The organism is Bradyrhizobium sp. Gha (assembly GCF_900113735.1).
GTDB lineage: Bacteria > Pseudomonadota > Alphaproteobacteria > Rhizobiales > Xanthobacteraceae > Bradyrhizobium.
Window position 1 is genome coordinate 1 of sequence record NZ_FOQM01000007.1, and the last position, 111,951, is coordinate 111,951.

The 111,951-nt window shown below is 63.2% G+C and carries 110 protein-coding genes, 4 tRNA genes and 4 pseudogenes (1 of these 118 only partly in view); 25 read left to right on the forward strand and 93 right to left on the reverse strand.

Annotated features, from left to right (window positions below; genetic code table 11):
• On the reverse strand, positions 1-861 hold an 861-nt coding region (locus BM222_RS11750), incomplete at its 3' end, for an acyl-CoA carboxylase subunit beta (RefSeq protein ID WP_283810232.1).
• 145 nt (positions 862-1,006) lie between these two features.
• Here BM222_RS11750 and BM222_RS11755 point away from each other — a divergent pair.
• Positions 1,007-1,411, forward strand: coding sequence for a DUF4260 domain-containing protein (locus BM222_RS11755; RefSeq protein WP_092228439.1), 405 nt, complete (start codon positions 1,007-1,009; stop codon positions 1,409-1,411).
• A gap of 100 nt (positions 1,412-1,511) precedes the next feature.
• Positions 1,512-2,504 (forward strand): dienelactone hydrolase family protein, encoded by a 993-nt coding sequence (locus tag BM222_RS11760; protein WP_092228440.1) that lies wholly within the window; start codon positions 1,512-1,514, stop codon positions 2,502-2,504.
• Positions 2,505-2,662: 158 nt separating this feature from the next.
• On the opposite strand, the gene BM222_RS11765 is transcribed toward BM222_RS11760, so the two are convergent.
• From BM222_RS11765 to BM222_RS11775, 3 genes are read right to left on the reverse strand one after another with little or no spacing between them, the layout of a single operon-like run.
• Positions 2,663-2,926: an EscU/YscU/HrcU family type III secretion system export apparatus switch protein gene (locus tag BM222_RS11765; protein WP_092228441.1), complete on the reverse strand. Its 264-nt coding sequence runs from the start codon at positions 2,924-2,926 to the stop codon at positions 2,663-2,665.
• The gene (gene fliK, locus BM222_RS11770) at positions 2,923-4,554 is read right to left on the reverse strand and encodes a flagellar hook-length control protein FliK (RefSeq protein ID WP_177243166.1); all 1,632 of its coding nucleotides are present in this window, start codon (positions 4,552-4,554) and stop codon (positions 2,923-2,925) included. Before fliK ends, BM222_RS11765 begins: the two co-directional genes overlap by 4 nt.
• 55 nt (positions 4,555-4,609) lie before the next feature.
• Positions 4,610-5,404: an ATP12 family chaperone protein gene (locus tag BM222_RS11775; RefSeq protein ID WP_092228442.1), complete on the reverse strand. Its 795-nt coding sequence runs from the start codon at positions 5,402-5,404 to the stop codon at positions 4,610-4,612.
• 75 nt (positions 5,405-5,479) lie between these two features.
• On the opposite strand from BM222_RS11775, the gene BM222_RS11780 reads away from it, so the two are divergent.
• Positions 5,480-5,926 (forward strand): hypothetical protein, encoded by a 447-nt coding sequence (locus BM222_RS11780; RefSeq protein ID WP_092228443.1) that lies wholly within the window; start codon positions 5,480-5,482, stop codon positions 5,924-5,926.
• A 169-nt stretch (positions 5,927-6,095) separates the two neighbouring features.
• On the opposite strand, the gene BM222_RS11785 is transcribed toward BM222_RS11780, so the two are convergent.
• From BM222_RS11785 to BM222_RS11795, 3 genes are read right to left on the reverse strand one after another with little or no spacing between them, the layout of a single operon-like run.
• Positions 6,096-7,307, reverse strand: a complete 1,212-nt coding sequence (locus BM222_RS11785) for an RluA family pseudouridine synthase (protein WP_092228444.1) — start codon at positions 7,305-7,307, stop codon at positions 6,096-6,098.
• 52 nt (positions 7,308-7,359) lie between these two features.
• On the reverse strand, positions 7,360-8,697 hold the full coding sequence (locus BM222_RS11790; protein WP_092228445.1) for a replication-associated recombination protein A: 1,338 nt from the start codon (positions 8,695-8,697) through the stop codon (positions 7,360-7,362).
• Positions 8,694-10,097 (reverse strand): DegQ family serine endoprotease, encoded by a 1,404-nt coding sequence (locus BM222_RS11795; protein ID WP_177243167.1) that lies wholly within the window; start codon positions 10,095-10,097, stop codon positions 8,694-8,696. Before BM222_RS11795 ends, BM222_RS11790 begins: the two co-directional genes overlap by 4 nt.
• Before the next feature lie 315 nt (positions 10,098-10,412).
• On the opposite strand from BM222_RS11795, the gene BM222_RS11800 reads away from it, so the two are divergent.
• On the forward strand, positions 10,413-12,029 hold the full coding sequence (locus BM222_RS11800) for an OprO/OprP family phosphate-selective porin (protein WP_092228446.1): 1,617 nt from the start codon (positions 10,413-10,415) through the stop codon (positions 12,027-12,029).
• Between the two features lie 41 nt (positions 12,030-12,070).
• Here BM222_RS11800 and BM222_RS11805 read toward each other — a convergent pair.
• Positions 12,071-12,238 (reverse strand): annotated as a pseudogene (locus BM222_RS11805) (winged helix-turn-helix transcriptional regulator); the annotation flags it as partial.
• 144 nt (positions 12,239-12,382) lie between these two features.
• Between BM222_RS11805 and BM222_RS11810 the strand changes: the two are divergent.
• Positions 12,383-13,396: a zinc-binding alcohol dehydrogenase family protein gene (locus BM222_RS11810; protein ID WP_092228447.1), complete on the forward strand. Its 1,014-nt coding sequence runs from the start codon at positions 12,383-12,385 to the stop codon at positions 13,394-13,396.
• Positions 13,397-13,448: 52 nt separating this feature from the next.
• Here the strand turns inward: BM222_RS11810 and BM222_RS11815 are convergent, their stop codons facing one another.
• The 32 genes from BM222_RS11815 to rpsL all read right to left on the reverse strand — a co-directional run bounded on the left by BM222_RS11815 (position 13,449) and on the right by rpsL (position 33,758).
• Positions 13,449-14,237, reverse strand: a complete 789-nt coding sequence (locus BM222_RS11815) for an SDR family NAD(P)-dependent oxidoreductase (RefSeq protein ID WP_092228448.1) — start codon at positions 14,235-14,237, stop codon at positions 13,449-13,451.
• A gap of 205 nt (positions 14,238-14,442) precedes the next feature.
• A complete protein-coding gene (gene rplQ / locus BM222_RS11820) occupies positions 14,443-14,859 on the reverse strand; it encodes a 50S ribosomal protein L17 (RefSeq protein WP_035680050.1) in 417 nt (138 codons plus the stop codon).
• Positions 14,860-14,980: 121 nt separating this feature from the next.
• The gene (locus BM222_RS11825) at positions 14,981-16,012 is read right to left on the reverse strand and encodes a DNA-directed RNA polymerase subunit alpha (protein WP_092228449.1); all 1,032 of its coding nucleotides are present in this window, start codon (positions 16,010-16,012) and stop codon (positions 14,981-14,983) included.
• Positions 16,013-16,123: 111 nt separating this feature from the next.
• Positions 16,124-16,513 carry a 30S ribosomal protein S11 gene (gene rpsK / locus BM222_RS11830; RefSeq protein WP_007603045.1) on the reverse strand — a complete coding sequence of 130 codons (390 nt, stop codon included), beginning with the start codon at positions 16,511-16,513 and terminating at the stop codon, positions 16,124-16,126.
• A gap of 128 nt (positions 16,514-16,641) precedes the next feature.
• A complete protein-coding gene (gene rpsM, locus BM222_RS11835) occupies positions 16,642-17,010 on the reverse strand; it encodes a 30S ribosomal protein S13 (RefSeq protein WP_014494511.1) in 369 nt (122 codons plus the stop codon).
• Between the two features lie 188 nt (positions 17,011-17,198).
• Positions 17,199-18,089 (reverse strand): adenylate kinase, encoded by an 891-nt coding sequence (locus tag BM222_RS11840; protein WP_092228450.1) that lies wholly within the window; start codon positions 18,087-18,089, stop codon positions 17,199-17,201.
• A 275-nt stretch (positions 18,090-18,364) separates the two neighbouring features.
• A complete protein-coding gene (secY, locus tag BM222_RS11845) occupies positions 18,365-19,696 on the reverse strand; it encodes a preprotein translocase subunit SecY (RefSeq protein WP_092228451.1) in 1,332 nt (443 codons plus the stop codon).
• Between the two features lie 149 nt (positions 19,697-19,845).
• On the reverse strand, positions 19,846-20,331 hold the full coding sequence (gene rplO / locus BM222_RS11850; RefSeq protein ID WP_092228452.1) for a 50S ribosomal protein L15: 486 nt from the start codon (positions 20,329-20,331) through the stop codon (positions 19,846-19,848).
• A gap of 75 nt (positions 20,332-20,406) precedes the next feature.
• Positions 20,407-20,613: a 50S ribosomal protein L30 gene (gene rpmD / locus BM222_RS11855; protein ID WP_092228453.1), complete on the reverse strand. Its 207-nt coding sequence runs from the start codon at positions 20,611-20,613 to the stop codon at positions 20,407-20,409.
• Positions 20,614-20,638: 25 nt separating this feature from the next.
• Positions 20,639-21,235: a 30S ribosomal protein S5 gene (rpsE, locus tag BM222_RS11860; RefSeq protein ID WP_092228454.1), complete on the reverse strand. Its 597-nt coding sequence runs from the start codon at positions 21,233-21,235 to the stop codon at positions 20,639-20,641.
• Between the two features lie 44 nt (positions 21,236-21,279).
• Entirely contained in the window at positions 21,280-21,642 is a 363-nt protein-coding gene (gene rplR / locus BM222_RS11865) for a 50S ribosomal protein L18 (protein WP_007603036.1), read from the reverse strand.
• A gap of 11 nt (positions 21,643-21,653) precedes the next feature.
• Positions 21,654-22,187, reverse strand: coding sequence for a 50S ribosomal protein L6 (rplF, locus tag BM222_RS11870; RefSeq protein ID WP_092228455.1), 534 nt, complete (start codon positions 22,185-22,187; stop codon positions 21,654-21,656).
• Between the two features lie 16 nt (positions 22,188-22,203).
• Positions 22,204-22,602 (reverse strand): 30S ribosomal protein S8, encoded by a 399-nt coding sequence (rpsH, locus tag BM222_RS11875; RefSeq protein WP_007603034.1) that lies wholly within the window; start codon positions 22,600-22,602, stop codon positions 22,204-22,206.
• Positions 22,603-22,616: 14 nt separating this feature from the next.
• The gene (rpsN, locus tag BM222_RS11880; protein ID WP_057745473.1) at positions 22,617-22,922 is read right to left on the reverse strand and encodes a 30S ribosomal protein S14; all 306 of its coding nucleotides are present in this window, start codon (positions 22,920-22,922) and stop codon (positions 22,617-22,619) included.
• Between the two features lie 46 nt (positions 22,923-22,968).
• Positions 22,969-23,526, reverse strand: a complete 558-nt coding sequence (gene rplE / locus BM222_RS11885) for a 50S ribosomal protein L5 (RefSeq protein ID WP_092228456.1) — start codon at positions 23,524-23,526, stop codon at positions 22,969-22,971.
• Positions 23,519-23,833, reverse strand: a complete 315-nt coding sequence (gene rplX / locus BM222_RS11890) for a 50S ribosomal protein L24 (protein ID WP_092228457.1) — start codon at positions 23,831-23,833, stop codon at positions 23,519-23,521. Before rplX ends, rplE begins: the two co-directional genes overlap by 8 nt.
• Complete coding sequence (gene rplN / locus BM222_RS11895) at positions 23,833-24,201, reverse strand: 50S ribosomal protein L14 (RefSeq protein WP_007603030.1); 369 nt, start codon at positions 24,199-24,201, stop codon at positions 23,833-23,835. The genes rplX and rplN overlap by 1 nt, the downstream gene beginning before the upstream one ends.
• An 84-nt stretch (positions 24,202-24,285) precedes the next feature.
• Positions 24,286-24,534 (reverse strand): 30S ribosomal protein S17, encoded by a 249-nt coding sequence (gene rpsQ, locus BM222_RS11900; RefSeq protein WP_027535298.1) that lies wholly within the window; start codon positions 24,532-24,534, stop codon positions 24,286-24,288.
• 13 nt (positions 24,535-24,547) lie between these two features.
• Positions 24,548-24,754 carry a 50S ribosomal protein L29 gene (rpmC, locus tag BM222_RS11905; RefSeq protein ID WP_026202715.1) on the reverse strand — a complete coding sequence of 69 codons (207 nt, stop codon included), beginning with the start codon at positions 24,752-24,754 and terminating at the stop codon, positions 24,548-24,550.
• 5 nt (positions 24,755-24,759) lie between these two features.
• The gene (gene rplP / locus BM222_RS11910) at positions 24,760-25,173 is read right to left on the reverse strand and encodes a 50S ribosomal protein L16 (RefSeq protein WP_027535296.1); all 414 of its coding nucleotides are present in this window, start codon (positions 25,171-25,173) and stop codon (positions 24,760-24,762) included.
• A gap of 30 nt (positions 25,174-25,203) precedes the next feature.
• Entirely contained in the window at positions 25,204-25,929 is a 726-nt protein-coding gene (gene rpsC, locus BM222_RS11915; RefSeq protein WP_027574057.1) for a 30S ribosomal protein S3, read from the reverse strand.
• 18 nt (positions 25,930-25,947) lie between these two features.
• Entirely contained in the window at positions 25,948-26,334 is a 387-nt protein-coding gene (gene rplV / locus BM222_RS11920) for a 50S ribosomal protein L22 (protein WP_092228458.1), read from the reverse strand.
• Between the two features lie 10 nt (positions 26,335-26,344).
• Positions 26,345-26,623 (reverse strand): 30S ribosomal protein S19, encoded by a 279-nt coding sequence (gene rpsS, locus BM222_RS11925; RefSeq protein ID WP_008136357.1) that lies wholly within the window; start codon positions 26,621-26,623, stop codon positions 26,345-26,347.
• A 12-nt stretch (positions 26,624-26,635) separates the two neighbouring features.
• On the reverse strand, positions 26,636-27,469 hold the full coding sequence (gene rplB / locus BM222_RS11930) for a 50S ribosomal protein L2 (protein WP_092228459.1): 834 nt from the start codon (positions 27,467-27,469) through the stop codon (positions 26,636-26,638).
• A gap of 12 nt (positions 27,470-27,481) precedes the next feature.
• A complete protein-coding gene (locus BM222_RS11935) occupies positions 27,482-27,784 on the reverse strand; it encodes a 50S ribosomal protein L23 (RefSeq protein ID WP_027535292.1) in 303 nt (100 codons plus the stop codon).
• The gene (rplD, locus tag BM222_RS11940; protein ID WP_011088150.1) at positions 27,781-28,401 is read right to left on the reverse strand and encodes a 50S ribosomal protein L4; all 621 of its coding nucleotides are present in this window, start codon (positions 28,399-28,401) and stop codon (positions 27,781-27,783) included. Before rplD ends, BM222_RS11935 begins: the two co-directional genes overlap by 4 nt.
• A gap of 1 nt (position 28,402) precedes the next feature.
• Positions 28,403-29,119, reverse strand: a complete 717-nt coding sequence (gene rplC / locus BM222_RS11945) for a 50S ribosomal protein L3 (protein ID WP_092228460.1) — start codon at positions 29,117-29,119, stop codon at positions 28,403-28,405.
• A gap of 53 nt (positions 29,120-29,172) precedes the next feature.
• Positions 29,173-29,481 (reverse strand): 30S ribosomal protein S10, encoded by a 309-nt coding sequence (rpsJ, locus tag BM222_RS11950; RefSeq protein WP_002712302.1) that lies wholly within the window; start codon positions 29,479-29,481, stop codon positions 29,173-29,175.
• A gap of 85 nt (positions 29,482-29,566) precedes the next feature.
• On the reverse strand, positions 29,567-30,757 hold the full coding sequence (tuf, locus tag BM222_RS11955) for an elongation factor Tu (RefSeq protein ID WP_092228461.1): 1,191 nt from the start codon (positions 30,755-30,757) through the stop codon (positions 29,567-29,569).
• A 40-nt stretch (positions 30,758-30,797) separates the two neighbouring features.
• Positions 30,798-32,870, reverse strand: a complete 2,073-nt coding sequence (gene fusA / locus BM222_RS11960; protein WP_092228462.1) for an elongation factor G — start codon at positions 32,868-32,870, stop codon at positions 30,798-30,800.
• A 30-nt stretch (positions 32,871-32,900) separates the two neighbouring features.
• Positions 32,901-33,371 (reverse strand): 30S ribosomal protein S7, encoded by a 471-nt coding sequence (gene rpsG / locus BM222_RS11965; protein ID WP_092228463.1) that lies wholly within the window; start codon positions 33,369-33,371, stop codon positions 32,901-32,903.
• Positions 33,372-33,386: 15 nt separating this feature from the next.
• Positions 33,387-33,758 (reverse strand): 30S ribosomal protein S12, encoded by a 372-nt coding sequence (gene rpsL, locus BM222_RS11970; RefSeq protein WP_007603006.1) that lies wholly within the window; start codon positions 33,756-33,758, stop codon positions 33,387-33,389.
• 663 nt (positions 33,759-34,421) lie between these two features.
• Between rpsL and BM222_RS11975 the strand changes: the two genes are divergently transcribed.
• Complete coding sequence (locus BM222_RS11975) at positions 34,422-35,666, forward strand: FAD-dependent oxidoreductase (protein WP_092228464.1); 1,245 nt, start codon at positions 34,422-34,424, stop codon at positions 35,664-35,666.
• On the opposite strand, the gene BM222_RS11980 is transcribed toward BM222_RS11975, so the two are convergent.
• The 12 genes from BM222_RS11980 to BM222_RS12035 all read right to left on the reverse strand — a co-directional run bounded on the left by BM222_RS11980 (position 35,588) and on the right by BM222_RS12035 (position 53,899).
• Positions 35,588-37,603 (reverse strand): ABC transporter ATP-binding protein, encoded by a 2,016-nt coding sequence (locus tag BM222_RS11980; RefSeq protein WP_092228465.1) that lies wholly within the window; start codon positions 37,601-37,603, stop codon positions 35,588-35,590. The two genes, BM222_RS11975 and BM222_RS11980, sit on opposite strands and share 79 nt — an antisense overlap.
• Positions 37,604-37,739: 136 nt before the next feature.
• Positions 37,740-39,803 carry an FAD-dependent oxidoreductase gene (locus tag BM222_RS11985; protein ID WP_092228466.1) on the reverse strand — a complete coding sequence of 688 codons (2,064 nt, stop codon included), beginning with the start codon at positions 39,801-39,803 and terminating at the stop codon, positions 37,740-37,742.
• Between the two features lie 191 nt (positions 39,804-39,994).
• Positions 39,995-44,191 carry a DNA-directed RNA polymerase subunit beta' gene (gene rpoC / locus BM222_RS11990; RefSeq protein WP_092228467.1) on the reverse strand — a complete coding sequence of 1,399 codons (4,197 nt, stop codon included), beginning with the start codon at positions 44,189-44,191 and terminating at the stop codon, positions 39,995-39,997.
• Positions 44,192-44,320: 129 nt separating this feature from the next.
• A complete protein-coding gene (rpoB, locus tag BM222_RS11995) occupies positions 44,321-48,445 on the reverse strand; it encodes a DNA-directed RNA polymerase subunit beta (protein WP_092228468.1) in 4,125 nt (1,374 codons plus the stop codon).
• A 474-nt stretch (positions 48,446-48,919) separates the two neighbouring features.
• Positions 48,920-49,297, reverse strand: a complete 378-nt coding sequence (rplL, locus tag BM222_RS12000) for a 50S ribosomal protein L7/L12 (RefSeq protein ID WP_091957455.1) — start codon at positions 49,295-49,297, stop codon at positions 48,920-48,922.
• Between the two features lie 54 nt (positions 49,298-49,351).
• The gene (rplJ, locus tag BM222_RS12005; protein ID WP_063203383.1) at positions 49,352-49,870 is read right to left on the reverse strand and encodes a 50S ribosomal protein L10; all 519 of its coding nucleotides are present in this window, start codon (positions 49,868-49,870) and stop codon (positions 49,352-49,354) included.
• A 580-nt stretch (positions 49,871-50,450) separates the two neighbouring features.
• The gene (locus BM222_RS12010) at positions 50,451-51,404 is read right to left on the reverse strand and encodes a 2-hydroxyacid dehydrogenase (RefSeq protein ID WP_092228469.1); all 954 of its coding nucleotides are present in this window, start codon (positions 51,402-51,404) and stop codon (positions 50,451-50,453) included.
• Between the two features lie 87 nt (positions 51,405-51,491).
• Positions 51,492-52,184: a 50S ribosomal protein L1 gene (gene rplA, locus BM222_RS12015; RefSeq protein ID WP_092228470.1), complete on the reverse strand. Its 693-nt coding sequence runs from the start codon at positions 52,182-52,184 to the stop codon at positions 51,492-51,494.
• A 6-nt stretch (positions 52,185-52,190) separates the two neighbouring features.
• Entirely contained in the window at positions 52,191-52,619 is a 429-nt protein-coding gene (rplK, locus tag BM222_RS12020; protein ID WP_008136439.1) for a 50S ribosomal protein L11, read from the reverse strand.
• Positions 52,620-52,752: 133 nt separating this feature from the next.
• Entirely contained in the window at positions 52,753-53,307 is a 555-nt protein-coding gene (gene nusG / locus BM222_RS12025; RefSeq protein WP_092228471.1) for a transcription termination/antitermination protein NusG, read from the reverse strand.
• Entirely contained in the window at positions 53,307-53,498 is a 192-nt protein-coding gene (gene secE / locus BM222_RS12030; protein WP_007611620.1) for a preprotein translocase subunit SecE, read from the reverse strand. Before secE ends, nusG begins: the two co-directional genes overlap by 1 nt.
• 325 nt (positions 53,499-53,823) lie before the next feature.
• A tRNA-Trp gene (locus tag BM222_RS12035) sits at positions 53,824-53,899 on the reverse strand.
• A gap of 164 nt (positions 53,900-54,063) precedes the next feature.
• On the opposite strand from BM222_RS12035, the gene BM222_RS12040 reads away from it, so the two are divergent.
• Positions 54,064-55,281, forward strand: coding sequence for a serine hydrolase domain-containing protein (locus tag BM222_RS12040; protein ID WP_092228472.1), 1,218 nt, complete (start codon positions 54,064-54,066; stop codon positions 55,279-55,281).
• Positions 55,282-55,466: 185 nt separating this feature from the next.
• Here the strand turns inward: BM222_RS12040 and BM222_RS12045 are convergent, their stop codons facing one another.
• On the reverse strand, positions 55,467-56,234 hold the full coding sequence (locus BM222_RS12045; protein WP_092228473.1) for an SDR family NAD(P)-dependent oxidoreductase: 768 nt from the start codon (positions 56,232-56,234) through the stop codon (positions 55,467-55,469).
• Between the two features lie 68 nt (positions 56,235-56,302).
• Positions 56,303-56,995, reverse strand: coding sequence for a histidine phosphatase family protein (locus tag BM222_RS12050; protein ID WP_092228474.1), 693 nt, complete (start codon positions 56,993-56,995; stop codon positions 56,303-56,305).
• Between the two features lie 132 nt (positions 56,996-57,127).
• Between BM222_RS12050 and BM222_RS12055 the strand changes: the two genes are divergently transcribed.
• Together BM222_RS12055 and argE are read left to right on the forward strand one after the other, a co-directional pair.
• On the forward strand, positions 57,128-57,913 hold the full coding sequence (locus BM222_RS12055; RefSeq protein ID WP_092228475.1) for an SDR family NAD(P)-dependent oxidoreductase: 786 nt from the start codon (positions 57,128-57,130) through the stop codon (positions 57,911-57,913).
• A gap of 463 nt (positions 57,914-58,376) precedes the next feature.
• The gene (argE, locus tag BM222_RS12060) at positions 58,377-59,564 is read left to right on the forward strand and encodes an acetylornithine deacetylase (protein WP_092228476.1); all 1,188 of its coding nucleotides are present in this window, start codon (positions 58,377-58,379) and stop codon (positions 59,562-59,564) included.
• Between the two features lie 122 nt (positions 59,565-59,686).
• Here argE and BM222_RS12065 read toward each other — a convergent pair whose 3' ends face one another.
• From BM222_RS12065 to BM222_RS12075, 3 genes are all read right to left on the reverse strand, one after another.
• Positions 59,687-60,310 (reverse strand): LysE family translocator, encoded by a 624-nt coding sequence (locus tag BM222_RS12065; RefSeq protein WP_092228477.1) that lies wholly within the window; start codon positions 60,308-60,310, stop codon positions 59,687-59,689.
• Positions 60,311-60,545: 235 nt separating this feature from the next.
• Entirely contained in the window at positions 60,546-61,604 is a 1,059-nt protein-coding gene (locus BM222_RS12070; RefSeq protein WP_092228478.1) for a phosphotransferase family protein, read from the reverse strand.
• A 137-nt stretch (positions 61,605-61,741) separates the two neighbouring features.
• Positions 61,742-62,977: an acyl-CoA dehydrogenase family protein gene (locus BM222_RS12075; RefSeq protein WP_092228479.1), complete on the reverse strand. Its 1,236-nt coding sequence runs from the start codon at positions 62,975-62,977 to the stop codon at positions 61,742-61,744.
• Between the two features lie 218 nt (positions 62,978-63,195).
• On the opposite strand from BM222_RS12075, the gene BM222_RS12080 reads away from it, so the two are divergent.
• Positions 63,196-63,858 (forward strand): TetR/AcrR family transcriptional regulator, encoded by a 663-nt coding sequence (locus BM222_RS12080; protein ID WP_092228480.1) that lies wholly within the window; start codon positions 63,196-63,198, stop codon positions 63,856-63,858.
• Positions 63,859-63,861: 3 nt separating this feature from the next.
• Here the strand turns inward: BM222_RS12080 and BM222_RS12085 are convergent, their stop codons facing one another.
• The 7 genes from BM222_RS12085 to BM222_RS12115 all read right to left on the reverse strand — a co-directional run bounded on the left by BM222_RS12085 (position 63,862) and on the right by BM222_RS12115 (position 70,830).
• Complete coding sequence (locus tag BM222_RS12085) at positions 63,862-64,254, reverse strand: RidA family protein (protein WP_092228481.1); 393 nt, start codon at positions 64,252-64,254, stop codon at positions 63,862-63,864.
• A 99-nt stretch (positions 64,255-64,353) separates the two neighbouring features.
• Positions 64,354-64,569: a hypothetical protein gene (locus BM222_RS12090; protein WP_092228482.1), complete on the reverse strand. Its 216-nt coding sequence runs from the start codon at positions 64,567-64,569 to the stop codon at positions 64,354-64,356.
• A 147-nt stretch (positions 64,570-64,716) separates the two neighbouring features.
• Complete coding sequence (locus BM222_RS12095) at positions 64,717-65,946, reverse strand: CaiB/BaiF CoA transferase family protein (protein ID WP_092228483.1); 1,230 nt, start codon at positions 65,944-65,946, stop codon at positions 64,717-64,719.
• Between the two features lie 176 nt (positions 65,947-66,122).
• Complete coding sequence (locus tag BM222_RS12100; protein ID WP_092228484.1) at positions 66,123-67,328, reverse strand: MFS transporter; 1,206 nt, start codon at positions 67,326-67,328, stop codon at positions 66,123-66,125.
• A 140-nt stretch (positions 67,329-67,468) separates the two neighbouring features.
• A complete protein-coding gene (locus BM222_RS12105) occupies positions 67,469-68,296 on the reverse strand; it encodes a 3-oxoadipate:acetyl-CoA acetyltransferase (protein ID WP_092228485.1) in 828 nt (275 codons plus the stop codon).
• Between the two features lie 117 nt (positions 68,297-68,413).
• Positions 68,414-69,811 carry an MFS transporter gene (locus BM222_RS12110; RefSeq protein ID WP_092228486.1) on the reverse strand — a complete coding sequence of 466 codons (1,398 nt, stop codon included), beginning with the start codon at positions 69,809-69,811 and terminating at the stop codon, positions 68,414-68,416.
• Between the two features lie 245 nt (positions 69,812-70,056).
• Positions 70,057-70,830, reverse strand: a complete 774-nt coding sequence (locus tag BM222_RS12115; RefSeq protein ID WP_092228487.1) for an NUDIX hydrolase — start codon at positions 70,828-70,830, stop codon at positions 70,057-70,059.
• A gap of 101 nt (positions 70,831-70,931) precedes the next feature.
• Here BM222_RS12115 and BM222_RS12120 point away from each other — a divergent pair, with 101 nt between their 5' ends.
• Positions 70,932-71,978 (forward strand): SPFH domain-containing protein, encoded by a 1,047-nt coding sequence (locus BM222_RS12120; protein ID WP_092228488.1) that lies wholly within the window; start codon positions 70,932-70,934, stop codon positions 71,976-71,978.
• Positions 71,962-72,897: a diacylglycerol kinase catalytic domain-containing protein gene (locus BM222_RS41005; protein ID WP_092228489.1), complete on the forward strand. Its 936-nt coding sequence runs from the start codon at positions 71,962-71,964 to the stop codon at positions 72,895-72,897. Before BM222_RS12120 ends, BM222_RS41005 begins: the two co-directional genes overlap by 17 nt.
• Positions 72,898-72,902: 5 nt before the next feature.
• On the opposite strand, the gene BM222_RS12130 is transcribed toward BM222_RS41005, so the two are convergent.
• Genes BM222_RS12130 through BM222_RS12140 form a run of 3 tightly spaced genes read right to left on the reverse strand, consistent with a single transcriptional unit; the run spans position 72,903 to position 74,862 of the window.
• A complete protein-coding gene (locus tag BM222_RS12130) occupies positions 72,903-73,106 on the reverse strand; it encodes a hypothetical protein (RefSeq protein ID WP_092228490.1) in 204 nt (67 codons plus the stop codon).
• A 29-nt stretch (positions 73,107-73,135) separates the two neighbouring features.
• Positions 73,136-74,473 (reverse strand): PQQ-dependent sugar dehydrogenase, encoded by a 1,338-nt coding sequence (locus BM222_RS12135; protein WP_092228491.1) that lies wholly within the window; start codon positions 74,471-74,473, stop codon positions 73,136-73,138.
• Complete coding sequence (locus tag BM222_RS12140; protein WP_244547098.1) at positions 74,470-74,862, reverse strand: DUF2231 domain-containing protein; 393 nt, start codon at positions 74,860-74,862, stop codon at positions 74,470-74,472. The genes BM222_RS12135 and BM222_RS12140 overlap by 4 nt, the downstream gene beginning before the upstream one ends.
• A gap of 220 nt (positions 74,863-75,082) precedes the next feature.
• Here BM222_RS12140 and BM222_RS12145 point away from each other — a divergent pair, with 220 nt between their 5' ends.
• On the forward strand, positions 75,083-75,946 hold the full coding sequence (locus BM222_RS12145; RefSeq protein WP_092228493.1) for a formate/nitrite transporter family protein: 864 nt from the start codon (positions 75,083-75,085) through the stop codon (positions 75,944-75,946).
• Between the two features lie 27 nt (positions 75,947-75,973).
• Here BM222_RS12145 and fcl read toward each other — a convergent pair whose 3' ends face one another.
• From fcl to BM222_RS12215, 14 genes are all read right to left on the reverse strand, one after another.
• Positions 75,974-76,927: a GDP-L-fucose synthase gene (gene fcl, locus BM222_RS12150; protein ID WP_177243168.1), complete on the reverse strand. Its 954-nt coding sequence runs from the start codon at positions 76,925-76,927 to the stop codon at positions 75,974-75,976.
• Entirely contained in the window at positions 76,908-77,978 is a 1,071-nt protein-coding gene (gene gmd, locus BM222_RS12155) for a GDP-mannose 4,6-dehydratase (RefSeq protein ID WP_092228495.1), read from the reverse strand. The genes fcl and gmd overlap by 20 nt, the downstream gene beginning before the upstream one ends.
• A gap of 170 nt (positions 77,979-78,148) precedes the next feature.
• Positions 78,149-79,096: an ABC transporter substrate-binding protein gene (locus tag BM222_RS12160; RefSeq protein ID WP_092228496.1), complete on the reverse strand. Its 948-nt coding sequence runs from the start codon at positions 79,094-79,096 to the stop codon at positions 78,149-78,151.
• A 69-nt stretch (positions 79,097-79,165) separates the two neighbouring features.
• Positions 79,166-80,206: an ABC transporter permease subunit gene (locus tag BM222_RS12165; protein WP_092228497.1), complete on the reverse strand. Its 1,041-nt coding sequence runs from the start codon at positions 80,204-80,206 to the stop codon at positions 79,166-79,168.
• On the reverse strand, positions 80,199-81,722 hold the full coding sequence (locus BM222_RS12170) for a sugar ABC transporter ATP-binding protein (protein ID WP_092228498.1): 1,524 nt from the start codon (positions 81,720-81,722) through the stop codon (positions 80,199-80,201). Before BM222_RS12170 ends, BM222_RS12165 begins: the two co-directional genes overlap by 8 nt.
• A 123-nt stretch (positions 81,723-81,845) precedes the next feature.
• Positions 81,846-83,291: a xylulokinase gene (xylB, locus tag BM222_RS12175; protein ID WP_092228499.1), complete on the reverse strand. Its 1,446-nt coding sequence runs from the start codon at positions 83,289-83,291 to the stop codon at positions 81,846-81,848.
• A 97-nt stretch (positions 83,292-83,388) separates the two neighbouring features.
• Complete coding sequence (locus tag BM222_RS12180; RefSeq protein ID WP_092228640.1) at positions 83,389-84,438, reverse strand: LacI family DNA-binding transcriptional regulator; 1,050 nt, start codon at positions 84,436-84,438, stop codon at positions 83,389-83,391.
• Complete coding sequence (locus BM222_RS12185) at positions 84,435-85,079, reverse strand: ThuA domain-containing protein (RefSeq protein WP_092228639.1); 645 nt, start codon at positions 85,077-85,079, stop codon at positions 84,435-84,437. Before BM222_RS12185 ends, BM222_RS12180 begins: the two co-directional genes overlap by 4 nt.
• Before the next feature lie 10 nt (positions 85,080-85,089).
• Positions 85,090-86,187 (reverse strand): Gfo/Idh/MocA family protein, encoded by a 1,098-nt coding sequence (locus BM222_RS12190; RefSeq protein ID WP_092228500.1) that lies wholly within the window; start codon positions 86,185-86,187, stop codon positions 85,090-85,092.
• A 22-nt stretch (positions 86,188-86,209) separates the two neighbouring features.
• Positions 86,210-87,058 (reverse strand): carbohydrate ABC transporter permease, encoded by an 849-nt coding sequence (locus tag BM222_RS12195; protein ID WP_092228501.1) that lies wholly within the window; start codon positions 87,056-87,058, stop codon positions 86,210-86,212.
• Complete coding sequence (locus tag BM222_RS12200; RefSeq protein ID WP_092228502.1) at positions 87,051-87,992, reverse strand: carbohydrate ABC transporter permease; 942 nt, start codon at positions 87,990-87,992, stop codon at positions 87,051-87,053. The genes BM222_RS12195 and BM222_RS12200 overlap by 8 nt, the downstream gene beginning before the upstream one ends.
• A 2-nt stretch (positions 87,993-87,994) precedes the next feature.
• Positions 87,995-89,260, reverse strand: a complete 1,266-nt coding sequence (locus tag BM222_RS12205; protein WP_092228503.1) for an extracellular solute-binding protein — start codon at positions 89,258-89,260, stop codon at positions 87,995-87,997.
• Between the two features lie 570 nt (positions 89,261-89,830).
• Positions 89,831-89,904: transfer RNA gene (locus tag BM222_RS12210), tRNA-Gly, on the reverse strand.
• 349 nt (positions 89,905-90,253) lie between these two features.
• On the reverse strand, positions 90,254-92,647 hold the full coding sequence (locus BM222_RS12215) for an ATP-binding protein (RefSeq protein ID WP_092228504.1): 2,394 nt from the start codon (positions 92,645-92,647) through the stop codon (positions 90,254-90,256).
• Between the two features lie 328 nt (positions 92,648-92,975).
• Here BM222_RS12215 and BM222_RS12220 point away from each other — a divergent pair, with 328 nt between their 5' ends.
• Positions 92,976-93,689 (forward strand): substrate-binding periplasmic protein, encoded by a 714-nt coding sequence (locus BM222_RS12220; protein WP_092228505.1) that lies wholly within the window; start codon positions 92,976-92,978, stop codon positions 93,687-93,689.
• A 99-nt stretch (positions 93,690-93,788) separates the two neighbouring features.
• Positions 93,789-94,175: a YciI family protein gene (locus BM222_RS12225; protein WP_092228506.1), complete on the forward strand. Its 387-nt coding sequence runs from the start codon at positions 93,789-93,791 to the stop codon at positions 94,173-94,175.
• Here the strand turns inward: BM222_RS12225 and BM222_RS12230 are convergent.
• Positions 94,123-94,611, reverse strand: a pseudogene (locus BM222_RS12230) (TMEM175 family protein); the annotation flags it as partial. The gene BM222_RS12225 and the pseudogene BM222_RS12230 overlap by 53 nt on opposite strands.
• A gap of 92 nt (positions 94,612-94,703) precedes the next feature.
• Here BM222_RS12230 and BM222_RS12235 point away from each other — a divergent pair.
• On the forward strand, positions 94,704-96,761 hold the full coding sequence (locus tag BM222_RS12235) for an ATP-dependent helicase (protein WP_092228508.1): 2,058 nt from the start codon (positions 94,704-94,706) through the stop codon (positions 96,759-96,761).
• 477 nt (positions 96,762-97,238) lie between these two features.
• Positions 97,239-97,691 carry a hypothetical protein gene (locus BM222_RS12240; protein WP_092228509.1) on the forward strand — a complete coding sequence of 151 codons (453 nt, stop codon included), beginning with the start codon at positions 97,239-97,241 and terminating at the stop codon, positions 97,689-97,691.
• Here the strand turns inward: BM222_RS12240 and BM222_RS12245 are convergent.
• Both BM222_RS12245 and BM222_RS12250 read right to left on the reverse strand, forming a co-directional pair.
• Positions 97,653-98,069, reverse strand: a complete 417-nt coding sequence (locus BM222_RS12245) for a very short patch repair endonuclease (RefSeq protein WP_092228510.1) — start codon at positions 98,067-98,069, stop codon at positions 97,653-97,655. The two genes, BM222_RS12240 and BM222_RS12245, sit on opposite strands and share 39 nt — an antisense overlap.
• Positions 98,066-99,238: a DNA cytosine methyltransferase gene (locus BM222_RS12250; protein WP_092228641.1), complete on the reverse strand. Its 1,173-nt coding sequence runs from the start codon at positions 99,236-99,238 to the stop codon at positions 98,066-98,068. The genes BM222_RS12245 and BM222_RS12250 overlap by 4 nt, the downstream gene beginning before the upstream one ends.
• Positions 99,239-99,446: 208 nt before the next feature.
• Here BM222_RS12250 and BM222_RS12255 point away from each other — a divergent pair, with 208 nt between their 5' ends.
• Both BM222_RS12255 and BM222_RS12260 read left to right on the forward strand, forming a co-directional pair.
• On the forward strand, positions 99,447-100,427 hold the full coding sequence (locus tag BM222_RS12255; RefSeq protein ID WP_092228511.1) for an NADPH:quinone oxidoreductase family protein: 981 nt from the start codon (positions 99,447-99,449) through the stop codon (positions 100,425-100,427).
• A gap of 95 nt (positions 100,428-100,522) precedes the next feature.
• Positions 100,523-101,554 (forward strand): LLM class flavin-dependent oxidoreductase, encoded by a 1,032-nt coding sequence (locus BM222_RS12260; RefSeq protein ID WP_092228512.1) that lies wholly within the window; start codon positions 100,523-100,525, stop codon positions 101,552-101,554.
• A gap of 160 nt (positions 101,555-101,714) precedes the next feature.
• On the opposite strand, the gene BM222_RS12265 is transcribed toward BM222_RS12260, so the two are convergent.
• The 3 genes and pseudogenes from BM222_RS12265 to BM222_RS12275 all read right to left on the reverse strand — a co-directional run bounded on the left by BM222_RS12265 (position 101,715) and on the right by BM222_RS12275 (position 103,453).
• On the reverse strand, positions 101,715-103,001 hold the full coding sequence (locus tag BM222_RS12265) for an NAD(P)/FAD-dependent oxidoreductase (RefSeq protein WP_092228513.1): 1,287 nt from the start codon (positions 102,999-103,001) through the stop codon (positions 101,715-101,717).
• Positions 103,002-103,024: 23 nt separating this feature from the next.
• A pseudogene (locus BM222_RS12270) lies at positions 103,025-103,216 on the reverse strand (amino acid ABC transporter ATP-binding protein); the annotation flags it as partial.
• Positions 103,217-103,367: 151 nt separating this feature from the next.
• Positions 103,368-103,453 (reverse strand) — tRNA-Tyr (locus BM222_RS12275).
• A gap of 207 nt (positions 103,454-103,660) precedes the next feature.
• On the opposite strand from BM222_RS12275, the gene rlmB reads away from it, so the two are divergent.
• On the forward strand, positions 103,661-104,491 hold the full coding sequence (rlmB, locus tag BM222_RS12280; protein WP_177243169.1) for a 23S rRNA (guanosine(2251)-2'-O)-methyltransferase RlmB: 831 nt from the start codon (positions 103,661-103,663) through the stop codon (positions 104,489-104,491).
• 61 nt (positions 104,492-104,552) lie between these two features.
• Here rlmB and BM222_RS12285 read toward each other — a convergent pair whose 3' ends face one another.
• Together BM222_RS12285 and BM222_RS12290 are read right to left on the reverse strand one after the other, a co-directional pair.
• On the reverse strand, positions 104,553-105,038 hold the full coding sequence (locus BM222_RS12285; protein WP_092228515.1) for a hypothetical protein: 486 nt from the start codon (positions 105,036-105,038) through the stop codon (positions 104,553-104,555).
• Between the two features lie 43 nt (positions 105,039-105,081).
• Positions 105,082-105,567 (reverse strand): hypothetical protein, encoded by a 486-nt coding sequence (locus BM222_RS12290; RefSeq protein ID WP_092228516.1) that lies wholly within the window; start codon positions 105,565-105,567, stop codon positions 105,082-105,084.
• A gap of 271 nt (positions 105,568-105,838) precedes the next feature.
• On the opposite strand from BM222_RS12290, the gene BM222_RS12295 reads away from it, so the two are divergent.
• Positions 105,839-106,297 carry a hypothetical protein gene (locus tag BM222_RS12295; protein WP_092228517.1) on the forward strand — a complete coding sequence of 153 codons (459 nt, stop codon included), beginning with the start codon at positions 105,839-105,841 and terminating at the stop codon, positions 106,295-106,297.
• A gap of 165 nt (positions 106,298-106,462) precedes the next feature.
• Positions 106,463-106,537: transfer RNA gene (locus tag BM222_RS12300), tRNA-Thr, on the forward strand.
• A gap of 565 nt (positions 106,538-107,102) precedes the next feature.
• On the opposite strand, the pseudogene BM222_RS43285 reads toward BM222_RS12300, so the two are convergent.
• Together BM222_RS43285 and BM222_RS12315 are read right to left on the reverse strand one after the other, a co-directional pair.
• A pseudogene (locus BM222_RS43285) lies at positions 107,103-108,170 on the reverse strand (recombinase family protein); the annotation flags it as partial.
• Positions 108,151-108,342, reverse strand: coding sequence for a hypothetical protein (locus BM222_RS12315; RefSeq protein WP_092228518.1), 192 nt, complete (start codon positions 108,340-108,342; stop codon positions 108,151-108,153). The pseudogene BM222_RS43285 and the gene BM222_RS12315, both read right to left, overlap by 20 nt.
• A gap of 69 nt (positions 108,343-108,411) precedes the next feature.
• On the opposite strand from BM222_RS12315, the gene BM222_RS12320 reads away from it, so the two are divergent.
• Entirely contained in the window at positions 108,412-108,687 is a 276-nt protein-coding gene (locus BM222_RS12320) for a helix-turn-helix domain-containing protein (protein ID WP_092228519.1), read from the forward strand.
• Between the two features lie 2 nt (positions 108,688-108,689).
• Positions 108,690-109,394 carry an AbiU2 domain-containing protein gene (locus BM222_RS12325; RefSeq protein WP_092228520.1) on the forward strand — a complete coding sequence of 235 codons (705 nt, stop codon included), beginning with the start codon at positions 108,690-108,692 and terminating at the stop codon, positions 109,392-109,394.
• Positions 109,395-109,564: 170 nt separating this feature from the next.
• Here BM222_RS12325 and BM222_RS12330 read toward each other — a convergent pair whose 3' ends face one another.
• Both BM222_RS12330 and BM222_RS12340 read right to left on the reverse strand, forming a co-directional pair.
• On the reverse strand, positions 109,565-109,837 hold the full coding sequence (locus BM222_RS12330) for a hypothetical protein (protein ID WP_092228521.1): 273 nt from the start codon (positions 109,835-109,837) through the stop codon (positions 109,565-109,567).
• Positions 109,838-110,109: 272 nt separating this feature from the next.
• A complete protein-coding gene (locus BM222_RS12340) occupies positions 110,110-111,765 on the reverse strand; it encodes a recombinase family protein (protein WP_092228523.1) in 1,656 nt (551 codons plus the stop codon).
• A gap of 116 nt (positions 111,766-111,881) precedes the next feature.
• Between BM222_RS12340 and BM222_RS12345 the strand changes: the two genes are divergently transcribed.
• Positions 111,882-111,951, forward strand: partial view of a hypothetical protein gene (locus BM222_RS12345; RefSeq protein ID WP_092228524.1) — the 5' end (the start) only. The gene runs 143 nt beyond the window's last position; 70 of the gene's 213 nt are visible here — the first part of the coding sequence; its start codon is at positions 111,882-111,884; its stop codon lies off the right edge, out of view.

The following is a 111,951-nucleotide window of genomic DNA, read 5'->3' on the forward strand; positions in this document are numbered from 1 at the left end:
GATCAGCTCCTTCATGTCGTAGGGCTTGTTCGGATTGTCGGGGATCAGCGTGTCCAGGGACATGTCGACGCGGGCGGTGTCGTCGAAGCTCGGCCATTCCGGCACGCCGTCGGTGTTGTTCGAGGGGAGGAAGTCGATCAGGCGACGCATCTGCAACAGCGCCTCGACATCGTTCTCGAAGGCGCCATCCGCGATCGAGGAGCGCGTGGCGTGCACCGAGGCGCCGCCGAGCTCTTCCGCGGTGACGACCTCGTTGGTGACGGTCTTCACCACGTCGGGGCCGGTGACGAACATGTAGCTGGTGTTCTTCACCATGAAGATGAAGTCGGTCATCGCGGGCGAATAGACGTCGCCGCCGGCGCAGGGGCCCATGATGACCGAGATCTGCGGGATCACGCCCGACGCGAGCACGTTGCGGCGGAACACGTAGGAATAGCCGGCGAGCGCCGCGACGCCCTCCTGGATGCGGGCGCCGCCCGCATCATAAAGACCGATGATCGGCGCCCGCGCCTTCATCGCCATGTCCTGGAGCTTCGTAATCTTCAGCGCGTGCGTCTCGGACAGCGAACCGCCGAACACCGTGAAGTCTTTTGCGAAGACAAACGTCTTGCGGCCATTGACGGTGCCCCAGCCGGTGACGACGCCATCGCCGGGGATCTTGTTCTTCTCCATGCCGAACTCGATGGAGCGGTGCTCGACGAACATGTCGAACTCCTCGAAGGACCCCTTGTCGAGCAGGAGCTCGATGCGCTCGCGGGCGGTCAGCTTGCCGCGGGCATGCTGCGCCTCGATGCGCTTCTCCCCGCCGCCGAGCTTTGCGCCGGCGCGACGGTCTTCAAGGGCGTCCAGGATGTGTTTCATTTGCTCCCGCCAGTTCTTAAGCCTTAAGTGAAGCGGGTTCTAACACGGCATTTTGCGGGCCGGGAAGCGGCTTTCGGCGCCGCAGAGCTGCCTTGCCGAAGCGTGAAAGCGCAAGGAATTACAGAGTTTTGCCTGGGAGGCGACGATGGACGAGAGAGCTGCCGAGACAGGGGCTGCGACAGGCGGCATCAACATCCTGCTGCGGCTGGAGGGCCTGACGCTGTTCGCCGGCATGGTGATGCTCTACGCGGCCTGGGGCGGCTCCTGGCTGGTTTTCGCCCTGCTGTTCTTCGCGCCCGATCTGAGCTTCCTGGCGTACCTGTCGGACGCCAGACTCGGCGCGCTGGTCTACAATGCCGCCCACAGCTACATGGCGCCTGTGGCGCTGCTGACGCTGGGGTTTGGTTTCGCCTCGCCGTTGACCCTGTCCATCGCCTTGATCTGGCTCGCCCATATCGGCATCGACCGGGCGCTGGGCTACGGCCTGAAATATTACGCCGGCTTCGGCTTCACCCATCTGGGGCGGATCGGCCGGCAGAAAGACGCCTGATACCCGCGCACGCGCGGCGGACGACGCCCAAGCATGCTGGGCAAATTGACAGCACCGGCACTCGTTGGTCTATTTCCCTGAAATCATAGGGGAGGATCCGATGCCGGCGGCATTTCGCATCGTTGCGGCGCTCATCGCGCTCTGCGTTTCAGCCGGACTCGCCGGCGCTCAGGCGCTTCCCAAGGACGCGCCCGCGCGGACCGAGATATTCCCGATCCCGTCCCTCACCCTCTCTGACCAGCAATTCCTGAGCGGCGATGAAGCGGCCGGCAAGCCGGTGACGGTTGCCGGCGAATTCCGCGTCGCGCAAGGGTCGGGCAAGATGCCGGTCGTGGTGCTGATGCACGGCTCGAGCGGCGTCGGCGCCACCACGGACGCCTGGGTGCACACCTTCAACGCCATGGGCATCTCGACCTTCGTGATCGACGGCTTTACCGGCCGAGGTCTCACAGTGACGGGGCCGAACCAAGCCCTGCTCGGCCGGCTCAACCTGATCATCGACATCTATCGCTCGCTGGAGATTTTGGCGAAGCACCCGCGCGTCGATCCTGATCGCATCGTGCTGATGGGCTTTTCGCGCGGCGGCCAGGCGACGCTCTATGCGAGCCTGGAGCGCTTCCACAAGCTCTGGAACAAGTCTGGCGTGCAGTTCGCCGCCTACATTCCGTTCTATCCGGATTGCTCGACGACCTATCAGAGCGACACCGAAGTCGGGGCGCGTCCGATCCGCATCTTTCACGGCACGCCTGACGACTACAATCCCGTGAAGAGCTGCAAGGCCTTCATCGAGCGGCTCAAGGCCGCCGGTCGCGACGTGGTGCTGACCGAATACCCCGACAGCGCGCACGGTTTTGACAGCGGCCTGCTCGGCGTCGCCTCGGTCGCCGTGTCGGCCAATGCCCAGACCGTGCGCAATTGCCACATCAGGGAAAGCGACGGCGGCGTGCTGATGAACGGCGATACCAACGCGCCCTTCACCTACAAGGACCCCTGCGTCGAGCTCAACCCGCATGTCGGCGGCAATCCCGCCACGGCCGAGGCGTCGCGAAAAGCAGTGGTGGAATTTTTGCAGGCGTTGTTCAAGCTGGGATAGGCCCGCGTCAGCGCCAAATCCTCCGTCATTGCGAGCGCAGCCAAGCGATCCAGAGTCTTTCCGCGGTGACAGCCTGGATTGCTTCGTCGCCAGCGCAAAATTGCTTCGCAATTTTGTCGCGAGCTCCTCGCAATGACGAGCCCGATCAACCTGATGCGCTAGCGTGCGCGGCCTGAGAGCCGCAGCACGAACACCAGCACTTCGGCGACGGCCTTGTAGAGATCCGGCGGAATCTCTTCGCCGAGCTCGACCTTCGAGAGCGCGCCGGCCAGGATCTCGTTCTCCTCGATCGGGATGTCGTTGGCCTTGGCGATCTCGACGATCTTGGCGCCGATCGTGCCTTTGCCCTTGGCAACAACCACAGGCGCGCCGCTGCCCTTCTCGTAATGCAGCGCGATTGCGAGCTTGGACTCCTCGCTCATGTGGCGCGATCCAGGAAATGCCCGGCGCGGGCCGGCGCGGGTTGCGGCGGGGTGCCCTCGCGCACGACGATGTCACCGGGCTTGAGCTCGGCCTTGGTCAGCGCCTGATTGAGCTCACCGATGCCGGCGCGGAGTTGCTGCGCTGTCGCCGGCCGCTCGGCCCACATCCGCACAAAGGTCTTGTCGCCGTTGAGCGTGACCAGCGCATGCACGGGACCAGCCGGCTCGACATTGAGCGTGAAGCGCGCGCGCCAGGCCCGCTTGGCGGTATCTGGCGTTTCGTTGCCGCCGTCGCGCGATATCTCGAACTGGGCCATCGCGGTGCCCTGCGGCGTCGCAAACGGAATCTCGAAATTCCACTGCGGCACGCTCGGATCGGTGCGATGGCCGCCGGCATCGACGCGGTCGGGCAGTGAAGCGACTTGCAGGAGGGTCTGCCGCGCGAGCGCGGCATCGGTATCGTCGAGCAGGCGATGTACGGTCGCAGCGAGCGGCGCATTCGGCGTCAGTGATGGTGAGGCGATTGCCTGCGGCGACGGAAGCGCGCCGCGGAACGGCGGCGGCGTCGTCCGCGCGGCCGCTTCGAAGACATGGCCGTCAGCCACCACCCTGTTCGTGCCAGGCACATTGCCGGTCATGCGCGGCAGGTTTTGCGTGACCTCCTGCAGCAAGCTCGCGGCAAGGCCTGCGGAGATGGCCCGCGGCAGCGCTGCCTGCGACGTTTCGCCGGCCATGTCCTTCAACACCGCAACCGCAAGCGCAGCGTCGCGCGGCATTTGCGTGAGTTGAGCGCCCCCCGCCTCGGGCCCTGGCAAAGCCGTCTGCACAGCTTCGCCTGCCACCTGCAGCGCCGGAGCTGCAATCTGTTGCGGCGTGACGGCATTCGTCGCGATCGCAAGGGCCTGCGTCGGCGGCGCGGCGGCCTCGAGCGTGACTGAGGTCACCGCCAGCGTCTGGCGCAGCACCAGCAGCGCGGCCTTCAAATCTGCTACCGCACCTGACGATGTCTTGGCCCCCGCCGCCAGCGAGGCTTCGAGAAACAGGCCGGATTTCTGGACGGCGGATTCGATATCGCCGCCATCCAATGCAGTGTCGAGCGGCGTCTGTTGCGCCAGCACGTCCAGCACCGCCTGCTTCAGGCCAGCAGGCAGATCGCTGCTACCGACGACTGACGCCAGATTGGCAAACAGTGGCGCCTGGCTGCCCTGCTTGGTCGCGGCCTCGGCCGATGCGACTGTGACGGCGACCTGCTCACTCGGCGTCAAGGAATTGCGGACTGAGGTCGTTGACGGCGCAAGCGACGGGCTATCGACCAGCGAGGCGGCCGTCGGCGTCAGCGTGACCTGATCGGCGCTCGCCTCGCCCGCCGCATTGACGACAGCAAGCCTGATGGTGCCGTCGTTCCGCGATACCGCGAGCTGGAGATTTTGACCCGGGGTCAGCGACACCTCCGACATCACGTCCATCGAGAGGTTGGCGATCGCGATCCGCACCAGATTGTCGGCGAGCACGCTGACGACTTTGGCGTCGACGACGCTGCCGGCCTGAAGCACAAGATCCGGCGTTGCCGCATCAGCCACGGGGCCGGCGGCACTGACGGGAAGGATGGAGCTTATCGGCGTCGCCATCTAAGGGCCCGGGGGAACGTGCTCGCCACCCTAAGGCCGCGGCGTAAACCTCTCGTTAAGGACCTTTAACCCCGGGCGGATTCACGGCCGTCAAAACCGCCACGGCGGCCTCGAAATCCCTGAAACGGGTGGCTCGGCGGGCGGCGGCCTCCTCGTCCACGCCCCATTGGTCGATGTTCCAATCCTCATCGACATGGGCGGCGGCCCAGACCTGATCGGCGTCCCGCACGCCATGCATCAGCGCCAGCGCCAGCAGCGCCGAGCCGGTCAGGGTCGTCACCATGTGGAGGGCAGCCACCGACCAGGGATCATCAGGGAGCGCGGCGCGGGCAACCCGGAGCGCCTCGTCCGGCTGCTTCACGTGCATGATGCCCTCGGACAGGATGAAATGCGCGCCCAGCGCCTCCGCGGCCCAGAACAGCACGGGGTCCCAATGCGCGGCCTCGCGGGCGACCAGCCCCTCGGGGTGGGCGGCGCGATAGAACAGCAGGTCGGTCTCGAAGTATTTCGCAAGGTCATCAGTGACGAGCTCGACGCGGTCGACGACGCCCTCGACCACACTGTTGGCGATCCGCGTCAGCGGCATCGTCACCGGATCGATCGTCTCGCTTTGGGCGGCCCATTCCGCGGCCACGGCGTCGGCGAGCGCCCGCGCCGGGATCACCACCTGGCGCGTGGAAGGGGTTCGGATCGGCCTGCCGTCGAGCGTGATGGCAAAGCCGCGCTCGGCCTCGACGACGCCCACCTCCTTGTAGAAGCGTTTGCGCAGCGGCGTGCGCGCGGAGGCACGCGCCGATTCCCGCGGGTCCGGCAGGGGCTGGCTGGCTGCTTCTTCGAACAATTCGCGCATGTGAGTATTCGGTCCCGGTCGCTGGATGCTAGGCTTTTAAGATAAGACCTGTGGCTGATAAAGCGAGCGGCGGGCATGAGGGAACTTGCTGGCATTGCGGTCCTGTTCGCCGGGCTTTGGCTGGGCGCAGCCGAGGCCGGCTTTCGCACCCCGGAATCGCTGGTCCGCAACGTCTATGCCCATTATGGCGAAGGCGCGCCGGAGCTGTCCAAAGGACTGCCGCGGGATGATGCCACGGCCCGGCAATTCTTCGATCCAAGCCTACGCAAGGCATGGTCCGCACCGCGGACCGAGTCCTACGATTTCCTGGTGCAGAGCCCGAGCTGGAAGCTCGGTCCTGTCAAGATCGCAATCCTCCGCAAGCAATATGACAAGACCTATGTCGCGGCGAGTTTCGACAATCGGGGGCGGAAGGTCGGGCTGAACTTCATCCTGGTCAATGGGCCGGAGGGCTGGCTGATCATGGACGTCGAGAGCCCGCATGACTCGTTGCGGATGTTTCTGGAGCAGTTTCGGAATTGAGGGAGATCTCGGTCTCAACCACAACCCCTGTGTCGTGCCCCGGCTAAACCGGGGCATCCAGTACGCCGCGGCGGATTTGGGTGGAGCGAGTTCTCTAAGGACGGGCTCTGGAATACTGGATCGCCCGCCTTCGCGGGCGATGACACTGAGGAGGTGGTTAGAGTGCCCCCTACTCCTCCGGCGCGTTCTCGATCGGGTCGAACCGGCTCGCGTCCAGCCCGAGCAAATTCCACGACTGCTGCATATGCTGCGGCAGCGGCGCGGTGGCGTCGATAAAACCGCCGCGCGGATGCGGAATGACGATACGCCTTGCGAGCAGGTGCAGCCGGTTTTGCAGGCCGCCCGGCAGCTGCCAATTCTCGATGTTGAAATATTTGGGATCGCCAACGATGGGATGGCCGATGTGCTCCATGTGGGCGCGCAGCTGGTGGGTGCGCCCCGTCACCGGCTTCAGCGACACCCAGGTCAGCTTGTTGCCGGCGGTCTCGACCACGGCATAGTACGTCACCGCGTGGCTGGCGCCCTCGTCGCCATGCTGGGCGATGCGCATGATGGTGTCGTCCTCGCTCTCCTCCTTCGCAAGGAAGGTCGAGATGCGGCCCTGCTTCGGCTTCGGCAGTCCCGGCACCAGCGCCCAATAGGTTTTGCGAGCCGATCGCGAGCGGAAGGCGCCGGTCAGATGCGAGGCGGCAAACCGCGTCTTGGCGATCAAAAGACAGCCCGACGTTTCCCTGTCGATGCGGTGCACGAGGCGCGGCTTCTGGCCTTTGGAATCGCGCATCACCTCCAGCATCTGGTCGATGTGCCGCGTCATGCCCGAGCCGCCCTGCACGGCAAGGCCGGCGGGCTTGTTCAGGACGAGGACGTCGTCGTCCTCGTAGATCGTCATCTCCTTCAGCGCGGCCAGCGTCTTTTGCGCGCCCTCGGAGAGTTCACCGGCAAGCTTCGGCGTGTCGAGCTTCAGCGGCGGAATGCGGACGCTCTGCCCTTCCTCCAGGCGGTCCTTGCTGTCGACGCGCTTGCCGTCAACGCGCAGCTCGCCTTTGCGGACGACGCGCTGGATGTGGGAGAACGACAGGCCGGGGAAGCGCGCCTCGAGGAAGCGATCGACGCGCATGTTGTTCTCGTCGGCCGTGACAGTGACGGTCTGCACCTTGGTCGGCAGCAGCGCCTCGACGGGTTTCGCGGGCGCGGCTCGCTCCGCTTCAGCCTTCGGCGGACGCCGCTCGGCGCGCTCGCCGGCAAAACGCGGCGGCTTGCTGCCGGGTTTGCCGCCCGGACGCGGTCCGGCCTTCGCGCTTCGTGCCTTCGACGGGCGCGATTCCTTGCGCTCGTCGCGCGATCGGGGCTCTTGGTTGGTTCTTTTGATGCGGCGGCTCATGCTTGCCTGCCTACCCTAAAAGCGGCCTTTCGTCACGACGAAATGGCCGTTTTCAGCGGGAGCCGCCCCGCTCCTTGCGCAGCTTGGCCCAGTAATCCAGGCGCTTCCGGATCTCCCGCTCGAAACCGCGCTCGGGCGGGTCGTAGAAGGTCTGGCGGCCCAGGGCTTCCGGAAAGTAGTCCTGGCCGGAGAAGGCGTCGGGGGCGTCGTGGTCGTATTCGTAGGCGGCGCCGTAGCCCTCGGACTTCATCAGCTTGGTCGGGGAATTGAGGATGTGCTTGGGCGGCAGCAGCGAGCCAGCCTGCTTTGCCACCTGCATCGCCGCGCCGAAGGCCGTATAGACCGCGTTCGATTTCGGCGCGGTGGCGAGATAGACCACGGCTTGCGCGATCGCGAGCTCTCCTTCGGGGTGACCGAGGAAGTCGAAAGCGTCTTTCGCCGCATTTGCGATGACGAGTGCCTGCGGATCGGCGAGCCCGATGTCCTCCACCGCCATGCGCACGACGCGGCGGGCCAGGAACAGCGGGTCTTCGCCGGCATCGAGCATGCGCGCGAGGTAGTAGAGCGCGGCGTCAGGATCAGAGCCGCGTACCGATTTATGCAGCGCCGAGATCAGATTGTAGTGGCCATCGGCCGATTTGTCGTAGATCGGCGCGCGGCGCTGCAGGATGTCCTGCAATTGCGCGGCATTGAAAATCTCGTCGGCCCGTGCCGAGCGCCAGACCTCTTCGGCCAGCGTCAGCGAGGCGCGGCCGTCACCATCGGCCATGCGCACCAGCACGGCCCTTGCCTCGGCATCGAGCGGCAGCTTGCGGCCCTCGACCTCTTCGGCATGCGCGAACAGCTTTTCGATCGCATCAGCATCGAGCGAACGAAATACCAGGACGCGCGCGCGCGAGAGCAACGCCGCGTTGAGCTCGAAGGACGGGTTCTCGGTGGTGGCGCCGACCATCACCACCGTGCCGTCTTCCATCACCGGCAGAAACGAATCCTGCTGCGCGCGGTTGAAGCGATGCACCTCGTCGACGAACAGCAGCGTACCCTTGCCCATCTCGCGGCGAGCCCGCGCGGCGTCGAAGGCCTTCTTCAGATCGGCGACGCCGGAGAACACCGCCGAGATCTGCTCGAAATGCAGGTCCGTCGCGTCCGCGAGCAGCCGCGCCACCGTGGTCTTGCCGGTGCCGGGCGGCCCCCAGAACACCAACGACCCCAGCGTGCGCGTCTCCAGCATGCGCGTCAGCGCGCCGTCGGGGCCGAGGATGTGATCCTGGCCGACGACCTCCGACAGTGCACGCGGCCGCAGCCTGTCAGGCAGCGGATGCGGCGCTTCTTGATCGAGCCCCGCCGCGGCGAAGAGAGTTGGCGTCTCCCGTGATCGCTTCGGACTCATCCGCCCAGCGTGACGTTGATCTGCTGGCCGCCGCGCACCAGCGCGATGCGCCAGAGCCGCGGCTGCTCCTTCGCGGCCTTCTCGAGGTCGCTGGTCCTGATGATCTTCTGGCTGTTCACGGACAGGATGATGTCGCCCTTCTGGAAGCCGACATTTTGCGCAGCCGTACCATCGCCGATGTCGGTGACCACGACGCCCTCGGTGTCGACATCGAGATGCAGCTCGTCGGCCACCGCCGGCGTGATGGTGGAGATCCTTGCACCCTGGAACGGCGAACGCGTGGTGATGACGAGTTCATTGCGGCCACTGTCCGGAGCGGTCTCGAGCGCGATCGTCAGCTTGAGCGGCTTGCTGCCGCGCTGCACGTCGATCTGCGCGGTGCCGCCGAGCGGACGGGTGGCGAAGCGGTAGTCGAACGCGTTGGGGTCGTCTACGGCCTGGCCATCGATTCCGGTGATGAGGTCGGAGGATTTCAATCCGGCCTTCGCCGCGGGGCCGTTGGGGACGACGCTCGCGACGAGCGCACCGGTCGGCGAGCGCAGGCCAAGGCTCTCGGCGATCTCCGCCGTCACCGCCTGCAGCTTCGCGCCGAGCCACGGCCGCTTCACGGCCGTGCCGCCGCTCTTGGCGGAGGCGACGACCACGCGCACCATGTTGGCGGGAATCGCAAAGCCGATGCCCTGCGAGCCGCCGGAGCGCGAGTAGATCGCGGTGTTGATGCCGGCAAGCCGGCCGTTCATGTCGACCAGCGCACCGCCGGAATTGCCGGGATTGATCGGAGCGTCGGTCTGGATGAAGAACTGGTAGTCGGTGATGCCGACCTGCGTGCGCGCCAGCGCCGAGATGATGCCGTGGGTCACGGTCTGACCGACACCGAAGGGATTGCCGATCGCGAGCACGACGTCGCCGACCATCAGCTCGTCCGAATTGGTGAATTCGAGCGCCGGAAATTTTTCCTTGGTGTCCTTCAGGCGCAACACCGCAAGATCGCTGCGGGAATCCTTCAGCACGATCTCCGCCTCGAACTCGCGCTTGTCCGCCAGCGACACCTTCACCTGGTCGGCGCCTTCGATGACATGGACGTTGGTGACGATGAGTCCGGAGGAATCGACGATCACGCCCGAACCCAGCGAGCGCTGCACCTGCTCCTGCTGCTCGCCGCCGCCGAAGAAACGGCGGAAGATCGGGTCGTCCAGCAGCGGATTGCGGTTCTGCACCACCTTGGCGGCGTAGACGTTGACGACCGCCGGCTGCACCCGCTGCACGATCGGCGCATAGGACAGCCGCAGTTCGGCCGGTGAGGACGGAACGCGACGGTCCTGCGCGGCAGCCGGATTGAAGTGGGCCGAAAAAGCCATGCACAAGGCCGTGACGACGGCGGTCAAGTTCGCTCGAAACATTCCTACCTCTCGGAAAAGACGCCGGAATATAGGCGCGTTCGTCTCCCAATAGAAGGGCGCCCGACGGCAATATTCAGTCCTCGTCCGGCGTCACGGGCATACAAGCCGCGCGTGCGAAATCGCAATTTGCCTGGCTTGGTGGATTGGCATGATGTGCGTCAGCTTGCATGCTCGTGCTGGGCGGATTCGGTTGCGGCGAATCGGCATCAATGGGAACCGGGCAACCGGCGCGCACCGTCGCGGGGCAGTCATCGATCAGTCTTAGGCTCTCCCGTTCTCGATTTGGGGAAGTTCGTCAAAGAATGGAGTCACGAGATGAGCAGGACAAGAATAGCGGCCACGGCGATTGGTCTCGCCGGCGCGCTGGCGGCCTCGCAGGCCCAGGCCCAATCGACAAACAACAGCGATCAGGAGATCGCGCTCCTGAAGCAGCAACTGAAGTTGCTGGAGCAGAAGCTCGACAAGCTGCAGAACCAGACCGCGGCGAACACGGCGGCGGCAGCAAAGACCAGGGCCGAAGCGAAGGCCGAGGCCAAAGCCGAAGCGCGCTCGGAGGCGAAGGCCGTCGTCGCCAACGCCAATGCGGCATTCCCGGTCAAAGGCGCCCCCCCAACGGCCGGCGTGATCGTGACGATGCCGAACAACCGGCCGACCATTTGCACCGCCGATCAAGCGAACTGCGTCGCGATCACCGGCCGCGTGCATTGGGACGTCGGCGGTTACGACTATCGTCCCAACACGGCGGCCACCGTGCCGCAGAGGCTGGACAGCGGCGAGAACGTCCGCCGCGCGCGCATCGGCCTCACCGGCAAATTCTTCGACGACTGGAACTTCGCGCTTGTCTATGATTTCGGCGGCTCGTCGGACGGGTTCGGCGGCGCAGCGCCAGGATCGCTGCCGGGTGGCGGGGTCTCCGGCATCGAGAACGCCTATCTCAGCTACACCGGACTAAAACCGTTCGGCGGCCGCATGGCGGTCGAAGCCGGCATCATGGACCTGCCCTACACCATGGACGAGGCCACGAGTTCCAACGACATCATGTTCATGGAGCGCGCCTCGGCCGGCGTCATCGCAACCAACATCGCCGCCGGAGATTTCCGCTCGGCAGCCGGCACGCGCTGGTTCAACGATCAGCTCTGGGTCGGCGGCTACGTCACCGGACCAGCGACGGGTGCCATCCACTCCAGTTCGAGCGCGGCGCCGGCGGGCACAAGCGAGCAATACGGCGCCGTGGCGCGTGTTGCCGGCAATCCCATCAGCGGCAAGGAGTACTCGGTGCATATCGGTGCCGACGCGCAATGGCTGATCCAGCCGCCGCGCAACCTCATCGCCAACACGCAGACCGTCACGCTCAGCGATCGTCCGGAATTGCGTCTAGACCCCACGACTCTGGTGTCCACGGGGGCGATCGCAAACGTCTCGGGCGCCCAAGTCTACAGCGTCGAAGCGGCTGCGACCTACGGTTCGTTCATCGTCCAGGGCGAGTACTTCTGGTACAATGTCGACCGCACCGCCAATACCGGCGTGCCGCTGGTCGGCGCGCCCAGCCTGAAATTCCAGGGCGGCTATGCCCAAGCCGGCTACGTGCTGACCGGAGAGGGTCGGACTTACAATGCGGCAAACGCGGCCTATAACGGCGTCAAGCCGGCGCACCCGTTCTCGCTCGATGGCGGCGGCTGGGGCGCATGGGAAATCGCGGGACGCTTCTCGACGATAGACCTCAACGATCAGCTTGCGAGCGCCAACGGCGTCGCGGGCGGACGCCAGAACGTCTACACGCTGGCGCTCAACTGGTACGTCAATGGCAACGTCCGATTCATGCTCGACTACCTGCACGGCACCGTCTCCAAGCAGACGCTGCCGCCGAGTGCGTTCGCGAATACGGGCTCGGGCTTCGACGCCGTGGCAATGCGTACGCAGTTCGCATTCTGAGACGATCTCGTCCGGGAGCAGCGCAATCTGCTCCCGGACAATCACGCCGCCCGCTTCGGCTTCTTCACGACATCAGGAGGCGGCGCGCAGGAGAGCCGTTGCTGACGGCTCTCGCCCCAGGCTTTCAGGAAATCGATCACCGGCCGCAGGCTCTCGCCGAACTCGGAAAGGCAATACTCCACCCGCGGCGGCACTTCGGCATGGACCTTGCCGGGCAAAATCGCGCCGTTTCATGCTTATTCCCCAATAGTATCCAAACGGGGACTATATCCCCGAATTTACAGTACTTGCCAAATTGAAGTCACGGCGACAGTTAGAGCGCAGGCGAATACGCCATCTGATGGAGACAAGCCATGAAGGCCGTCGGGTACAAGAAGTCGCTTCCGATCGGGGATCAGGACGCGCTGATCGATTTCGAAACCGCAAAGCCGGAGCCGAAGGGACGTGACATCCGCGTCGCGGTGAAGGCGATCTCGGCCAATCCGGTCGACTACAAGGTGCGCAAACGCGCCGCCCCGCCGGAGGGCGAGACCAAAATTCTCGGCTATGACGCGGCCGGCGTGGTCGACGCCGTCGGCCCCGAGGTCACGCTGTTCAAGCCGGGCGATGAGGTGTTTTACGCCGGCTCGATCCTGCGCCAGGGCACCAATTCCGAATTCCATCTGGTCGACGAGCGCATCGTCGGCAACAAGCCGAAGTCGCTGTCGTTCGCGCAGGCCGCCGCGCTTCCCCTCACCTCCATCACCGCCTGGGAATTGCTGTTCGATCGTCTCGGCGCGGTGCCCGGCAAGAGCGTCGATCCGCGTACGCTCTTGATCACCGGCGGCGCCGGCGGCGTCGGCTCGATCCTGATCCAGCTGGCACGCCGCCTCACCGGCCTCATCGTGGTCGCGACTGCAACGCGGCCGGAGTCGCAGAAATGGTGCCTCGATCTCGGCGCGCATGCGGTGATCGATCACGGCAAGCCCATGAAGGAGCAGATCGAAGACCTCAAGGTGCCGCCGGTCGCGCTGGTGGCGAGCCTCACCTTCACCGACCAGCACTACAAGTCGATCGCCGAGTTCATGGCGCCGCAGGGCCGCTTCGGCCTGATCGACGATCCGCCGGAATTCACCATGAGCACGTTCAAGGGCAAGGCGATCTCGGTGCACTGGGAATCGATGTTCACGCGCTCCTCGTTCCAGACACCCGACATGATCGCGCAGCATCATCTGCTGAATGATGTCGCCGATCTCATCGACAAGGGCGTTCTGCGCACCACGCTCGACCAGACCTTCGGCACGATCAACGCAGCCAATCTCAAGCGCGCGCATGCGCTGCTGGAGAGCGGAAAGTCGCGCGGCAAGATCGTGCTGGAGGGGTGGTAGACGACGTCGTGGGGTGGGTTACGCCTGCGGCTAACCGCCCCTCGCACCCGGCCTAGGCGATCGTGTTGACGATGCCACCTTCGGCGCGCAGCGCCGCGCCATTGGTCGCGGACGCCTGTTTCGAGGCGACGTAGACCACCATGTTCGCGATCTCGTCGACGCTGGCGAAGCGTTGAATCAAAGAGCTCGGGCGATGCTGCTTGACGAAATTGGCAGCGGCCTCGTCGACCGATTGCCCGTTCTTCTTGGCGAGATCCTTCACGAAGGTCTCGACGCCCTCGGACATGGTCGGACCAGGCAGCACCGAGTTCACGGTGACGCCGGTACCCCGGGTGAGCTGCGCGAGGCCACGCGCGACCGCGAGCTGGGCCGTCTTGCTCATTCCGTAGTGCATCATCTCGACGGGAATGTTGAGCCCTGATTCCGAGGAGATGAAAACGATGCGGCCCCAGTTGCGCCCAAGCATGCCCTTCATATAGGCGCGCGACAGCCGCACGCCGCTCATCACGTTGACTTCGAAGAAGCGGCTCCAGTCTTCGTCCGGGATCTCGAAGAAGTCTTTCGGCTCGAAGATGCCGGCGTTGTTGATGAGGATGTCGACCTCGGGCAGATCAGCCACGAGCGCCTTGCACCCCGCCGCAGTCGAGACGTCGGCGGCGATGCCGCGCACCTTGGCGCCCGCCCCTTCCAGCTTGCGCACGGCCGCATCGACCTTGTCCTGGCCGCGTCCGTTGATGACGACGCTCGCGCCCGAGCCGGCGAGGCCCTTGGCGATGGCGTGGCCGATGCCGGCGGTCGAGCCGGTGACGAGGGCGGTCTTTCCGGAAAGGTCGATCTTCATGCATCATCTCCATCGGTGCTGACGCGGATATCGTACCCTGCACAGGCGGCTGCAATCTCCGCTCACCGATGCGTGAGATTTACCTGCGCGACCGTCGCGGATACTTTGCGTCGCCGATACCGATGTCCTCATGAGACGCCGCCGCGCCATACAAAAAAAACGGCGCCCGAGGGCGCCGCTTTCTGAAATCTCTGTAACGCTTGGCTTACGCCGCCTCGGCTTCCTTTTCCTGCACCGGACCGGAGTCCTGGCCCTTGGCATCGACGTCGCGGTCGACGAACTCGATCACGGCCATCGCGGCGTTGTCGCCGTAACGGAAGCCGGCCTTGATGATGCGGGTGTAGCCGCCCTGACGATCCTTGTAGCGGGGCGCCAGCACGTCGAACAGCTTCTTGACCTGGTCCTTGTCGCGCATCTCGGAGATCGCCTGGCGGCGCATGGACAGGCCGCCCTTCTTGCCGAGGGTGACGAGCTTCTCGACGATGGGGCGAAGCTCCTTCGCCTTGGGCAGCGTGGTGACGATCTGCTCGTGCTTGATCAGCGCGGCCGCCATGTTGGCGAACATCGCGCGGCGATGCTCGGCCGTGCGGTTGAGTTTCCGATGAACCTTGCCGTGACGCATGTGTCGTGTCCTTACTTAAAACTGCCGCGACGGTTCGTCGGACATGTTGCTCAGGTGGGCTGCCTGCGTTCGCCCAATAGAAATCGTGGCCGGATGACTCCGGCCACGACGGTAGAAAGTCTCAGTAATGATCTTCGAAGCGCTTGGCGAGCTCGTCGATGTTCTCCGGCGGCCAGCCCGGCACTTCCATGCCGAGATGCAGCCCCATCTGGGCCAGCACTTCCTTGATCTCGTTCAGCGACTTGCGGCCGAAGTTCGGGGTGCGGAGCATTTCCGCTTCCGACTTCTGCACGAGATCGCCGATATAGACGATGTTGTCGTTCTTCAAGCAGTTGGCCGAACGCACCGAGAGCTCGAGCTCGTCCACCTTCTTGAGGAAGGCCGGGTTGAAGGCGAGGTCCGGGATGATCTCCTGGGCGACTTCCTTGCGCGGCTCTTCGAAGTTGACGAACACGTTGAGCTGATCCTGCAGGATGCGCGCGGCATAGGCCACGGAATCATCCGGCGTCAGCGCGCCGTTGGTCTCGATCGTCATGGTCAGCTTGTCGTAGTCGAGGATCTGGCCCTCGCGGGTATTCTCGACCTTGTAGGAGACCTTGCGAACCGGCGAGTACAGGCTGTCGACCGGGATCAGGCCGATCGGCGCATCCTCGGGACGGTTGCGCTCGGCGGGCACGTAGCCCTTACCGGTGGAGACCGTGAACTCCATGCGGATCTCGGCGCCTTCGTCCAGCGTGCAGATCTGCAGCTCGGGATTGAGCACCACGACGTCGCCGACCGTCTGGATGTCACCGGCGGTGACGGCACCAGGGCCCTGCTTCTTCACGACCATGCGCTTGGGGCCCTCGCCCTGCATCTTGATCGCGATGTCCTTGATGTTCAGCACGATGTCGGTGACGTCCTCGCGGACGCCAGCGATCGAGGAGAACTCGTGCAGCACGCCGTCGATGTGCACCGACTGCACCGCGGCGCCCTGGAGCGAGGAGAGCAGGATGCGGCGCAGCGCGTTGCCGAGCGTCTGGCCGAAGCCACGCTCGAGCGGCTCGGCGACGATGGTCGCAAAGCGGGTCGAATCGCTACCGGGCTGAATCTGGAGCTTGTTCGGCCGAATCAGTTCTTGCCAATTTTTCTGGATCGTCACTGTTTCACCCATACAGGCCAGTCGATTTGAAAGTTCAAATACTGGCGTTGGAGAAAGGCCGCGGATCAGTCCCGCGGCTTCTTAAGAAAACCATCGCGGGCGACAAGCGCCCGCAACTTCGCATCAGACGCGCCGACGCTTGCGCGGACGGCAACCGTTGTGAGGGATCGTGGTCACGTCGCGGATGGAGGTGACGGTGAAACCCGCGGCCTGCAGTGCACGGAGCGCCGACTCACGGCCCGAACCCGGACCGGCGACTTCGACTTCCAGCGTGCGCATGCCGTGCTCCTGCGCCTTCTTCGACACGTCCTCGGCAGCAACCTGGGCGGCGTACGGGGTCGACTTGCGCGAGCCCTTGAAGCCCATCGTGCCGGCGGAAGACCAGGCAATCGTGTTGCCCTGCGCGTCGGTGATGGTGATGGTCGTATTGTTGAACGACGAGTTCACGTGCGCGACGCCGGAGGCGATGTTCTTGCGCTCACGACGACGAACGCGGGTGGCTTCCTTGCCCATAGATTACCTTTCCTGGAGATCTCAAACGCCGCCGTAATGCCAGCGGCTACACCTGTGAAAATGCGAGTGGCGAATGGCGAGCAGCGAATGAATCCATTCGCTGCTCCCTATCCGCCATTCGCGTCGAATTACTTCTTCTTGCCGGCGATGGCCTTGGCCGGGCCCTTGCGCGTACGCGCATTGGTGTGGGTGCGCTGACCGCGCACCGGCAGACCGCGACGATGGCGCAGGCCACGATAGCAGCCGAGGTCCATCAGACGCTTGATGTTGATGCCGACTTCGCGACGCAGATCGCCCTCGACGAGATAGTCGCGGTCGATGACTTCGCGGATCTGGAGCACTTCAGCGTCGCTGAGCTGATTGACGCGACGATCCTCGGGGATCTTCACCTTTTCGAGGATCTCACCAGCAATCTTCTGGCCGATGCCATGGATGTACTGGAGCGCGATCAGCACGCGCTTGTTGGTCGGAATGTTCACGCCGGCAATACGGGCCACGGCCTTCTCTCCTGTTGCCGATCCCTCGTCAGGAATCGGGCTTTAAGTGCTTGTGTTTCTCGGGCAGGTGTTCACAAACGCGAACACGACGCCCACCCCTGGTCTTCCTGGGGCCCGGCATCGTTTGAAACTATCCGACTTGGATGCGGGGCTTATTAAGGGATTCAGGGGGCTTTCGTCAACCGCCGCTAGCGCCTGGCTCGCTTTTTCGTGACCTTTTTTGCGGCCTTTTTGGCACCCTTTTTGACGGTCTTCTTGGCGGCCTTTTTGACCGTTTTCTTGGCGGTCGTCTTCCCCGCCTTTTTGGTGCCCGTCACGGCGTTTTTGGCGGATTTTGCCGATTTGGCTGTCTTTCGAGCCGCTTTCGCCGGTTTTTTGGCTGCTTTCTTAGCGGACTTGGTCTTTTTGGCCCCCCTGTTGGCGGGCGCCGCCTTGGCTGCACTGCGCGCATGCGACTTCCCCTGCGTCTTCCCATGCGTCTTGGGCTCGACCGCGCCCAGCGCCAGCAGCTGGCGATGGATGGCACGCGTGACCTCGTCGATAGCCATCATGCCGTCGATGGTCGAGAGCTTCCGGCGCTCGGAATAGTAATGAATCAGCGGTTCCGTCTGGCTGCGGTAGCTGGCCAACCGCTTGGTCAGGACCTCCGGGGTGTCGTCGAGGCGGACCTCCTCCCCTCGCTCCCGCATCTGGGCGACGCGGGTCTCGACCCGGCTCAGCAGCGCGCTCTCGTTGACGCGAAGCTCGATCACGGCGTCCAGCTTGAGGTGCTTGTGCCGGAGCAGATCATCCAGAGCCTCGGCCTGCGGCACGGTGCGCGGGAAGCCGTCGAGGATGAAGCCACGCTTGGCGTCCGGTTGGTCGATACGGTCGGAGATGATTCCCACCACGACCTCGTCGGGCACGAGCCCGCCGCTGGCCATGATTTCCTTGGCCTTTAGTCCGACCGGCGTTCCCGCCGCAACGGCCGCACGCAACATCTCACCGGTCGAGAGCTGGACGATGCCATAGCGCTGCACCAGCAGCTGCGCCTGGGTGCCCTTGCCCGATCCCGGCGGTCCCAGAAGTATAATTCTCATTGGCGTACGCCCCCCATTGGGTGAGCGATATGTCGCGCACCCGTGTTTGAAACTCCGGCAACAGTGCAAATCATAATCAGCGCCGCACCGCTACCCATATCATAGGGGAGCAAATGCCCGGACGCCAAGAAGGCCTTTGAAATCAGGGATTGCGCTGCCGTGAGAGCAGCTCTGCCGATGTCACCGAATGACCGGCTGATCGCCTTGGCGGGCCGCGCATTGCTTGCGCAGCGAATCGGCGGCGCAGATGCGCCGCCTCGAGAGGACGCCGCGCCTTAGCGGCGCCGGCCCCGCAGCTTCGACTTGCGGATCAGGCCTTCATACTGATGAGCCAGCAGATAGCCCTGCACCTGCGCCACCGTATCCATGGTGACGCTGACGACGATCAGCAGCGAGGTGCCGCCGAAATAGAACGGCACCGAGGCGTAGGAAATCAGGATCTCCGGGATCAAGCAGACGATCGCGAGATAGATCGCGCCGAGCACGGTGATGCGCGACAGCACGTAGTCGATATATTCGGCGGTGCGCTCGCCGGGACGGATGCCCGGGATGAAGCCGCCGTGCTTCTTCAGATTGTCCGCGGTCTCAGTCGGGTTGAACACGATCGCGGTGTAGAAGAAGGCGAAGAACACGATCAGCGCGAGATAGAGCACCAGGAACAGCGGACGGCCGTGGCCGAGCTGGGTAGTGATCCACTGGAACCATTCCGGCCCCTTGCCGGCATTGAAGTTCGCCACCGTCGTGGGCAGCAGCAGCAGCGAGGACGCGAAGATCGGCGGGATCACGCCCGAGGTGTTGAGCTTGAGCGGCAGATGCGAGGACTGGCCCTCGAACATCTTGTTGCCGACCTGGCGCTTCGGATACTGGATCAGGAGCCGGCGCTGGGCGCGCTCCATGAACACGATGAAGGCGATGACGGCGACTGCCATCACGATCACGACCAGGATCAGGCCGGTCGACATCGCGCCCTGACGGCCGAGCTCGAGCATGTTGGCGAGCGCCGCCGGCAGTTCGGCGACGATGCCGGAGAGAATGATCAGCGAGATGCCGTTGCCGATGCCGCGCGAGGTGATCTGCTCACCCAGCCACATCAGGAACATGGTGCCGCCGGTCAGCGTGATCGCGGTGGAGAGACGGAAGAACATGCCGGGGTCGCTGACGACGTTGCCAGCGCCTTCGAGGCCGACTGCGATGCCGTACGACTGGAACGCGGCCAGGATCACCGTGAGATAGCGGGTGTACTGATTCAGCGTCTTGCGGCCCGCCTCACCTTCCTTCTTCAGCGCCTCGAGTTGCGGCGAGACGGTCGTGAGGAGCTGGATGATGATCGATGCCGAGATGTACGGCATGATGTTCAGCGCGAAGATCGCCATGCGGTGGATGCCGCCGCCGGCGAACATGTTGAACATGCCGAGGATGCCGCCTGCCTGCGACTTGAACACCTGCTCCCAGATGTTCGGATCGATGCCGGGCAGCGGGATGTAGGTTCCCAGCCGATAAACGAGTAGCGCACCCAGGGTGAACCAGATGCGCTTCTTCAGTTCGTCGGCCTTGGCGAACGCGCCGAAATTGAGGTTGGCTGCCAGTTGTTCCGCTGCTGAGGCCATATTGGACTTTCTCCCGCCGCCTATTGCGCCGTCATACCCGCGGCCGGGCTATTTAGCGGACGCCGGACATTATCTGGGGCTTCGGCTTCGATAAGTCCATCGTCCCGCATGCGTAAAGGCCCGCGAGGCGCGGGCCAATGACGCAGTTGTTACGCCGCCTCGCCTTCTTCCTTGGCAGGGGCGAGGATCTTCACCGAACCGCCGGCCTTCTCGACCGCTTCGATCGCGGACTTCGTGGCGCCGTGGACCTCGATGTTCAGCTTGGCCTTGAGCTCACCGCGGCCGAGCAGCCGCAGGCCGGCCTTGGCGCGGCGCAGCACGCCGGCCTTCACCAGGGCCTCGACATTGACGACGCTGCCGGCGTCGAGCTTCTTGGCATCGACCGCATCCTGGAGACGGTCGAGGTTGATCTCGGCGTACTCGACGCGGAAGATGTTGTTGAAGCCGCGCTTGGGCAGACGGCGATGCAACGGCATCTGACCGCCTTCGAAGCCCTTGATGCGCACGCCCGAACGTGCGGTCTGGCCCTTGCCACCGCGGCCGGACTGCTTGCCCTTGCCCGAACCAATGCCACGGCCAACGCGCATGCGCTTCTTGCGCGAGCCGGCGTTGTCGGCGATATCGCTGAGCTTCATCGCCCTGCTCCTTGTGTCTTGCGCATGATCTGGCCCGAAAACCGGTATCCACTTTTCGGGATCATGCGCCCTGCTTTACTTCTCGCCGACGATGCGGACGAGATGGTGAACCTTCTCGATCATGCCGCGGACCGCCGGGGTATCCGGCAGTTCGCTGGTGCGGCCGATCTTGTTGAGCTTGAGTCCGATCAGCGTCGAACGCTGCGAGTGATGGCGGCGGATCGCGCTGCCGGTCTGCTCGAGCTTGATCGTCTTTGCGGACTTAGCGGCGTCCTTGGCCATCGTGGTCTACTCCGAAAAGCGTTGGTTAGTCCGCAGCCGCCTCGGCATCGCCGCCGACGCGACGACCCTGAAGGGTGGACACCTTGATGTTGCGGCGCGCCGCGACCGAACGCGGGCTATCCTGATGCTTCAGCGCGTCAAAGGTGGCGCGAACCATGTTGTACGGGTTCGACGAGCCGATCGACTTGGCCACCACGTCCTGGACGCCGAGCGTCTCGAACACGGCGCGCATCGGGCCGCCGGCGATGATGCCAGTACCGGCAGGAGCTGCACGCAGGTAGACGCGGCCCGCGCCATGACGGCCGGCAATGTCGTGATGCAGCGTACGGCCCTCGCGCAGCGAGACGCGGGTCAGGTTTCGCTTGGCGGATTCGGTGGCCTTGCGGATCGCCTCGGGAACTTCGCGCGCCTTGCCGTGACCGAAGCCGGCGCGGCCCTTCTGATCGCCGATCACGACCAGAGCGGCGAAACCGAAGCGCTTGCCGCCCTTGACGACCTTGGCGACGCGGTTGATGTGCACGAGCTTGTCGACGAACTCGCTGTCGCGCTCCTCGCGCTCCCTGCGTTCACGCCCGCCGCCGCCGCGTTGATCGCGTCCACCACGTTGTTCGCGTTCTGCCATTTTTCCAATCCTTCAGAGGCTTGCGCCTCAATCCTCAAATTCTGTTAGAAGCTCAGCCCGCTCTCGCGCGCAGCGTCGGCAAGAGCCTTGACGCGCCCGTGGTAGAGATAGCTGCCGCGATCGAACACGACTTCCTTGACACCCTTCTCGGCAGCGCGCTCGGCCAGCAGCTTGCCGACCGCCTTCGCCGCATCGATGTCGGCGCCGGTCTTGCCGCCGTCGCGCATCGACTTCTCGAGCGAGGAGGCAGAGGCCAGCGTCTCGCCCTTCAAGTCGTCGATGACCTGGGCGTAGATGTGCTTGGACGAGCGGAACACCGACAGACGCGGACGGCCACCACCGGAGCGGCGCAGCTTCAGCCGCACACTCCGCTTGCGCCGGGCATTCGTAACCTTGGCTTTGGACATGACCGGCTCCGTTACTTCTTCTTGCCTTCCTTGCGGAAGATGAATTCGCCAACATACTTCACGCCCTTGCCCTTGTAGGGCTCCGGCGGGCGATAGGAGCGGATCTCAGCGGCAACCTGGCCGACGCGCTGGATGTCGCTGCCCGCCACCGTGATCTCGGTCGGCTTCGGCACGGTGATCGTGATCCCTTCCGGGATCGTGTAGATCACGTCGTGGCTGTAACCGAGCGCGAGCTGCAGGTTCTTGCCCTGCATCGCGGCGCGGTAACCGACGCCGGTGATTTCGAGCTTCTTCTCGAAGCCCTTGGTGACGCCTTCGACCAGATTCGCGACCTGGGCGCGAGCGGTACCGTACAGCGCCCGCGCGCGGTTGGTCTCAGCCCGCGGCTTGACCTTGATCTGGCCGCTCTCGAGCTTCACCTCGACGTCGTCATGAACGACGAACTGAAGCTGGCCCTTCGGCCCCTTCATCTTGACGGTCTGCCCATCGACGGTCGCGGTCACACCGGACGGCACCGCCACAGGCCTTTTGCCAACACGTGACATGGATCAAAAATCCTTCTCAGAACACCGTGAAGAGGACTTCACCGCCCACGTTCGCTTCACGCGCACTGTGGTCGGCCATGATCCCCTTCGGCGTCGACAACACCGAAATACCGAGTCCGTTATTGACCCGCGGCAGGTTCTTCACCGAGGCGTAAACGCGACGCCCGGGCTTGGAAACACGTTCGATCTCGCGGATGACGGGCTCGCCGTCGAAATACTTCAGCTCGATCTCGATCTCGCTGCGGCCCGAAGAGTGCTCGAGGGTCGCGTAACCGCGGATGTAGCCCTCGCTCTTCAGCACTTCGAGGACGTTCTCGCGCATCTTCGAACCAGGCGTGGACACCTTGTTCTTGGAACGCATCTGCGCGTTGCGGATACGGGTGATCAGATCGCTGATTGGATCGTGCGTAGACATCTAAACGACCCTCCTTACCAGCTCGACTTGACGAGGCCCGGGACCATGCCCTTGGAGCCAAGGTCGCGCAGCGCGATACGGGACAGCTTGTTCTTGCGATAGTTCGAGCGCGGGCGACCCGACAGCTCGCAACGCAGACGGATGCGGGTGGCCGACGAATTGCGCGGCATTTCCGCGAGCTTCAGGGTGGCGGCGAACCGCTCTTCCATCGGCAGCGTCTTGTCGGCGATGATCGCCTTCAACCGCTCGCGCTTCGGGGCGGCGTTCTTCACCATCCGCTTGCGCCGGTTGTTCTTCTCGACTGAACTCTTCTTTGCCATGCTTGGCTCCTGGGTATCCGCGTTTGAGAGGCTTTAGGTCAGCGTCTCACTGCCGGAACGGGAAATTGAAAGCGGTCAACAACGCCCTCGCCTCTTCGTCGGTCTTGGCCGTGGTGCAGACGGTGATGTCCATACCGCGGGCTTCCGTGACCTTGTCGAAGTCGATCTCGGGGAAAATGATGTGTTCCTTGATGCCGAGCGAGTAGTTGCCGCGGCCGTCAAAGCTCTTCGGGTTCAAGCCGCGGAAGTCGCGGACGCGCGGCAGCGCGACCGTCACCAGGCGATCGATGAACTCGTACATGCGGGCCTTGCGCAGCGTGACCTTGCAGCCGATCGGCTGGTTCTCACGCAGCTTGAAGGTCGCGATCGCGATACGCGAATAGGTCACGATCGCCTTCTGGCCGGCAATCTGGGTCAGCTCGGCAGCGGCGGTCTCGGCCTTCTTGCGATCGTTGACGGAATCGCCAACGCCCATGTTCAGCACGACCTTGTCCAGGCGCGGAACCTGCATCACGTTCTCATAACCGAACTTCTCGGTCATGGCCGTGCGGATCTTCGCGTCGTATTCCGCGCGCAGGCGCGGGGTGTAAGCGACCTCAGCCATCGATCTCAGCTCCCGAGCGCTTGGCGATGCGGACCTTCTTGCCGTCCGCCAGAATCTTGAATCCGATGCGGGTCGGCTTTCCATCCTTGCCGACATACGCGATGTTGGACAGTTGGATCGGCGCCTCTTTCGAGATGATGCCGCCCTCCTGGGCCTGCGTCTGCTTCTGGTGACGCTTGACCATGTTGATGCCGCGCACGAGCGCGGTGCCGGCGTCCGGGCGAACCTCGAACACCTCGCCGCTGCGGCCCTTGTCACGGCCGGTCAGCACGACGACCTTGTCGCCCTTGCGGATCTTCGCAGCCATCACAGCACCTCCGGTGCGAGCGAAATGATCTTCATGTGGTTCTTGGCACGCAGCTCGCGCGGCACGGGCCCGAAGATACGGGTGCCGACCGGCTCGGACTGGTTGTTGATCAGAACGGCGGCGTTGCGGTCGAAGCGGATGACCGAACCGTCGGCGCGGCGGATGTCCTTTCGGACACGCACCACGACGGCCTTCATCACGTCGCCCTTCTTCACCTTGCCACGCGGAATGGCTTCCTTGATCGAGACGACGATGATGTCGCCGATCGTGGCGTAGCGGCGCTTGGAGCCCCCGAGCACCTTGATACACATGACACGGCGTGCGCCAGAATTGTCGGCCACGTCGAGGTTGGTCTGCATCTGAATCATTGATGCACCTCGTCCTCTTTCTCTTTGCGCCAGCCTAGCCGGCGCTCAACATTTCCCTGAAGTCGGTCGGCCAAGGCCAACAGATCAGGCGCTTTTCTTGTGCTCACCCCGGATCACGATCCAGGACTTCAACTTCGAAATCGGCTTCGATTCCTCGATCCACACCATGTCGCCCGGCTTGAACTCGTTGTTCTCGTCGTGCGCGTGGTAGTTCTTCGAACGGCGGATCGTCTTCTTGTAGATCGGATGCGTGAAGCGGCGGTCAACGCGCACCACGACGGTCTTGGCAGTCTTGTCGCTGACGACCACGCCTTGCAAAGTACGTTTCGGCATATCCGTTAGCCCCTTACTTCTTCTTGGCGCGCGTCTGCGCGGCGACGGTCTTGATCCGGGCGATGTCACGGCGAGCCTCGCGCAGGCGCGAGGTGTTCTCGAGCTGCCCGGTGGCACGCTGGAAGCGCAGGTTGAAGCGCTCCTTCTTCAGGTTCAGGACGGCGTCGTCCTGCTGGTCGGGGCTCATTGCGCGGATGTCTTCGATCTTCATCTGGGCCATGGCCATTACTCCGCAATGCGCTCGACGAAGCGCGTCTTGATCGGCAGCTTGGCGGCCGCCAGGGTCAGCGCTTCACGCGCCGTCTGGGTGTTGACGCCGTCGATCTCGAACAGCACCCGGCCCGGCTTGACGCGGGCGACCCACAGTTCCGGCGAACCCTTGCCGGAGCCCATGCGGACTTCGGCCGGCTTCTTCGACACCGGAACGTCGGGGAATACGCGGATCCAGACGCGGCCGGCGCGCTTCATGTGGCGGGTCAGCGCGCGGCGGGCGGCTTCGATCTGGCGCGCGGTGACGCGCTCCGGCTCGGTCGCCTTCAGGCCGAACTGGCCGAACGCCAACGTCGCGCCCGAAGTCGCAACGCCGTGAATGCGGCCCTTATGCGCCTTCCGGAACTTCGTTTTCTTAGGTTGCATCATGGCTTTAAGCCCTCAAATTCCTGTGCTGGATCAGGCCGCAGCCGTATCGCGGCGCTGACGGCCACCACGATCGCTGCCACCGCCCGTCTCGCCTTCGGCCATTCTCTTGTCCTGGGCCATCGGATCGTGCTCGAGGATCTCGCCCTTGAAGATCCAGACCTTGACACCGCAGGTGCCGAAGGTCGTGAACGCGGTCGCAACGCCGTAGTCGATGTCGGCGCGCAGCGTGTGCAGCGGCACGCGACCTTCGCGGTACCACTCCATGCGCGCGATTTCCGCACCGCCCAGGCGACCCGAGCAGTTGATGCGGATGCCTTCCGCGCCGAGACGCATCGCCGACTGAACGGCGCGCTTCATGGCGCGGCGGAACGCGACGCGGCGCTCGAGCTGCTGCGCGATCGATTCGGCCACCAGCGTCGCATCGAGCTCCGGCTTGCGGATTTCGACGATGTTGATGACGACGTCCGACGAGGTGATGTCCGCGACCTTCTTGCGCAGCTTGTCGATGTCGGCGCCCTTCTTGCCGATCACCACGCCCGGGCGAGCCGAGTGGATGGTGACGCGGCACTTCTTGTGCGGACGCTCGATCACGATGCGGGCGACGGCCGCCTGCTTGAGCTCCTTGTGCAGGATCTCACGGATCTTGACGTCCTCATGCAGCAGCTTGCCGTATTCCTGCTTGCCGGCGAACCAGCGCGAATCCCAGGTCCGGTTGATGCCGAGGCGCAGACCGATCGGATTGATCTTTTGACCCATCGTGTTCTCCTGCGTCCCTTAGGCCGCTGCTTCGGCTTCGACCTGACGAACGATGATCGTCAGCTGCGAAAATGGTTTGTAGACACGGCCCGAGCGACCACGGCCGCGAGCAGCAAAGCGCTTCATCACGAGACCATTGCCGACGAAGGCCTGCGACACGACGAGATCATCGACGTCGAGGTCGTGGTTGTTCTCGGCATTGGCGATAGCCGATTCCAGGCACTTCTTCACGTCGACCGCGATCCGCTTGCGCGAAAACTGCAGGTCGGCGAGCGCGGCGGAAGCCTTCCGGCCGCGAATGAGCTGGGCGACCAGGTTGAGCTTCTGCGGGCTCACCCGCAGCATCCGGGCGACCGCCTTGGCCTCGTTCTCGGCGAGGCTCCGTTCGCGCTTAGGTTTGCTCATCGTTTAATCCTCAAGCCTTCTTGGCTTTCTTGTCGCCGGAGTGGCCATGGAAGGTCCGGGTCGGCGAGAACTCGCCGAACTTGTGACCGACCATTTCCTCGTTGACGGCCACCGGCACGTGCTTCTGACCATTGTAGACGCCGAAGGTCAGGCCCACGAACTGCGGCAGGATCGTCGAGCGACGGCTCCAAATCTTGATGACGTCGTGACGGCCGGACGCGCGCGCGGCATCTGCCTTCTTGAGCAGAGAACCCTCGACGAACGGGCCTTTCCAGACTGAACGAACCATGTCCGTCGTTCCTTACTTCTTCCGCTTGTGGCGGCTTAGGAGAATGAATTTGTTGGTCGACTTGTTGGTGCGGGTCTTCTTGCCCTTGGTCGGCTTGCCCCACGGAGTGACCGGGTGACGACCGCCCGAGGTACGACCTTCACCACCGCCGTGCGGATGGTCGATCGGGTTCATGGCAACACCGCGGTTGTGCGGGCGACGGCCCATCCAACGCTTGCGACCGGCCTTGCCGATCGAGGTGTTCATGTGATCCGGGTTCGACACCGCGCCGATCGTGCCGCGGCAACGGCCGTGCACCAGGCGCTGCTCGCCCGAGTTCAGGCGGATGATCACGTAGTCCTGATCGCGGCCGACGAGCTGGGCGTAGGTACCAGCCGAACGAGCGAGCTGACCGCCCTTCCCGATCTTGACCTCGATGTTGTGGATGATCGTGCCGACCGGCATGTTGCCGAGCGGCATGACGTTGCCCGGCTTCACGTCGACGTAGTTGCCGGCGACGATGGTGTCACCCACGGCCAGGCGCTGCGGCGCCAGGATGTAGGCCTGCTCGCCGTCCTGGTACTTGATCAGCGCGATGAAGCCGGTGCGATTCGGATCGTATTCCAGCCGCTCGACAACGGCGGGAACGTCGATCTTCTCACGCTTGAAGTCGACGGTACGCAGCGTCTGCTTGTGGCCACCGCCACGGAAGCGCACGGTGATGCGACCGGTGTTGTTGCGGCCGCCCGATGACTTCTTGCCTTCGGTGAGCGCCTTGACCGGCTTGCCCTTGTAGAGCGCCGAACGATCGACCATGACCAGCTGGCGCTGGCCCGGCGTCGTGGGATTGAATGTCTTCAGTGCCATCGTCGTACGACCTTACAGACCGGTGGTGACGTCGATCCGGTGGCCCTCTTCGAGGGTCACGATCGCGCGCTTGGTGTTCGACTGCGAGCCGAGATTGCCGCGGAAGACCTTGGTCTTGCCCTTGCGGACCAGCGTGTTGACGCTCTTGACCTTGACGTCAAACAGCTTCTCGATCGCTTCCTTGATCTGCGGCTTGGTCGCCTTGGCGGCCACCTTGAACAGGACCTTGTTGTGCTCGGACGCCAGCGTCGCCTTTTCGGTGACGACAGGGGCGACGATCACGTCGTAATGGCGAGCCTCGATGTTCTTCGTCATTTGAAGCGCGCCTCCAGCGCATCGATGGCGGCCTTGGTCAGAACGAGCTTCTGACGGCGCAGGATGTCATAGACGTTGATGCCCTGGATCGGCAGCACGTCCATGTTCGGGATGTTGCGGGCCGCGGCAGCAAATCCGTTGTTGAGCTCGGCGCCGTCGATGATCAGCGCGTTGGTGAGCCCCAGGCCCGAGAAGTGACCGAGCAGCGCCTTGGTCTTGGCGGCTTCCAGCGCGGCCTTGTCGATCACGAGCAGGTCGCCGTCCTTGGCCTTGGCCGAGAGCGCATGCTTGAGGGCAAGCGCGCGGACCTTCTTCGGCAGGTCGGTGGCGTGCGAACGCACGACCGGACCGAAGGCACGACCGCCGCCGCGGAACTGCGGCACGCGGGCCGAGCCGTGACGAGCACCGCCGGTGCCCTTCTGCTTGTACATCTTCTTGCCGGTGCGCCAGATCTCGGCGCGGCCCTTGGCCTTGTGCGTGCCGGCCTGACGCTTGTTCAGCTGCCACTGCACGCAACGCGCAATGATGTCCTGGCGCGGCTCGAGGCCGAAAATGGCGTCGGACAGCTGGACCGAGCCCGCTTCCTTGCCCTCGAGGGTGGTGACCTTCAATTCCATCTCACGCACCCTCTTGCTGGGCCGCGGCTTCGGCTTCGCCGCCCGCAACCTTGAACTTGCCGGGCTTCGGAGCTTCCTTCGGCAGCGGCTTCTTGACGGCGTCGCGCACGCGGATCCAGCCGCCCTTGGAGCCGGGAACGGCGCCTTCGACGAGGATCAGGCCACGCTCGACGTCGAGCTGAACGACGCGGAGGTTGAGCGTGGTGATGCGGTCGACACCCATGTGGCCGGGCATCTTCTTGTTCTTCCAGGTCTTGCCGGGATCCTGACGACCACCGGTCGAACCGATCGAGCGATGCGAGATCGACACACCGTGCGTGGCGCGCAGACCGCCGAAGTTCCAGCGCTTCATACCGCCGGCGAAGCCCTTACCGACCGAGGTGCCGGTGACGTCGACGAACTGGCCGACGACGAAGTGGTCGGCGAGGATCTCGGCGCCCACGGGGATCATGGCATCCGCGGAGACGCGGAATTCCTCGACCTGCCGCTTCGGCTCGACCTTGGCGACCGCGAACTGGCCGCGCTCTGCCTTGGGCATGTACACGGTCTTGCGGCTGCCAGAACCAAGCTGGAGCGCAACGTAACCGTTCTTCTCTTCAGTGCGGTGGCCTACGACCTGGCAATTGCCGAGCTTCAGCACGGTCACGGGGATGTGTTCGCCGGCCTCTGTAAAGACCCGCGTCATCCCGACCTTTTGTGCGATCACTCCGGAGCGCATCGGCGTGCTTCCTGTTCTTTCTGTCCGCTAGTGGCGAACGTGATCCAAAAATCTTAGAGCTTGATCTCGACGTCGACACCGGCGGCCAGGTCGAGCTTCATCAAAGCATCGACGGTCTGCGGGGTCGGATCGACAATGTCGAGCAGACGCTTGTGAGTGCGCATCTCGAACTGTTCGCGGCTCTTCTTGTCGACGTGGGGCGAACGGTTGACGGTGAACTTCTCGATGCGGGTGGGCAGCGGAATGGGTCCGCGGACCTGCGCACCGGTGCGCTTCGCCGTGTTCACGATCTCGCGGGTCGACGTATCGAGGATACGATGGTCGAACGCCTTGAGACGGATGCGAATATTTTGGCCGTTCATTGCCGTGTCTTTCTTAGTGAGTGGCGAGTAGCGAATAGCGAATGGATTTCATCCACTCGCCACTCGCCATTCCCTATTCGCGTGATTACTCGATGATCGAAGCGACGACGCCGGCACCGACGGTGCGGCCACCTTCGCGGATCGCGAAGCGGAGCTTCTCTTCCATCGCGATCGGCACGATCAGGTGCACTTCCATCGCGATGTTGTCGCCCGGCATCACCATCTCGGTGCCTTCCGGCAGGTGCACGACACCGGTCACGTCGGTGGTGCGGAAGTAGAACTGCGGACGGTAGTTGGTGAAGAACGGGGTGTGGCGACCGCCCTCTTCCTTGGTGAGGATGTAAGCCTCCGCCTTGAACTTGGTGTGCGGCTTGACCGAACCCGGCTTGGCCAGAACCTGGCCACGCTCGACGTCCTCGCGCTTGGTACCGCGGAGCAGCGCACCGATGTTGTCGCCGGCCTGGCCCTGGTCGAGCAGCTTGCGGAACATTTCGACGCCGGTGACGGTGGTCTTCTGGGTGGCGCGGAGACCGACGATCTCGATTTCCTCGCCGACCTTGACGATGCCGCGCTCGACACGGCCGGTCACGACGGTGCCGCGGCCCGAGATCGAGAACACGTCTTCAACCGGCATCAGGAACGGCTGGTCGATCGGACGCTCCGGCTGCGGGATGTAGCTGTCGACGTTCTTCATCAGCTCGATGATGGCGTCGTGGCCGAGCTTCTTGTCCGAATCTTCGAGAGCGGCGAGAGCCGAACCCTTGATGATCGGAATCTTGTCGCCCGGGAACTCATACTTCGAGAGCAGCTCGCGGACTTCGAGCTCGACGAGCTCGAGGAGCTCCGGATCGTCGACCATGTCGCACTTGTTGAGGAACACGACGAGCGCGGGCACGCCGACCTGGCGGGCGAGCAGGATGTGCTCGCGGGTCTGCGGCATCGGGCCGTCAGCAGCCGACACGACCAGGATCGCACCGTCCATCTGGGCGGCGCCGGTGATCATGTTCTTCACGTAGTCGGCGTGGCCGGGGCAGTCGACGTGCGCGTAGTGGCGGTTCGGCGTCTCGTACTCGACGTGAGCGGTCGAGATGGTGATGCCGCGCGCCTTCTCTTCCGGCGCCTTGTCGATCTGGTCGTACGCGGTGAACGTCGCACCGCCGGCTTCGGCGAGAACCTTGGTGATCGCCGCGGTCAGCGACGTCTTGCCATGGTCGACGTGACCGATGGTGCCGATGTTGCAGTGCGGCTTGGTACGTTCAAACTTAGCTTTGGCCATTTGACTCTCCGTTCAATCGTCAGTTCGTGACCGACGACAATCAGGCAAACTTCTTCTGGACTTCCGCCGACACGTTGGCCGGCGCTTCTGCGTAGTGGTCGAACTGCATGGTGAAGGTCGCGCGACCCTGGCTCATCGAGCGCAGATTATTCACGTACCCGAACATGTTCATGAGCGGCACCATCGCGTTGATGACGTTGGCGTTGCCGCGCATGTCCTGACCCTGGATCTGGCCGCGCCGGGAATTCAGGTCGCCGATGACCGAACCGGTGTAGTCTTCCGGGGTCACCACTTCGACCTTCATGATCGGCTCGAGCAGGACGGACTTGCCCTTCTGCAAGGCTTCGCGGAATGCAGCGCGCGAAGCGATTTCGAAGGCGAGCGCCGACGAGTCGACGTCGTGATACTTGCCGTCGACGAGCTGAACCTTGACGTCGACCACGGGGAAGCCCGCAACCACGCCAGAGCTCATCACGCTGTTGAGGCCCTTTTCGACGCCAGGGATGTATTCCTTCGGCACCGCGCCGCCGACGATCTTCGACTCGAACTCGTAGCCCTTGCCGGGCTCGTTAGGCTCGACCACGATCGAGACTTCGGCGAACTGACCGGTACCACCGGTCTGCTTCTTGTGGGTGTACTTGACTTCGGCCCTCTTGGTGACGCGCTCACGGAACGCAACCTGCGGCGCGCCGATGTTGGCGTCGACCTTGTAGGTACGCTTGAGGATGTCGACCTTGATGTCGAGGTGGAGTTCGCCCATGCCCTTGAGGATGGTCTGGCCGGACTCCTGGTCGGTCGACACGCGGAAGGACGGATCCTCCGCAGCGAGCTTCGCCAGTGCAACACCCAGCTTCTCCTGGTCGGCCTTGGACTTCGGCTCGATCGCGATCTCGATGACCGGCTCGGGGAATTCCATCTTTTCCAGGATGACCTGCTTCTCGGGATCGCACAGCGTGTCACCGGTGCGCGCTTCCTTCAGGCCAGCCAGCGCGACGATATCGCCGGCATAGGCTTCCTTGATGTCTTCGCGGTTGTTCGCATGCATCAAGAGCATGCGCCCAATGCGCTCCTTCTTCTCGCGGGTCGAGTTCACGACGCCGGTGCCGCTCTGCAGAACGCCGGAATAGATGCGGCAGAAGGTGATGGTGCCGACGAACGGGTCGTCCATGATCTTGAACGCGAGCAGAGCCAGCGGCTCCTTGTCGTCCGCCTTGCGCACGACTTCGTTGCCATGGTCGTCGGTGCCCTTGATCGCGGGCACATCGATCGGCGACGGCAGATAGTCGACGACGGCGTCGAGCAGCGGTTGCACGCCCTTGTTCTTGAAGGCCGAGCCGCACAGCACGGGATAGAATGCGCCGGTCAGAACCGCCTTGCGGATCAGGCGCTTCAGCGTCTCCTCGTCGGGCTCCTTGCCGTCGAGATAGGCGGCCATGGCGTCGTCATCGAGCTCGACGGCGGCTTCCACCATCTTCTCGCGATATTCCTTGGCCTGCTCGACCATATCTTCCGGGATATCGACATAGTCGAACTTCGCACCGAGCGATTCATCGTTCCAGATGATGCCCTGCATCTTCACGAGGTCGACGAGACCCTTGAAGTTGTTCTCGGCACCGATCGGGAGCTGGATCGCGATCGGCTTGGCGCCGAGACGGTCGACGATGTCGGCCAGACACTTGAAGAAGTCGGCGCCGGTCTTGTCCATCTTGTTGGCGAAGACGATGCGCGGAACCTTGTACTTGTCGCCCTGGCGCCAGACGGTCTCGGTCTGAGGCTCGACGCCCTGGTTCGAGTCGAGCACGCAGACCGCGCCGTCGAGCACGCGCAGCGAACGCTCGACCTCGATGGTGAAGTCGACGTGGCCGGGAGTGTCGATGATGTTCAGGCGCTTGCCGGCCCAGAAGGCGGTGGTCGCAGCCGAGGTGATCGTGATGCCACGCTCCTGCTCCTGCTCCATCCAGTCCATCGTCGCGGCACCTTCGTGCACTTCGCCGATCTTGTGGCTCTTGCCGGTGTAATAGAGGATGCGCTCGGTGGTCGTGGTCTTGCCGGCATCGATATGCGCCATGATACCGAAGTTGCGGTAATTCTCTATGGCATGAACGCGAGGCATGGGTTGTTCCTTAGATTCCGTGTGTCGCCGTTACCAGCGATAGTGCGAGAAGGCGCGGTTGGCTTCCGCCATCCGGTGCACGTCCTCACGCTTCTTGACGGCGTTCCCGCGATTGTTCGACGCGTCCAGGAGCTCCGCCGAGAGCCGCTCGGTCATCGTCTTCTCGTTGCGCTCGCGCGCGGCCGAAATCAGCCAGCGAATGCCCAGCGCCTGACGGCGGGTCGAGCGAACTTCGACCGGAACCTGGTAGGTCGCGCCGCCGACCCGGCGGGAGCGCACCTCGATCGTCGGCATGACGTTCTCGAGCGCCTGCTCGAACACGCCGAGCGGATTCTGCTTGGTCTTGCCTTCGATGAGGCTGAATGCACCGTAGACGATGCCTTCGGCGACCGACTTCTTGCCGGCGTACATCACCGAGTTCATGAACTTCGTGACGATGATGTTCCCGAACTTCGGATCGGGAAGAACTTCGCGCTTTTCCGCTGAGTGGCGACGAGACATGGAGTTGGTTCCCGCTTACTTCGGACGCTTCGCGCCGTACTTCGAACGACGCTGCTTACGGTTCTTGACGCCCTGGGTATCCAGAACGCCGCGGAGGATGTGGTAGCGCACGCCGGGCAAATCCTTGACGCGGCCGCCGCGGATCATGACCACCGAGTGCTCCTGAAGGTTATGGCCCTCACCCGGGATGTAGCCGATCACCTCGAAACCGTTGGTCAGACGCACCTTGGCGACCTTACGAAGCGCCGAGTTCGGCTTCTTCGGGGTCGTGGTGTAGACGCGCGTGCAAACACCACGCTTCTGCGGCGACTGCTGCAGCGCCGGCACCTTCTTGCGCGACTTCTGCACTTCACGCGGTTGAGCGATCAGCTGGTTGATCGTCGGCATCCTGGCCTTACCCTTTGTTATCGCGGCCCCTTGCAGGTCCGCTGTCTTGCCGCGGCCCGTTGCCGGGACCGCAAATTCTCTCGAGCCACCCGCTCGATCGGGCCCGCCCGCGCGGAACAATCCACACAAAGCGAAATCGCGCCAACCGCTCATTGCTGAGTGGAAAGCGCTTCGACGCCACAGAGGACCGCAGTATCAAGGCCGATCAGCATAAGCCGCGGCCCGCGCACTGAGGTCATGCATCCGAATTCGGCCGCAGGAGGTCGTGCCTCAGAGGCCTAAAATCGCACTGGCATTGCCTAGCTATCATCGACAGCGTTTGAGCGGCATTCGTCGAGGTTGGTGCCCGCTTAGCGACTCCTGGGGATCAACGGGTGGCCCGTTCCGACGTTGGCAATGCTCACCGCCTGTCGTTAAGTGAGGCGCTTTCTATAAGTGAGAATCGATCAAGTCAAGGCGAAACGACAGTCCGAAAGCGCTTCTCGCAGCTTCGGAAATTGCCCGGTCGGTCCCCTTACGCGCCTCCCCGATATGGGAACGATATCCCGGCTCCGCCAGCCGCCACCCGATTAACACCCGTATGAAATATACTTTTATGTCGGCCGCTAAGGCTTTTTTTCCTCTTGATGCGTCAATCTGCCGCCTTCGGCAGAGACAGGCGCCATGCGGTACACCGACATTGCCATCATTGGCGGAGGACTGGCAGGCTCGACCGCCGCCGCAATGCTCGGGCGTGCCGGCATTTCGGCGATCCTGATCGACCCGCATGAGACCTATCCGGCCGATTTTCGCGTCGAAAAGCTGAGCGGTCACGGTCAGGTCGAGCGATTCCACCAAACGGGAATCGCCGACTCGGTCCTGCGTCACGCGACCTTCTCGGGCGAGAACTGGATCGCGCGATTCGGCCACATGCTCGACAAGGCGCCGAGCCGGCAGTTCAACATCCGCTACGATTCGCTTGTTAACGCGATCCGCGACGAGATTCCCGACACGGTCGGACGTATCTGGACCAAGGCGGTGTCGGTCGAGACCAGTGCTGAGCGGCAAAGGGTAGCCCTCGCCAATGATGAGACCATCTCGGCCCGCCTGGTCTTGCTCGCCAACGGCCTGAATGTCGGCCTGCGCCACCAGCTCGGCATCATCAGGAACGTCATCAGCCCCTGCCATTCGATCTCGATCGGCTTCGACGTGGTGCCGGCCGGGCGGAATGCGTTCGACTTCCCGGCGCTCACCTATTTCTCGGAACGGCCGAGCGACCGCATCCCCTACATCTCGCTGTTTCCGATCGGCACGCGGATGCGCGCCAATCTGTTCGTGTACCGCGGCTTCGACGATCCCTGGCTGCGCGAGCTGCGCCGCGCACCGGCCGAGACATTGAACGCCGCGCTGCCGCGGCTGAAGCGCATCACCGGCGCTTTCGACATTCCCGGCGAGTTGAAGGTTCGTCCGGTGGATCTCTACGTGAACGACGCCAGCCATCAGCCGGGCGTGGTGCTGGCTGGCGACGCTTTCGCCACCTCCTGCCCGGTCGCCGGCACCGGCTGCGACAAGGTGTTCACCGACGTCGAGCGGCTCTGCAACGTCCACATCCCGCAATGGCTCGCCAGCGACGGGATGAATGCCGACAAGATCGCCACCTTCTATGCCGACCCGGTCAAGCGGGCCTGTGATGAATGGTCGGCGGCGAAAGCCTTCGACTTCCGCTCGGTCTCGATTGCGACGAGCCCCTACTGGACCGCGCAACGCTGGGCACGCTTCATGGCGTGGTCGACCCAGGGATTACTGCGGAGGCTGGGAGGCGCGTTCCACCTGGAGCCGAACTTCCTCGGTCACTCCTCGTCTTCGTCCTCATCATCCTCGTCGAGGTCGTCCTCGTCGTCGTCATCATCGCTGTCATCGTCGGCCTGAGCGGCCGCACCGTGCGGCTGATGGATCTGGTCGTTCCACAGCTTGCGATAGGTACCGTTCCTGGCAAGCAGCTCGGCATGCGAGCCGCGCTCGATCGCCCTGCCCCCCGAAATCACGATGATCTCGTCCATCTCGACCACCGAGGTCAGACGATGGGTCGACCAGATCATGGTGCGCCCCTTGGCGACCTTGAGCAGGGTGCGGTTGATCGCGGCCTCCGTGGTCTGGTCCAGGGCCGAGGTCGCTTCGTCGAGCAGCAGCACGGAGGGATTGCGGATGATCGCGCGTGCGATCGCGATGCGCTGGCGCTGGCCGCCCGACAGCGTGTCGCCGCGTTCGCCGACCGGCGTGTCGTAGCCCTGCCGCAGGCCCATGATGTAGCGGTGAATCTCGGCCTTCTTGGCCGCCTCCTCCACCTCCTCATCGGTGGCGCCTTCCTTGCCGAGCCGGATGTTCTCGCGGATCGACATGTTGAACAGCATGTTCTCCTGGAACACCACCGCCATGCTCCGGCGCAGTGAATCGAGCGTCACCTTGCGGACGTCGACACCGTCGATGGTGACGCGTCCCTCATCGGGCACGTAGAGACGAAGGATCAGATTGAGCAGCGTGCTCTTGCCGGAGCCAGACGGACCAACGATGGCGATGCGCTTGCCGACGTCGAGCTTGAGGCTGAGATTGTCCAGCACCGGCGCCTGGCCGCCTTCATACTGGAAGCTAACATGCTCGAAGGTGATGTCGTGGGTGATGCGCGGCAGATCGGGCGCGCCGGGACGATCCGCACCCCGCGTCGGCTCGTCGAGCAGCTCCTGGATGTGACGGATCGCGGCGGCCGAGGAGATCGACACCGGGATGAAATGCATCACATGGGCGATGTTGTAGGAGACCTCCCAGAACGCGCTCTCGAAGGTGACGAAGGTGCCGATGGTGATCTGGCCCTTGGTCGCGAGGTAGGCGCCGATCGCGAGCACGACGAGGTGCAACAGCAGCACGGAGATGGTGACCGTCCGCTCCACCATCGTCGAGAGGAACCCCGCGGCCGCAATCCTGTCGCGGGTCGCATCGTTGCGGAAGGTGAAGAAGCCGAACATCTTGCGTTGCAGGCTGAACGCCTTGATCACGGCCTGCGCCGCCACGTTCTCCTGCACCATGCCGAGCAGCGCGCTCTCGTTCAGCTTCTGCTCGTAGTTGGCCTGCACCGCCTTCGGCGTCAGGATGCGCGGGCCGATCAAGGTGATCGGGAATACCAGCAGCGCGACCACCGCGAGCTGCCAGTTCAGGAACAGCATCAGGATGATGCCGGCGATCAACTCAAAGAACGGCAGCGCGGCGCTGTTGACGAAGGACTTGACCGAACCTTCGAAGGCCGAGAGATCGACCGAGAAGCGCGACAGGATCTCGCCGCGCTTGGTGCGGCCGAAATAAGCCGCGGGCAGGTCCTGGACATGCTCGAACAGGCGCTTGCGGACGTCGGAGATGACGCAAGCCGCCAACCGCGCATCCCAGCGCTCATACCAGACCGCGACGATCGAGGTCGAGATGCCGGCAACCGCGAGCACGCCGAGGATCTTGTACAGCGCTTGGAAATCCTCTTCGCCGAGCGCGTCGTCGATCAGGTATTTCAGGCTGAGCGGCATGATGACGTTGAACAGCGTCTCAACCAGGACGCCGAACGCCACATAACCCAGGATGCGCTTGTAGTTGGACAGGAAGGGCTTGACGAACCCCAAGATCGTCGCGAGCGCGCCGGCAGCTTCGCGGGCGGTAAAGACGACGAGGTCCTCATCATCATCATCGTCATCGAGCTCAAGCTCGTCGTCATCCTCGTCGTCGTCTTGCAGCTCGGGCGCGCCGCCGGCCGCAAGCTTGTCCTCGAGCTCGGCCGCCTCTTGCGCGGCGAGCTTCTGTTTGTCGGGAGAGAGAGGCCTGGACGCCATGAAACCAACCGATGCTGACGGCCGGCATGACCGCAGAGAGAGCAGGAAAATAGCGGACCACCGCTACTCCGCCGATTCTATGCGATCAGGACGAGTTCGGCAAAGCAATTGGCGAATTCATCCGCGCCTGGTGATGTTAGTCCTCGTCTTCGTCCTCGATCTTGTCGAAGAAGGAATAACGCAAGCTGTCGGCGTCGGCATACCATTGGCCCGGCCCCTTGTTGGCGGCGAGCGTCGCAGTCCATAGCGCGTCGGTGCAGTCCTTGCGGTGCATCGACAGATCGAAGCCGTTGCCGAAGAATAGCTCCGACCATTCCCACCAGGTGCCGAGCTTCTTGACCCCGCGCAGCAGGTCGTAGCGGTCGATCACCGCCGAGGCCATGTCCGAGGTGATCGAGCCGAACACGAGGCCGGTCTTGACCACACGGTTCAACTCGCGGATCGCGCGAACCACCTGCTTGGGCGCAACGTGGCATAGGCTGGTCTCGAAGACGTAGTCGAACGTGCCGTCCTTGAACGGCATGTCGGTGATCGAACCGAGCTTGTTGTACTTCTTCAGCGCCTTCGGCGTCTTGGCATGGATGGCACGGTTGTTCTCGATGCCCCAGGCGTCGATGCCGCGCTCGCGCAATGCGCCGACCAGCTCGCCGCTGGCGGAGCCCGCGACCAGGAGCTTGGTGCCCTTGGCCTTGCCCCAGACGATGTTGATCAGCTTGGACAGATAATCCGGATCTGTGAACTGGTTCCAGACCTCGCCGTAGGGTCCGAGGCCGCGATAATTCTCGAAATAGTCCCGGTCGATCTTGTCGGAGATCGGCTCGCCATCCTGCTGCGCACGCGCGCGGCGCAGCCGCATCATCTCGGTCAGAATGATGTCGGTCGCCGCATCCGAGGAGTCGAGCAGACCGTTCAGCGTGGAATCGAACAGATAGTCGCCTACCACCACGATACCGGGATGCTCCTTCGGCTCGGGCCGGTGATTGGACATGACATCGCGAACGGGCAGGCCGCCAGGAATCGCGTTCACCGACGACAGCCAACGGTGGATTTTGCCTTCCATGAAATGCGCACGCGCGTCTCCGAGCGAGGCCGGCAGCGACTTCAGCGCGGCGTCGATCAGCTCCTGGTCCGACAGATTTGCGAACGCCAGCGCATCGGAGCCGGGAATCAGCCAGTTCAGGACGCCGTACCTGCCGACGTCGTGACGCGCGCCCTCATTGTAGACGCAGCAGCCGCCGAAAGCCTCCGACATGAACCAGGCGCCTGGAATCTTGTCGCCCCAGAACGGAGCGTCGAACAGGATCGAGACGCGCAGATAATGCGCGGGACGGTCGAAATACGAGACGTGCTTGACCATGGACTTGCGCAGCTGCTCGCCTTCCCAGCCGACGGTCGAGAGCCACGAGTGCGGCAGGCACATCAGCACGAGATCGAAGTCGCGCGTCTCCGGCCCCTTGCCGTTCATCATCTTCAGCTGATAGCGGCCGGTCGGCGCCTTGCCGACGGTGAGCACGCGATGATTGAGCTGGATGTCGGCGCTGACCTCAGACTGCAGGCATTCGACCAGCTGCTCGTTGCCGTTCTGGATGGAATAGAGGCCGATATAGCCATCGACATCCATCAGGTAGTTCTTGAGCGCGTTGAGGCCGTTGGTGTTGTGGCTTTCGGTCGCGATGTCCGAGCGCGCCATCACCTTGAAGAAGCGCTTCGCGGTCTCGTCCTCGACCTCTTCGTCGAGCACCTGCTCGGCGGTCTTGTAGGCCCAGGGGTTCTCGTTGTCGTGCGCGCCGACGCCTTCGTAATATTCGATCGGCGACATCTGCTCGGCGCAACGCTTGCGGAACTGCTCGATCGCATCCGCGGTCTTGGCGCCGTATTTGCGGCGCATGCCGGCGACGTCGTCGAGCAACTCGCCGCCGAACTGCACCTGCTCGGCGTCCATCGGAATCGTCTGCAGGCCGAAATGCTGGATCAGCTCGCGCAGCGGATCAGGACCCGTCATCGAATAGTCGTAGATCTCCGCGACGCCGGCCTCGTACATCGCCGGCGCGGAATCGAATTTGCGCGTGACGATCTTGCCGCCGAGGCGGTCGGAGGCCTCGAAGATGGTGATGCGGCAGAGGTCGCCGAGCTTACGCTTCAAGTACCAGGCGCTCATCAGCCCGCCGGGGCCGCCGCCTACGATTGCGAGATCAAGCATGTGAGTTCCGTGGTCTCCGGCCCTGCCCCCGTCACGGGACCACCGGTCTAAGCTCCCTTAGCAGAAGCACTTTTGCGCCTGAAGGAAAGATGAACAAAGGTTGATCCCGCATCGCAACAGCCAAACAAAGCAGCAAAAAGGCCGGCTTTCGCCGGCCTTTTCGTTATCCTCGTATTCTTACGGATGAAGCATTATTCCGCAGGCGGCAGCGCAGGAAGCTCGGCTTCCGGAGCGGGCGACACGACGGCCGCCTGCTTCTCGCGCTCGTCGAGTATCAGCTTGTCGCGCTTCATGGCGACTTCGCGGATCTTGGCCATGGAGGCGCCGGTGCCCGCCGGGATCAGCCGGCCGACGATGACGTTCTCCTTGAGGCCTTCGAGCGGATCGACCTTGCCGTTGACCGCCGCTTCCGTGAGGACGCGGGTGGTCTCCTGGAACGAGGCGGCCGAGAAGAAGGAGCGGGTCTGCAGACTCGCCTTGGTGATGCCGAGCAGAACCGGCGTTCCCGTGGCGGGCTTCTTGCCCTCTTCCTTGGCCTTTGCGTTCAGTGCGTCGAACTCGATCTTGTCGACCTGCTCGCCGGAGATCATGTCCGTGTCGCCCTGATCGGTGACTTCCACCTTCTGGAGCATCTGACGGACAATCACCTCGATGTGCTTGTCGTTGATGAGCACGCCCTGGAGCCGGTAGACCTCCTGGATTTCGTTGACCAGATAGGCCGCGAGCTCCTCGATGCCCTTGACCGCAAGGATGTCGTGCGGCGCCGGGTTGCCTTCGACGATGAAGTCGCCCTTTTCGACGACGTCGCCGTCCTGAAGGTGGATGTGCTTGCCCTTCGGGATCAGGTACTCGCGCGGCTCGTCGGTCTTGTCCATCGGCTCGATCGAGATGCGACGCTTGTTCTTGTAGTCGCGCCCGAACCGGATGGTGCCCGCGATCTCGGCGATGATCGCCGCATCCTTCGGACGCCGTGCCTCGAACAGTTCCGCCACCCGCGGCAGACCGCCGGTGATGTCACGCGTCTTGGCGCTCTCGGTCGAGACACGGGCGAGGATGTCGCCCGGGTTGACCTTGGCTCCGACGTCGACCGAGAGAATGGCGTCGACCGACAGCATGTAGCGGGCATCGCCGCCACGGGCGAGCTTGAGCACCTTGCCGTCCTTGCCCTTCACCACGATGGCCGGACGCAGGTCCGAGCCGCCGCGGGTCGAGCGCCAGTCGATGACGACGCGCTTGGCGATACCGGTCGCCTCGTCCAGCGTTTCCGAGATCGACTGGCCCTCGACCAGATCCTCGAAGCCGATGGTGCCTTCCACTTCGGTGAGGAGCGGACGGGTGTACGGGTCCCACTCGACGATGCGCTGGCCACGCTTGACCATGTCGCCTTCATCGACATGCAGCCGCGAGCCGTACTGGATACGGTGCGTCGCACGCTCGGTGCCGTCGGCATCGACCACCGCCACCACCATGTTGCGCACCATCGCCACCAGGTGACCTTCGCTGTTGCGGGCGATGGCCTTGTTCCGGATCACGATCTTGCCGTCGAAATTGGCTTCGACGAAAGACTGCTCGTTGAGCTGCGCCGCGCCGCCGATGTGGAACGTACGCATGGTGAGCTGCGTGCCCGGCTCGCCGATCGACTGCGCCGCGATGACGCCGACCGCTTCGCCGTGGTTGACCGGCGTGCCGCGGGCGAGGTCGCGGCCGTAGCACTTGCCGCAGATGCCGTTGACGAGTTCGCAGGTCAGCGCCGAGCGGATCTTCACCTCCTGCACACCACCCTGCTGGATGGCGTCCAGATGGCTCTCTTCCATCAGCGTGTCGCGCGTGATGATCACCTTGCCCGAGCTGTCGCGCACGTCTTCGCAGGCCGTGCGTCCGAGGATGCGCGAACCGAGCGAAGCGACCACGGTGCCGGCATCGACGATGGCGCGCATCTTGATGCCGAGCTTGGTGCCGCAGTCGGACTGCGTGATGATGCAATCCTGCGCGACGTCGACCAGACGACGGGTCAGGTAGCCGGAGTTCGCGGTCTTCAAGGCGGTGTCCGCGAGGCCCTTACGGGCGCCGTGGGTCGAGTTGAAGTACTCGAGAACCGAGAGGCCCTCCTTGAAGTTCGAGATGATCGGCGTCTCGATGATCTCACCCGACGGCTTGGCCATCAGGCCGCGCATGCCGGCGAGCTGGCGCATCTGGGCCGGCGAACCACGGGCGCCGGAATGAGCCATCATGTAGATCGAGTTGATGTCGGCATCGGCTCCGGCCGCCGTCTTCTTGGTGGAGGAGATCTCCTTCATCATCGCCTTGGCGATTTCTTCCGTGGCCTTCGACCAGGCGTCGACGACCTTGTTGTACTTCTCGCCATGCGTGATCAGACCGTCGTTGTACTGCTGCTCGAAATCCTTCGCCAGCGTACGCGTGGTGTCGACGATCTTCCATTTCGAGTTCGGCACGACCATGTCGTCCTTGCCGAACGAGATGCCGGCCTTGAACGCGTTGTAGAAGCCGAGCGCCATGATGCGGTCGCAGAAGATCACGGTCTCCTTCTGGCCGCAGTGGCGGTAGACCTGGTCGATGACGCCCGAGATCTCGCGCTTGGTCATCAGCTTGTTGATGATCTCGTACGAGATGCGCGGGTTCTTCGGCAGCAGGTTGCCGAGCATGACGCGGCCGGCGGTGGTCTCGATCCAGCGCTTGGAGACCTTGCCGGTCTCGTCCATGCCTTCCCACCGATACTTGATCTTGGTGTGGAGGTGGATGACCTTCGCATGCAGGGCATGCTCGAGCTCGGCCATCTCGCCGAACAGCTTGCCCTCGCCGGGCAGGCCTTCGCGCATGATCGAGACGTAGTAGAGACCCAGCACGATGTCCTGCGACGGCACGATGATCGGCTGGCCGTTCGCGGGATGCAGGATGTTGTTGGTCGACATCATCAGCACGCGCGCTTCCAGCTGCGCTTCGAGCGACAGCGGAACGTGCACGGCCATCTGGTCACCATCGAAGTCGGCGTTGAACGCCGAGCAGACCAGCGGGTGAAGCTGGATCGCCTTGCCCTCGATCAGCACCGGCTCGAACGCCTGGATGCCCAGACGATGCAGCGTCGGCGCGCGGTTGAGCAGCACGGGATGCTCGCGGATCACCTCGTCGAGGATGTCCCAGACCTCGGGCCGTTCCTTCTCGACCAGCTTCTTGGCCTGCTTGACGGTGGTGGACAGGCCCTTGGCGTCAAGCCGCGAATAGATGAACGGCTTGAACAGCTCGAGCGCCATCTTCTTCGGCAGACCGCACTGATGGAGGCGCAGCTCGGGACCGACCACGATCACCGAACGGCCCGAATAGTCGACGCGCTTGCCGAGCAGGTTCTGGCGGAAACGGCCCTGCTTGCCCTTCAACATGTCGGCGAGCGACTTCAGCGGGCGCTTGTTGGCACCCGTGATGACGCGGCCGCGACGGCCGTTGTCGAACAGCGCATCGACCGCTTCCTGAAGCATGCGCTTCTCGTTGCGGATGATGATGTCAGGCGCACGCAGCTCCATCAGCCGCTTCAAGCGGTTGTTGCGGTTGATGACGCGGCGATAGAGGTCGTTGAGGTCGGAGGTCGCGAAGCGGCCGCCGTCCAGCGGCACCAGCGGACGCAGGTCCGGCGGGATCACGGGAACGACGGTCAGGATCATCCATTCCGGCTTGTTGCCGGAGTGGCGGAAGGCCTCGACGATCTTCAGACGCTTGGCGAGCTTCTTGTGCTTGATGTCGGAGTCGGTCTCCTGCATCTCGGCGCGCAGCGACAGTTCGAGCTTCTCGAGGTCCATGCCCTTGAGCAGCTCGCGGATCGCCTCGGCGCCGATCATGGCGGTGAAGGAATCCTGGCCGTACTCGTCCTGCGCCTTCAGATACTCGTCTTCCGACAGCAGCTGACGGTCCTTCAGCGCGGTCAGGCCCGGCTCGAGCACGACGTAATATTCGAAGTAGAGGATCCGCTCGAGATCCTTCAGCGTCATGTCGAGCAGGAGGCCGATGCGCGAGGGCAGCGACTTCAGGAACCAGATGTGGGCAACCGGGGCCGCGAGCTCGATGTGGCCCATGCGCTCGCGCCGGACGCGCGACAGCGTGACCTCGACCGAGCACTTCTCGCAGATGATGCCCTTGTACTTCATGCGCTTGTACTTGCCGCACAAGCACTCGTAGTCCTTGATCGGCCCGAAGATGCGGGCGCAGAACAGGCCGTCGCGCTCGGGCTTGAAGGTACGGTAGTTGATGGTCTCCGGCTTCTTGATCTCGCCGTAGGACCAGGACAGAATCTTCTCCGGGGACGCGATCGAGATGCGGATCTGGTCGAAGACCTGAGCCGGCGTCGTCGGGTTAAAGAGATTCATAATTTCTTGGTTCATCGTCTTCTCCTCGCGTACCGGTCGCCTCCGGCCGCAAATTCGAAAATCACTTAAGCGGGGCGCCCTGCCCTCAAGGCATCGGGAGGGGCGCCAATGCCCGGCCGCGAAGGCCGGGCATGAACGGTCGTGTTATTCGGCCGCTTCCGACGTCGGCGCCGGACCCATCTTGGAATTGTGCAGGTCGACGTTGAGGCCGAGCGAGCGCATTTCCTTGACCAGCACGTTGAACGATTCCGGAATACCGGCCTCGAAGGTGTCGTCGCCACGCACGATCGCCTCGTACACCTTGGTACGGCCGGCCACGTCGTCCGACTTCACGGTCAGCATTTCCTGCAGCGTGTAGGCCGCGCCGTAAGCTTCGAGCGCCCACACCTCCATTTCGCCGAAGCGCTGGCCGCCGAACTGCGCCTTGCCGCCCAACGGCTGCTGGGTGACGAGCGAGTACGGACCGATCGAACGCGCGTGGATCTTGTCGTCCACGAGATGGTGCAGCTTGAGCATGTAGATGTAGCCCACCGTCACCTTGCGATCGAACGCATCGCCGGTGCGGCCGTCATAGACGGTCGACTGGCCCGAAGCGTCGAGACCCGCGAGCTTCAACATCTCCTCGATGTCGGTCTCCTTGGCACCATCGAACACCGGCGTTGCGATCGGCACGCCGCGGCTCAAATTGTGGCCGAGTTCAAGCAGCTCGTTGTCGTTGAGCGTCTTGATCGTCTCGTCCTCGCCGTAGACCTTCTTCAAGGTCTCCTTCAGCGGCTTGATGTCCTGCTTTGACAGGTAAGCATCGACGGTCTGGCCGATGCGCTTGCCGAGGCCGGCGCAAGCCCAGCCGAGATGCGTCTCGAGGATCTGTCCGACGTTCATGCGCGAGGGCACGCCCAGCGGATTGAGCACGATGTCGGCATGCGTGCCGTCTTCCAGGAACGGCATGTCCTCGATCGGCACGATCTTCGACACCACGCCCTTGTTGCCGTGGCGGCCGGCCATCTTGTCGCCGGGCTGGATCTTGCGCTTCACCGCGACGAAGACCTTGACCATCTTCATCACGCCGGGCGGCAATTCGTCACCGCGCTGGAGCTTCTCGACCTTGTCGAGGAAGCGCTGCTCGAGCCCCTTCTTCGACTCGTCGTACTGTTTCCGCATGGCCTCGATCTCGGCCATCAGCTTGTCGTTCGGAGACGCGAACAGCCACCACTGCGACTTCGGGTACTCCTCGAGCACCGCACGGGTGATCTTGGTGTCCTTCTTGAAGCCCTTCGGACCGGCAATGCCCTGCCGCCCCTCGAGCAGCTCGGCCAGACGGTTGTAGACGTTGCGGTCCAGGATCGCCTGCTCGTCGTCACGGTCCTTGGCCAGACGCTCGATCTCTTCCCGCTCGATCGCCAGCGCACGCTCGTCCTTGTCGACGCCGTGGCGGTTGAACACGCGGACTTCCACGATCGTGCCCTGCACGCCCGGGGGAACGCGCAGCGAGGTGTCGCGAACGTCGGAAGCCTTTTCGCCGAAGATGGCGCGCAGGAGCTTTTCTTCCGGCGTCATCGGGCTCTCGCCCTTCGGCGTGATCTTGCCGACCAGGATGTCGCCGGCGCGCACTTCCGCGCCGATGTAGACGATACCGGCTTCGTCGAGGTTCTTCAGCGCTTCTTCCGAAACGTTCGGAATGTCGCGGGTGATTTCCTCGGGTCCCAGCTTGGTGTCGCGGGCCATCACCTCGAATTCTTCGATATGGATCGAGGTGAAGACGTCTTCCTTCACGATGCGCTCGGAGAGCAGGATCGAGTCTTCGAAGTTGTAGCCGTTCCACGGCATGAACGCGACCAGCACGTTGCGGCCGAGCGCGAGCTCGCCGAGATCGGTCGACGGACCGTCAGCGATGATGTCGCCCTTCTTGACGATGTCGCCGACCTTCACCAGCGGACGCTGGTTGATGCAGGTCGACTGGTTGGAGCGCTGGTACTTCATCAGGCGGTAGATATCGACGCCCGACTTGGTCGGATCGAGATCTTCGGTCGCACGGATGACGACGCGGGTCGCGTCGATCTGGTCGATCACGCCCGAGCGGCGCGCCGCGATCGCGGCGCCCGAGTCACGCGCAACCACGCCTTCCATGCCGGTGCCGACGAACGGCGCCTCGGCGCGAACCAGCGGCACCGCCTGGCGCTGCATGTTCGAGCCCATCAGCGCGCGATTGGCGTCGTCGTTCTCGAGGAACGGGATCAAGGCTGCGGCGACCGAAACGAGCTGCTTCGGCGACACGTCCATGTAGTCGACCTTGTCGGGCGTCAGCGGCACGACGTCGCGGGTGCCGCTCGCGCGGCAGACCACCAGGTCTTCGGTGAAGCGGCCCTTGGCGTCGACCGGCACGTTGGCCTGAGCGACCGAATAGCGGCCCTCCTCCATCGCCGAGAGGTACACGACCTCGTCGGTAACGCGGCCATCCTTGACCTTGCGATACGGCGTCTCGACGAAGCCGTACTTGTTGACGCGCGCAAAGGTGGCGAGCGAGTTGATCAGGCCGATGTTCGGACCTTCCGGCGTCTCGATCGGGCAGATACGGCCGTAATGCGTCGGATGCACGTCGCGCACCTCGAAGCCGGCGCGCTCGCGGGTCAGACCGCCCGGTCCAAGCGCCGAGAGACGACGCTTGTGGGTGATCTCGCTGAGCGGGTTGGTCTGGTCCATGAACTGCGAGAGCTGCGAGGAGCCGAAGAACTCGCGGACGGCGGCGGCCGCCGGCTTCGCGTTGATCAGGTCCTGCGGCATGACCGTGTCGATGTCGACCGAGGACATGCGCTCCTTGATCGCGCGCTCCATGCGCAGCAGGCCGATACGGTACTGGTTCTCCATGAGCTCGCCGACCGAGCGCACACGGCGGTTGCCGAGATGGTCGATGTCGTCGATCTCGCCCTTGCCGTCGCGCAGGTCCACCAGCGTCTTGATGACGCAAAGGATGTCTTCCTTGCGCAGCGTGCGCTGGGTATCGGGCGCATCGAGGTCGAGGCGCATGTTCATCTTGACGCGGCCGACCGCGGAGAGGTCGTAACGCTCGGCGTCGAAGAACAGCGACTGGAACATCGCCTGCGCCGAATCCAGCGTCGGCGGCTCGCCCGGACGCATCACGCGGTAGATGTCGAACAGCGCGTCCTCACGCGTCATGTTCTTGTCGGCCGCGAGCGTGTTGCGGATGTAGGCGCCGACATTGACGTGGTCGATGTCGAGCAGCGGCAGTTCCTTGTAGCCGTGCTCGTTGAGAGCCTTCATCGACTTGTCGGTGATTTCCTCACCGGCTTCGGCATGGATCTCACCGGTCTTCGGGTTGACGAGGTCCTCGGCGAGGTAGTTGCCGACGAGTTCCTCATCCGACAGACGCAGCGCCTTGAGCCCCTTCTCCTGGAGTTGGCGGGCGGCGCGGACGGTGAGCTTCTTGCCGGCCTCGAGCACGACCTTGCCGGTATCGGCGTCGATCAGGTCGTTGATGGTCGAGTAGCCGCGGAAACGGTTGGCGTCGAACGGAACGCGCCAGCCTTCCTTGGTCCGCTTGTAGAGGATCTTCTTGTAGAACGTGGACAGGATCGCCTCGCCGTCGAGGCCGAGGGCGAACATCAGCGACGTCACCGGAATCTTGCGGCGACGGTCGATACGCGCATAGACGATATCCTTGGCGTCGAACTCGATATCGAGCCAGGAGCCGCGATACGGGATCACGCGGGCAGCGAACAGCAGCTTGCCCGACGAATGGGTCTTGCCCTTGTCGTGATCGAAGAACACGCCCGGCGAACGGTGCATCTGCGAGACGATGACGCGCTCGGTACCGTTCACGATGAAGGTGCCGTTCATGGTCATGAGCGGGATATCGCCCATGTAGACGTCCTGCTCCTTGATGTCCTTGACCGACTTCGCACCGGTTTCTTCGTCGATATCGAACACGATGAGGCGCAGCGTCACCTTGAGGGGTGCCGCGAAGGTCATGCCGCGCTGGCGGCACTCGTCGACGTCATACTTCGGCTGCTCGAACTCGTAGCGGACGAATTCCAGCATCGAGGTGCCCGAGAAGTCGGAGATCGGGAACACGGAACGGAACACGGCCTGCAGGCCCTCGTCGAGGCGCCCGCCGGCGGGTTCGTCGACCATCAGGAACTGGTCATAGGACGCCTTCTGAACCTCGATGAGGTTCGGCATCTCGGCGACTTCCTTGATGTGTCCGAAGAACTTGCGAACGCGTTTGCGACCGGTGAATGTCTGCTGCGCCATCGTGGCCTCTCATTTTCGTCGCCCGCTCTGGGCGAACCGTCCGGAACGCGGCTGCCACCGCTCCCGGGTTGAATTTTTCGAACCCGCTTTGGGGCCGGAGACTCAGGTTTCAGGCGGGAATGTCCTGAATCTGTTCTTCAGACCTTCAAAACGCAAAACGACGCGCGGGGCGCTAGCGCGCGCCCGCCCGTCACAACGATCGTCTTCACGGACTGAAAAAGCCCGAAATAGCCTGCTCTCCCAACGGCTTACAGGGAAATCCGGTATCCCTGCCCACCGCGCTTTCGTGCTGCCGAACCGATATGGGGCGACAATAATGGAGATTCGAGAGGTTAACCCTCAAATCCCCACACATTTTCGTGTTCAGCCTGCGTCGGGACCATCCGTCGCACGCCTTTTGCATCTGGCGCCGCCCCTTGAGGGGGCAGACCAAGATCCCGGGCCGGAGCCCGGGATCTTGCCAGAAAGCGTTGCTTACTTGAGCTCGACCTTGGCGCCAGCCTTCTCGAGCTGGGCCTTGATCTTCTCGGCCTCGTCCTTGTTCACGCCTTCCTTGACAGGCTTCGGCGCGCCCTCGACGAGATCCTTTGCTTCCTTCAGGCCCAGGCCGGTGATGGCGCGGACTTCCTTGATGACCTCGATCTTCTTGTCGCCGGCGGAGGCGAGCACGACCGTGAACTCGGTCTTCTCTTCCGCCGGAGCGGCAGCAGCGCCGCCGCCGGCCGGGCCGGCCACGGCGACAGCCGCGGCAGCCGAAACGCCCCACTTCTCTTCGAGGAGCTTCGCGAGTTCGGCAGCTTCGAGCACGGTGAGGCTCGAGAGGTCGTCAACGATCTTCTGCAAGTCAGCCATTGTTCAGTTTCCTTGAGTGTAAGTCTGGTTCGGGTTTGAGTTTTGCGAAGGGCGTCAGGCCGCTTCGCCCTTAGAGGCATGAGCCTGGATGACGCGCGCGAGCTTGCCCGCGGGCGCGTTGGCGAGCTGAGCGAGCTTGGTCGCCGGGGCCACAAGCAGGCCGACGATCTTGCCGCGCAGTTCATCAAGCGACGGCAGCGAGGCAAGCGCCTTCACGCTGTCGACATTCAGGACGGTCTTTCCCATCGAGCCGCCAATGATGACGAACTTTTCGTTCGCCTTGGCGAATTCGACGGCGACCTTCGGCGCCGCTACCGGATCGTTCGAAGTGGCGATCACGGTCGGCCCCTTCAGCATGGGGCCGATGGCAACGACGTCAGTGCCTTCAAGAGCAATTTTGGCGAGACGGTTCTTCGAGACCTTCACCGAGGCACCAGCCTGCTTCATCTGCATGCGCAGCTTCTGCATCTGGGCAACGGTCAGGCCGGAATATTGAGCAACGATCGCGACGCTCGTGGTCTTGAAGACCCCATTGAGCTGTTCGACCGCGTCTTTTTTTGCCGCTCGTTCCACAGCAAGCTCTTTCCGGTTGGCGGTCATCGCGAAAAGCGGGACCGCCGGGTTGCACCCATCGCCCCACCCAAAACCTGAACCTCAGGGCCAAAACCCATCGGACACGCGCCGGGCGAGACGACAATTCAAAGCCTGCCCTCCGGGAGCCCAAGGCCCACGGCGTGTCGAGGTCCGAACCAAACTCCTTCCGCGACCACCCCTAGAGGTGCGACGCGAAGTGAAATCCGGTCTTCACCCGTCTATGCAGGCCATACGATTAAGCCGTTGAGAAATCGAAACTTCCCGCGGGCGCCTGCAGTCTTGGACAGGACAAGGCCAGCCGGCGAACCGCCTGACCTCTGCCAGCATCCCACCGGCCGATGGATTTTCCTTCCTTTCCGGGCAAATCCTTGCGGACGTCCTGAAAAGGAATGATCTCCTACGTGTCGGGTTTTCGGAATGCGTGCACGAACGCGCCAGCCAAGGCCGGCACGTCCGGAAGCGGTTCTTTAACCGCTCTTTGCCGGATTGCCAAGAGCAAAATTCACACCAGTTCCAATCCGTGGCCATCAGGGCTTGGCCCGGCCTGACAAGAGCCGATTCAGGGCGATTTGACCCCATAAGGCAGCGGCTTGCCCTCGAAGAACGCGCTCAAGTTCGCCAGCACGCAGTCCTGCATGGCGACGTGCGATTCGACGGTATGGCCACCGATATGAGGGGTGAGCACCACATTGGGCAGCGCCGTCAACGCGTCGGGCGCGTGCGGTTCCTTTTCAAAGACGTCGAGGCCGGCGCCCGCGATGCTCTTGTCGGTCAGGGCCGCGACCAGGGCCTTCTCGTCGATCACCGAACCGCGGGAGACGTTGACGACATAGCCGTCCGCGCCGAGACGCTTGAGAATGTCGGCATTAAGGACGTGCTGGGTCTCCGTCCCGGCCCGGACCGCGACCATCAGCACGCTGCACCAATCGGCCAGCGCCTCCAGGGCCGGAAAATATTGATAGGGCAAATTGTACTTGCTGCGGCTGCAATAGCCGATCTCGGCCTCGAAGGCGGCACAGCGCGCCGCGATCTTGCGGCCGATCTCGCCCATGCCGTAGATGCCGATGCGGCGGCCGGCCATGCCGGCGTGCGGGCGCATCATGGAAGACTGTTTTGACGCCGCCCAATCGCCGCTGCGAACATATTGGTCCGCGACCAATATCCGCCGCGTCACCGCCAGCATCAGGATCATCGCGATGTCGGCCACTGAGGCCGCATTGGCGCCGGGGCTGTGGCCGACGGCGATGTTGCGGGCAGCTGCCGCCTTCAGGTCGACGCCGTCATAGCCGGTGCCATAGCAGACGATCGCGCCAAGTTTTGGAAACAGGTCCATCGCCTCGGCGCCGAGCGGCGTGCCGCCCGCGGTCAGCAGCGCGCGGATGCCTGCGAGCTGGTCCGCCGAAAACACCTCCCGCGCGGGCTTGCCGGCGGTGTCGAGCAACTCGAAGCGCTCGGCGAAGCGCGCCATCATCGTCTTTGGAAAGCGCGAGTAGATCAGGACCTTGTCGGCCATTGCTCTTGTTTCCGGTGAGTTCGCACAAACGACGAGGGGCGGAATCGGTTGCCCAATTCCGCCCCTCGCCTCATGCAATTTCCAGGCTTAGCCGAGAATGGTGCCCGGCTCGACCTTCACGCCCGGGCCCATCGTCGAGGACACCGCAACGCGCTGGATGTAGGTGCCCTTGGAGCCAGCCGGCTTCGCCTTGGTGACGGCATCAGCCAAGGCCTTGATGTTCTCGACCAGCTTCTCCTCGGAGAACGAGGCCTTGCCGACGCCGGCCTGCAGAATGCCGGCCTTCTCGACGCGGAACTCAACCGAGCCGCCCTTGGCACCCTTCACCGCACCGGTGACGTCCATGGTCACGGTGCCGATCTTCGGGTTCGGCATCAGGCCGCGCGGGCCGAGCACCTTACCGAGACGGCCGACCAGCGGCATCATGTCGGGGGTGGCGATGCAGCGGTCGAAATCGATCGCGCCGTTCTGCACCTTCTCGACCAGGTCTTCGGCGCCGACGACGTCGGCACCAGCAGCCTTGGCTTCGTCAGCCTTGGCGCCGCGGGCGAACACGCCGACGCGGAGCGTACGGCCGGTGCCGTTCGGCAGGGTCACGACGCCACGGACCATCTGGTCGGCGTGACGCGGATCGACGCCGAGATTGATTGCGACCTCGATGGTCTCGTCGAACTTCGCCTTGGCGCGTTCCTTGACCATCTTGATGGCATCCGCGAGCGGGTAAAGCTTTTCGCGGTCAACACCTTCGCGGGCTTTGTTCAAACGCTTTCCGATTGCCATGACCGCTTACCCCGCCACTTCCAGACCCATCGAGCGGGCAGAGCCCTCGACCATCTTCATGGCCGATTCGATGGTGTCGCAATTGAGATCCTTCATCTTCTTCTCGGCGATCTCGCGCACTTGCGCCTTGGTCACCTTGCCGGCCTTGTCACGGCCCGGCGCCTTCGAGCCGGACTGGATTTTTGCGGCCTGCTTGAGGAAGAAGGACATCGGGGGGGTCTTCATCTCGAACGTGAACGAACGATCGGCGTAGATCGTGATCACGACGGGAATCGGGGTGTTCTTCTCTTCCTTCTGGGTCTGGGCGTTGAACGCCTTGCAGAACTCCATGATGTTGAGACCGCGCTGACCGAGCGCGGGACCGATCGGGGGCGAAGGATTCGCCGCACCGGCCGGGACCTGAAGCTTCAGGTATCCGGTCACTTTCTTTGCCATGTATCACTCCTGTTGTGCCGACCTTAGGCCGGCGGTTTCAGGTTCGTGGTGGGGATATCGAACGGCTGGCAACCGCCCTCGTCCTCCCACGGCCTCTTGTCGCGCGAGACCTGAAGCCTCACGCCTCGTCCGATCAGACCTTCTCGACCTGACCGAATTCCAGTTCGACCGGCGTTGCGCGACCGAAGATCGACACCGCGACCTTCACGCGCGAGCGCGCCTCGTCGATTTCCTCGACGACACCCGAGAACGAGGCGAACGGACCGTCGGCCACGCGCACGTTCTCGCCGATCTCGAACGACACCGACGCCTTCGGCCGTTCCACGCCCTCCTGCACCTGGTGCAGGATGCGCATGGCCTCGTTCTCCGAGATCGGCATCGGCTTGTTCTCGGCGCCGAGGAAGCCCGTGACCTTCGGCGTGTTCTTGATCAGATGAAACGCCTCGTCGGTCAGCTTCATCTTCACCAGCACGTAGCCGGGGAAAAACTTGCGCTCGGCGTCGATCTTGCGGCCGCGGCGCACTTCCGTGACCTTCTCGGTCGGAACCAGCACCAGCTCGAACAGCTCCTCGAGCCCGCGCTGCTTGGCCTGCTCGCGGATCGATTCGGCGACCTTTTTCTCGAAGTTCGAATAGGCGTGGACGATGTACCAGCGCTTGTCGGACAGTTGAGCCGTTGCTGTAGCCATCAGTGAATGCCCAAAAGGAAGGTGATGAGGTAACGGATGATCTGGTCGGCGGCGAAGAAGAAGATCGAGGCCACGGCGACCATCACGAACACCATGATGGTGGTGATCGTGGTCTCACGACGGGTCGGCCAGGTGACCTTGGCGGTCTCCGAGCGCACTTCCTGCAAGAACTTGAACGGGCTGACTGCCATCGTTTGAGACGCCATTAAGATTTCAGGGATCCGAACAGCCGCCTGTGGCCCAGCCCTCTGTCTCGAAGGATGAGCCGGAAAACCGGGCTCTGATATTCGGGGGATTTCAAAGCCGCGCCGGAAATCCGCGTTTAACGGGCCGGCTGCGAGTGCGGGGTATCTACTGCGGTTGGGGCCGAACGTCAAGATGTGGGCGGGGCCGAATGCACACGAGCCCGGCTCTGGGACGTGATGCGAATCAAGGGTTTACCGGTGCCCATGAACCAGCTCCGAGCTTTCGGCCCGTCATTGTCCTGCCTGTCGATCCTGATTGCCTGGGATGCGCTGGCAGGAGTGGCAGGGCTCGAACCTGCGACCCCCGGTTTTGGAGACCGGTGCTCTACCAATTGAGCTACACTCCTACGGACCCTTGCGTCGCCGCCGGATCAGGGGCGCTTTCAAGCACAGGGGACGGCTGGATTGCAAGGACGGATTGCAAGGGTGAAGCGCGCTGGCTTCGCTTGTTTGGACAGCAGCTTCTGGGCCACTCTCCAATCCCGATAATCAAGAACAACCGGGAGTGCCCATGACTGCCACAGCCGCCCAAGCCGCGACCGCCCCGAAAACCCCACCGATTCCCGAGGCTAGGCCCGAGACGCTGGGCCTGTCCCGCTCCCGCCTGCAGGCGATGTCGGGCGCGTTCAAGCGCGAGATCGACAAGGGAACCGTCCCCGGCGTGACTGTGCTGGTGGCCCGCCGTGGCCAGGTCGGCTGGTTCGAGGCGCTGGGCAAGCAGAGCCCGGCGGGGCCGGCGATGGCGCTTGATTCGATCTTCCGGCTCTTCTCGATGACCAAGCCGATTGTTTCGGTCGGCATCATGGCGCTGGTCGAGGACGGCCACCTCCTCCTCGGCGATCCCGTCGCCAAATTCATTCCGGAGTTCGCCGACCAGAAAGTTGGCATCGTCAGCGGCGACAAGCTGGAACTGGTTCCGCCAAAGCGGCCGATGACGGTGCAAGACCTGCTCCGCCACACCTCCGGCCTCACCTACGAGCACCAGGGCGACGGCCCCGTGCACAAGCTCTATCAGCAGTCCCGCGTCCGCAGCCGCAAGATCACCAATGCCGAGCACGCCGCGCTGGTGGCGAGCTTCCCCCTCGTCTGCCACCCCGGCGATGAATTCAACTACAGCCGCTCCACGGACATTCTCGGCCGCATCATCGAAATCGTCAGCGGCAAATCCCTCGGCACCTTCCTGACTGAACGCATCCTCGCGCCCCTGCGGATGGCCGAGACCGGCTTCTCCACCTCCGCGGCCAATGCACACAGGCTGGCCCAGCCGTTCGAAGCCGATCCCTGGACCGGCGACAAGGTCGCGCTGTTCAACATGCTCGAGCAGCCCGTCATGGAATCAGGTGGCGGCGGCCTGGTCTCGACCACGATGGACTACGCCCGCTTCGCGCTGATGCTGCGCAATGGCGGCACGCTCGACGGCGCCAGGATCATCGGCCGCAAGACGCTGGAGCTGATGGCCTCCGATCACCTCGGACCTGATGTCGTCGCCAACGGCACGCTGCTCTCGCCCGGCCATGGTTTCGGCCTCGGCTTCGCGGTCCGCCGCGACGCCGGCATCGCGCCCTTCCCCGGCAGCGTCGGCCAATATTTCTGGAGCGGCATCGCCGGCACGTTCTTCTGGATCGATCCCAAGGAGGACCTGTTCACGGTGTTCATGAGCCAGGGTCCGGGACAGCGCGATTTTACGCGGACACTGGTCAGGGATCTGGTTTACGCGGCGGTGGATTGAGGCGTCGCTTACGCGCGACGCCGCATCTCCACACTCACTGTCATGCCCCGGCTTGACCGGGGCATCCAGTACGCCGGGGCAGCAGTTGGTTCACGCCAATTCCGCCGCGGAGTACTGGATCGCCCGCCTTCGCGGGCGATGACACCTGTTGTCGGGCGAGCTTACTGCCCCTCCCGCGCGACGCCCTAGCTAATCGTCGCGCCGCCGTCGATCACCATGGTCTGGCCGGTCATGAAGTCACCGGCCTTCGATCCCAGGAACACCGCGGCACCTGCGATCTCGTCGGGGATGCCGATGCGCAAGAGCGGCGAGCGCGAGGTCGAGGCCTTCAGGTTTTCCGGATTGTCCCACAGCGCCTTGGCAAAGTCGGTCTTGATCAGGCCGGGCGCGATGCAGTTCACGCGGATATTGTGCTTGCCGTATTCGCAAGCGAGGTTGCGTGCGAGCTGCATGTCGGCGGCCTTCGAGATCGCGTAGGCACCGAGGATGGTCGAGCCTTTCAGGCCGCCGATCGAGGAGACGATGATGACCGAGCCGTCCTTGCGCTCGATCATCTGCGGCACCACCATCGAGATCAGCCAGTTGTTGGCGACGATGTTGTTGTCCAGAATCTTCCTGAACTGATCGTCGGAGATGCCGGCGAGCGGACCGTAATAGGGGTTCGACGCGGCGTTACACACCAGCACGTCGATCTTGCCGAAGGCGCGGTTGCTCTCGTCGACGAGGTTTTGCAGATTTTCCTTCGAGGAAATGTTGGCGGCGATCGCGACCGCGGTGCCCTTGCCGAACTTGGCGTTGATGCCCTTGGCGACTTCTTCGCAGACGTCAGCCTTGCGTGAGGAGATCACGACCTTGGCGCCGTGCTCGGCCATGCGCTCGGCGATCGCAAGCCCGATGCCGCGCGTCGAGCCGGTGATGACGGCTACTTTGCCCTTCATGTCGAACAAGGTCATGTTTCTCTCCCAGGGTACGATTTGATTTGGCTTGAACCTTACGCTGCGTCCGCGCGCGGACAGCTGGATCACGCGAGCTTCTTGACTTCCGGTCCCGCCGGCTGATGCATCTCGGCATGCGCATCGTCGGCGATCCATGGCTGCTGGTTCACCATGGGCAGTCGCCAGACGCTGCGCTCGGGGCTTGCGAAATAGTCGAGCCGCGTGATCGAGACATTGTCGATGTCGAACGACAGCGCCCGCTCGACCTGGCCGTCGAGAGCGAGCCCGATCGCCGCCTTGATGGTGCCGCCATGCGCGACCGCGATCACGTCCTGCCCGGCCGCCTCATCGTTGATCCGCTCGATCGTCCGGCGCGTCCTGACATAAAGATCCATGAAACTTTCGCCGCCGGGAGCGGGCTCGTTGATGTCGGCGAACCAGTTCGAGCCGACGGGACGGCTGGCGATGAACGCGGCGCGGTTCATGCCCTGCCATCTTCCGAGATTCTGTTCGGCGAGATCAGCCTCCCACTTCATCGAGTCAGGCTTCGGGTAGCCCGCTGCCCAGATCGCTTCGGCGGTTTGATGCGTGCGCATCAGATTGCTCGAGTACCAGACTGCCTTGCGTGGCAGCACCTTGGCAACGGCATTGAATACGTAGGTGTCGCTGGTGTCGCAGGCGAGATCGCTCTGCCCGTAGATATTGCCGCCGTCATTGCGCACCGGTGCGTGGCGAATCCACCACCAACGTGTCGTGATCACAATGTCTGCGGTTGCCATGAGCCTCTTCCATCCCGTGTGATGTCGCTGTACGTCAGGTGTGAACGTGTCTCAAGACACTTTACCGTTTGAAATTCTGTTTGAAATTCCGTCGCGCGGCAAGCGTCGCGCAAGCACCAAAGGGAGAAACGCATGGGCCGCCTGCAAGGCAAATCCGTCATCATCACCGGCGCCGGCAGCGGCATCGGTCGCGCGGCTGCGCTGCTGTTCACCAGGGAAGGCGCCAAGCTGATCGCGGTCGATCGCACCGAGGCCGTGAGGGAGACCGTCGACGAGGTGAAGAAGGCCGGCGGTGTTGCGGAGGCGATGATCGCCGATGCCGGCTCCGAGAAGGACGTCACCGCCGTGATCGACAAGGCCGTGAACACGCACGGCAGGCTCGACGTGATCTGGGCCAATGCCGGTATTTCCGGCGGGCTCGTTCCCCTCGGCGAGCAGACCGTGGAACATTGGCAGGAGGTGTTACGCGTCAATCTGATCGGGCCGTTCCTTGCGGTGAAGCATGCGATGCCGCACATGGTGAAGCAGCAATCCGGCGCGATCGTGCTGACTGCATCGGTTGCCGGACTCAAGGCCGGCGCCAGCGGACACCCCTATGCCGCGAGCAAGGCCGGCGTCATCAGCCTCGTGCAGACCACGGCGTATTCGCTCACGGGCACCGGCGTGCGCATCAATGCAGTCTGCCCCGGCCTGATCGAGACAGGCATGACCAAGCCGATCTTCGACCGCGCCAAGGAGCGCGGCACCCAGGACAAGATCGGCCAGCTCAATCCGCTCAAGCGCCCCGGCCAGCCGCACGAACTTGCCGCGATGGGATTGTTCTTGGCGAGCGACGAAGCGTCGTATGTGAACGGCCAGGCGTTCCCGGTGGACGGCGGCCTGACGGCATCGATGCCGTATACGGGGAAGCCGGTTTAGCGTCGGACCCAGAAGGCCACGGTACGCGCTGTTAGATGGGCCCCGGCTCTGCAGCGCATCACACCGCACGACGCTGCGCGTCGCCGGGAGCGCTGCGCACCGTCCGGAGCGTGAGAGCGTGGTCTTCACGCACGACTCTCTCCACATCGTCATTTGCGAGCGGAGCGAAACAATCCAGAATCCCTCCGCGGAGAGACGCTGGATTGCTTCATCGCAAGGGCTCCTCGCAATGACGGAGTGTGGGGTGACGCGGTCGTTCTCCAACTCGCATCTGTCTTTTAAAGCGGAATATTTTCGGGTGCGCGTCTTGCCCCACGGCTGGCGTGTTTTGCCCGACAGGCAACGCAAGCTGTTGTTGTCTGCTCCGAAGGCCCTCTAGCCTGTGTTGATTTGCCCGACTGGCCGTCACGTTGGTATGGTTCATGCAGTACCCTCAGCCTGTTCAGCTCCGACAAGAATGACAATGCCCAATCCAATCCTCCCGAGCTCACGCGCCGACCGCATCCGCAACATGCTCGCCGAGCTTGTTGCCTTCGACACCATCAGCGACCGCACCAATCTGCCCCTGATCGCGCACATCGAGAGCTATCTCGCCTTCCTCGGTGTCAAGGGCGAGCGCATCACCGACGGAACAGGGACGAAGGCCTCGCTCTGGGTCACGATTGGGCCGGAGGATCGGCCCGGCCTCGTGCTGTCGGGCCACACCGACGTCGTGCCTGTCGTCGGCCAGGACTGGAGCCACGATCCATTCAAGCTCATCGAGCGCGACGGCAGGCTTTACGGCCGTGGCACGACCGACATGAAGGGTTTTGTCGCGGTGTGCCTCGCCATGGTGCCGGAGATGCTGGAAGCGAAGCTGACGACGCCGATCCATCTGGCGATCTCCTATGACGAGGAGATCGGCTGCGTCGGCGTGCGGCCGATGCTGGCCGTGGTCGCGAAGAAGAAAGTGCGACCGCTCGGCGCCTTCATCGGCGAGCCGACCGAGATGAAGGTCATCATCGGCCACAAAGGCAAGCACGGCGTGCGTGCGACGTTCCACGGCCTCGCCCGCCACTCCTCGATCGCGCCCGATGGCGTCAACGCCATCGAATATGCCGCCGAGCTGATCACCGAGATCCGCCGCCGCGCGGTGAAGCTCGCAAGCGAAGCCGAGCGCAACAGCCTCTACGACGTGCCCCATTCGACGCTGCTGACCAGCATCGTGCATGGCGGCGCGGCGCTGAACATCGTGCCGGATATTTGCACCGTGGACTTCGAATGCCGCGGCATCGGCATCACCGAGTCCAGGGAGGTGACGGACGCGATCGTCGCCTGGGCCAAGGCCGAACTCGAGCCTGGGATGAAGGCGAAGAGCCCCGAATGCGGCATCGACTTCGAGGAGATCCTCGACTACCCCGCCCTCGACACCAAGGCCGACGCCGCCATCGTCACGCTGGCAAAGCAGCTAGCCGGCCGCAACGACCACGCCAAGGTCGCCTTCGGCACCGAAGCCTGCCTGTTCGCCAGCATGGCCGAGATCCCCTCGGTGGTGATCGGCCCCGGCTCGATCGCGCAAGCGCATACGCCTGACGAGTTCGTGGAGATGGCTGAGCTTGAGAAGTGCGCGGAGTTCGTGGAGAGGCTGATCGCGCATTGTGCGAAGAATTAAGAACGTAGGGCGGATTAGCCAGCGGCTGCGCGACGCGCAGTCGTGGGCGTAATCCGCCACTTCTCTCGGGTTGTGTGAGCGGCGGATTACGCTACGCTAATCCGCCGTACGGGTTCGGCGCCTCATCGCTCCTGCAAGGCCAGCCGCACGCCGACGGCGCAGTAGATTGTCCCGACCACCTTGCCCTGCCACTTCACCACGGCTGGATGGCGGCGCAGCAGATTGCCAAGTCGGCCGGCACCGACTGCGAACACGATCGTGCTGACCAGGCCGAGCAGCACGAAGAGGGCCCCGAGCGTGGCGAGTTGAAGTGCAATCGAGCCGTGCTCCGGTCGGACAAACTGCGGCAGGAAGGCCAGGAAGAACAGCGCCGTTTTCGGATTGAGGACCTCCGTCAGCACAGCCTGCCGGAAGGCGCGGCCCGCGCTGATCGCAGGCGCACGGTTCAACTCGATCGGCGCCTTGTCGAGCATGGCGCGAATGCCGAGATAGATCAGGAACGCTGCGCCCGCATATTTGACGATGCTGAACAGCAGTGCCGAGGTCGCGATGATCGCCGACAGGCCTACGATGGCCATCGCGGTGTGGAAGACGTCCCCCGCAGCGATCCCCGCCCCTGTCGCGATGCCGACCCTCGTTCCGGAACTGGCCGCACGCGCCATGGTCAGCAATGTCGCTGGACCGGGAATGAAGACGAACCCGAGCACGATGAGGATATAGGTGACGAGTGTGGCGTGGTCGATCATGGTCGCGGCTCCGAAGGCGGGTAGACGTACACGGGACCCGCGCGCCTGCCCGTCATTGCGAGGAGCTCGCGACAAAATTGCGTGGCAATTTTGCGCAGACGCGACGCAGCAATCCAGACCGCCTCCGTGGAAACATTCGGGATTGCTTCGCTACGCTCGCAATGACGGAGTGTGTGGGAACAGCCGCGCGTCAAAGCAAAACAAGGCCCGGCCACCCGCCGCGCCCCTGTCTCTCCTACACCGCGCCGGCCTTCTGCGCATACTCCCACGACGCCTTCGACAGCGGCACGGTACGCTTGGCTGACTCCAGTGCCTTGGCGTTGGCGGCGGTGCCGTCGCGGACGCGGCCGGCGATTCCTTGCGTGATGCCGGCGAGGCGGAACAGATTGTAGGCGAAGTACCAGTTGAGATCGGGCACCGTCATCTTGGTGACGTTGCAATAGATTTGCGCGGCTTCCTCAACGCTCGGGATGTTGAGCGCCTTGAGGTCGGCGCCTTCGAGCCCCGGCATGATCCACTGCATCAACAGGTAGGTGAAATCGGCCATGGGATCACCGAGCGTCGACAGCTCCCAGTCGAGCACGGCCTGGACGCGCGGTTCCGTCGGATGGAAAATCATGTTGTCGAGGCGATAGTCGCCGTGGACGATCGAGACGCGCGCCTGTTCCGGCACGGTCTTGGGCAGCCATTCAGCGACCTTCTCGAACTCCGGAATGTGCTGGGTTTCGGATGCCCGATACTGCTTGGTCCAGCGGTCGATCTGGCGCGCGAAATAATTACCCGGCTTGCCAAACTCGCCAAGGCCGATCGCGTCAGGATCGTACATGTGGAGCTTCGCCAGCGTCTCGATCTTGCTGGTGAAGATTTTTCGGCGCGCATCGTTGTCCTGGCTCGGCAGCGTCGGATCCCAGAACACGCGGCCGTCTTCCATCGACATGATGTAGAAGGCCGCACCGATGATGCTGTCGTCCTGGCACAGCGCGTAGGCGTGCGCGACCGGAAAGCCCTGCTTTCCAAGGGCGGCGATGACGCGATACTCGCGATCGACCGCATGCGCCGAGGGCAGCAATTTGCCGAACGGCTTTCGGCGCATGACGTAGGAGCGCGTCGGTGTGTTCAGGCGATAGGTCGGATTGGATTGGCCGCCCTTGAACTGGAGCACGACCAGCGGGCCTGCAAAACCTTCGACGTTGTCGCGCATCCAGGCCTCGAGCCTGAGCTCGTCGAAGCGATGACGCTCCTCGACCGGCTTGGTGCCCGAGAAATCTTCGTCTTTCCTGACGCCATCAGCCACGGTGACGCTCCCTCATTTTGTTGTCCGTCATTCCGGGATGGTGCGTCAGCACCAGACCCGGAATCTCGAGATTCCGGGTTCGATGCTTTCGCATCGCCCCGGAATGACGGTGGAGAGCGCTCTAGCGCTCCTCACTCTTAATGCTTGGGAGAGTTTGCATACTTCCTAACTTCGAGCCTGGCAATGGCGCGATTGTGCACCTCGTCCGGACCGTCGGCGAGCCGCAGCGTACGGATGTGGGCGTAGTCCTTGGCGAGGCCGGCGTCGTCAGAGACGCCCGCGCCGCCGAACGCCTGGATCGCCTCGTCGATGATCTTCAGCGCCATATTTGGTGCTGCGACCTTGATCATCGCGATCTCGGCCTGCGCGGTCTTGTTGCCGACCTTGTCCATCATGTCGGCGGCCTTGAGGCAGAGCAGACGCGTCATCTCGATATTGGTGCGGGCTTCGCCGATGCGCTGCTCCCACACCGAGTGCTCGACGATCCTCTTGCCGAAGGCGGTGCGCGAGGAAAGCCGCTTCACCATCTTCTCCAGCGCTTCCTCGGCCTTGCCGATGGTGCGCATGCAGTGGTGAATGCGGCCCGGCCCGAGGCGGCCCTGCGCGATCTCGAAGCCGCGGCCCTCGCCGAGCAGGATGTTCTCCTTGGGCACGCGCACGTTCTCGAGCAGCACCTGGGCGTGGCCGTGCGGCGCGTCGTCAAAGCCGAACACTGGCAGCATCTTTTCGACCTTGATGCCTGGCGTGTCGAGCGGCACCAGGATCTGAGACTGCTGCTGATGCTTGGCGGCGTTGAAATCGGTCTTGCCCATCAGGATCGCGATCTTGCAGCGGGGATCGCCAACGCCCGACGACCACCATTTGCGGCCATTGATGACGTAGTGATCGCCGTCCCTCTCGATGCGGGTCTCGATGTTGGTGGCGTCGGAGGACGCGACCGCCGGTTCCGTCATCAGGAAGGCGGAGCGGATCTCGCCGTCCATCAACGGGCGCAACCATTTGCGCTTCTGCTCCTTGGAGCCGTAGCGGATGAACACTTCCATGTTGCCGGTGTCGGGCGCGGAGCAGTTGAACACTTCGGAGGCCCAGGTGATACGCCCCATCTCTTCCGAAAGCAGCGCGTATTCGAGATTGGTCAATCCCGCACCGCGGAATTCGTCATCCTCATGCTCGCTCGGCGGCATGAACATGTTCCAGAGGCCTTGGGCCTTCGCCTTCTTCTTGAGGTCTTCGAGAACAGGGATCACCTTCCAGCGGTCGCCACTCTTGTCCTGCTGATCATAGATCGGCACCGCCGGACGCACGTGCTTGGCCATGAAGGATTGCACGCGCTCGAGCCATTCCTTCTGCTTGGGCGACATATCGAAGTCCATGGGACGCTCCTCGTCTCTCTCTCTCTCTTTGCGATCTCGTTTGTGCCGGACTGTCCTGCCGCAATGTGCGGCTCGCAAGCGCGAATGCGCGTTTGCGGGCCTCCGGAACCGGCTCGGTCGATGCGAACGAGTTGCGATTGCGGATTGACTTTCTCCGGCCTTCAAACGATAGTTTCATACAACTGTTTGAATTGCAACTCCCTCCCTGAGGGCAATCCATGGCCAGCGATCATACGAGGTCTGCCATTCTCGCCGCCGCCGAACGGCTCTATGCCGATCGCGGCTTCGGCGACGTCACGCTGCGCGACATCGTCGCGGAGGCAAACGTCAATCTGGCTGCCGTGAATTATCATTTCGGCTCGAAGGACGAGCTGATCGCGGAATTATTCGTCACGCGCTCGATCGCGACCAACCGCGAACGCCTGCGCGAATTGAAGGCGGCGGAAGAAGCAGGCGGCGGACGCGCGCCGATCGAGGTGATCTTGCGCGCGCTGGTGGGGCCGACGCTGCGCGGCTGCCTGGGCCCCGAGAACCAGCGCTCCACCGCGGCGCGCTTCATGATCCGCGCGTCCATCGAATCCGTGCCGCCGATCCGCCGCATCAAAAACCGCGAGATTGATCACCTGCGCAAATTCGCAGGCGCCATGCGACGGGCCCTGCCCGATCGCAACGAAGTCGACATCTATTGGGGCCTGAATTTCGCACTCGCCATGGCGCACCACACCATTCGCGAGAGCGAGCGCCTGACCAAGCTGTCGGACGGCCAATGCGATCTCGACGACGTCGAGGACGTGGTCGCCCGCGTCGTCAGCGTGGCGACGATGGCGCTGACGGCGGGACGGACGGAGTCCAAGGCGTCGTCGAAGGTGGCTGCACGGTAGCGCTCACATCATCGCGATGCAGTCGATCTCGACGTCGAAGGGGCCGAACCATTCCGGCGTGCAGATGAAAATCCGCGCCGGCGGATCCACCGGGAAGTAGCGCGCATAGACCGTGTTGAATTCGGCGAAATGTTTCGTCGAGGTACAGTAGACGTTGCACTTCATGACGTTGTCGAGCGAGGCCCCAGCCGTCTGAAGGCACAGCTTCATCTGCTCCATGACGATCTCGCTCTGCCGCTCGATCGGCATTTCCGCCAGTTCGCCCGTTGCCGGATCGAATGGCGGCAGGCCAGCGACGAAGATCATGTTGCCGGCGCGCGTGACGGGCGAGGTCGGCGCCTTCCAGCGATCCAGATAAGACGAGATCGGTTCGACGCGGAGCGCTTCGCGTTTCATGGGCGGCCACCTCAGGTACGAGCGAGATTGTCGCCTGACTACATGATCATGCAGCCAGCATGCTTCGCTTCTGATCGAACTGTGGCCGCCTCAACGGGCCTAGGCCCGCTGCGGCATCTCCTCGGCCTCTTCCTTGGCGAGCAGGAGCAGCATCTCGATGCCCATGTCGCCTTCCTGCGGCGAGCGGATGAACTTGATCTCTTCGGCGCTTTGCCGCAGTGCGGCAATGATCGCCACGGCTTGGTTGGCCGTCGCCGCCTCGGTCGCCAGAATGGACTTCTGGTTCTTCGCTTGGAACCCGATGGTGTAGGACATGAACTTTCCTCCCGTACCCAACGGAAGGGATCGAATCAGAGTCGCGGGCGAAACGAAAGCCTGTGTGAGTACGGACCGGGTTTATCTGGGGATTGCGCGCAAGCCCCACGAAAGGCCGCATGAGCGTCTCACTGCCGCCGCTAAGCGCTAGATGATCCCCTGCTTCTTCAGCTCCTCGATCTTCGCCGCGTCATAGCCGAGCTGGCCGCCAAGAACTTCCTGGGTGTGCTCGCCGAGCAGCGGCGGCGCGCGGTAGGTCTTGATCGGTGTCTCCGAGAAGGTCAGCGCGTTGCGGATCAGCGACAGGTCGGGCGCGAAGGGGTGGTCGACCTTCACCCGCATGCCGCGCGACTGGACGTGCGGATCGGCGAACACCTGCTCGAAATTGTTGATCGGCCCGGACGGGACGCCGGCCTCCTCGAGCTTGTCCAGCCAGTAGGCCACCGGCTTGGTCAGGAACAGGCCGGCGAAGATCGCCATGATCTCCTTGCCGTGCACGACGCGGTCGTTGTTCTTGATGAAGCGCTTGTCGTTGGCAAGCTCCGGCTGGCCGAGCACGGCGCAGGTGCGTTGGAACTGGCCGTCATTGCCGACCACCAGCATCAGCTCGCCGTCGGTGCAGCGGAACACGCCCGCGGGCATGCCGCCATTGCCCCAGGTGCCGCGGCGCGGCGGCGTCTTACCATTGACGAGGAATATCTGCAGCCAGTGCGACAGCGAGGCAATGACGGTGTCGAACAGGCAGACGTCGATGTGCTGTCCCTGCCCGCCATTGACGTCGCGATGGTACAATGCCGAGAGCAGCCCGATCGAGGTGTTCATGCCGGTCATGTAGTCGACGATCGACGGGCCGACCTTCATCGGCCCTTCGCCGGGTTCGCCGTCGATATGACCCGTGACGCTCATCAGGCCGCCCATTGCCTGGAGAATCGCGTCGTAGCCGGCGCGCGGCGCGTAGGGGCCGGTCTGGCCGAAGCCGGTCACCGAGCAATAGATGATCTTGGGATTGATCGCCTTGATCGTCTCGTAGTCGAGGCCGTAGCGCTTGAGATCGCCGACCTTGTAGTTCTCCATGAAGACGTCGGCGTCCTTGGCCAGCTCGCGGATGATCGCCTGCCCCTCCGGCTTGGCGATGTTGACGGTGACCGACTTCTTGTTGCGGTTGGCGCAGAGATAGAACGAATTGTTGTTGTTCGCCTTGCCCTCGGGGTCGGTCAAATATGGCGGGCCGAAGGCGCGCGCGTCGTCGCCGGTACCGGGCCGCTCGATCTTGATCACGTCCGCGCCGAGATCGCCCAGCATCTGCGCCGACAAGGGCCCGGCGAGCACACGCGTGAGGTCAAGGATCTTGATGCCTGAGAGCGGCAGGGCCGACATGTCTTTCCTCCGGGGAACTGGATATTGGCGCGGCGGCGAGATCGCGGGCCGCGCTCCCTGCGGATACACCATTTTGCGGCGCCGAGCCCTGCGCGCTGGACATACGGCCACCCCTGCCTCGCAGCGGAGGTCGCCCGCAATGCCCAATTCCGCGTTGCGAATATTACCAGATGACCTCAGGTCGGGGCTGCCACAGCCAATTGCGGACGCCTCCGCCCTAGCAAAACCAGGATCAGCACCGTCGCGCAGGAAATGACCAGCGTCAGGCCAAGCGCGCCGCGGCTGCCGAACTGAGTGAGCAGGCCTGCCAGAAGCGGGGGCGAGATTGCGGAGGCCAGATTGAGCGGCAATGCGATCATCGACATCGCCTTGGCGAATTCGGCCTGGTCGTAGAAGACGAGCGGAATCGTCGCCCGCGCCACAGCCATCGCGCCGCTGCCGGCGCCGTAGAGCAGGATGAAGGTCGCAACCGCCCAGGTCGCACCCTCGCTCAGCATCAAGAGCACCATGGCGATGGGAAGTGCGGTGCCAGCGACCAACCCCGTGGTGATGCCGTCCCATCGCCCGCCGCCCAGGAAGTCAAGGCCGCGCGCGCTGACCTGGATCACGCCCAGCATCGATCCGAACGCGAGCGCCTGCGCCGGCGCGAGGCCTTCCGCCCTCAGCAACTCGAGCAAAATGGCACCGATGCCGAAATTGACGAAGGCGTTCATCGTGATCACGCAGACAACGAGACCGAAGGTACTTTTCGGAATCGCAGGCGGCGGCGCAGCCTCGGCGGCCTCGCCACGATCGTCGGTCACAATTTTCCGGCGCGGCGCGACAAACGCATAAAGCGGAAGGTTGATGGCGAGCATCATCGCGGCATAGACCAGACAGGTGCCGCGCCAGCCGAGCCAATCGCTGAGAAACGACGTGGTCGGCCAGAAGATGCTGCTGGAGAGACCCGTCACCAACATCAGGCCGCCGATGGCATTCTTGGCGCCGCGTCCGGCGACCTCGTTCAGCATGATGTAGGCACCGGTCGACAGCGTCGCGCTGCCGCCCATGCCGAGAAAGGTCCAGCCGGCGAAATAGAGCAGCGGCTCACGCGCGAAAGACAGAACGACGTAGCCCGGCACCGACACGACGGTGCCCACCATCATCACCTCGCGTGCGCCGTGCCGCGCAAAGGTCTTGGCGAGCCAGGGTGCGCACAGGCCCATCGTGACATAAAGGACCGAGCTGCCCGCGAACACCGCCGACAGGCTCATGCCGAGATCGGCTCCGAGATCGCGGCCGACCACGGCCGGAAGGCCGATCGTTCCCCATCCGATGAGCTGGGTGATTGCAAGCACCAGCAGGACCCCGATCAGCCTGCTGTCGGATTTCAAGAACCGCATTCCAGTCGTCGCCTGCCCGGCAGGCGTCGATTACGCCTGTGAGCCCCGTCTTACCCGGAGACTCCGCCCACGGGAACGCCGGCCGCCGAATGGCAGAAGTCAGCCGGGAGCATGTCAGGTCAGGCGCGGGATGATCGTCCCTACCCCGCGATCCCGAGCAGGGATCGGGCTTCGGCCGCAGTCGCCACGCGCCGGCCGTGGCGCGTGACAGCTTCACAGGCGATGCTCACGAGTTCCGCATTGCTGCGGGCCAGGCGCGTCTTGTCGACCCTGATGTTGTCCTCGAGCCCGGTGCGGACCGCGTCGGCGCCGCGCGCCAGGGCCCAGCCCATCACCTCGGCCTGATGGCGTCCGATCCCGGCCGCGGTCCAGGTCGCTTTCGGGATCAGGCGTCTCAGCTCTGCCAGCAGGATGTCGAGCACATGCTCGTCGGCCGGCATCGCGTTCTTGACCCCCATGACGAATTGTACGTGCGGCCGCGCGTCCATCAACCCCGCTTCGATCAACCGACGGGCGCCATGAAGATGCGACAGATCGAAGATCTCGATTTCCGGACGGACGCCATTCGCCTTCATGCCGGTGGCGAGAGTCTCGACCAGGGCGGCGCTGTTCTCATAGACGATGGTCGGGAAGTTCACCGAGCCCGTGGAGAGCGAGGCCATGTCGGGCTTCAAATAGAGCGAGGATCCGCGCGCCGAAGGATCGCGGCCGCGGCCTCCGGTCGAGAACTGCACGATCATCCCGGGACAATGCTTCCTGACGCCCTCCTGCACCAAGGCAAAGCGCTCCGGGTCTGAGGACGGCGTTTCGTCGTCATTGCGAACGTGGATATGCGCAAGCGTGGCACCGGCCTCGAAGGCCTGGTGCGTCGATTCGATCTGCTCCGCCGGCAAGATCGGCACTGCGGGATTGTCCTTCTTGCGCGGAACGGAGCCGGTGATTGCGACGGCAACGACAGCGGGATTCATCCTGCTAACCTCATCATGATCGCGCTCACGCGCAAAACTTCAATCGACGGTGAGTCCATACCACGAAGAGCTCGCCGCTGCGAACATCATCCGTCGCAGCGGCGTTACCTTCAAGCGTCAGGTCCGAAGGGCGGCAGCACTGTGCTCCGCGTCTTCGCGCCGACGATCGTAGTCGGCCCGGGCCATCGGCACGGCTTTGGGATTACCGAGATCGTCGATGCTGATCCGATAAGTCTCCCGGGCCGTGAGGGCCGCCAGCGCCGCGATGACAGTGATGCCGAAAGCGATCGCCCCCACCGTCACGGGAATGTTGGCCGAGCCCGGAGGGGCCACGCTTGCAAACAGCGCCGGAAGCAACGCAGTAATGGTCGTTCCGATGTTCTGCGAGATCGCCATCGCCGACACGCGGGTGCGTGTCGGAAACAGTTCCGGATAGAAGCTCGGAAAGATCGCGTTGTAGCCCTGATAGACGACGCCCCACATCAAAAGCGAGATCACGATCGCGAGCGGCACGTTCTTGATGCTGATGGCGTAGAGATAGAAGAAGGCGAGCACGCCCGAGAGCAGCGCACCCACGATGATCGGAGGCTTGCGACCGACCTTGTCCGAGAGATTGCCGACGAAGGGAATGACGAACACGGCGACCATGTTGCCGAGCACGGGGATCCACAGATAGACGTCCTTGGCAAAGCCGACGCCGTAGGCCGGCTGGACCGCGTAGGCCGCGCCAAAGATGGTCGCAACGACAGGAATGACGTTCATCAGCGCCATGCAGATGACGCGGAGCATGTCGCGCCAGCTCAGCTTGATTGCCTGGACAATCGGCGCCTGCGGCTTATCTCCCCGTTCGCCCTCGCGATCAAAAGCGGGGGTTTCGTGGACTTCGCGACGAATGATGTAGCCTGCGACGATGACGAAGAAGCTGAGCAGGAACGGAATCCGCCAACCCCAACTGTTGAAGGCCTCCGTCGGCATATAGGCCGCCAGCGGCAGGAACACCGCAGCTGCCAGAATTTGTCCGGCCTGCACGCCCTGAAGGGCGAAGCTTGCGTAGAAACCGCGCCGACCGAACGGTGCGTGCTCCAGGATCATCGAGCTTGCGCCGGAGATTTCGCCGGCCACGGCAAAGCCCTGCACCAGGCGCAGGAGGACAAGCAGAATCGGCGCCAGGATGCCGACCTGCTGATAGGTCGGCAGGATCCCGACCGCCATGGTCGAGATGCCCATCAAGAACATGCAGACGAGGAGAACCGTCTTGCGGCCGTGGGTGTCGCCCCAATGACCGAGCACGAAGGCCCCGATCGGCCGCGCAACATAGCCGACGCCATAGGTCGCAAGCGATGCGACGATCGCAACTGTGGGATTGTCGGACGGGAAGAATATCTGCGGGAAGACCAGCGACGCCGCAGTCGCGTAGATGAAGAAGTCATAATATTCGAGAGCCGACCCGATCCAGCCGCTTGCAGCAGCCTTCCGGGACTGACTCATGTCATGGATCGCGCGCGTGGTAGCCATAGAAAAGTTCCTCCCGATCTGTTCGCTCGTTGTCGTCCCGTCGGCGGGCTTCGTTGGACAATTTGGCAGCAATCCCCGGGCGCTCCTGCGGTGCTCCGCGAACGCTGGCATTGCCGGTCGGTGTCTTGAGTGAGTACTACAATAGGCATTCGCCGGGCTAACACAATTACCCAGTTATGCGATAAACCTAACATGATGTTATGAGGCCGAACCGCCATCCAAGCTGCTGACCGACGCCGCGGAATTCATTCCGGCGGATTGAACGTCCGGACGAAATACACGGGATCCCGGCCCTTCCTGAGGCGATAGAGCTGCGCCGGCCGGTTCGGGCCACGCCGCATGTTGGCCACCGGCTCGATCATGTCGGCCGACAGGATCCGGGTCCGGAAGGCGCTCTTCTCCAGCGGACGATCGAGCACGATCTCGTAGACACGCTGCAAATCCGGCAGCGTGAATTCCGCCGGCATGAGGTAGGCGGGCAGCGACGTATACTCCACCTTGTTGCGCAGCCGCTGGATCGCGCTGGCCAGGATCTCGCCATGGTCGAAAGCGAGCTTCTCCTTGAACCCGGCGCCGATCGGACACCAACGCGCATCCGACGTGAGCACGCTCGCGTCGGGGGGGATGAGCGCGAAATAAGCGTGCGTCGCCGACCAGCCGCGCGGATCGCGCGTCGCACTTCCCCAGCTGCCGAGCTGCTCCAGGTAAGGGCTGCTGACGCCGCTCTTCTCCTTCAGCTTGCGCGCCGCACAAGCCGCAAGATCGCGGTCCTTCGCGACATCGACGAAGCCGCCCGGCAGTGCCAGGCTCAGCGGAAACGGTTCATCCTCTCCGGCCGGGCGCTGCACCAGCAACACCTGCAGCCTGTCGTCGAGAATCGCAAAAATCACGACGTCGACCGTGGTCAGCGGCCGCGGGAAGTCCAGATGTCCCGACTTTCCAAGCCCTTGTCCAGACCCTTGTCCAGACCCTTGTCCAGACCCTTGTCCAGACCCTTGGGTCCGATCCTTGCCCCGCATTGGTCACCTCCCCTGTTCGGGCTTGACAGTAGCATACTTAGTTGTACAGTCCAACTTATTTAGTTGCTCAGACCAACTTATATCAATCCCTGGAGACAGCCATGTTCGGCATCCGATTCATCAAGGCCCAGCCCACCACGCATTTGATGAAGTACCGCGCCGGCTCGGTGGTGGCCGAGGGTACCGGCCTCTCGGCGCTCTACTACGCGCCGGTGACCACGCTCGTCGCCGTGCCGGTCGGCAGCCGCGATGCCTCCTTCATCTTGCAGCAGATCGCGCGCGACTTTCAGACGCTGACCGTGCAAGGCCACGTCACCTATCGCGTCAGCGAACCGAGGAAGGCGGCCTCGATGCTCAATTTCACCCTGAAGTCCGACGGCAAGACCTATGAGACCGACGATCCCGAGAAGCTGCCGGAGCGCATTCTCGGCGCGGTCGAGGTGCTCGCGCAGCAGGCGATCAAGGAGCTGACGTTGAAGGATGCGCTGCAGGCCTCCGACCGCATCGCCGACATCATCGCAAGTGGCTTGCGGGCACGCGCCGACATCGAAGCCCTCGGCCTCGAAATCCTCGGCGTGTCGATCCGCGCCGTCAAGCCGACGCCTGATACCGCCAAGGCGCTGGAAGCACAGGCGCGCGAAGCGATTTTGAAGAATGCGGACGAGGCGATCTTCGCGCGGCGCAATTTCGCCGTCGAGCAGGAGCGCGCCATTCGCGAGAGCGAGCTCGACACCGAGATCGCAGTCGAGCAGAAGAAGCGCTCGATCCGCGAAACTCAGATGGATGCCGAGGCGAGCGTCGCCGCCAAGCGCAACGAGCTGCGTCAATCCGGCATGGCCGCGGACATCGTGCTGGAAGGCAAGCGCAAGGACTTCGTCGGCCTCAATGCCGAGAACACCCGCACGCTGGCCGATGCCGAGGCCTATCGGGTCGGCGCGCTGATGAAGATCTTCGAGGGCGTCGACACCCGCGTGATCCAGGCGCTCACAGCCGCCGGCATGCAGCCGGGCCAGTTGATCGCGCAAGCATTCACCGGCATCGCCGAAAAGGCCGAGAAGATCGGCCAGCTCAACGTCTCGCCCGATCTGCTCAGCCAGCTGCTGGAGAAGCCGAAGCCGACGGAGGCCGCCAATGCCCGCCGCCAATGACCGCAAGATCGTGCTGGTGACGCGCAAGACCAGGCTGGAAGACCTGGCCGCGCGTTACCTGACGGTGGCGCAGGCACGCTTCTATGTCGAGCATCTCGGTGCCGACTTCTCCGACTACGAGCGCGAGCACGAGGTCTATCAGGCGCAGAGGCATGCGACACTGCAGGTGCTGGAGCAGTGGGGCCGCTATCAGGTGATCGAGCGCGGCTTCCTGGCCAACTTCATCTTCGCGCCCGATGACATCGTGGTCGCGCTGGGCCAGGACGGCGTCGTCGCCAACACGATGAAATATCTCGACGACCATCCGCTTGTCGGCCTCAACCCGGACCCCGCGCGCTACGACGGCATCCTGCTTCCTTTCGCACCGCGCGATCTCGCAAAGCTGCTGCCGGAGGTCGCCGCTGACAAGCGCAGGAGTCAGGCCGTGACGATGGCGGAAGCGCGGCTCAGCGACGGCCAGGTGCTGCACGCCGTGAACGACCTCTTCATCGGCGCCCGCACGCATGTCTCGGCGATCTACGAGATCGCCGCCGGCGGGACGACGGAGCGGCAATCCTCGAGCGGGCTGATCGTCTCGACCGGGCTCGGATCGACCGCATGGTTCAAGAGCATCGTCACCGGCTCGCTTGCGATCGCCGGCAGTTTTGGCCAGCCTCCGCCGCTGGGCGGCTACGATGCCTTGCCTTGGGACGCGCGCGAACTGCGCTTCGCCGTGCGCGAGCCCTTTCCGAGCCGCAACTCCCAGGCCAATCTGGTCTGCGGCCGCCTCGCGTCCGAGGAGCAGCTGCGCATCCGCTCGCTGATGGCGGAGAATGGCGTCATCTTCAGCGACGGCGTCGAAGCCGACCGCCTCGATTTCAACGCCGGCGCCGAGGTCACGATCGGAATTGCCAGGCGGCGCGGCCGGCTGATCGTTTGACCCGGCTAGATTCCGAGCGCGTTCTCGCCGGCTTCGCGACCGGGCACGCTGACATGGACTTCGTGGCCCTCACGGAGCGCCAGGGACGCTGCGGCGACCGCCGACTCGAACGCGGCTTCCTTCGTGGCGTATCTGCTCCTGACGTTGCCGTCATGCAGCACGCCCCATTCGTCCTGGACCGGTACGATCGCGTATTGCGCAAGACCCATCATCCCTCTCCTATCGCTGCGCGGCTTGCCTAGCGCTGCGTGACCTGCGGATGCGCCGCCGTCACCCGCCACACCGTATTGCCGCTGTCGTCGGCGACGAGCAGCGCGCCTGATTTGTCGATCGCGACGCCGACGGGTCGGCCGCGCGCCTGATTGTCGTTGTTGAGGAAGCCGGTGACGACGTCCTGCGCCGGCCCGCTCGGCTTGCCGTCCGTGAACGGCACGTAGGCGACCTTGTAGCCATTCAGCACCTGCCGGTTCCAGCTGCCGTGCTCCCCGACGAAGGCGCCGCTGCGATAGGCGTCCGGCAGCTTGCTGCCGCTGGAGAAAGCAAGTCCGAGCGGCGCGACATGCGAGCTCAACGCATAATCGGGCACGATCGCTTTTTCCACGAGGTCCGGCCGTTGCGGCTTGACGCGGGGATCGACGTGCTGGCCGTAATAGCTGTAGGGCCAGCCGTAGAAGGCCCCGTCCTTCACCGACGTCATGTAGTCAGGCACGAGATCGGGCCCGAGTTCGTCGCGCTCGTTCACCACCGCCCACAACGCGCCGGTCTGCGGCTCGAAGCTGAGACCGTTGGGATTGCGCAAGCCGCTGGCAAAAATCCGCCAGCGGCCGCTGGCGCGATCGACCTCGAGGATGTCGGCGCGATTGTGCTCGGCCTCCATGCCGTTCTCGGTGATGTTGCTGTTGGATCCGACGCCGACATAGAGCTTTGAACCGTCAGGGCTCGCGACGAGACTCTTGGTCCAGTGGTGGTCGATCGGACCTCCAGGCAGCGGCGTCAGCACCGTGCCTGGCTTGGTGATCTTGGTGTCGCCTTCGGCGTAGGGATATTTCATGATCGCGTCGGTATTGGCGACGTAGAGATCGTTGCCGACGAGCGCGACGCCGAACGGAGAATTGAGATGGTCGAGGAAGACGCTCTGCGTATCCGGCACGCCGTCGCCATTGGTATCGCGCAACAGCGTGATGCGATTGCTGGGTCCGGTATCGCCCCCGGAGGTCGCCCAGGACTCGATGTACCCCATCACGATCTCCTTGGGCCGTTTGATCGCGGCGGCCTTCGGCGCCTTGGATTCCACCACCAGCACATCGCCATTGGGCAGCACGTAGAGCGAGCGCGGGTGCTGCAAGCCGGTCGCGAACGCCTTGGCCTGCAAGCCTTGCGCGACATCAGGCGTCTCGTCCTTCTTCCAGCCGACGATGCGGGCAATGTGCATCGGCGGCAGCAGATATTGCTGGACGTCAGGGAGTACAGGATTGGCACCGATCTGCGCGTTGGGATCGCCGCTGCCGTCATTGCAGCCGGCGAGAAGACCGAGGAGCGAAGCGCACAGCAGCGCCCGTGTGGGGAAAGACGTCATCGCGCAACTCCCACGCCGTGGCGATAGACCATCCCCCATCCGAGCCAGCCGGTCACAGGCAGGATCAGCACGGTGAGCACCGAAAGAACGAGCCCCCACGGCCCCACCGAGGTCCAGGCATCACGCGTGTGTATCAGCAGATTAATGACGGCAAGGATCATGGCGACGCCATTGCCGATCAGATGCGGCCAGGCCGGCGCCTGCGCGCGCACCAGGCGGTTGCCGAGGAAATCAGTCAGGCCGGCGATCGCCGCCAGCACGCCGAAGATGACGCCGACGAGCAGAAGCCAGGCGGAGAAATCCGCCCACATCATTTCAGCTGAGATGAGATATGTGATGTCAGTCAGCAGCGCGCCGATGAAGCACACGATCGGGATCGGCACCAGCATCGGATGAATCGGATGGCCTGCGATTTGCGCCGTCGAGCGTACGCGCACGATATCTTGCACCGAGGACCTCGTGTGGCATGTCGCCCCGCCCGAACGGCCAACTCATGCTCGCGGTGATGGTTCCTGGGCTCGTTTGCGCGGGATCTTGACCTCGGAGCGACCGCGAGGAACTCACCGCCATTGGCGGCCTTGAGTTCGATCAGCATCCGGAGAGCGCCACGTGGACCAGCGAGACGACGGCCCCTCGTTCAGCCCAGCCTCCAAGCTCGACGGTGTCTCGCGGCGCCAGACCGAGCAGATCGAATCCCAGAGCCGGCCGAACGCCGCGCTGATCCACGAGACGATCCGCGCCGAGGGCGAGCAGGAACTGGAGCGGCGATGGTGGGCCATCCTGCTGTCCGGGCTCGCCGCCGGCCTTTCGATAGGATTGTCCCTGATCGTCCAGGGTGAGTTTCACGCGCTGATCTCCGATGAGGCCACCCGCCGGCTGGTCGCCCCGCTCGGCTACACTGTCGGCTTCCTGGTCGTGGTGCTGGGCCGGCAGCAGCTCTTCACCGAGAACACGCTGACTCCGATCCTGCCGCTCTTGCACAACCGCGATCTCGGCACTTTGGGAAGCGTGCTCAAATTGTGGGCCCTGGTTCTCCTTTCCAACATCGTCGGAACCTGGGCGGTCGGATCCGTGCTCGCGCATACCAGCATCTTCGAGCCACGGATCTTGGACGCCTTCGTCGATCTCAGCCGCCAGACCATCGAGGGGACGTTCGCGACGACGCTGGTCCGAGGGATCTTTGCCGGCTGGCTGATCGCCCTGATGGCGTGGCTGCTTCCAGCGACCAAGGGATCGCGCGCGCACATCATCGTCGTGATGACCTATGTGGTCGCGCTCGGCCAGTTCGCGCACATCGTCGCAGGCTCGGTCGAGTGCGCCTTCCTGGTGCAAAGCGGTCGTGCGTCGCTGGCGCAATATGCCTCGGATTTCTTTCTGCCGACCTTGCTGGGCAACATCCTGGGCGGAACGACGCTGGTCGCCCTGCTGAATTACGGGCAGGTCGCGGCCGAAATCGACGATCACCGAGAATAGATCGCTTCTTGAAGGGCGCGAAGCTTATCAGGCAGGAAGGGGCGCGACCGCAAGATAGGCTTCATAGGCGCGCTTCAGGCCATCGTGAAGCGATGTCGTCGCGCGCCAGCCGAGCTTATCGAGGCGGCTGATATCAAGCAGCTTGCGCGGTGTGCCGTCAGGGCGCGAAGTATCGAAGGAGATATCGCCGCGATAGCCCACGACCCCGGCGACGACGCGGGCGAACTCGGCGATGGCGATGTCCTCTCCGGTGCCGACGTTGATCAACTCTGCGCCGGAATAGGTCTTCATCAGGTGCACGCAGGCATCCGCCATGTCGTCGACATAGAGGAACTCCCGCCGCGGCGTGCCGGTGCCCCAGACCGCGACGCTTTTCGCGCCCGACAGCTTCGCTTCGTGAAAGCGGCGGATCAGGGCAGCCACGACGTGGCTCAATTCAGGATGATAATTGTCCCCGGGACCATAGAGGTTGGTCGGCATCACGCTGATGAAGTCGCTGCCATACTGGCTGCGATAGGCCTCCGCCATCTTGATGCCGGCGATTTTCGCAATCGCATAAGGCTCGTTGGTCGGCTCCAGCGGGCCCGTCAGCACGCTGTCCTCACGCAACGGCTGCGGCGCAAGCTTCGGATAGATGCAGGACGAGCCCAGAAACATCAGCTTCTCGGCGCCATTTTGATGCGCGGCCTGAATCACGTTCGCGGCGATCGCGATGTTGTCGTAGATGAACTCGGCGCGCAGCGTGTTGTTGGCGACGATGCCGCCGACTTTGGCCGCGGCGAGGAAGATCACCTGCGGCCGCGCCTTGGCGAACCAGTCGAACACGGCGGCCTGGTTGCAGAGATCGACCTCGCGCCGGTCGACGGTCACGACGCTGACATTCTCCCGCGCCAGCCGGCGCACGATCGCGCTGCCGACCATGCCGCGATGGCCGGCGACGTAGACACTCTTGCCGGTCAGCTCAAACGCTACACTTGCCATTTGCGACATCCCGCTTGGCATCAGCCAGATCGCTCGCCATCATCTCTTCGACCAGCTGCGTGAAGGTCCGCTTCGGTTTCCAGCCAAGCACCTGCCGCGCCTTGCTGGAATCGCCAATGAGGAGGTCGACCTCGGTGGGGCGGAAATAGGTCGGATCGATCTTCACCACGACCTTGCCGCTGATGGCATCGACCCCGGTCTCGTCGACGCCTGCGCCGAGCCATTCGACGCGGCGGCCGACTTGCGCAAAGGACAGCTCCACCATCTCGCGCACCGAGTGCATCTCACCGGTGGCGAGCACGAAATCGTCAGGCTTGTCGGCCTGGAGAATCATATGCATGCCCTCGACGTAGTCCCTGGCATGCCCCCAGTCGCGCTTGGCCTCGAGATTGCCGAGGTAGAGTGTCTCCTCCAATCCGACCTCGATGCGCGCGACGGCGCGGGTGATCTTGCGAGTGACGAAGGTCTCGCCGCGGACCGGACTCTCATGGTTGAACAGGATGCCGTTCGAGGCAAACATGCCATAGGCCTCGCGGTAGTTCACCGTGATCCAGTAGCCGTAGAGTTTAGCCACGCCGTAAGGCGAGCGCGGGTAGAACGGCGTGGTCTCCCTCTGCGGGATCTCCTGCACGAGACCGTAGAGCTCGGAGGTCGAGGCCTGGTAGAACCGCGTCTCCTTCTCCATGCCGAGGATGCGGATCGCTTCCAACAGGCGCAGCACGCCAATGGCGTCCGCATTGGCGGTGTATTCCGGGCTCTCGAAGCTGACGGCGACGTGGCTTTGCGCGGCGAGATTGTAGATTTCAGTCGGCCGGATCTGCTGCACGAGACGGATCAGATTGGTCGAATCCGTCATGTCGCCGTAATGCATCAGGAACGGTACGTTACCGACATGGGGGTCCTGGTAGAGATGGTCGACGCGCCCGGTGTTGAAAGACGACGAGCGCCGCTTGATGCCATGGACGACATAGCCGAGCGACAGCAGATGCTCGGCGAGATACGCGCCGTCTTGCCCGGTCACGCCGGTGATCAGAGCAACCCGCTCGCTCATGATATGGACTTGCTCCCAAAGGCACCGCGGCAGGCGCGGTTAGCGCCACGTCAAAACCTCCCCTTCTTTGACATATCGGTCGCCGGGGTCAACCTCACAGGCTCGCCCCGGGCGGGTTTCCCGGGGCGTCCTGCTCGAATGCGGCCACTGGCAGCGATAATTGCGAGATCTTACTGCGAGCGGTCCGAGGTCCAGCCCTTGTAATCCTTGATGTTATCTCGGGTTACGAGCTTCGACGGCAGCAGTTCGACGGTCGAGGCCGGCTTCTGCCCATTGAGAATGCCGACGCCGATCTGCACGGCGCGCCGCGCCATGAAGAACGGATCCTGCGACGCGGAGGCCTGGATCTGCGGCGACGCCGGATCCTTGAGCGCGGCCTCGATGTCGGGAGCACCGTCCACCGAGGTGATGATGATGCCGCTGCGGTTCTGCTGTTTCGCCGCGAGATCGGTCCCGATCGCCTGCGGATCATTGATGGCGAAGATCGCGTCGATCTTGGGGAAGCGCGTCAGATAGCCCTGCGCGACAGTGAGGCCGCCTTCGCGCGAGCCCTTGCCGTCCTGGTCGCTGGACAGAACCTTGATCCCCGCGTTCTTCCCGAAGACGTTCTTGCAACCGGTGACACGGTCGATCACGGCGGAGACCTGCGGCCCATTCTCGATAATGACGTCGCCCTTGCCTCCCAGCTTGTCGACGATGTACTGGCAGGCAATCTCGCCAGCCTGGACGTTGTTGGTGGTCACGGTGGCATCGGCGCCTTCGGCCGCGGTGTCGACCGCGACGACGACGATGCCCGCCGCCTGAGCTTTCTTGATCGCGGGGCCGATCGCCTTGGGATCACCGGGGTTCAACAGGATCAGGTCGACGCCGGCGGCGATGAAATTGTCGATCTGGGTCACCTGCTTGCCGAGGTCGTATTCGAAGCCGACGGTGGTGATCTTCACATTGGGGTTGGTCTTCTTGGCCTCGAACTCGGCGCCCTTCGACAGGGCGACGAAGAACGGGTTGCCCATCGACCCCAGCGAGACGCCGATCGATTTGAGCTCCTTGGCAAAGGACGGCGTGGTGGTCAGTGCAAGCGCCACCGCGGCGCCGGCCAGCATGGTCTTCTTCAACATTGTCTTCCTCCCTGGTCTGTCTTCATCCCGGGCACGGCAGACCAGTTGCCGCAACCGAAACTCATATCTCTAGGTTCTGGCCGAGCCTTGCAGCCGGTAGCGGTCCAGCGCCACGGCGCCGATGATCACCAGCCCCTTGATCACATATTGCCAGATATCGGAGACGCCTGTCAGGATCAGGCCGTTCGAGAGAACGGCAATGATCAGCGCACCAACCAGCGTTCCCCAGATCGAGCCGATGCCGCCGACGAAGGACGTGCCGCCGAGGATCACCGCGGTAATGGCGTCGAGCTCGTAGCTCTGTCCAAGCTGCAAGCCGTTGGCCGCATAGAGCCGCGCCGCCTGCATGCCGCCGCCGAGGCCGGCCAGCATGCCCGACACGCCATAAACGAAGATCAGAACGGCCCATACCTTGATGCCGGCAAGCCGCGCCGCGCTCTCATTGCCACCCACCGCATAGATGTGCACGCCGAGCACGGTCCGGCGCAGCACCAGCCATGACACGAGGATGACGAGCAGCGCGATCACCGAGAGCCACGGGATCGACGCCACGCCGGGCACGAGCGTCAGCGAGCCATTGCCGATGAAGGCGTAGGGAATCGACGGATTGAACACGGTGGTGTCGGCTCCGAGCAGCCGCGCCAGGCCGCGCACGGCGGTGAGCGAGCCCAGCGTGACGATGAAGGGCGGCAGGCGCAACAGCGCGATCAGCGCGCCGTTGATGACGCCGAAGCCAAGTCCGGTGAGCACCGCGACCGGCAGCCACAGGGCACCGAGCTCGGGCAGCTTGGAAATCGTCAGGCCCGCCATTGCGGACGCCGCCAGGATCGAGCCGACCGAGAGATCGATGCCGCCGGTGAGGATGACGAAGGTCATGCCCGCAGCGAGGACGGTGTTGACGGCGGCCTGCTGCAGCACGATGCCGAGATTTTGTCCGGTGAAGAACCGGCCGTCCGACAAATAATGAAAGCCGCCGCAGAGCAGTAGCAGCACCGGCAGCATGCCGGCCGCGCGGATCAGGAGCCTGACGCGTTGGCGCTTCGTTGCTTGCGCGGCGGCAAGGCCGTCCGCCGTGGCGGCCTTCGCCGGCGTCGATCCGTTGTCAGGCATCGAGATGCTCCGTCCCCGTGGCAAGCGCCATGATATCCTCTTGAGTTAATGGCGCAGTCTCTGTTCGTCTGACTTCGCCCGCGATATGCCCGGACCGCATCACGATGACACGGTCGCAGATGCCGATGATCTCGGGCAGATCCGACGAAATGACGAGGATCGCGGTGCCCGCCTTGGCGAGATTGTCGATGATCGAATAGATTTCGGACTTGGCGCCGACATCGACGCCGCGCGTCGGCTCGTCGAGGATCAGCACCTTCGGCGCAATGGCGAGCAGCCGCGACAACAGCACCTTCTGCTGGTTGCCGCCGGAGAGACCACCGGCGGGGACGCCGACATTGGCGGCGCGGATGCTGAGGCCTGCGAAAGCCCGGTCGGCGCGCTCGCGTGCCTTGTCGCGATCCAGGAACCAGCCGAGCCTGGCATCGCGACCGAGCACGGCGAGATTGATGTTGTCCAGGCACGACATGTCGAGGAACAGGCCAAGCGCCTTGCGGTCCTCGGTCAGATAGGCGATGCCGGCCTCGAGCGCTTCGCCGGGCGTGCGGATGTCGATTGGCTGGCCTTCGAGTTCGAGACGACCCGAAATCTTCGGTGCTGCACCGACGATGAGATGAGCAAGCTCGGTGCGGCCGGCGCCGATCAGGCCGGCAAGGCCCACCACCTCGCCCGCATGCACGGTGAGCGAGCAGCCCTTGACGCGGTGCCCGTCGGCCATGTCGATGGCGGTCAGCACGGGGTGCCCCTTCCCGGCCTCGGGATCGTGATCCTTCTTGTAGAAGGAGGAGACGTCGCGCCCGACCATCATGCGGACGATGGCATCGGCGCGGATATCCTGCTTGTCGAGCGAGCCGACCAGGCGGCCGTCGCGCAGCACGGTGACGCGGTCACCGAGCGCATAGACCTCGTCCATGCGGTGCGAGATGTAGATGATGGCGAGGCCTTCGGCGCGCAGCTGCCGGATCAGCGCAAACAGTCGCTCGCTCTCGCCGGCCGACAACGCGGTGGTGGGCTCGTCCATGATCAGGATTTTCGAGCGCGTGTGCAGCGCACGCGCAATCTCGACGAGCTGGCGCTGGCCCATGGAAAGATGTGCCACCAGTGTCGATGGCAGGAAGTCGGCGCCCAGGCGCTGCAGAATTGGGCCAACGCCCTCACGCATGGTGCCACGCGCCAGCAAACCTGAACGCGAGACCTCGCGACCGAGATAAATATTCTCCGCCACGCTCAGATTGGGGGCCAAAGACAGTTCCTGATAGATGATCGAGATGCCCGCCGCACGCCCGCCGAGCGGCCCCTCGATCCGCGCCGGCTTGCCCTCGATCCGGATTTCACCCCCGGGATCGGGCCGGTAAGCCCCCGACAGGATTTTCATCAGGGTCGATTTGCCCGCGCCGTTCTCACCCATCAAGGCATGAATCTCGCCGGCATAGACCGTCAGGTCAACCGCGCGCAGTGCCTTGATGCCGAAGAAGGATTTCGACACTCCTCGCATCTCGAGGATCGGATCGTTCATCGTGCCTCCCGGCGCACGTTTCCCCTGTCCGCGTTTGGTTTTTCAAGCACGGTTGGCGTATTAAACAAAACACCGCTGCACAGGGCAACAGCGAACAGACAGAATTGGGGACGCGAGGCGATGCTAATGGCGCGGCCGATACAGTTCGCGCCAGGCGGAAAGCCGCGCGGCATACGCGTCCACCAGCACGCGGTCAGGCTCGAACGTCTCGACGCGGCGCGGGGACGTGCAGACGGCGGCGATTGCCTCGCCGGTGACAGCAAGCCGCCCTAATCTCGCCGCACCGAACGCAGCCCCGGTTTCGCCGTCGGCAAAGCGATGGATCGGGACGTCGAGCACATTGGCCAGCACCGACAGCCAGAACCGGGACCGCGAACCGCCGCCGATGACGTCGGCTTCCGTGACCACAATTCCGGCATCGCCAAGTGCGTCCCGGCAATCCGCGAGGGCGAAGGCGACGCCCTCGAGCACGGCCTGCACGATCGCCGTGCGGTCGGTGCCGTGGCTCAAGCCGTCGAGCATGCCGCGTACGTCGGGGTCATCATGCGGCGTCCGCTCACCCGCGAGATAAGGCAGGAAGCTCACCGGAGACGGCGCCTGCGGCTGCGCCCCCAGCGGCGCCAGCAGTTCGGCCTCGGCGACGCCGAACAGGTGCGCGGCCCAGGCCAGACAGGACGCCGCCGACAGGATGGCGCCGGCCTGGATCCACATGCCGGGAATCGCATGGCAGAAGGTGTGGACCACGCGGTCCGGATTGGCGGCGATATGGTCTGATGGCACCAGCAAGGCCCCCGAGGTGCCCAGCGAGATGAACCCCGTTCCCGGCGTGATCGCGCCGATGCCGATCGCGCCGGCCGGATTGTCGCCGGCACCGCCGGCGATCATGGGGCACCTCGCCATGCCCCAGCGCTGCGCCAGTTCAGGTCGCAACGTTGCCGCCGGCGCACATCCCTCGACCAGACGCGGCATGTGCGCGCGCGACAGGCCCGTCGCAGCCAATGCCGCATCCGACCAGTCCCGGCGCGCCGCGTCGAGCCAGAGGGATCCCGATGCATCCGAGACGTCCTCGATCGCCTCGCCTGACAGCACCAGGCGCAGATAGGCTTTCGGTTGCAGGACAATTCTCGTCGCCGCAAAAATCCCGGGCTCATGCGCGGCGATCCACAGCAGCTTTGGCGCCGTGAATCCGGGCATCGCCTTGTTGCCGGTCGTGGCACGCAAAGCTGGCCAGCGTTGTTCGAGGATCCGGCACTCCGCGGCGGAGCGTCCGTCGTTCCACAGGATGCATGGCCGCAGCGGCCTGTCCCGCGCGTCGAGCAGCGTCGCGCCATGCATCTGGCCTGATAGCCCGATGCCCTGGATCGCCGCCAGCTCTTTTCCATGCGACGCCTTCAACGCGTCCAGCGTGGCGAAGGTCGCCTCGATCCACTGTGCGGGATCCTGCTCGTAATAGCCTGGATGCGGCGAGGCGATCGTCAACGCCCGGCTCTCGCTCGCGATCACGCGTTGGGTATGGTCGACCAGAACGGTCTTGACCGCCGAGGTCCCGAGATCGATGCCGAGATACATGACTGAACTGGTTCCCGAATTGGACACGAGCCGGGGCGGCCTTCAGGCCGCTCCTGATGTCATCCGGCCCAGCAAGACGAATATCGATTTCCTCAACTTACGGAAGATTATCCCGCAAGAAAATGTCGATACGGATGCGCTCCTGATCGTGGCTGATCGGCTCTTCCATGCAATGGGCCAGCAGCACCCGCGCCGCGGAGCGCGCCTCGTGGCCGGGATCCTGATTGATGATGGCGTCGCACGTGCCGCGAACCAGGAAACGTCGCGTGTGCTGCGTCAACTCGTGGGTGATCCACACCACCTCGCGGGCGCGGCCGGACGCCTCGAGCGCATCGGCGATGCCGCGGTTTCCGGCGCCGCAACAATAAATGCCGCGGAGATCGGCATGGCGCGCGAGCAACCCGAGGGTGAGCTCTCGCGTGCGCGCGCTGTCGTCGCGGCCCTCGATGACCGGGAGCGCGCGCAGGTTCGGATACTCGCTCGACAGGATCTGATGGAAGCCGAACTGGCGCTCGGTATGATCGCGCAGCGACAACGATCCGGCGATCACGGCGACCGTCCCCTCGCGCCCGGCAAGGAAGCGCCCCATCAGCGTCGATGCAGTGCGTCCCGCGGCCGGGTTGTCGATGCCGACATAACGCAGGCGGCGCGAGCTCGGCACATCCGACACGAGGGTCACCACGGCAACGCCACGCCCGGTGAGCTCGTCGATCGCGGCCCGCACTCTGGGATGGTCGAGCGCAATGACCGCGACACCCTGATAGGCCGGCGACAGATCCTCCAGCACGCCAGCCAGCACGTCAGGATCGAACACGTCGACATGGACGATATCGATGAAGCCGCGCTGACCGGCGAGCCAGTCTGCGGTGCGCTGGACCTGCTCGGTCAGATTGGTCATGAAGCTGTTGCTGCCGGACGGCAGCACGAATGCGAAGCGAAAGCTCTGCCCGCGCGCGAGCCGCGCGGCCGCGACATCCGCATGGTAGCCGAGCTTGGCCACTGCAGCCTCGACACGCGCGACGGTCTTGGCACGCACGCCCTCGCGCCGGTTGACGACGCGGTCGACGGTGGCGAGCGAAACGCCCGCCGCACGCGCGACGTCCTCAAGCGTGGCGCGAACCGCCGGTTGCGCCGCATCAGAACTCATTCGCGCGCCGCCCACAGCATGCCGCGCGTCATCAACGTCCGGATCTCCGGGACGTCGAGCTCATAGGCGCGGTGGCCGAGCGAGGAATAGAACACCCTGCCCGCGCCGTACCGTTTCTTCCAGACGACAGGCATCACCACGCCATCGATCCATGACGCGTGCTCGCCGGTGAAGGTCGTCGTCGCCAACACCTCGATGGCGGGGTCGACATGCATGTAATATTGCTCGGAACGGTGCTCGAAACTCTGCAGGCCCCTCATGATGGGGTCGTCAGGCTTCGTCACATCGACCTTGTAGTCGATGATGTTGCCGGGATGGGCAACCCACTGCCCGCCGCACAGGAACTGATAGTCCACGGAATCGCGAAACGCATCGCACATGCCGCCATGGTGACCGGCGAGCCCGACGCCGCCACGCACCGCCGCGCAGAGATTGAGCGCGTCCGCCTTCTCGATCTTCGACATGGTGTAGATCGGGATGATCAACGAGAGATCATGTATTGCGGGATCGCCGAACGCCTCTGTCGTCGTTTCGATCCGGACCTCAAACCCTTCCGCCTTCAGCCAGCCGCGGATCATCGAGGCACAGAGATCGGGATCGTGTCCCGGCCAGCCGCCCCAGACTATCATTGCCTTGCGCATGGTCATTACCTCAGTCGATCTGCCCGGTTTCACGTCCGGCCGGCAGCATCGCAGGCCGCTCGACGCGGTTCTCGATCTTGACGCGCCGTCCTTCGTCGGCGGACGTCTGGAACGCCTCCATCACCTCAAGCACGTGGAAGGCCAGCGCGCCGCTGGCGCGGTGGGGCCGGTCGTTGAGGATCGCGGACGCCATGTCGGCGACGCCGATGGAGCGGAACTCGCCTTCGACATGACCGTGTGTCAGTGGCATCGTCTCGAATTCGCCGCCGGTCTTCGCGACCAGCACCTCGCCGCCGAAGCGGTTCGGGTCCGGCACCAGCATGCTGCCCTTGTCGCCGTAGATCTCGATCGGCGCATGGCGGTGTTTCGGCACATCGAAGCTCATCGTGATCGAGACGACGGCCCCGCTCTCGAATTCGAGCGTCCCTGCGACGTGGGTCGAGACCTCGACCGGGATCAAGGTGCCGTTCATCGGCTGGCTGGTGACCAGACGCTCGGATCTCGGGCGCGCGGTCGAGCCCATGACGCTTGCGACCGGACCGAGCAACTGCACGAGATCGGTGATGTAGTACGGGCCCATGTCGAGCATCGGCCCGCCGCCGCGCAGGTAGTAGAATCCCGGCGCCGGATGCCAACGCTCGTGGCCGGGGCAGCCGAAGAAGGCGCTGCCTGCGACGGGCGTGCCGATCGCGCCGTCATCGATCAGCTTGCGCGCGGTCTGGTGCCCGCCGCCGAGGAACGTGTCCGGCGCACAGCCGACGCGAAGTCCCTTCTGCGCGGCGAGATCCAAGACCTTGCGGGCTTCCGCGACGTTGATGCCGAGCGGTTTTTCGGAATGGACATGCTTGCCGGCGTTCAACACGGCGAGGCTGACGTCGGTGTGGGCGAGCGGTACGGTGAGATTGATGACGATCTCGACGTCGTCACGTTTAAGCAGCTGGTCGACCCGCATCGCCGGCAGCCCGAAAGCGGCGCCCTGGCGCTCCGCGACATCGCTGCGCATGTCCGCCAGCGCCCTCACCTCCATGACCGGGAAGCGCTGCGCCGCCTTGAGGTAGGCGGTGCTGATCACACCGCAGCCGATGATTCCGACGCCGACTTTTCTCATTTTTTTCTCCGTGAGGTCTCGTTCATCCCTTGACCGCGCCTGCGGTGAGGCCGGCAACGATGTGCTTCTGCGCCAGCAGGAACAGAATGATCGTCGGCAGGATGGTGAGCGTGATGAAGGCGAGGATCAGGTGCCATTCGGAGGAATATTCGCCCTGATAAACCATGATGCCGAGCGGCCAGGGATAGAGCGCATCGGTGTTGAGCATCACCAGCGGCAGCAAATAGGCGTTCCAGCTGTTGACGAAGGTGATGGTGCCCACCGTCGCGAGAATCGGCCGAGACAGTGGCAGCGTCACGTAGCGAAAGAACTTGATGTAGCTGCAGCCATCGACGAGCGCCGCTTCCAGCAGCTCATGGGGAATGTCCTTGAAGAAGCGCCGCAACAGCAGCACGCTCATGGCAAGGCTGAAGGCCACCTGCGGCAGCGCGACGCCGAAATAAGTGTCGAGCAGCCCGAGATCGCGCACCTTGATGAACAACGGCAGCACGGCCGTCGCGGCCGGAAACAACAGGCCGAGCGTCAAATAGCTCAGCAACATCGAACTGCCGAAGAACCTGATATGGGCGAAGGTGAACGCCGCCATCGAGGCCACGATCAGGGTCAATGTCACCGTGAGTGTCGAGATGATCAGCGAGTTGCGCAGGAGTTGCCAGTAACGCCCCGAAAACAGGATGTCGGCATAATTCCGCCACTCCCAGTGCTGCGGCAGGCCGAACGGATTGACGCGCAATTCGCCGAGCGATTTGAAGCCGCCGAGCAGGGTCGCGAGCAGCGGCACCAGCACGAAGATGGCAACGATTGCGAGGAACACCGCCTTGAACGGTACGGCGGGATCCAACGGCGCGCTTGTGGTTTCGGCATTACTCATCGCGCATGAACCATCGCTTGTAGGTGAAGGCAAAGATCACACAGATCGCGAACAGGATGACGCCGATGGCGCTGCCATAGCCGACCCGCATGCGCGAAATTCCGTTGTTGTAAAGGAAGCTCACCATCGTATTGGAGGAATCCGCTGGTCCCCCGCGCGTCAGCGGCATCACGAGATCGAACAGCTGCAGCGAGCCGACCACCGCGAAGAACACCGAGAGCCGGATGGTCGGATAGAGCAAGGGGATGACGACATGGCGCAGGGCTTGCGAGCGCGTTGCGCCGTCGATCCGGGCCGCCTCGACCAGGCTCTTGTCGAGGCTCTGGAGCGCCGCGATGAACAGCATCATGTGGAAGCCAAAGTACTTCCAGACGATCACGATCAGCACCGCCAGCATCGCCGTGTCGGTCGAGGCCAACAGATGCGGCGGCTCGGCGCCGAAGGTGCGCCAGATCGATGCGACGAGACCGTAATCGCCGTCATAGACGAAGGAGAAGATCAAGCCGGTCGCGATCTCCGCCAGAATATAGGGCATGAAGAACAGCATGCGCAGCGCCACCGCGCCCCGAAACTTGTCGGCCAGCATCAAGGCCAGGGTCAGGGCGAGCGGCAACTGGACCGCGAGCGAGACGACAATGATCAGCCCGTTGTTGCGCAGCGCGAGCCAGAAGGCGCGCGTTTCCAGCACGAAGCGATAATTGTCGAAGCCGATCCAGTGGGTCGGCCTGCCGAAACCGTTCCAGTTGAAGCCCGAGTACCAGGCGGCCTCGCCGATCGGCAGCACCACGAACAACGTGAAAAGCAGCAGTGCCGGCGGCAGGAACAGGATCAGCACGGTGAAGCGATTGTCCCAGTTCGGGCCGCGCACGGCGGCCTGGGGGGCCGCCTCGCCAGCAACGCCGACCGGCGATGGCATTGCGATCCGTCGCGCCACGGTCAGTTACCCTGCTTGTACGCCGCCTCGATCGCTTTCGCCGCGTCCTGCGGGGTCATGCTGCCGCCGGCGATCTCCGCCGAGACGTCGTTGACGACGCGGCCGACGGAGGGGCCGAGGCTCTGGTCATAGAAGTTCTGGTGGTACTTCGACTTTGCGAGATTGGACGCGATCAGCTTCATGAAGTCGCTCTTGAGGCCCGCCTCGCCGCCCTTGACGACGGGAACGATGAAGTTGCCGGCGGCGAGCCGCGCCTGCACGTCCTTGGAGATGAAGTACTTCAGGAAGTCGACGGCCTCCTTGGGCGAGTCCTTGGTGACCAGCCAGCCGGTGATGCCGCCGAGGGTGTCTGACGGCTCACCCTTGCCGCCGGGTACGACCGGAAAATCGAACCAGCCAAGCTTGTCGTCGGAAAGACCGACTTTGTCGGCGGCGAGCGCGCGCTGGGTGTGATAGAAGGAGGAGATCGCCAGGATCATCGCGGCCTTGCCGTCACCGAAATAGCCGACGGCCTGCGGGTTCTTGAAGCCGAGGAAGCCGTTCTGGAACGGCTGGAGATCGACGAGCTGCTTGAACAGCTCACCGGATTTCTGGAAGGTGTCGCCTGCGAAGCCGCCGTTTTCACCCTTCAGCGCTGCATCGAAGGCCGGCTTGCCGCCAATGCGCACGGCGAGATGGGTCCAGTAGAAATGCAGCGGCCACTTATCGGCGCCGCCAACCACAATCGGCGTAACGCCGGCTGCCTTGAGCGTCTTCACTGCAGCAAGCAGATCATCCCACGTTTTGATCGCCGCGGAATCGACCTTCGCCTTGGCCATCAAATCCTTGTTGTAGAGGAAGCCGACCTGCGAGAGCGAGATCGGAAGTCCGAAGACGCGGCCGTTCTGGGTGAAGGCGGCAAGCGCCGCCGGTGCGATCGTGTCGCTATAGCCGTCGCTCTTCACAGAATCAGTGATATCTTCCAGCACGCCGGCTTCGATCTGGGTCTTCAAGACGCCGCCGGCCCAGCTGTAGATGATGTTCGGCCGGTCCTTGGACTGCAGGATGGTCGGCAGCTTGGCCTTGTAGGCCTCGTTCTCCAGGAACTGCATCTCGACCTTCACGCCGGGATGCGACGCCTCATAGGCGCGCGCGACCTCCTCCCAGATCTTCACCTGAGCCGGATTGACCTCGATGTGCAGCCATTTGACGGTCGTATCGGCCAGCGCGGAATTGGCCAAAAGCAGGCATGCGGCAGCGGTGAGTCCCAGCTTGGCGAGCAGCCTCATCACATCCTCCCAACAGGCTCTTATTGTTGAGGACGATCCTGCCTGCAAGTTTTGAGGTGCGCAACTAAAATTCTGACCTATGCACCTCACGGAACCGACAGGCTGAGATTTGGAAAAAGCGGAGGCGAGGTCCCTCGCCTCGCCGCAACGCGTCTGCTTCGGGGTCAAGATCGAGGAAGGCGATCAAAATCCTGATCAGCAACGCGCCGCATGACGGGGATAAGACGGACGAGATCATACGCGCAGATGCTGCGTCGGTGCGGCAGTTGAAACGTTACAAACTGTGGTTGATGGGACCACGGTGAACGAAAGCGAGCGTCGCCTGCGCGTTTGCACTGGACGGGCTTGATCCCTCTGCCGCACCGGAGCAGCCCATGCGGCGATCCAGGGCACTCTTCATCACGGCCCTTCTCTACGCCTTGATCAGTCTGGTGCTCGCGCAAGGCTGACGGCAAGCGATATCTCGTCACCGCTGCCGGCGGCCACGGCTCGGTCGGTACCAAGCGCGGTGATTGCGTCATCGCGTATGCGTTGAAGGATTGAGTTGGAGGCGTCGCATTCCGAGATGTCTGGAGCGGGTGAAGGGAATCGAACCCTCGTATTCAGCTTGGAAGGCTGCTGCTCTACCATTGAGCTACACCCGCGACAGGGGCTCCCTAACACGGCCGGGCGGCGGCCTCAACTGCCGGAGGGACGGCTTTCGCAGGCTTTCCGGCCTTGCGCACAGGCCCGGTTCCCCCAAGTGCCGCCTCCCCTTAACAGGCGCGGCCATCCAGCCTATATTGAGATCTCCCGCAATCAACGAAAGGAGGTGATCCAGTGTCTTTTACCGAGCGCTGTCACCTCGCTGGGATCGCCCGCTAGGCTTTGAAAGAGGCTTGGCATCGGGGCGCTCTCAGCCCTGGACCAGCGAGCAAGAAATCGGGCGCGACGGGATCTTCCCGCCGCGCCTTTTCATTGGCCAGGCCATTTCGCCGACATCGCGCGCATCCCTCAGAGCGCCACCTCGCCCCCGAGCATTTCGCGAATCTTCCGCGACAGGTCAGCCTTCCGGTACGGCTTGCGGAGCAGCGCCACGCCGGGATCGAGGTGTCCGTCGTGAACGATGGCGTTGTCGGCATAGCCTGACGTGTAGAGCACCCGCACGCCCGGCCGACGGAGCCGGACCGCGTCTGCCAATTCCCGCCCATTCATGCCGCCTGGCATGATGATGTCGGTAAACAGAAGATCGAAGCTCGGTCCCCGGTCGACCAACGCCAGCGCGGTTGCGCCATCGCTGGCCAGCAGCGTGCGATAGCCTAGGCTGCCGAGCTGGGCGATGACGTAGCCCTGCACCAGCGGATCATCCTCCACCACGAGGATGGTCTCGTGTCCATGGGTCAGCGCGGGCGCCGGCGCCGGTCCGGTTCTCGCGGTCGCATCGCCCGCCGATCGCGGCAGCAACAGCCTCACCACCGTACCGCGTCCCTCCTCGCTCTCGATCGCGACGGTGCCACCGGTCTGCTTGGCGAAGCCGTAAACCATGCTCAGTCCAAGTCCGGTGCCGCGACCGACCCCCTTGGTGGTGAAGAACGGCTCGAACACCCGGTCGCGAATCTCGGTAGGAATGCCGTGACCGGTGTCGGCGACCGCGACCATGACGTAGCTGCCTGCTTCGCCATCGCCATTGTCCGCGCCGTCGAGCTCCCGGTTTGCGGTCTCGAGCGTGAGCCTGCCGCCGTCGGGCATCGCATCGCGCGCGTTGACGGCGAGATTGACGATCGCAGACGAAAGTTGCGACGGATCAGCCATGGCCGGCCATGCATCATCGGCGAGACGCGTCACGATCTCGACGTGCTCGCCCAGGATCGGCCGCAACAGCTTCACCGCCTCCACGACGAGCGCGTTGACATCGATCTCGCGCGGCTCCAGCGGCTGGCGCCGGGCGAAGGTCAGCAGCTGCGAGGTGATCTCGGCGCCGCGCGAGGCCGCATCGTCGATCAGCGCGGCGATCGAGGCGAGCTCGGGCTTGTCCGCGAGCCCCTCCTGAATGATCTCGATGGTCCCGGTGATGACGGTCAGCACGTTGTTGAAGTCGTGCGCGACGCCGCCGGTGAGCTGACCGATCGCATCCATCTTCTGTGACTGGCGAAGCCGCTCCTCGGCCTCGTGCTGCGCGGTGAGATCGGTAGCGGAGCCGCGATAGCCCATGAAACGCCCGTCGTCGCCAAACACCGGCCGCCCGTTGACGCTGAAACAGTGCAAACGCCCGGCCGCATCGCGGCCGCGATACTCGAACTTGCGGAACGGCTCGTGCCGATCCAGCGTCGCCATGTGGTCGCGCCATTTCTGCGCTTCGGAGCCTTGATCGAAGGCGGCATCCGGACGTCGTTTCCCAATCAGGGCGTTACGGTCCATGCCGAATACCCCGGCCCGGTCCGATATGTAGGTGAACTGGTGATCCGGACCGGTTTCCCAGAACCAGTCGGAGGCGGTCTCGGCATAGTCGCGAAAGCGCTGCTCGCTCGCGCGCGCGTCGTCTTCCGCCCGCCGGCGGATCTCCAGATCACGATCGAGATTCGCATTCGCCTCGCGGAGCTCGCCATAGGCACGCTCCAGGTTGGCACACATGGCGTTGAACGCGTCAATCACCTTGTCCAGCTCGTCGGGATCGTCAGGAGGCCGGCGGTCCAGACGTAATGGCGGAGGCGGCCGCGCCAGAGTGTACTTGCTGACGAACTCGGCGATGGCGGCCAGGTGCCGCGTCACCAGAATGTGGAACATGTAGATGATGAACAGCGAGACGAGGAACGTCTTTGCCGCCTGACTTGCCAGGATGACAAGGGCCCGGTTCAGCAGTTGCTGATAGATGTCGCTCAGCGTCGCCTCGACATGGAGCACGCCGATGGGACGCGCGGTCCCTTGAACGGCGTAGGTCAGCGGATAGTCGCGCGTCACGACCGAGCGGCTAGCGTGTTCGCCCACGGCAACACGGATGGGATGGGGGCGATCGGCCATCTCGCGGACCTCGGCGGCGCGGAGACCGGGCAGCCGCAGGATTCCTTCGAGCTGGAGCTTGAGCTGGTTCTCGTCGAGACTCCACAGGCTCTCGCCGAGGCTGCCCGTGGTGCTGCGACCGACCTCGTCGAGCCTTGTATCGATCACGCCGACTTCGCGATCGTAGTCCAGATAGAGCTGCAGCGCAGTCAGGGTCAGCGTCACGACCGAGGAGAACAGCAGCACGGCCGCGAGCAGGCGCGGCCCGACACCGCTGCGCGCCCCCTTGAATATTCGCGACAAGAGCGTCGCGAGCACCGGGGGCGTGAACGCAACCCCGAAATCCTGCTCCGCAGCCGCCGGCGCAACAGCGCGGCTGCGATCGGGATTCTCGTCACTTGCCTTGCTCATGCACCTGTCCCGGAAAATGGCGAACATTCCTCTTCGGCCTGCCGGTCGCAGCCGCACACAATTCAACGGTTATGATTCTCTTTCGGCACGCGTCGCGCGCAGCAATCCTGCCGGCCCTTGGGCGATCTAGGGTCGGCGGGGTCATATCTTGCGCCCAGCAGCAGGATCTTGGCGCAAACTATCACTTCGCGTGCTACAATGACATTGGTGATATCACGGATAACGGCGGGCGAGCGGTGAGTGGCGCGGCTCCGCGCAACGGCCATCTCCGGTAGATTGGCGCTCGCATCAGAACTCAATGGTAGCAAGGAACGGCCGAGAAGCGCTCATGTGGCGGATCGTCGTCATCTGCCTTTCGCTATTTGTAGCCGGTTCATCCCAGGCGCAGTCGGTCATCCGGCTGGCTCGGATCGCCGACATTCCGGATCAATATGTCGGCGGCGAGCTTCTGCGCGCCGTCTACACCAAGCTGAACATCAAGCTCGAATTCGTGGACGTCCCCGGCAAGCGGGCCCTCGCGCTGTCGAGCGCCGGTGAGGTCGACGGCGAAATCCAGCGGATCGGAACGTTGTCGGCCGAATACCCGACGCTGCTGAAGGTGACGCCGGCGATCAACTACATCGAGCCCGCCGTATTCACGACCAAGCTCCATTTCGACGTCGATGGCTGGAATTCGATCAGGGCCTTCCGCATCGGAATCGTCCGCGGCGTCGGCTCGTCGGAAGCCGGGACGCGCGGCATGGACAGGGTCACGGCGACCATTGGCATCGAGAATTTGATCAGGATGCTCGATGCAGATCGTTTCGACGTGATCGTCAGCGACCTCTTCAGCGGGCTGGTCGCGGTCCGCAAGCTCAATCTTCAGGGCAGAATCTATCCGCTCTCGCCGCCGCTCGAGCGCATCCGCATCTTCCATTACCTGCACGAGCGCCACCGCGACCTCGTGCCGAAGGTTGGACAAGTGATCGCCCAGATGGAGGCAAGCGGCGAGCTGGCGGCGCTGCGCGAGGCTCTCGTCAAGCAGGTGCTGAGCGCCCCCTGACGGCGGCCTCGAGACCGGCAATATTTTCAGCCTCCCCATTGTCGGCTGCGGCTACGATGATACCGTCCTCGAGCTGAGTGCCCAACAGAAGAGGTGGAGATGCTTTACGCGATCCTGGCTTACCACGTGGAAGGCGAGATTTTGTCGTGGACGCCGCAGGAGGACGCCGCCGTCGTGGCCAAAATCATCGAGGTTCAGGAACCCTTGAGGGCAAGCGGACACCTTGGGCCGGCCGCCCGTCTGGATGACACAAGGAAAGCCCGCACCTTGCGTGGCCCCGGCGCGGGCATCGTCCTGGATGGGCCGTTTGCCGAGACCAAGGAGCAGCTTCTGGGTTTTCATCTGGTCGACTACGACACGGATGAGGAGGCGATCGCGGCCGCGCGCAAGCTGCGTGAGGTCAATCCGAGTGCGGTTTACGAAATCCGACCGCTCAAGCTTTACGTGCCCGCCGATGGGTTCGGCGCGCCAGCGACCAAGGGATGATGGAGCGCGCGGCGACGTCAGGTCTTGCGGGCATCGCCGTATCCAGGCGGCGGCGGATCAGCAATCCGCCAAAGGCCAGGAACCAGAAATAGGACGCATATTGCGGGGCGTACGCGGCCACTGCGGTCCCCGGGAGCAATGCAGCCAGCGGGAACAGGGCCGCGATCAGCTGGGAACGGAAGCCTCGCATCACGAGCCACCACAACCATGCATTCAGCCCGGCGATGATGGAGAGATGCAGACCATACAGCACGGCCACGGCGCTGCTCCCGTCGTAGTTGCCATACAAGCCGTTGGTCACCGGCAGCAGGACGATCGACAGCAGGAACACCAGGTTCAACAGCACGACATGGCGGCCCCCTTCCGGTTGGCGGGCGAGCCGGCGGTGATGGCTGATCCAGAACACACCGGCGATGATGAAGCTCAGGAGCTGCCCTCTCCCCTAAAATCCTCAGGCGGCTTGCGTCCAGCCGCATTGCGATTCGCCCGGGGATCGTTGATTCTGGCGGCATCACACTGGGGCGATTCGTGACGTCATATCTGGACACGCTCAATGCGGAGCAGCGCCGCGCCGTGGAGCATGGCGTGGCCGATGGCGTCACCGTGGGCGCTCCCCTGCTGGTCATTGCCGGCGCGGGCTCCGGCAAGACCAACACGCTTGCCCACCGCGTCGCGCATCTGATCGTCGCGGGCGCCGATCCACGCCGCATCCTGCTGATGACCTTCTCCCGCCGCGCCGCCGCCGAGATGGCCGGACGCGTCGAACGCATCTGCCGCAAAGTGCTCGGCGAGAACAACGCCGCGATCATGCGCGATGCGCTGACCTGGGCCGGCACCTTCCATGGCATCGGCGCGCGGCTGTTGCGCGAATATGCCGAGCGGATCGGCGTCGATCCCGCCTTCACCATCCACGACCGCGAGGATTCCGCCGACCTGATGAACCTGGTCCGGCACGAGCGCGGGCTGTCGAAGACCGAGAGTCGCTTCCCGGCCAAGGGCACCTGCCTGTCGATCTACTCGCGCTGCGTCAATGCCGAAATGGAAATCGAGAAGGTGTTGGGGACGCACTATCCCTGGTGCGCCGGGTGGGCCGCCGAGCTGAAGGGGCTGTTCGCCGCTTACGTCGAGGCCAAGCAGGCCCAGCACGTGCTCGATTACGACGATTTGCTGCTCTACTGGTCGCAGATGACGAGCGACGCACTGATCGCGGACGAGATCGGCGGACGCTTCGATCACGTGCTGGTCGACGAATATCAGGACACCAACCGCCTGCAATCCTCGATCCTGCTGGCGCTGAAGCCGGACGGACGCGGGCTCACCGTGGTCGGCGACGACGCGCAGTCGATCTATTCATTCCGCGCCGCCACCGTGCGCAACATCCTGGATTTTCCGCAAAGCTTCTCGCCGCGCGCTGAAATGATCACGCTCGACCGCAACTATCGCTCGACGCAGTCAGTGCTGGCGGCGGCCAACGGCGTCATTGGGCTAGCACGCGAACGCTTCACAAAAAACCTCTGGACCGACCGGTCCTCGTCACAGAAGCCGCAGCTCGTCACGGTGCACGACGAGACCGACCAGGCCCGCTACATCGTCGAGCAGGTGCTCGCCAATCGCGAGCAGGGCGCGCTGCTCAAGCACCAGGCAGTGCTGTTCCGGACATCCTCGCATTCGGGGCCACTTGAAATCGAGCTGACCCGTCGCAACATTCCGTTCGTAAAATTCGGCGGGCTGAAGTTCCTCGACGCGGCGCATGTCAAGGACGTGCTCGCCCTGCTGCGCTTTGCCGAGAACCCGCGCGACCGCGTCGCCGGTTTCCGCATCCTGCATCTATTGCCGGGCATCGGTCCCGCCACCGCGCAGCGCGTGCTCGACCAGATGGCGGAGAGTGGCAATCCGCTGCACACGCTCGCCCAGCTCCCCGCGCCGCCGCGCGCGGGTGCTGACTGGATCCACTTCGTGCGCACTATCGAAAACCTGCGCTATTCGGAATGGCCGGCGGATCTCGAGCGCGTGCGGCTCTGGTACGAGCCCCATCTCGACCGCCTCCACGAGGACTCCGAGACGCGGCGCGCCGACCTGATGCAGCTCGAGCAGATCGCGAGCGGCTATTCCTCGCGCGAGAAATTCCTGACCGAGCTCACGCTCGATCCGCCGGACGCGACCAGCGACAAATCAGGACCGCCCTTGCGCGACGAAGACTATCTGATCCTCTCGACCATCCATTCAGCCAAAGGCCAGGAATGGAAATCGGTGTTCGTGCTCAACGTCGTCGACGGCTGCATGCCATCCGACCTGGGCGCCGGCACCAGCGCCGAGCTCGAGGAGGAGCGCCGCCTGCTCTACGTCGCGATGACGCGGGCCAAGGACGATCTGCACCTCGTGGTGCCGCAGCGCTTCTTCGTCCACGGCCAGGCCGCCAAGGGCGACCGTCACGTCTACGCCTCGCGCACCCGCTTCATCCCGGAGCAGTTGGTCTATCTGTTCGAGCGCACCGCTTGGCCGAAAGCCGCCGCGGCTGGCGCGCGCGCTGCATCGCAGGGACCGAAGATCGACATCGGGGCGCGGATGCGGGGGATGTGGCGGTAGATCGAACATTCCCTAGGCCTGTCGACCTTGTCGTCCCTATGGTCGGGCATGTAAACAGGTAGATAATCAGGACAATCGAGGCACGAATGGACGGGCCGGCAATCCTCGTACGAACGCTGTCGAAGACGAATGTTAGCGATCGCTATCAGAACTCGTGGCAATATCACTCAAGGAGCGATCGCCATTCCAAGATTGCCTGCTGGGGAGTAATTTTCGATCTATTGGCATCGACTCCACTTCTGAAACGACACGTGGAATCCGGAACAGTTTGCTTCGGCATCAACCACGAAATGCGTGACTTCGTCCATGATCGAAAGAAGAATCTCGATCTCGTGCTCTGTACTCCGGGTGGACCTGCCACTTCAGAGACCTTGGCCAACATCGCGGCAGAGTACGGCATCCACCTGACTCCAGAGGAGCGAGCCACCGTTCGAGAAGCTTCCGAGGCTTGCGCGCGCTCCAGTCGGCTCCGTGTTAATGGCCCTGGAAGCCAAGGCCTGCATGACGGCTCATCAACGAGCTCTTCCCCGTCTATACGACGAGCTGAACTCGTCCCATCTGACCGTGCACGGAGCAAGCGACGAGGCGATAGCGGTTGCCTTCACGATGGTGAACGTCGCGGAGACTTATCTCAGTCCGGATCTGAACAAGAAGAACAGATCATCTGATCCAGAATGGAGTCGACACAAGCAACCGCGAGATGCCCAGCTAGCTATCGACAAGATAAAACAATTGCCGCGTCGCTCAAGAGTGGGCGATGTCGGCTACGACGCGATCTCCATCGTCGTTATCGATATGGCAAACGACGGCAGTCCAGTTCTGCTCGTTGAGACCCCGCCCTCGCCGTCGAAGGGCGATATTTACAATTACGAAGGCATGATAGCCCGACTCTCAGGGATTTACGCGACCCGTTTCAAGGATCTTGGTTAGCTTGTCGCGGATGCGGTGCGCTTGACATTCCCAGATCACGACTACTCGATACCCTTCTCTTTGAAGGAGCCGCACACTCCGAGCATCTCTGCGCTTGTTATCGTGGAACTTGTTGAGCCAAAATCGACGATTGGACTTTGGCACGGTCGCCCTGTAGCAGCCAGCGTGATGATGCCAGAAGCAACCATGCACGAATACAGCCCATCGCTTAGACTGATTGGCAAAGTCCGGACTGCCAGGAAGCTTTCTAACGTTCCTACGATAGTGCAGCCCTAGATCACGCAGCATCAGCGCGACGGCAGCTTCGATCTTCGTGCCCTTCTGTCTAATCCGCGCCATCCGCGCAGACGTTTCTGCATCAGGGCGAATAATCTTCATTCCGCAGCGACAGCAAAACTCGCACTGCTCGAATTAGTATGAAGCTCCATTCGAGCAAGATGCTCACGAAGACGATCTTGAAAACCATCTGCAAATCGAAGCTTTGCCCTTTCGGTCCTCAAAAGAAATCCGCGTGTCGCTCGCACTGAAAGGGGTTTGCCGTCATATCGAAGGAATGTCGTCAAAGAGGAACGCCGTTCCCACTTTGGATAAACATTGATGTGAACAGCATGCCGTCGCTTGCCGTCAAAGCGTGCGGCCTTAGGCCATCGGCCATTCGCCGGCAATTCGCAATCTCGACCAAGCTCGTACTCGCCCGGACGGGCCAAGCGCGAACCCAGCCACTTAGCAACGGGTACCGTAACTGCGTTCCCCACGAGAGACCAACGAAGCGATGTCCGGGAAACTTCTTCAGCTGGACTGGTCCAGTTCTCCGGAAACCCTTGGAGTCGTTCAGCGTCTCGGATGTCTGGTGTGATCACATCACCCGAGGGGAGTAAGATGGCAGGAGGCGACGCGATCCCTACGGTAGAACCGTTCTTCAAAGTGGGAATAGAATCTGGCGCCCAACCAAGCCCGCGAACCCCTTCGGTCCAATAAAATCCGTGCGCATGAGCTTTGAGATCGGTCGATGCCAATGCTGGCTCTGCTTCGTCCGTAAGAACAACTGACGCGGGATCAACTTCGGTGTTGGTCGCCACGAAAAGCACCCGCTCTCGGCGTTGGGGCAAGAACGAGAGACTATTCACCACTCGATAAGCCCAACGATAGCCGAGCTCTTCAAACGCTTCGACAAGCGTGCGCATTCCGCTCCCTTTGTCGAGCTGCAGCATGAACGACACGTTTTCCAGAACAATCCAAGGCACTCGCCGTCGATCGAGTAACCGAAATATCTCACCGACGAGTCCCGAGCGGGCGCCGCCAATACCCGCGGTTCGACCCGCCTGGCTTAGGTCTTGGCACGGGAAACCACCCGCTAGCAGTTCAGTTTCTCGTGGAAGGGACTTGAGCTCCCGAACATCGCGCTTACACGGAACGTCCGGCATTCTGGCAGCAAGAACCGCGCGAGCCGGTTCCCAAATTTCACAAAGGAGGCTGGGCTCGTGTCCAGCCGCAGCCAGCCCTCGCTCAAGTCCGCCGATGCCAGCGAATAACCCCGCGACCTTCACTTCCAACCCCAACCGATTCGAAACTCAATGAGCGAGCCTAGCACGTTCTTATTTTGTTCTCAATCGTCATTCGTGTCAGCTCACAAGGAAAATGTCGGTCTAGCGCCATCGAAAAAGAGCGACTTCGTCTTACCCACAGCGCTTCCGCTAGACACAAGAGATCCGTCTCAAGACCTGTCAGAATATCAGGAACAACAGAGGTCCTGACATGAAAGCCGTCGTGGTCGCGCAATACGTCCCCATCGATCAGATCGAACTGAAGCAGGTACCATCTCCACGCATGGAGGCGGGACAGTTGCGCATTCGCGTGGAGGCGGCGGGCATCGGTTTTGTCGACGGCCTCAAGATCGAGGGACGCTACCAGACCAGGGATCCCCTGCCCTTCATTCCCGGGACGGAATTCGCGGGTGTTGTCCTGGAGGCGCCCGGCGCACCGGGCGGCTATCAACCCGGCATGCACGTGATGGGCATGACGCGGTCTGGCGCGCTCGCCGAAGAAATCGTGGTCAACCCCGATGCGCTCCATCCGCTGCCGGACGGCGTCACCGCCGAGGTCGCCGCATCGTTTCGCGCCAATTACCTGACCGCGCTCTATGCGCTGAGCGCGCGCGCCACGATCGTCGCGGGCGAGCAGTTGCTCGTGCTGGGAGCAGCGGGAGGCACCGGTACCGCGGCCGTGCAGATCGGCAGGTTGCTCGGCGCCCGCGTGATCGCCGCAGCATCGACTCCGGAGAAGCGCGAATTCGCGCAAGCGCATGGCGCCGACGCCGTCATCGACTACACCCAGGCCGGCTGGCGCGATACGCTGAAGGAATTGACCGGAGGACACGGCGCCGACGTGATCTTCGATCCCGTCGGTGGCGAGATCTCGGTGCAGGCCTTTCGCTCGATCGCCTGGCATGGGCGCCATCTGGTCGTCGGCTTCGCCGGCGGCGCGATTCCCGCGCTGCCGTTCAATCTGCCGCTTTTGAAGGGCGGCGCCCTGCTCGGCGTCGACCTCGCGCAGATTCCGACGCGCGAGCCTGAGGTGCAGAAGCGCCTGATGTCGCAGCTGATGGGCTGGCTCGCCGAGGGCAAGCTGAAGCCCGCGGTCGGTCGCGTCTTCGCGCTCGACGATTTCCGCGAGGCGTTCAGGACGATGCAGAGGCGCGGAGCGCTCGGCAAGATGGTCGTGCGCATCTCGAAATAGACGCACAAACGGAAACCGAGCATTTCCGGAATGCAGACTTGTGACGTCGCGGGCATCCATTAAGTCTGACCGATCCTCCCACAGAGACCTGATCGATGACCGCACCGCTCGAATTCGGACTGGATACCTTTGGCGACGTCACAGGGGACGCCTCCGGCAACATGCTTCCGCATGCGCAGGTGATCCGCAACGTGGTCGACGAGGCGGTGCTGGCCGACGAGCTCGGCCTCGACTTCATCGGCCTCGGCGAGCACCATCGTTCTGATTTTGCGATCTCCTCGCCCGAGACGGTGCTCGCCGCCATCGCGGCGCGCACCAAGCGCATCCATCTCGGCTCGGCCGTGACGGTGCTGAGCTCGGACGACCCCATTCGCGTGTTCCAGCGCTTTGCGACGCTGGATGCGCTCTCAGGCGGACGCGCCGAAGTGATCCTCGGCCGCGGCTCGTTCACGGAATCCTTTCCGCTGTTCGGCTTCGACCTGCGCAAATACGAAGAGCTGTTCGAGGAGAAGCTCGATCTGTTCACCGCGCTGCTGTCGCAGAAGCCGGTGACGTGGCAGGGCAAGCTGCGTCCGCCATTGAAGGAGCAACTGGTCTATCCACCGGTCGAGCACGGCCGGCTCAAAACCTGGATCGGCGTCGGCGGCAGTCCGAAATCGGTGGTGCGCGCCGCGCATTACGATCTCCCCTTGATGCTCGCGATCATCGGCGGCGATCCCGAGCGCTTTTCGCCTTACGTCGACCTCTACCGCCGCGCCTTCAGGGAGTTCGGCCGTCCGGCACAGCCGATCGGCGTGCACTCGCCGGGCTATGTCGCCGAGACCGACGAACAGGCGCGCGAAGAGCTATGGCCCGACTACAAGGCGATGCGCGACCGCATCGGCCGCGAGCGCGGCTGGCCGCCGATGGGCCGCGACGAGTTCGTCAGCGAAGCCGAGCACGGCTCGCTCTATGTCGGCTCACCCGAAACGGTCGCGCGAAAAATCGCCAAGACGGCGCAGGCGCTCGGCATCTCGCGCTTCCAGCTGAAATATTCAGCGGGGCAATTGCCGCATGAGAAGCTGATGACGAGCATCGGGCTTTATGGGCGGAAGGTGGTGCCGATGGTGCGGGAGATGATGGGGTAAGAAACTCGCGTTCGCCTTAGTCCTTCAGACTGCCAGCGTTCGAGGCGAAGGAGCAAGCCCGGCGCGGCGTAAACCCCGAGCTTTTTTAGACCGGATCACAGGACGGACCGCGCCTTCGGCTTCGTCCGCCAGGCCCAGATGACCTGAGATGAGGTGTACTTTACGACCCGAAAAAGCGAAAGCGTGACGCGCCAAACGGCGCGATATCGACGCCGGCAGTCCTGCCGGCAATGAGATCGGCGACAATCGAGCCCGTGATCGGGCCCGACGCCAGGCCGACATGTCCGTGTCCGAAGGCGTGGACAATATCCGCCGATGCCGACGCCATGCCAATGACGGGACGTCCGTCCGGCGTCGATGGCCGGTGCCCCATCCAGCGATCGACCGTCAGGCCGGCGCGCGGTCCGAGGGCAGGATACGTCCGCAAGGCATGTGCGATGAGAATCTCGACGCGCGCCCAGTCCGGCTCGGCGTCGGGGCGCGAGAGCTCGACCTGGCCCGAAAGACGCAAGCCCGCCGGTGTCGGCGTGTTGGCCATTCGTCCATCGCTCGGCATGATCGGAAGCTTCGGACCCGCGGCGGCCGATGCAATGACGCCGTGATAGCCCCGCTCGCTCGCCAGCAGCACGCGATCGCCCGCGGCCTCAGCAAGAGCCTTCGACCAGATGCCGGCGCAGATCACGGCGCGATCACATTCGATCGGGCCCTGATCGGTGACGACCGATGCGAGACAGCCACCGGTCACAACAAAGCCGGTCGCGCGCGCCTTGACCAGCCGTGCGCCGCGCTCTCGCGCAGCATCAACGATCGCCCCTACATAGGCGCCCGGATCGATACAATGGGCCCCTTCGTGTACGAAGGCGCCGAACTGATAGTTGGAGCTCAAATCCGGCTCCCGCTGGCGCAGCTCGTCGGCATCGAGCTCGAGCCAATCGAGCCCATTGTCTTTCCGAAGCCGCCAAGCAAGCGCTTCGCCGTCGAAGGCCTTGCGATCGGGATAGGCGTAGAGCAGACCCGTCTGGCGTATGTACTCCGGCCTCCCGATCTCCCGAGCGAGCACCGCGTGCCGCGCCGGACCGTCGCGCAAAATCGAGGCGAGTACGCGCGCGGTACGTTCGACCTTTGCAACGGTCCATCCGGCCGCGAGGAAACGGAGGAGCCACGGCGCCAGCGCTGGCAGTGCCGTCCAGCGCAGGACCAGAGGCCCGTTCCGATCGGTGAGATAACCCGGCAATTTGCGCCAGAGACCGGGCATGGACATCGGGATGATCGAGGCAGGGCTGATCCAGGCACCATTGCCATAGCTTGCCGCCTGGCGCCCGCCCGGCTCGTTCGGCTCGATGAGTGTAACTTCGTGCCCGTCCTTGATGAGCTCCCATGCGGCCGCAGCGCCGACGATACCTGCGCCAATGACAGCGATCCGCAATGGCGTCCTATCCCGCTTCATCCTTCAACCCGCTCGCAGACACGTCATCCGTTCGCCGCAACAGTCGGCAGGCCACTACTGTGGAAGTGACCCAGAAAGGCCCGTGTTGCCGGCTGCGTTGGCGTGTCGATCACCTGCCGAGTCGGCCCCTCCTCCACGACGAAGCCATCGCGCATGAATACGACGCTATCGGCCACCTCGCGCGCAAACGTCATCTCATGGGTCACGAGCACCATGCATCACGTGAGTGGACATAGGGGGAAAGTATAGGCGCCCTGGATCGGTCCCGAATAGAACCAGCGCGCGAGCGTGGCCAAGGCCAGAACCGGTCGTTTTGACCACCCCAGCGCACCTGACGGGAAGAAAATTTCGCAAGTATTTTCAAGATGGTGGGGGAGGCAGGACTCGAACCTGCGAAGCCATGAGGCGGCTGATTTACAGTCAGCTCCCTTTGCCACTCGGGACACTCCCCCGCTCGACGGCAGCACAATCGGGCCGGACCTTGCCGGCGGACCGAAAACGGCCATGGAACGTGAAGGCCGCGACAGCCCGGATGGGGGCGCGACCGGGCGCGGTTATGGGCGATCCGGTGGGGCAAAGTCAACCGAGGCGAACAGCTAAAATCACCATCGCAGCCACCCAAATTGCCATATTCGGGGACCCGTGACACAAGCGAGGGCATGAAGGATCGAAAATTCGTCCCCAAGGCCCCCCGCGGCGGCTCTAAGCCTTTCAACAGACCGGGAAAATCGGGCGGCCGGCCGGCGTGGCGCGAGCGCGATTCGCACTCCGACGGGCCCGTCATCCTCTATGGCTGGCACACCGTCACAATGGCGCTGGCCAACCCCGAGCGGCGGATCCGCAGGCTGACGCTGACCGAGAACGCCGCACGGCGGCTGGCGGACGAAAACATCGAAACCCGCATCGCACCCGAGATCGTCCGGCCCCAGGAGATCGATCGCCTGCTCTCCCCCGACGCGGTGCATCAGGGCCTGTTGGCCGAAGCCGATCCCCTTCCCTCGCCTGATATCGAGACGCTGAAGCAGGAAGGCATGGTGCTGGTGCTCGACCAGATCACCGATCCGCACAATGTCGGCGCCATCCTGCGCTCCGCCGCGGCGTTCGCGGTCAAGGCGATCGTCACCACTGCGCGCCATAGCCCGGAAGCGACCGGCGTGCTCGCCAAGGCCGCCTCCGGCGCGCTGGAGCTGGTGCCGATGGTATCCGTGCAAAACCTCGCGCGTGCGCTGACGGCATTGAACGAGCGCGGCTTCCAGACCGTCGGCCTCGATAGCGAAGGCAGCGAGGATCTCTCCGACGTCACCCTGCGCGAGCCGCTCGCGCTGGTGCTGGGCGCCGAAGGCAAAGGTCTGCGGCAGTTGACGCGCGAGACCTGCAGCGTCGTGGCGCGCCTCGACATGCCCGGCCAGATCAAGAGCCTCAACGTCTCCAACGCAGCCGTGCTCTCACTCTATGTCGGCGCTGTCAGGCTCGGGCTGATGAGGCGTTAAAAGACAAAACGCCGGCCCGCATCACGCAGACCGGCGCTTCATCGGCTCAAGCGATCACAGATCAGTAATAGCGGCGCAGCACGCGATGGCCGCCGTAATACGGCTGATAGCGATGGGCGTAGCCGTAGCGCGGGCCGTAGCCGTAATGCGGTCGCGGCAGATAGCCGTAACGGGGGCCGTAGCCGTAGCGATACGGACGGTAGTACGCGCGGTGATGATAAGCGGCAGCGCGATATCCATAGCCGTAGCCATAATTGGCGGGGGCGACGACCGCGTCTTCCTGGTAGGTCGGATACGGCGCGAAGGCGCCCGGACCGGTGTAGGTCGGGCCCTGGTTGACGTAGTAGTATTGCGTCGTCGGCTCGGCCAGGCGCTCATAGCCATAACCATAGCCGGTGCCGTAGCCATATCCGCCGCAGCCGGTGTTGCAGCCGGAGAACACCGGCGCAACCGGCTGGCACGGCGAGAAGCCGCAGGCCATGGCCGGCGCGCTGCCCACGAACATCACGGCAGCCGCCGCGACCAGTCCCGAAATCATCTGACGCATTACTCTCTCCTGTTGATTTTCGTCTTGTTGATTCTGACGTTTCTCAACCCGGTGGCTTGCCGGGTATTCCTGCATGAGGCCGCGGGCGAGCACGGCGCGGATGGTCGTTGATCTCTGGCGCGAGGATCACCGGCGGCGGGTTGACCGGCACATCCATTTGCGGCGGCAGCGGCGCGGACTGCACGCCCAAGCTCTCATGGTAGCTCTCGGCCGGCTTCGGCAATTTGCGGTTTGCGGGCGGCTCGATTTCGAGGCGGCCATAGCCGGGCTGCAAGCCCATGCTTGGATAGTAGTGACCGACATCCGAGGGCTGCCGCTCGGCCACGTAGCGCCCGCCATAGATCGTGGGCTGCACCTGGACGTTCTTGCCAAGGCCCCAGACACCTTCGACAACGGTGTAGGACGCATCGATATTGTTGATGATGATGGGCACGCCGGGACGGCCGGGCACCACGATATCGAAGCCGCCGCCGGCCAAAGCCGTTGCGGGCAGTCCGATCAGGAAGGCTGTAAGCGCGAACGCGCGCATGAAAATATCCCGGTTGTCCGGATTGCAAGCTATCGGATTGCAACATCGAGAGGGTTAAGGACAGCCGACCAAATTCTGGTAAGCCTAACGCGTAAGCGTCGTGCGCCGCTCAAATCCTGCGGCTCGTCCTAGCGAAGCGTTAACGGCGCGGCTGCCGCGAGCCGCCGGGTTCCACCCGCTCACATCGGTTTGACTGCAAATCAGGCCTGCTGTTCGGAACGTCCGCCGCTCCCCGACATTTAGCTCCCCGTCAATTCAAAGGGAGACAACAATGACGAAGATGAAGCTCCTCGGCGCAGTCGCGATCGCGGCCAGCATGGTGACAGGCGCCGCGATGGCGCAGACGGTCGCGGCGAGCCCCGGCGGCTGCGATCCCCGATTTCCCAACGCCAACTGCAGGAGTCTCGGTTCGGGTTACTCCGACCACGGCTATCGTCATCATCGGGTAAGCTACCGGCAAACCAATCGCGATTGGAATAACGACTGGAACAGGACCCACACCGGATTCTGGCCGGCGGACGTCGCGGGCGATGTGGCCGGCGCCGCAATCGGCACCGCGGGCGCGATCGCAACCGCTCCGTTCCGCGCCATGGATAACAGCTACGCCTACGACAATTCCTGGGACAATCGCGGTTGGGATCACCGCACCTTTGCCCAGCGCAACGGTTTCGTCTGCACGCCCGGGACCTGGTTCAAGGGCGAGGACGGCCGCCGGCACATCTGCCAGTAAGCCGATCCAGAAGCGAGCGACCCAAAACAGGCGGCCTCCGGGGCCGCCTGTTTCATGCCCGCTGGAAGCGTGCGGGTTCTGGCACTTTCCGATCAAGTCTGGTATTGCGACGCGCGGGCGGGCAGCCCGGCGCATGCCGGCCCCTGCCCGCTTCCTCAAGGCGTCGCCGGCTTAGCTCAGCGGTAGAGCAGCGGTTTTGTAAACCGAAGGTCGGGGGTTCAATCCCCTCAGCCGGCACCAGTAGTTTAGCCGACAACACGGACTTACCTACGCGGGCCGATCCTCCCCGTACAGATAAGGCCGCTTGCACGGCCTCAGGGCGCCCGCCGGGCGTGCCAATCAATGCTGCCAGTCGTCCACGGGTTTCCACCATATAGGGCTCCCCGGGCTTTCTGGGCAGCACCACGACGCTTTCAACTAACTCCCGAAAGCTGGCCGCGATCTGAGGGTCTATGCGATCCCCAGCACCGGCTATTTGCTCCAAATTCTGCCTGAAGCGAGCCACTGCAGTGGGATGCAGGTCTACCGAAACGATCTTCTCGTCTGCGGTAGCCAGCTCCCGCTCTAACCGGGCCTTCTCGGCGCGCTGAGGCTCCAGCCGAGAAGCAATTTCCTCCATTCCGAGGAGCCCCTTCTCGACGGCGGCAATCAAGTTGTCGATTGCCCTCTGACAGCCCGCAATTTGTGCCGTGATCTTCGCCTTATCGCGGCGTGCGCTCGCAGACAGCGCCCTCCTCTCGGCTAGATAGGCTTCGACAAACTTGCCCATTTGCTTGGGATTTTCGATCTGCGCCCGCAGCCGAGTCAAAACAAGCTGTTCAATCTTCTCGACGTAGTAGCGCGTGCCGTTCTTGCAGGAGCCGCTTTCTCGGTGGCGCGTACATTGAATACGCGGGCCGGATCGATCATGGCCCATAAGCGACATGCCAGAACCGCAAGCGCCACAGCGAAGCAATCCCGACAGAAGACGGGCGGACTTCGGCCGCTTGCGAGAGGCAGGCGTTCCCGCGTCAAGCCGTCGTGCCCGAACGACGTTGAACAGTTCGTCGTCGACAATGCGAAGATGTGGTGCTTCTGTATGAACCCAATCGGAAGGTGGGTTGTCGCGCCGGACCTGCTTTCCTGTTCTTGGGTTCTTGAAGTTCTTCCGCTTGTTCCAAACGACACGCCCGGCGTATCGCTCGTTCAGCAAAATTCCCTGCCCGCGCGCAACGTTGCCGTTAATAGTCGAAGCGTTCCATGCCCCGCCGCGCGGCGAAGGAACACCGTCACGATTGAGACTATCGGCAATTTTTCGAGGCGACACGCCATCTGCGTACGCTTCGAAAATCCGCTTCACCACTTTTGACGTCTCTGGATCGACATCAAGGATTCCCGGCTCGCCCCTGCGGACCTTATAGCCATAAATGTCACCGCCCGGATTCCGACCTTCGTTGAGAACATCCTTCTGACCGCGACGAACTTTGTTGGCGAGATTGTTGAGGAACATTGTGTTCATCACACCCTTGACGCCAACGTGCATTTCATTGATCTGCCCGTCCGTACAGGTGTAAATCTCAACGCCCTTGAATGTCATGTCCTCGTAAAGTGCTGCTGTATCGCGCTGACTTCTTGAAAGTCTGTCCAAATCTTCTGACAGGACGATATCGAAGCGCCCAGCATCGGCCGCTTCAACCATCTTCATGAAGTTAGGGCGCCCCAACACAGAAGAGCCAGACTTAGCTCGGTCCTCAAACCGTTCGACAACTTGCCAGCCGTTTCTAGCAGCATAGGACTCACAAAGGTCAACTTGCTGTTCAATCGACCTATCGTTTTGAAGGTCCGACGAATAGCGCGAATAGATCGCGACGCGCTTAGTGGATCGTGTTGTCATTGGCAGCGCTCATTGCTTCAAAGTGATCGATGCGGGCCTGATTGCGGGCGAGAGATACGACGAACTGATCCAACGCGGCTTCTGAGTCAGCGTCTAAGGCGGCATTCCCGGCAAACAGAATAGCCGGAGAAACGTTGTTGTTGGCCGGCTCCGGCAATTGATTTGGCTGCATAATTCCCCCAATAATAGGTCCAGTATTTATCCGACAAACGGTCGGATTTCAATGTCTATATGAGAAATAATGACTGGGCGTGATTTCTCCCTGTTGGCAGCGCAGATTAGAGCCGCGCGCGGTTTGCTTGGTTGGTCTCAGGACTACCTAGCCAAAGGCTGTAAGATGCATCGCAGTACGCTGGCCGATCTTGAAGGCGGCAAGCGTGAGCCGCACGAAGCCACGCTGTCCGTTCTGATGAATGAGCTAGCAGCGGCGGGAATTCAATTCACAGAAACAGGCGTGCAGTTTCGGAAGTGGCCGCCGAAGACTTATGTGCCGAGTGGAGTGAAGAGTAAAAAGTGAAGATGTCGACCGAATTAGTTAGCGCCAAAAACATCTTGATGCTGATGCCTGAGTTCACCGAGAAATTCGGAACGGACAAGGACATAGCTTTGGCCAGAGAACTACTCACGATAAGTCGAGAGACCAGAGTACTACTAGGACAGCTCTTTCTATGCAGAGCCATGACACGATCAAAAGAGTTTGCGGACGCTTGCGATAAGAGCGCAGCACGGGCGGGCTCTGGTATCGTCGTATCAACTTTGATTAGGACCATGGTCGTTTCAACCGCCGCTCTGTTCGACCGAGACCATCGCGCAATCGACATTCGGCGGTTTCTCAAGTCATCTCTCAGAAGCGACAGGTTAGAGTTTATTCGCCGTCTCCATTCTTATCATGGCACAAGTGAGCTGGCGGAAGCATCAATCCAACGTTTAGTCAAATACAACCGGGGCCTTCGTCGAGGCAAAGTCAGCGAGGCTATCGATGCATTATCTAAAACGCGCAACGCAAACGTCGCGCACTTCGATCTGAACCCGGATATCTCAGGCCGAAACGCGATTATTCACGACCTCGACCACGTCATTTCCGCCACAGCGATTGTAGTCGGCGAGGCGAACGTGCTTGTGCTGAACCGTAAAGTAGACGGGCCAAAACTGAGAACGATGCTCCGCGAGGACGCAAACGGATTCGTGGCTACTCTTCGAAATGGATTTGAGGCCACGAACTGAGGTGCCCTCTTTCGCAAGGTTTCTCAAATCGCGTGAAGCAGGCTCAACGCAAGCTGCTGTTTGAAGCTGTCCGCGAAATCAATCTCCCCATCTTCATACAAGATGGAGCGCGCCGCTTCTCTGTCTTGAATTGTCTCAATTGGCGCCGATAATATTGCTGTCTCAGCGTGTCAACGGATGCAGTTAAACTGAAATTCGTATTTGTCGCTGAAGGGCCAATGTTCCTTCCAGACCTTGCCACTCGGGGAAAGCTGCGCAATACGGCCCGCCTTTGCACAATGGGCTTGAGCTTGGTCAGCCGCGAGTTGGTCACAAGACTCGCCGCTTTTGCACGAAGTGCTAAGCGTGATCGACGCAGGCGTACTGAGCATCACCGCAACCTCGGCGGCAGAGGCCGGACCACAAATGCACGCAACAAAGGGCACAAGAAAAAACGTCTTCATCGCGACTCCCCCGAAAACACTTCCCCTCTCTTATGGCCAACTCAACCAGTGCTTGTCAAACCAAGCCAACAATCACATATCCTGATTTTCCGAACTTTCGCTTGCTCCGTCGGGCAAAACAGTGGTTCATAGGGTGCTGGCTCTGATTATGGGAGGGAACCAGCACATGGCAGACGATGGCTGTTCCGAACTGTCAAAAATCGCGAAGCTCAATGGGGATTTCCGTAGGAACTACGGTCTACTCCTCGGAGCGTTCCTTTACCTGCGTTCGATTAGTGCCGCCCGTGGCCGCTCTTGGTTTTGCGCTGGCCTACTTTCAGTCGCTTGCTCAGCGGCTCTTGCATGGCTCGGGAAGCACGGCTTGCCTTGGTCACTTTCCGGGTGACCGCACGAACAAGAGCGTCGGCGGTTTTGAAGCAAGTTATAGAGTTACGCGCCCCGGCCGCCTCCGAAAATCGTATCGTTCGCTTTACTTTGCCATCCGTGGGCAACAGCACGTAATCCAACAGGGCCTTGTTGTGCTCTGTTTGCCTGATGGCAGCTATCCACCCAGCCGGCACGTGCGCGTCACATTGGATCGTCCAATGAGGAGAATGAGTCTCCTTCTCTGGCGGTGTCCAGCGCGCGGCTCTAACCGAAATGCAGATGGCTTCATTCACGCGAAGGGAATCTGTCCAGCCGCCGGTGCTCGTGCGGCAACCCGCCCTTCTAACAGCAGCCACAATGCGAGAGGCAAGCTTTGTCTTTTGCTCCGACCAAAGAGGTCGAGACTCTAGGAATTCGTAGTTTCGTTTCGGGGTGAAGCCGAGGAGTCGATAGAGATTTCGCAAGCAGCCGAAGTGGGTCTGGCATGTCGCCACGCAAGGCAGCCCGGGCGTGCTGTCTATAATACCCTTGTTTAACTTTCCATGTTTAAGCAACGCTTTTCGCAATCGGACGAGCATCTCTTCTTCGGTTAGATCGACGCGCCGCTCTTCAATAAATTTGTTCGCCTTTGCGAAGACGTCACGATCAACAATGGGCTGAATGCAGCCTTCAGCTCTGATCCACTGGTCAGGAGGATTGTACGTGTACGTCTGGCGCAGCTTGAATGACCTCCGATTGAAGATGAGGTTGCCGATGTAGCTTTCGTTTCGGAGTATGGCTCCGACCATCACGCGCGTCCAAGGGCCCCCCGAGCGCGTTGGTACTTTCTTCTTATTCAGTTCCCAAGCCACCACCGTTTCACATTTCACTTCGAGAAAACGGCCAAATATCCACCTGACCGTAGCAACTTCTTGAGCGGTCCCAGGGCGAACTCTGATGTGATCAGTCAAAAGATACTTTCGCTGCCCTTTCTTTAGAACACCCTTCGATTGCTCCTTCTCGTCAACAAGCTCCCGCACCAAGCCATAGCCGGGGTTACCACAAGGCTTGTAACCCAGACGGGCGAAGCGGCATTGGCCTGCATAAACCTTCACTGAAAGCTCTCTGCTGTACTCGGCCGCCATCACTCTTTTGATGTTCTTGACGATGCTGGCGAGCATGGTGCCGTCGTTGTCGAACTGTTCGGCACAATACGCGACCTTGATGCCCGCGCGCTTGCACATGAATTCATAGTGCGCGCTTTCGTCTGCATCTTGGAAGCGTCCCCATCGGCTTACATCGTAGACAAGGATGTGCCCGAAGTCGGCCTGCCCCTTCTCGACATCCTCTATTAGCTCGAGGAGGCCCGGCCTATTCTTGATGAGTAACCCGCTTTCGCCCTCGTCTCTGTAGGTGCGGACAAGAGTTAGGTTGTGAGCGTGTGCATAGGCAGCTATCACTGCAGCCTGATTTTGGATTGAATAGTGCTGCATCTCAGTGGACATTCGGACGTACTGAGCAGCACGAACGCCAAGAAGCGCTTTCGGCAAATGAGCCCTGTGAATGACAAGTTCGTTGCCCATTGACGCGCCCTTTGAAAGTCACGCGCAAGCGAACATCAGACGCCGACCTCACTCAATGTTCAAGAAAAACCACAAGAACATATTGCGAACAAGAACAAAGCTGGTACACTTAGCGGATGCCAGTTTCCGCCCCGGCCCAGCCTGATCCCGACCGCCTCGAAGCTGCGGCCGATCAGGCCATTGAAG

Bases quoted from the DNA above. Each gene is read 5' to 3' on its own strand.
- BM222_RS11755 (WP_092228439.1), top strand. From the start codon at position 1,007: ATGGACGAGAGAGCTGCCGAGACAGGGGCTGCGACAGGCGGCATCAAC.
- BM222_RS11760 (WP_092228440.1), top strand. From the start codon at position 1,512: ATGCCGGCGGCATTTCGCATCGTTGCGGCGCTCATCGCGCTCTGCGTT.
- BM222_RS11765 (WP_092228441.1), bottom strand. From the start codon at position 2,926: ATGAGCGAGGAGTCCAAGCTCGCAATCGCGCTGCATTACGAGAAGGGC.
- fliK (WP_177243166.1), bottom strand. From the start codon at position 4,554: ATGGCGACGCCGATAAGCTCCATCCTTCCCGTCAGTGCCGCCGGCCCC.
- BM222_RS11775 (WP_092228442.1), bottom strand. From the start codon at position 5,404: ATGCGCGAATTGTTCGAAGAAGCAGCCAGCCAGCCCCTGCCGGACCCG.
- BM222_RS11780 (WP_092228443.1), top strand. From the start codon at position 5,480: ATGAGGGAACTTGCTGGCATTGCGGTCCTGTTCGCCGGGCTTTGGCTG.
- BM222_RS11785 (WP_092228444.1), bottom strand. From the start codon at position 7,307: ATGAGCCGCCGCATCAAAAGAACCAACCAAGAGCCCCGATCGCGCGAC.
- BM222_RS11790 (WP_092228445.1), bottom strand. From the start codon at position 8,697: ATGAGTCCGAAGCGATCACGGGAGACGCCAACTCTCTTCGCCGCGGCG.
- BM222_RS11795 (WP_177243167.1), bottom strand. From the start codon at position 10,097: ATGTTTCGAGCGAACTTGACCGCCGTCGTCACGGCCTTGTGCATGGCT.
- BM222_RS11800 (WP_092228446.1), top strand. From the start codon at position 10,413: ATGAGCAGGACAAGAATAGCGGCCACGGCGATTGGTCTCGCCGGCGCG.
- BM222_RS11810 (WP_092228447.1), top strand. From the start codon at position 12,383: ATGAAGGCCGTCGGGTACAAGAAGTCGCTTCCGATCGGGGATCAGGAC.
- BM222_RS11815 (WP_092228448.1), bottom strand. From the start codon at position 14,237: ATGAAGATCGACCTTTCCGGAAAGACCGCCCTCGTCACCGGCTCGACC.
- rplQ (WP_035680050.1), bottom strand. From the start codon at position 14,859: ATGCGTCACGGCAAGGTTCATCGGAAACTCAACCGCACGGCCGAGCAT.
- BM222_RS11825 (WP_092228449.1), bottom strand. From the start codon at position 16,012: ATGGGTGAAACAGTGACGATCCAGAAAAATTGGCAAGAACTGATTCGG.
- rpsK (WP_007603045.1), bottom strand. From the start codon at position 16,513: ATGGGCAAGGAAGCCACCCGCGTTCGTCGTCGTGAGCGCAAGAACATC.
- BM222_RS11840 (WP_092228450.1), bottom strand. From the start codon at position 18,089: ATGAGAATTATACTTCTGGGACCGCCGGGATCGGGCAAGGGCACCCAG.
- secY (WP_092228451.1), bottom strand. From the start codon at position 19,696: ATGGCCTCAGCAGCGGAACAACTGGCAGCCAACCTCAATTTCGGCGCG.
- rplO (WP_092228452.1), bottom strand. From the start codon at position 20,331: ATGAAGCTCAGCGATATCGCCGACAACGCCGGCTCGCGCAAGAAGCGC.
- rpmD (WP_092228453.1), bottom strand. From the start codon at position 20,613: ATGGCCAAGGACGCCGCTAAGTCCGCAAAGACGATCAAGCTCGAGCAG.
- rpsE (WP_092228454.1), bottom strand. From the start codon at position 21,235: ATGGCAGAACGCGAACAACGTGGTGGACGCGATCAACGCGGCGGCGGC.
- rplR (WP_007603036.1), bottom strand. From the start codon at position 21,642: ATGTCCAAAGCCAAGGTTACGAATGCCCGGCGCAAGCGGAGTGTGCGG.
- rplF (WP_092228455.1), bottom strand. From the start codon at position 22,187: ATGTCACGTGTTGGCAAAAGGCCTGTGGCGGTGCCGTCCGGTGTGACC.
- rpsH (WP_007603034.1), bottom strand. From the start codon at position 22,602: ATGTCTACGCACGATCCAATCAGCGATCTGATCACCCGTATCCGCAAC.
- rpsN (WP_057745473.1), bottom strand. From the start codon at position 22,922: ATGGCAAAGAAGAGTTCAGTCGAGAAGAACAACCGGCGCAAGCGGATG.
- rplE (WP_092228456.1), bottom strand. From the start codon at position 23,526: ATGGCTGAGGTCGCTTACACCCCGCGCCTGCGCGCGGAATACGACGCG.
- rplX (WP_092228457.1), bottom strand. From the start codon at position 23,833: ATGGCTGCGAAGATCCGCAAGGGCGACAAGGTCGTCGTGCTGACCGGC.
- rplN (WP_007603030.1), bottom strand. From the start codon at position 24,201: ATGATTCAGATGCAGACCAACCTCGACGTGGCCGACAATTCTGGCGCA.
- rpsQ (WP_027535298.1), bottom strand. From the start codon at position 24,534: ATGCCGAAACGTACTTTGCAAGGCGTGGTCGTCAGCGACAAGACTGCC.
- rpmC (WP_026202715.1), bottom strand. From the start codon at position 24,754: ATGGCCCAGATGAAGATCGAAGACATCCGCGCAATGAGCCCCGACCAG.
- rplP (WP_027535296.1), bottom strand. From the start codon at position 25,173: ATGATGCAACCTAAGAAAACGAAGTTCCGGAAGGCGCATAAGGGCCGC.
- rpsC (WP_027574057.1), bottom strand. From the start codon at position 25,929: ATGGGTCAAAAGATCAATCCGATCGGTCTGCGCCTCGGCATCAACCGG.
- rplV (WP_092228458.1), bottom strand. From the start codon at position 26,334: ATGAGCAAACCTAAGCGCGAACGGAGCCTCGCCGAGAACGAGGCCAAG.
- rpsS (WP_008136357.1), bottom strand. From the start codon at position 26,623: ATGGTTCGTTCAGTCTGGAAAGGCCCGTTCGTCGAGGGTTCTCTGCTC.
- rplB (WP_092228459.1), bottom strand. From the start codon at position 27,469: ATGGCACTGAAGACATTCAATCCCACGACGCCGGGCCAGCGCCAGCTG.
- BM222_RS11935 (WP_027535292.1), bottom strand. From the start codon at position 27,784: ATGACGAAGAACATCGAGGCTCGCCATTACGACGTGATCGTCGCCCCT.
- rplD (WP_011088150.1), bottom strand. From the start codon at position 28,401: ATGGAATTGAAGGTCACCACCCTCGAGGGCAAGGAAGCGGGCTCGGTC.
- rplC (WP_092228460.1), bottom strand. From the start codon at position 29,119: ATGCGCTCCGGAGTGATCGCACAAAAGGTCGGGATGACGCGGGTCTTT.
- rpsJ (WP_002712302.1), bottom strand. From the start codon at position 29,481: ATGAACGGCCAAAATATTCGCATCCGTCTCAAGGCGTTCGACCATCGT.
- tuf (WP_092228461.1), bottom strand. From the start codon at position 30,757: ATGGCCAAAGCTAAGTTTGAACGTACCAAGCCGCACTGCAACATCGGC.
- fusA (WP_092228462.1), bottom strand. From the start codon at position 32,870: ATGCCTCGCGTTCATGCCATAGAGAATTACCGCAACTTCGGTATCATG.
- rpsG (WP_092228463.1), bottom strand. From the start codon at position 33,371: ATGTCTCGTCGCCACTCAGCGGAAAAGCGCGAAGTTCTTCCCGATCCG.
- rpsL (WP_007603006.1), bottom strand. From the start codon at position 33,758: ATGCCGACGATCAACCAGCTGATCGCTCAACCGCGTGAAGTGCAGAAG.
- BM222_RS11975 (WP_092228464.1), top strand. From the start codon at position 34,422: ATGCGGTACACCGACATTGCCATCATTGGCGGAGGACTGGCAGGCTCG.
- BM222_RS11980 (WP_092228465.1), bottom strand. From the start codon at position 37,603: ATGGCGTCCAGGCCTCTCTCTCCCGACAAACAGAAGCTCGCCGCGCAA.
- BM222_RS11985 (WP_092228466.1), bottom strand. From the start codon at position 39,803: ATGCTTGATCTCGCAATCGTAGGCGGCGGCCCCGGCGGGCTGATGAGC.
- rpoC (WP_092228467.1), bottom strand. From the start codon at position 44,191: ATGAACCAAGAAATTATGAATCTCTTTAACCCGACGACGCCGGCTCAG.
- rpoB (WP_092228468.1), bottom strand. From the start codon at position 48,445: ATGGCGCAGCAGACATTCACCGGTCGCAAACGCGTTCGCAAGTTCTTC.
- rplL (WP_091957455.1), bottom strand. From the start codon at position 49,297: ATGGCTGACTTGCAGAAGATCGTTGACGACCTCTCGAGCCTCACCGTG.
- BM222_RS12010 (WP_092228469.1), bottom strand. From the start codon at position 51,404: ATGGCCGACAAGGTCCTGATCTACTCGCGCTTTCCAAAGACGATGATG.
- rplA (WP_092228470.1), bottom strand. From the start codon at position 52,184: ATGGCAATCGGAAAGCGTTTGAACAAAGCCCGCGAAGGTGTTGACCGC.
- rplK (WP_008136439.1), bottom strand. From the start codon at position 52,619: ATGGCAAAGAAAGTGACCGGATACCTGAAGCTTCAGGTCCCGGCCGGT.
- nusG (WP_092228471.1), bottom strand. From the start codon at position 53,307: ATGGCTACAGCAACGGCTCAACTGTCCGACAAGCGCTGGTACATCGTC.
- secE (WP_007611620.1), bottom strand. From the start codon at position 53,498: ATGGCAGTCAGCCCGTTCAAGTTCTTGCAGGAAGTGCGCTCGGAGACC.
- BM222_RS12040 (WP_092228472.1), top strand. From the start codon at position 54,064: ATGACTGCCACAGCCGCCCAAGCCGCGACCGCCCCGAAAACCCCACCG.
- BM222_RS12045 (WP_092228473.1), bottom strand. From the start codon at position 56,234: ATGACCTTGTTCGACATGAAGGGCAAAGTAGCCGTCATCACCGGCTCG.
- BM222_RS12050 (WP_092228474.1), bottom strand. From the start codon at position 56,995: ATGGCAACCGCAGACATTGTGATCACGACACGTTGGTGGTGGATTCGC.
- BM222_RS12055 (WP_092228475.1), top strand. From the start codon at position 57,128: ATGGGCCGCCTGCAAGGCAAATCCGTCATCATCACCGGCGCCGGCAGC.
- argE (WP_092228476.1), top strand. From the start codon at position 58,377: ATGCCCAATCCAATCCTCCCGAGCTCACGCGCCGACCGCATCCGCAAC.
- BM222_RS12065 (WP_092228477.1), bottom strand. From the start codon at position 60,310: ATGATCGACCACGCCACACTCGTCACCTATATCCTCATCGTGCTCGGG.
- BM222_RS12075 (WP_092228479.1), bottom strand. From the start codon at position 62,977: ATGGACTTCGATATGTCGCCCAAGCAGAAGGAATGGCTCGAGCGCGTG.
- BM222_RS12080 (WP_092228480.1), top strand. From the start codon at position 63,196: ATGGCCAGCGATCATACGAGGTCTGCCATTCTCGCCGCCGCCGAACGG.
- BM222_RS12085 (WP_092228481.1), bottom strand. From the start codon at position 64,254: ATGAAACGCGAAGCGCTCCGCGTCGAACCGATCTCGTCTTATCTGGAT.
- BM222_RS12090 (WP_092228482.1), bottom strand. From the start codon at position 64,569: ATGTCCTACACCATCGGGTTCCAAGCGAAGAACCAGAAGTCCATTCTG.
- BM222_RS12095 (WP_092228483.1), bottom strand. From the start codon at position 65,946: ATGTCGGCCCTGCCGCTCTCAGGCATCAAGATCCTTGACCTCACGCGT.
- BM222_RS12100 (WP_092228484.1), bottom strand. From the start codon at position 67,328: ATGCGGTTCTTGAAATCCGACAGCAGGCTGATCGGGGTCCTGCTGGTG.
- BM222_RS12105 (WP_092228485.1), bottom strand. From the start codon at position 68,296: ATGAATCCCGCTGTCGTTGCCGTCGCAATCACCGGCTCCGTTCCGCGC.
- BM222_RS12110 (WP_092228486.1), bottom strand. From the start codon at position 69,811: ATGGCTACCACGCGCGCGATCCATGACATGAGTCAGTCCCGGAAGGCT.
- BM222_RS12115 (WP_092228487.1), bottom strand. From the start codon at position 70,830: ATGCGGGGCAAGGATCGGACCCAAGGGTCTGGACAAGGGTCTGGACAA.
- BM222_RS12120 (WP_092228488.1), top strand. From the start codon at position 70,932: ATGTTCGGCATCCGATTCATCAAGGCCCAGCCCACCACGCATTTGATG.
- BM222_RS41005 (WP_092228489.1), top strand. From the start codon at position 71,962: ATGCCCGCCGCCAATGACCGCAAGATCGTGCTGGTGACGCGCAAGACC.
- BM222_RS12130 (WP_092228490.1), bottom strand. From the start codon at position 73,106: ATGGGTCTTGCGCAATACGCGATCGTACCGGTCCAGGACGAATGGGGC.
- BM222_RS12135 (WP_092228491.1), bottom strand. From the start codon at position 74,473: ATGACGTCTTTCCCCACACGGGCGCTGCTGTGCGCTTCGCTCCTCGGT.
- BM222_RS12140 (WP_244547098.1), bottom strand. From the start codon at position 74,862: ATGCTGGTGCCGATCCCGATCGTGTGCTTCATCGGCGCGCTGCTGACT.
- fcl (WP_177243168.1), bottom strand. From the start codon at position 76,927: ATGGCAAGTGTAGCGTTTGAGCTGACCGGCAAGAGTGTCTACGTCGCC.
- gmd (WP_092228495.1), bottom strand. From the start codon at position 77,978: ATGAGCGAGCGGGTTGCTCTGATCACCGGCGTGACCGGGCAAGACGGC.
- BM222_RS12160 (WP_092228496.1), bottom strand. From the start codon at position 79,096: ATGTTGAAGAAGACCATGCTGGCCGGCGCCGCGGTGGCGCTTGCACTG.
- BM222_RS12165 (WP_092228497.1), bottom strand. From the start codon at position 80,206: ATGCCTGACAACGGATCGACGCCGGCGAAGGCCGCCACGGCGGACGGC.
- BM222_RS12170 (WP_092228498.1), bottom strand. From the start codon at position 81,722: ATGAACGATCCGATCCTCGAGATGCGAGGAGTGTCGAAATCCTTCTTC.
- xylB (WP_092228499.1), bottom strand. From the start codon at position 83,291: ATGTATCTCGGCATCGATCTCGGGACCTCGGCGGTCAAGACCGTTCTG.
- BM222_RS12180 (WP_092228640.1), bottom strand. From the start codon at position 84,438: ATGAGTTCTGATGCGGCGCAACCGGCGGTTCGCGCCACGCTTGAGGAC.
- BM222_RS12185 (WP_092228639.1), bottom strand. From the start codon at position 85,079: ATGCGCAAGGCAATGATAGTCTGGGGCGGCTGGCCGGGACACGATCCC.
- BM222_RS12190 (WP_092228500.1), bottom strand. From the start codon at position 86,187: ATGAGAAAAGTCGGCGTCGGAATCATCGGCTGCGGTGTGATCAGCACC.
- BM222_RS12195 (WP_092228501.1), bottom strand. From the start codon at position 87,058: ATGAGTAATGCCGAAACCACAAGCGCGCCGTTGGATCCCGCCGTACCG.
- BM222_RS12205 (WP_092228503.1), bottom strand. From the start codon at position 89,260: ATGAGGCTGCTCGCCAAGCTGGGACTCACCGCTGCCGCATGCCTGCTT.
- BM222_RS12215 (WP_092228504.1), bottom strand. From the start codon at position 92,647: ATGAGCAAGGCAAGTGACGAGAATCCCGATCGCAGCCGCGCTGTTGCG.
- BM222_RS12220 (WP_092228505.1), top strand. From the start codon at position 92,976: ATGTGGCGGATCGTCGTCATCTGCCTTTCGCTATTTGTAGCCGGTTCA.
- BM222_RS12225 (WP_092228506.1), top strand. From the start codon at position 93,789: ATGCTTTACGCGATCCTGGCTTACCACGTGGAAGGCGAGATTTTGTCG.
- BM222_RS12240 (WP_092228509.1), top strand. From the start codon at position 97,239: ATGGCCCTGGAAGCCAAGGCCTGCATGACGGCTCATCAACGAGCTCTT.
- BM222_RS12245 (WP_092228510.1), bottom strand. From the start codon at position 98,069: ATGAAGATTATTCGCCCTGATGCAGAAACGTCTGCGCGGATGGCGCGG.
- BM222_RS12255 (WP_092228511.1), top strand. From the start codon at position 99,447: ATGAAAGCCGTCGTGGTCGCGCAATACGTCCCCATCGATCAGATCGAA.
- BM222_RS12260 (WP_092228512.1), top strand. From the start codon at position 100,523: ATGACCGCACCGCTCGAATTCGGACTGGATACCTTTGGCGACGTCACA.
- BM222_RS12265 (WP_092228513.1), bottom strand. From the start codon at position 103,001: ATGAAGCGGGATAGGACGCCATTGCGGATCGCTGTCATTGGCGCAGGT.
- rlmB (WP_177243169.1), top strand. From the start codon at position 103,661: ATGAAGGATCGAAAATTCGTCCCCAAGGCCCCCCGCGGCGGCTCTAAG.
- BM222_RS12285 (WP_092228515.1), bottom strand. From the start codon at position 105,038: ATGCGTCAGATGATTTCGGGACTGGTCGCGGCGGCTGCCGTGATGTTC.
- BM222_RS12290 (WP_092228516.1), bottom strand. From the start codon at position 105,567: ATGCGCGCGTTCGCGCTTACAGCCTTCCTGATCGGACTGCCCGCAACG.
- BM222_RS12295 (WP_092228517.1), top strand. From the start codon at position 105,839: ATGACGAAGATGAAGCTCCTCGGCGCAGTCGCGATCGCGGCCAGCATG.
- BM222_RS12315 (WP_092228518.1), bottom strand. From the start codon at position 108,342: ATGCAGCCAAATCAATTGCCGGAGCCGGCCAACAACAACGTTTCTCCG.
- BM222_RS12320 (WP_092228519.1), top strand. From the start codon at position 108,412: ATGACTGGGCGTGATTTCTCCCTGTTGGCAGCGCAGATTAGAGCCGCG.
- BM222_RS12325 (WP_092228520.1), top strand. From the start codon at position 108,690: ATGTCGACCGAATTAGTTAGCGCCAAAAACATCTTGATGCTGATGCCT.
- BM222_RS12330 (WP_092228521.1), bottom strand. From the start codon at position 109,837: ATGAAGACGTTTTTTCTTGTGCCCTTTGTTGCGTGCATTTGTGGTCCG.
- BM222_RS12340 (WP_092228523.1), bottom strand. From the start codon at position 111,765: ATGGGCAACGAACTTGTCATTCACAGGGCTCATTTGCCGAAAGCGCTT.